Below are 115,343 nucleotides of genomic sequence, written 5' to 3'. Positions count from 1 at the left end.
CACAAAAAGTTTTGGTGGAATTGTTAATTAATGATTTTAGCCGACGTGGATTTGTGGATGGCCGTAGCATCCGGCTTCCTACCATCACCGTGCGTCCCGGAAAACCCAATGCCGCCACTTCATCCTTTATCAGCGGGATAATCAGGGAACCGCTTAACGGACAGTTGTCTACCTATCCCGTACCTCCGGCTACCGCATTTTGGGTATTGTCTCCTAAGCGGGTGGTGGAGAATTTTATCCATGCCGCCAATATCGGGGCATCCGAACTGGGGAATGACAGAACAATTACGCTGCCCGGCCTGACTGTGTCAGTACAGGAAATGCTAGACAGCTTGGCAAAAATCGCAGGACCCACCGTAACCAAAAGGGTATCCTACGTGCCCGATGCCTTTTTGGAGAGTATCGTTCTCACTTGGCCGGCCAAAATAGATCCCAAACGAAGTCTTCAATTGGGATTTGTGCGGGACAGTGGAATGGATGAAATCATCCAACAATATGTGGACGAGCAGGGTATTTCGTTAACTTAATAATTGAGATTATGCCAAACCAACAAAAAATTGCGCTCGTCACAGGTGCCGGATCAGGTATTGGCCGGGCGGTAGCGATTGCGCTGGATCAGGATGGCTGGTCTGTCGTACTTGCAGGTAGAAGGGAAGAAACACTCCAGGAAACCGCCAAACATTGTATTTACAATCGTGCGCTGCCTATTCCTACCGATATTTCAGATCCATCGAGCGTTTGTGAATTATTTACTCAAATCAAAGAAACCTTTGGTCGCTTAGATCTCCTGTTTAATAATGCCGGGACCAACGCCAAAATTATGCCTTTGGAAGATTTGCCATTGGAAGCTTGGAAGCAGGTATTTGACACTAATGTGACGGGGGCTTTCCTGTGTACGCAGGAGGCATTTAAGCTGATGAAATACCAGGATCCAAGTGGTGGACGAATAATAAACAATGGATCCATATCCGCCCATGTCCCCCGGCCCTTCGCCGCTCCCTATACGGCGAGTAAGCACGCTGTCACAGGACTTACCAAGGCTACATCCCTAGAAGGACGACCCTTTAATATAGCTTGTGGCCAAATCGATATTGGCAATGCCAGCAGTGCCATGACCCAAAGAATAGAGACAGGGACGCCTCAGGCAGACGGTTCCCTAAAAGTGGAGGCTACCATGACCGTGGAGGATGTAGGTCGGACAGTAGTATTTATGGCCAGCTTGCCGTTGGATACCAATGTGCCTTTTCTAACCGTGATGGCGAATGGGATGCCATATATGGGGAGGGGGTAGAGAGAGTTATGGGTTATGAGTGATGAGTTATGAGTTGTCAACCCATAACTCAAAACCCATAACCCATAACCTAGATATCGTTTAAGAATTAAATTTTTTACCTTTGCAAAATATTATGAGGAGAGAGAATTCGCTGCACGGCCAGCAAATGAAAAGGATCGTACTTTTTATTGCATTTTTTTCACTTCCGATCGGATTGTTTCAAACCTGCACTGTAAGAAGGATATTCCCACATGATTCCGAATCAACGCAGGAAGCGGAGTCTGTTGATTTGGATCTAGAAGTGTATTACAACCTGCCGGATACCCTAGTCGGGGAAGCTCTAAAGCTTGCCCTCCACCGGATTATCCGAAACCATACCGTTTATACCTACGATCAGCTTTGGGATATCCTTCCTGATACGGATCAGGATCCTTCTAATCCAGACCAGCTCATATTGCTGTATTCTCTTCGATCCCAATCGGTGGCGCATCGCGACCGAGGCACCCGGTATGACTACGAGTCAAACGGATATACCCTTATAGATTCGTGGAACCGGGAGCATGTTTGGCCCAAATCCCACGGATTTCCCAACCTGAAGGATACAGCCTATACGGATTTGCACCACCTTCGTCCAGGTGACCGATCGGTGAATTCTGCTCGAAATACCCGCTCCTTTGATGAAGCCGATTTTGTCTATTTTGATAACGGAGGAACAGTAGAAACCGAAAACCGATCATCCAAGGAATTTTGGGTATGGGAACCCTCTGATGAGGTTAAAGGAGATATCGCCCGCATGTTGTTCTATATGGCTGTGCGGTATGAGGGTCCCGGGTACGATTTGGAGTTGGTTGATTCCATTGTTCCAAGACAGAACAAACTGCCTCTCCTAGGCAAACTTTCCACCTTACTGGAATGGCACAGGCGGGATCCGGTAAACAGTTGGGAAAAGAGGCGAAATGAGGTAATTTTCAACAATTACCAAGGCAATCGCAATCCTTTTATCGATAATCCGGAGTGGGTAGAGCTGATTTGGGTAGAGACTAATGAATAGTTTCAAAATTACCCTATTTCCACCTCCGGAGTTATATCGCTTCCCCAAGAGCTAGTGCGTACCAGTTGTTTGTGTCATAAAAAATTTTTTTAAATTTAAATCCTGCGGTCTCCATAAGCTGCTTTAATTCATCCGAGCCGTATTTTTTGGAAATTTCTGTATGAATGACCTCGTATCTGTCAAAGGGGAAGGTTTTGCCGTTTATGTTTACTTCCTGCTCTTTAAGGCTTACCAAAAAACTCTGAGCAAGGCCATCCAAGGGGTTGTACGTGGCATAATGATCAAAGCCTTTTAAATTAAAATCCCCATCCAATTCCGTATTTATTCTTTCCAAGAGATTCATGTTGAATTTCTTCGTCAGTCCTCCCGGATCGCTGTAGGCCCTAAGAATTTGACTTGGATTCTTTTTCAGATCGGAGGCAAGCAGAAAGTGGTCGCCCGGATCCATACATTCCTTTACGAATTTCAAAAAATCTATTGCTTCCTGCGGTCTAAAATTCCCGATATTACTTCCAAGAAATAAGATTAACTTCGGTTCTTCTGCTTTTGGGAACTCCTTTAGAGTTTGGTGATAGTCTCCGACAATAGGAGTCACTGCAAGCTTAGGCAGTTGATTGGCCAGGGTTTTCTGGTTGAATTTTAAAATGTCTGCTGAAATATCCATGGGGAAATAATGGATGTTTTTGCCGGCCACCATAAATTTCTCAAGAATGATACTTGTTTTTGTGCCATCCCCAGCCCCCAATTCCAACACTTGGATAGAATCGGATTTTAACAGTGCGGCAATATTTTCCGATTCATTTTCCAAAATTGACTTCTCGCAGGCAGGAAGGTAATATTCTTCCATATCCATAATCTGCTGGAAGATCTCTGACCCTTTTTGGTCATAAAAGTATTTCGAAGATATCCGTTTGGATTTAGCCTGCAATCCGCTAATCACATCTTTCAAAAAGGTAGTTTGCTCTAGTATCTCACTCATTATTTTGCCAGTCTAATCCCTGAAAAAACCCATCGGGATGAAGGGTTGAAGAAATTTCTGTAGGTGCTTCTACTATGACCCTCGGGCGTTGCTATTGAGCTTCCCCGCAGTACGTGTTGATTCACCATGAATTTGCCATTGTATTCCCCCAGCGCGCCTGGAGCTTTCGAGAACCCTGGATAGGGAAGATACGCACTGTTTGTCCATTCCCACAACTGACCCGCCATCACCCGGTCTGAAGCGACTTCCCGTTCAAATTCAGTGGGAAGTCTAGCTCCTGCCCATTCTGCGTAGGCCATGGCCTCATACAGGCTAATGTGCTGCACCGGAAGATCGGGGTTGACCGGTTGAAATCCGCTGAGGTTGTAGGACCACCATTCACCGTCCACCTTATGCCAATATAGCGGAGCTTGGATATTGGTGGACTGGATAAATTCCCAACCATCAGAAAGCCAAAGGTTAAAATCAGCATATCCTCCATCAGAAATGAATGTCATATATTCTCCGTTGGTAACCAATCGGTTAGCTATTTGAAAGGCGTCAAGATAGACTTGGTGCTGCCTACATTCATTGTCATAGCAAAAGGTATCCCCGGAGGCACCGATTGTGTATATTCCTTTGGAAAGGTCTTCATTAACTAATTTATCGGACGTTGCTGACAATTCAAACCGATCACCATATATAGGAAAAGTAGGTTGGTTTCCCAAAATAAATTTGATGTCATACACCAGAAGTTCCTGATGCTGCTCCTCGTGGTTGATCCCAAGTTCGATTATTTTGCGAACTTTTTCCCCAGGATCTTGATCCACCAATTTAAGTAGGTTATCGGTTACATAGGCTCTATAGGCCATTACTTCTCTGACTGGAGGGCGACTCATCAATCCGCGGTTTGGACGCAAAACCCTTTTTCCTGCGTTGTTGTAGTAGCTGTTAAACAGGTAGGCAAAATCTTCGTGAAAAAGACTATATCCATTTAGATACGGAACCAAGACAAAGGCTTCAAAAAACCAAGTGGTATGTCCCAGGTGCCATTTTGGGGGGGAAACATCCGGTATAGGTTGGGGAATATAATCCTCAATTTCCAAAGGCAAACAAATATTTTCAGAGTTGATTCTAGTATTGTTGATTTTGTTTATCAATTGCTGATCGGGCATAGGTTTTACGAGATAATACGTCCAGAAATTTTCGTTAATAGTAAGTATGTCGCTTAATTTGTTGAAATGTGGGGAAAAATGGATTATTCTTCAATTTTAACCCCTTTCCAAAACGCAATATGGCCTTTTATTTCAGAGGCTTCTGCTTTTGGGTCTGCGTAGTACCAAGCAGCATCTTTATTTGTTTTGCCATCCACTTCGATGTTATAATAGGAGGCTACGCCTTTCCAAGGACAGGTGCTGTTAGAAGGGGATGCTTTAAAATATTCTGTTTTTATGCTGTCAGAAGGAAAGTAATGATTCCCTTCCAATTTAACTGTTTTTTGGCTTTCAGCAATTATGGTATTGTTCCAGGTAGCTTTCATGGAGAGGATTTTTAATGGGTGTGATTATAGATTTTTTTTAAAAAAAGGCCCTTAATTATCCTATATCAAATTGCCTTTAAAATATATAAACAATCTTCATGCCTACATACAAGTTAAAAACTCAGTACTAGACGATATTGTTCGACCTTGAATCGCATGGATAGGATAGAATAATGAAGCCGTATTTGGTGGACTATATTTTTACCGTTCATATACTTTTGAGGAAGAATCATCGGCGTTAAAGCTATTAAGAGGTAAAAAGGTAACCAATAAAAAAAAAACAATAAAATTTTTCATTTTAAATTTAATTAAATAGATTGTGTAACCGAACCTATTAAGTCCATCCCTAGATCATTTCGAAGCATGTCTAATTTGTTTTGACACAATTGACTAACATATTAATTAGATAAACAAAAGTGATCCCTAAAGGAGCTTATATTTCTTCACAGTGATACAATTATCCACCTTAATTAACGATGCCCAATATGATGAAAAATGTACCACTCCCCAACGGGGCTTTGGCTGTATTTCTGCTTTCAATGATCGTTTTTATTGGGAGCATTTACCCGACTTCTGCCCAGGAGAACTCCAGACTCAGGCATAGTTTTCCTGAAGTATCTATTCAAAGCCCTCATTTTGCGTCCACAAAGGCTATTTTAAATGAGGTAAAGCCTGTTCTTTTTGATGTAACCATTACCGGGAAGGTTGTGGACAGTAATGGAGTCCCAATTCCAGGAGCTACTGTATCTGTTCCTGGTTCTACGCTAGGTACAGCCACGGATATTGATGGGAATTATTCCATTACTGTTCCAGAAGGATCTAGGTTAGTATTTTCATTTATCGGGTATGAAAGTAGGACTGTAGAAGTCGGTAATCAACAAGTAATCAATGTGACGCTGGAGGACAGTGCTCAGGCACTGGACGAAGTTGTTGTAGTCGGGTATGGAACCCAAAAGAAGTCGAACCTTACCGGATCTGTAGCAACGGTAGGTACCAGAGATATTGAAAACCGACCAATTACAAGTGCGGCTACTGCGCTACAGGGAACCGTTTCGGGTGTTCACATTAATCAAAATTCCGGGCAAGCAGGAAGAGACGGGGTTACAGTAAATATTCGGGGTATCGGAACACTTAACAATTCTTCTCCACTTATTCTGGTAGACGGTATCGAAGCTCCTTTAAATAATATCAATCCAGACGATATCGAAACGGTTACCGTACTAAAGGATGCTGCTTCGGCAGCCATATATGGGTCCAGGGCTGCCAATGGTGTTGTGTTGGTGACAACCAAACGGGGAGCCGCTAAAGGAGAAAAAACGACTTTTAACTACAATGGGTTTGCGGGGACGTCTGAAGCTATTCGTCTTCCGGAAATGGTGACAAGTTCTGTCCAGTTTGCCGAGCTATGGAATGAGGGTGCCACCAATTTTGGCAATCCTGTCAGGTTTTCAGAACAAGAAATCAACGGATTCAGAGATAGGAACATCAATACGGATTGGATAGACGTTGTATTCAGAAGAGGAATGATGCAACAGCATAATTTCAGCGCCTCCGGTGGAACGCAGAAAACAAATTTCCGATACTCAGTAGGGTATCTTGATCAGGATGGGACTATCCCAAACTCAAACTTTAAACGGTTCAATACACGCTTGAACCTGGATACCTATGTCAATGACAAACTCAGGGTTGGCACCAGTATTTCACTTACACGAGGCGATATGGTTTCTCCGGGAGGAACGGTGCTGGGCGACGGAAACGTAGCCGGTTTGGCGATTCAAGGACTGCCTTTTAATACCCCGTACGACGATCAGGGACGTTTTGCCTCTCCATTGGGTCTGGCAGGAAGAGCTAATCCCATGGCGGTAGCAGCATCCAGAGAATTTAGGGAATTAGACCATCATATTTTAGGGAACACATATATTAATTATGAGATTATCCAAGGATTGAACGTAAGAGGTACTGCGGCAATAAACTACCGAACCATCAATCAGTCTTCTTTCAACAATATGATTGAGCATTTTGATATTGTAACAGGAGTGCCCATTCAGATGGCTCCTTTGAGGGGAAGAAACCGTTATAACAGTCAAGCCTTGAATGTTACAACCTGGCTACAGGCTTCTTACGACAAAAGCTTCGGGTTACACAACTTTGGTAGTTTAATAGGATTTAATCAGGAAGAGCACAACAGTGATGATTTTCAAACCTTCAGGGCTGGCCAAATATCCAATGCGGTTCAAACGCTTTCCTCGGGAGATGCGTCTACATCTACCAATGCTGAGGGCGGAACCACTTGGGCACTTCAATCTTATTTCGGACGATTGAATTACAATTACAATGAGAAGTACCTGTTCGAGGCTAATTTGAGGTACGACGGCACTTCTAGATTTGCTACCAATAAGTGGGGAGCTTTTCCCTCTTTTTCAGCTGGCTGGGCTATCTCTGAAGAAGATTTTATGCAGGGATTTGGAGGTGTTGACTTTCTTAAAATAAGGGCTTCGTGGGGAATGTTGGGTAATCAGAACATTGGTGATTTCCGGTTTGCAAGAAATTTATCACTCAACCAAGCATACTCTTTCGGCGGCACACTAGTTCCTGGAGCAGCCGTTACTGATTTGGGAAATCCCAACCTTTCCTGGGAGGCCACTAGCATGGTTAACTTAGGAATTGACTTGGCACTTTTCGAGTCCAAAATTACCATGGAGGCCGAGTATTTTATCCGTAATACGACGGGAATATTGTATGACTTGCCCTCGGAAATTACAACAGGATTTAATTCTCAAATCTCCAATGCCGCAGAAGTTAAAAATGAAGGATGGGAATTGAATCTTAATTACAACGAAACTTTTGGGGAGGTGCGGATTTCCTTCGGCGGAAACGTTACGAACGTTAAAAGTACGGTAATGGAACTGAATCCAAACATTCCCAATGATATTGACAGGGCAATCCAAGGGCGTATGATCATTCAGCCCGGATCTCCGATCAACAGCTATTTCGGATATCAGTCTCTAGGTTTATTTCGGACACAGGAGGAATTTAATTCGGCTCCAAACCACTCTCTCTTGGATCCAAATTACGGAGTCGGAGATGTACGGTTAGCGGATATTAGTGGTCCAGATGGAATCCCTGATGGCCTTATTGACCAAAATGATCGGGTAGTCATGGGCTGGCAAAACCCCGAATGGCTATTTGGATTTAATGGAAGGGTATCTTACAAAGGCGTGGATGTTTTTGCATTATTTCAGGGTGCAGGCGGTTACCATGGATATTCTAGTGAGGAACTTGCGGCTCCATTTTTTAATACGGCAGGCTTGGTGGGGTTATGGGAGGACCGATGGACACCCGAAAATCCTGATGCTTCTATGCCAAGAATATTTGTATCCAATGGACCTAGCAACAGTACTACAAACTCCTTTTGGCTATATGACAGGACATTTTTGCGCTTAAAAAATCTGCAAATTGGTTATACAGTCCCCCCAAATTTACTTCAGTCTTCCGTTGTTCAAAATGTCAGGGTTTTTGTTAATGGAAGTAATCTATTTACGTGGACGGAATTCCCTTACCTAGATCCGGAAAGGCCTCCAGGAGCCGACCGTGGAACAAACTCCTATCCGAATTTACGGGTGTTTACGGGTGGGTTAAACATTAACTTTTGAACGTATAAAGATTAGAAACATGAAAAAGAGACTATACAAATTCAGCGTTCTTCTACTGCTTGTCTTAGTCATAGATGGTTGTAACGATGATGTATTATATAAAGATCCGGTTGGTTTTGCCTCTGCTGAAGGGTTTTTCCAAACAGAAAGTGATTTAATTATCGGGATAAATGGGGTTTATTCTATATTTCAGGGTTCCATCTGGGGGGGCGCCTTTGTTCATATACACCCTCATTTTGATGCGGCCACCGATAATGCAGTGCTCTGCTGTGACTGGGAACATGGGTTTACGGCTATTGCTCGCGGAACAATGAGCCCTACATCCGGAGGGATGGTAAATTGGAAATACAATTTCGGGTATCAGGGATTGGCGAGAATTAATAACATGTTGGATATCATCAATTCCAATACAATTCAAAATTTATCCGAGGAGAATGCCAACAAATGGAGAGCCGAGTTACGCTTTCTGAGGGCATTTATTTATACCGATATGGTGACACTCTATGGAGGTGTTCCAATCGTTACCACCGTAATATCGAATGAAGAAGCACAACAACTTACCAGGAACTCCAAAGAGGAGGTATTGGCACTGATTTTAGAAGATCTGAATTTTGCGGCAACACACCTGGACTATACTCCTAATAATGGGCAGTTTGGCAGACCTACAAAGCAAGCCACCCTAGCCTTAAAGGGTAAAGTTTTATTATACAATAACCGTTGGGCAGAAGCTGCCGCCACCTTTCGTGAAATAATAGATGCAGAAGGAGCTGATATTCAGTTGGATGAAGATTACGAAAGTTTATTTAGAGGTACTAATGAACAGAGTAAAGAAATCTTTTTCAGCATTCAATATCTAACTGATGCAGGTGGAGAGGGCAGCTTTCTCCAGGTTCACTATGCGCCTTCAAATTTGAATATTGGAGGAGGATGGGGATCTTTTACCTATACCAGAAATTTGGTTGACGATTATTACATGACGGACGGTCTCCCTATCAGTCAGTCACCTTTGTATGATGCCGATAATTTCTTGGAAAATAGAGATCCTAGATTAAGATGGTCCTTCTTTTTCCCAGGTGATATCTTTCGGGATATTGAACTTGAATACCCCATAAATTTTCTGGTTAACGGCTCTGCAGTGACTAACCCCGCAGCCCTGCCTATGGCAAGTCGAAAATGGGTTTCAGAGACAGGAAATACAGGAGAAAGCAATAGTCCGGTAGACTTGGTGCTGATTCGATATGCTGATGTATTACTGATGTATGCGGAAGCACAGAACGAAGCGGTAGGGCCAGATGCTTCTGTATATGAAGCAGTCAATAAAATTAGATCTAGGGCAAATATGCCTGATTTTCCCCAAGGTTTGGATCAAGGGGCAATGAGGGATCAGATTAGGCATGAACGTCGGATTGAATTTGTTTTGGAGGGGTCACGATACTTTGACCTGCTTAGATGGAGGACAGCAGAACAAGTGATCCCCTCTCTCCCAACACTAGAAAACAGACAATTTGATCCGTCCAGAAATTACCTATGGCCGATTCCCCAATTTGCCATGGACGGGTTTTCCGATTTGGAGCAAAATCCAGGATATTAAACTAGAGGGGTGCTATGAAACAAATTTTCCATAGCACCCCCTTAATGCTAAAGACGTAACATCCCGCAAGATAGCCCGTCACCTCTATGAGAAGGATTGCCTTCATCGTTATATTCATATTTGCGTGTATAACCTCATTTTCCCAAAGTCGGTTTGCTGATGTTACCGAGACGGCAGGAATAGATCATTATTTTCAAGTCTTTCAGGGTATTTTCGGAGGAGGAGCTGCGGTATTGGATTTCGACAATGATGGGTGGGAAGACGTTTTTATCACGGGTGGAGCAGGAAAGGATGCATTATATAAAAATAACGGAGACGGCACATTCTCCAATGTTATTGATGAAGCTGGTTTTTCGGGGTTGGAAAATATCGTAACTCAAGGGGTAGTATGTGCAGATGTAAATAGAGATGGAAGAATAGATATTTTTATTACAACTATAGCCAAAGTTGAAGGGGACAAATTTACCGCATCCGCCAATTTTTTATTTATTAATGACGGGAATGGGAAATTCACAGATAGAACAAGAAGCTATGGTTTGGATCAACTTTCCTTTTCTACGGGTGCAGCGTTCGGGGATTTAAACGGGGATGGGTATCCGGATTTATATGTCAGTAATTTTTTCAACAGGTTTGATGGTCGGTTTGATGAATACATAGGGGCGATTCCCGAAGGTGACCGGGCACCAGCACATGATTTGTTGTACATCAATTCAGGAGGTAACTTTATTGAAGTAAGTGAGAGTTATGGACTGACACATACAGGGTTTGGTTTCGGGGGAGTATTCACGGATTATGATAATGACGGCGACATGGACCTGATTATTATTAACGATTTTGGCTATATGGCTACTCCCAATCTATTGTATCGGAATGAGTTCCCCCAATCTACATTTACAGATGTAAGCAAATTATCAGGATTTGACTTGGGGATCAATGCCATGGGGGTAGGTATCGGTGATTACGATATGGATGGGTATATGGACTACTTTATATCCAACATTTCCTCCAGTCCTTTTCTCATTAATCCAGGGAAGAATAATGCTCCTTTCGATAACAGAACAAGGCAGTTGGGAACCTCCTACCCGCTGATTTATACTGCGGAGGGAGAGATGGTTTCTACAATCAGCTGGGGGACCAATTTTTTTGACTACGACAATGATATGGATTTGGATCTTTTTATTGCCAACGGCAGTCTTAACCCCAGCATCGTACCGAACCCTAACCTTTTGTTGGAAAACATGAATCGACAGTTTGTTTTAAATGGACCATCATCAGGGATTTATGACGAATCGATAGGCAGAGGGTCGGTTACCTTTGATTTTGATAATGATGGTTACTTAGATCTACTTGTGGTCAACCAAAGCCCATATCAAGAATTAAATTCGGAGGGAGATATGAAGGGAGTAAGACTTTACCGTAACCTAGGAGGTGATAAAAACTGGTTAAAAGTAAAATTATCAGGTGAAGCTGCGGATAAAAATGGGATTGGATCACGGATAGAAGTTTATGTGGGTGGAAACAAATTAATTCGCGAAATTGACGGTGGATCTAGTCATTTGTCTCAAAACAGTACCATTGCGCATTTTGGCTTAGAGAAATTTGCTAAAGTAGATTCCCTTATCGTCCGCTGGATTGGAGGAACGGACCAGATACTTTATGATCTAGAGGTAAATCAGTTGATTGAAATTAAACAGGGTGTTATTACAGGGTTGACACGGAATTTCCCCATTACATCCAAGGTACTAGTATACCCCAATCCGGTTACCCAAACCTTGTCTGTTGATATTGGAGAAATAAATAAAAATAATGGGGCTACTCTCGAAATATACACCCAAACAGGTCAGGTAATTTATCGCCTTCAATCGACTGACCATTTAGGTAGGAAGGGACCCATTCAATGGCAAATCCCATCATCAATGCCTTCGGGAATCTACTTTATTAGAATTAAAACCCGGACAGAAGTTATAACTAAGAAGTTTGTAAAAAATTAGATTTATGGGCATCAGGGTGTTCATTTTCATAACGTTTCTTCTAGCATCGAGAGAGTGTTTAGGAGATCATTCCATTGCGCGTAGATGGAATGAAGCTTTGTTGCAGGCCATCCGAAATGATTTCGCACGCCCCACCGTCCATGCCAGGAATTTGTTCCATCTCTCCGCGGGAATGTATGATACTTGGGTAGTTTATGGATCTCACGGATCCCCTTATTTCCTAGGCGAACAGCACGGTGAATATAGTTTTCCCTATGAAAAAATAACTTTGCCGAAAGATGTAAAAGTTGCCAGGGAGGAAGCACTCAGCTATTATTGCTATAGAATGATAAGGTTTAGGTTCAGAAACAGTCCGGGATGGGAGAAAACCTTTCAATTAATTGACAACTTAATGGATGAGTTGGGATATGATCCGCAGTTTACCAGTGAGATATATGTTGAAGGCAGGCCTGCCGCACTGGGAAATTATTTGGCGGCAAAGGTCATTGAATTCGGACTACAAGATGGTTCGAATGAGGGAGGGAGTTATCAAAACCTGGAGTATGCGCCGATAAACGAGCCGATGGTTCTTAGAAATCCCGTTATCCCCGAAATTGTTAATCCCAACCGTTGGCAGCCCTTGGCATTCGACACCTTCATTGACCAAAATGGAAATGTGATGACTGCCGGGACGCCGCCCTTTCTAAGTCCGGAGTGGGGTAGAGTTATACCATTTTCCCTAAATGAAGAAGACTTGAACATCTACCAAGTCAACGGAATGGAATGTTTGGTTTATCACGACCCAGGAGAACCGTTCTTCTTAAACTCAGAAAATGAATCGATATCCTCGGCTTTCAAAAGGAATTTTACATTAGTTGCTAACTGGAGTTCTCATTTGGATCCTTCAGACGGTGTCATTTGGGATATTTCACCGGGGGCAATGGGAAATTTTGATATTCACCGAACGTTGGGAAATGACGGACTCTTTGAATTATACCTCGATCAAGGAGGAGACGTAGGTACTGGATATTCTTTAAACCCTAAAACCAACCAGCCTTATGAACCTCAACTTGTTCCCAGAGGGGATTATACACGGGTGTTGGCTGAGTTTTGGGCAGATGGCCCTAGCTCTGAAACCCCGCCTGGACATTGGTTTTCACTTTTGAATTACGTAAACGACCATCCACTATTTGAGAAAAAATTTCTAGGCAAAGGTGAGGTTTTAGATCCTTTGGAATGGGATATTAAAAGCTATTTTTTATTGGGAGGGGCTATGCATGATGCCGCAATCACAGCCTGGGGCATTAAGGGATATTATGATTACGTTCGCCCTATTTCTGCGATCAGATACATGTCCTATATGGGACAGTCAAGCGATGAGACTTTACCCAATTACCACCCCGAAGGTATGGAGCTGATGGATGGGATGGTCGAATTGGTGGAACCATCCGATCCGCTATCTGGTCCTGAGGGGGAAAATGTTGGGAAGATAAAGTTATTGGCATGGAAGGGGCATGAATACATCGAAACTGCCGAAGATCAAGCTGGAGTAGGATGGGTTCTAGGAGAAGAATGGTGGCCCTACCAACGGCCGACATTCGTTACTCCGCCTTTTGCCGGATATGTTTCGGGACATTCTACCTTTTCAAGGGCAGCTGCGAAAGTTATGACACTGCTAACTGGGGACGAATATTTTCCGGGAGGAATAGCGGAATTTGTCGCAGGGAAAAATGAATATCTGGTTTTTGAAGAAGGTCCCAGTGTCGATGTGGTGTTGCAATGGGCCAGGTATTATGACGCTGCAGACCAATGCAGTTTATCACGGATATGGGGAGGAATTCATCCTCCTCAAGATGATCTGCCGGCCCGGCTGATTGGAGAAACAGTGGGTGCGGAGGCTTTCAATTTTGGCGTTCGTTATTTTGAGGACGTAATACTGGGTACTAACGATGATGAATGGGGTCAGTCTGTGTCTTTTTTTCCAAACCCAGTAGTGAAAGGAGATGAGCTATATTTGCGTTTCCCTACAGACAGGCAAGATATAGATGTCAGCATCTGGACGATAGGTGGAGCTCTGGTCTATGAGGGTAATGCCTTAACAAGCCAAAATCAAAAATTAATCTTTGATACTGCTTCCTTTAGATCGGGAATATATGTAGTAAAAGTGACGCACAAATTGGACATGGTGGCCAAATTGATTCGTGTGGAATAAGGGTATTCTATACCCGTCTCCTAAAATAAACGACAAAGGCTCCTGCTACAATACCTATCAAAATAAAAATTCCTATCCAAAAAGGAGAAGTGCTTTTGGGATTTTCAGCAACTGTTATTTGTTGATTTGCTGCAACATCCAGCAAAACCTGCTCATCTCCCCCCAGCCACTTAACTTTGACGGTGTCGACGGAGGTTGCACTTCCCAAGCCGAAATGCGCTATAACTGAATTTTGTGAAAGGTGGCTGCTACCCCCATCTATTTCCCGGATTAATCGTTGACCATCTACTGTAACTTCCACCCGGGAACCGATTCCATTCAGATCTGTATGCGTTCCTTGTAGAGCTACTTTTAACCAGTTGCCATAGCTGGAATCGTTTCTATACAATGTGGTGGAAGGAATCTCATGGAGTCCATCATTTACCGGAAACTGATTGACAACTAACAAATCCAAATCTCCATCATTGTCAAAATCAAAAACTACTGAACCCCTCCCGATGCCAACATCTGCCAACCCTTTTTCATTGGCTTTGTTGATGTATTTTCCGTTTTCCAAATCAAAATAGTAGTTGGGTATGGGAAATACCTCAGGATTAAGGGCTCCATTTGCCACAAACAATTCAAGGTCTGTATCATGATCGAAATCAGCAAAGTTCGCTCCCCAGCTTATGGGTAGACTTGGCCTGCCCTTTTCACGGATCATGTTAATTTTTATTCCTAATTCTTCATTTTTGTTTACAAAAGGTAGTCCAGAACCTTGACTGACCATCAAAGGGTTTGCCCTAATGTTGGTGAAATAGTAATCTAAATTTCCATCCTTGTTATAATCTCCGACGGCAACTCCCATCCCGTTTATGGGCAGGTCCATGTCCAGGGAATCTCCAATTTCAAGGAATTCCTTTTTCGGATACAGATTCTGAAGCAATTTATTCGGAGTTGATTTGTATCCAAAGTCGTGGTTAACAATTATATCCAAATCCCCGTCATTGTCAAAATCTGAAAGAACGCCTCCAAAGCCAAACCCCTTAAAATCCAATCCATAGTCATGATATCGGTCTTCAAAGGATTTCCCATTTTTATTGATAAATAAAAGACCTTCCGCCATTTGGTTGGATCCTACGATAATGGCGTCATTCATAATATGAAGCTTACCGTCAAACATTTTAAAATAATTGCCAACGAATATGTCCGGATATCCGTCCTGATTTATATCTCCAAAAACTGCACCGGTACTAAAAGTCAAGTATCTATCAAGGCCATACTCTTCCGTAGCATCTCTAAATGTGCCGTCACAATTATTGATATAAAGAATATTGGCAGCTCTGGGAACGGGCTCTTTGCTGTCCTTTAATCTGATCGTAGTTACAAAAAGATCCCGGCACCCGTCTCTGTTTACATCAGCGGATATGGCTCCCTGGGTGATATACTTTTCCTTGGTGCGGAGGCCGGAAGTGTCGTAAACATTTTTAAAGGTTCCATCACCATTGTTTAAATAGAGGTGGTCATCCTCCATTCCTCCGGTGATAAATATATCCTCCCATCCGTCATTGTTGTAGTCAAACACCACTACACCACCACCGAATGTCCCCTCGTACACTTTGAATATATGGTCTATACCAGCCTCTTTTGTTACATCTACGAATGCGGTTTGAGCTAGGCTAAGATTTCCGATAAAAAGGAAAAACGCAGCATAAACCCCGGCACTAAGAAATGTTTTTGGCATATGGCGAAGTATTTTTTGGAATGAAGCAGGCTTTAGTTGTCCCATTTTAGGCTATTTACATGCTCACCCACTTTCTTACCTTCCTGAAGCCCTATGACATTGTCATATTCTGAATGGATGCCGCCCAGAAACCGGGAGTATGCTGTTTCTTCAGCAACCTCCCAAAAAGAGTTGAAGTGTCTTTCTTTGTATTCCACATTTCTTAGTTTGTCTTTTTTTCTCTTCGAGTGAGTGACATCCACAAAGTCAAGCTTTTCTCCAAAAACGTCAGACAATACCGTGGCTACTGCCGCTGCTTGGGTGGCATGCCCTGAGGGAAAGGCAGGGAAAGGTGGGTCTGGCCAAAAGGGTTCCCATTCATCATCAATGTATTCACTGATATACGTAGATGGCCTCTCTGAAAAGTAATGATATTTCATTTTCCAACAGACTACAAAAGCATCTGCCACTGCTAATCCTACCCGGGCATATGCTTCTGCTGCAGTGATCATGTCAGAATTTTTATTTCCAACTACTAGCGTCACCAAATTGTATGAGTGACCTGGCGGGGTTGCAGTTTCACCTGGATCATCATTCCACCACATGGCAATTTCTTTTTGTTCTTGGCTTAGGTTGGTGTTATGATCATATACACGGTGAAATTCCTGAAAGTACTGTGAACTGTTTAGCGAATCATAGGGGAGAAATGGAGGTATGTACCAGTCGGCATTTTCAACTAGGAGTGTTCTATTCTCCCCCCAATTCGGATGCAATGGGAGCCTGCTGATAGTTTGGGCAAAAAATGGTGGTCTCCAATTTCCCCGATCGGATTTTTGAACAAAATTAACATCAAAGTTTTTCAGGTATCCCCTGTGTCCTCCGTCTTCTTTAGACCATTCAAAGATGACTGAGGCGACTTCTTGCCCAAAGGCAATGGATCGATTAATTATAATTTCGTCTGCTGCTTCCTTACCCAGAACAATCTTTAATACAGATTCCAATGAGTCTATTTTCCGTTTATTTTCATCAGAAGTCTGCTGATAGATCTGTTTCAGGATGTACGCTTGTGAGGCGTTGAGACTTAGGGCCCAGTTATATTGTTTATCTTCTTCCGGAATCGGAAGTGGGGGCATATCATTGAGCTGCCCTGATAAGGAATTTTTTCCCGCAAATCCATGCACCACAGACTCATACATAGTAAGACCTATGTATCCAAAAGCCCGGCTGGCAAAAGTAGGAGAATTGGCTGGAGTGTGTTGGGTAATATGCAAAGTCATATTTGCCCATATTGCCGGCAATTCATGTTCAGAAATTTCAGGTAAAACAGGAACACTGGGAGCAGGATCCCTACATGCTCCAACTAAAATAATCAGACAATAACAGTATAGATAGGGTTTACAGTTAGTTAAAATCATTAATAATGGTTAGAATTTATACTGCTCAATGCGAAGATTTCACACTTGGAGATATCTTCGCATTTATGGTACATTTACACCTGAATTTCTTTTCACATACTGGTAAAAATAATGAATTTAATAGATAGTCAATATTTTTATACAGTAAATATTCGAAATCGAATGTTTCGGTTTAATAGGCAAGGGTAAGCGGAAATCTTAATCCGGAATAACCTGCCCATCAACATCCGTAACGATATCGATCTGTTCAGATTCTTTGACTAATCGAACTTGAAATGAGATTTTACCATCCGCTTCCGATGCTATTACGCGGCTCACACTGTATCCGGGGTAAGCCGCCAGAATTTTTTCCTGCGTTGAAGCGGGTAGTTGGTCTTCATAAGGTATAGTGTTTGAAAAAAGTTTTTCTTCCACGGCCTCGCCCTTACGCTCGACAAAGGTGTTAATGCCGGATTCTTCTTTGGTTAGATCAAACGCATCATAGAGTTCCCCAATGGCTGTATAGGCTTCAAAGTGGAGTTTATCACCTTCTATCGTTATGACCTGAAACAACTGGGTGTTTTCGGCTGCCCGATCCTGCTCTGCTACAGTATCTGTCCATCGGTTGGGATTTAATCCGTACATCTTTCCTCCACTAACAGAGACTACATACACTGTCCCTGTCTTATCCCGCATATTGACTCCATCCAATACGTTGTCTTCTGGGGAAACACGCCCTCGGGCATAGCTGTGGTCGTGGCCCTGAAGTGCCAAATCTACGTTGTATTTGTCAAAAATAGGTTTCCACAATTCTCTTAACGGCGTATTATCCCGGCCTGCCGAAGCGGAGAAAAGGGGATGGTGATAGGTTAAGATTGTCCATTTTTGCGGATTGTCCGCTAATACTTCTTCCAACCAAACAGCCTGCTTTTGATGTTCCACGTTACTGTTTAGGGAAATGAGGCGCACATCCTGATAGTCCATATAATAGACGGTCTCTTCAAGACCCTCTGGTCCATTTTTCGGAAGCGTAAATTGGTGATTCCACTGCGCTGAAAGTTGGCGGGGAGAGTTTTCTCCGTTGATTTCGGGAATTGCCCGGTATTCGTGATTTCCAGGGGTAGGAACAGATGGTAGCATACTGTGTATAAATCCTCCCGCTGTAAACCACTCGTGCCATTCTTGCTCCCTGTGGGCATGATTAACCAAATCCCCCGCATGAATGATGAACTTGGCCTCTGGTGCTTTTCTATATCCTTCCCGGATCAGCCTCGCCCAAAGCTCTAGAATATAATTTTGGGCATCACCCAGATATAAAAATGAAAACTTTTCGTCTTTCTTGTCGGATGCCGTACGAAACTGAATCCATTCACTCCAAGTTTCGCCATCGCCAACCCGATAGGCATATACTGTGTCCGGAATCAAATCAGTGAATTCCACAGAATGAAAATGGGCTTTTACTTCCGCCTCATTGATTTGCAACGCATCAAATACGCTGGTTGTAGCGGTTAACGTTTTACCATTTCTCCAAAATTTTGGGGCCGCCGTTGCCACCGCTATTTCCGCTTTGGCTACCTGTACGGTAGTATCAGTTCGCCAGGTGACATTTACTTCGTTGTGCGGACGTTGACCAAAGTTTATCACAATTCTGTCAGGGTAATAGGAAGGCTTACTCCATTCATAACGGAATTTTGGTGCTTTATAGACCCGCATTTCCTGCGCTACGCTGGCGGAAATAACGAGGAAGGTAAAGAGTATGGGTAGAAAATTTTTAAACAGGTCCATGTAATGGTGAGTTTGAGGGGTTTGTTTTTGGTAAAATAAAGGTAGAAGCTAAACATGTAACCTTGATCTGATTGATGTTATCAATCTGTTAACTTTGCTTTGCTGTATAGTTTTCTTCAATTCTGAAATACCTTTTGGGCAAACTCATACAAATGCCTACGCCAAACCTGCCATTCATGTGACCCTTGCACAGCATGCCATTCATGCTGGATTCCCTTTTCTGCCAGGGCCTCGTGCTGCATTTTCGCACCTTCATATAGAAAATCCTGCTCACCACAACCTACCCAGTACAGATTTACCCGATTATGAAATGAATCCACATTCTGAAAGATTCCGCCAAACGAAGTTTCTATATCAAAATCCCTGGCACCACCGCTAAAAGCCCCTATGGCGCTAAACAGATCTAAATGCGCAAATCCAACCCGCTGTGCTTGGCCCGCACCCATCGAAAGACCCGCTATCGCCCTGTTTTCTCTGTCATTACGTGTGCGGAAATTAGCTTCAACGGATGGTATCACCTCTTTGATCAGGTTTTCTTCAAACCGGTTATCCTTGGCTTCCGGCCTGCTGGGATTTGGGGAGGCTGGGTCAGCGGCATAACCGTTATCCATCACTATAATCATTGGTTTTGCTTTCCCCTCTGCGATAAGATTATCCATAATCACATTTACCTTTCCCTGCATGGTCCATCCCAATTCACTTTCCCCTGCCCCATGTTGCAAGTATAGCACGGGATATTTCACCCCAGTTTGGGACCGATAGCCAGGCGGCGTATATATGAGACATTTCCTCATTGTATTTGTAATGGATGATGAATACCAGTGGGTAGTTACTTCTCCCTTGGGTCCCTCACGGGGAGAATAGAAGCTTGGAGTAGGTTCAGGGATTTCCAGTCCACTAGTCCATTTTCCCCAGCCGAAGTAGAGCTGGCTCCTAGGGTCGGCGCATTCAAATCCGTCAATACTCAGGTTGTAATAGTGAAAGCCAGGCCTACATGGATTGGTCTGGACTGACCAGATCCCATCCTCATCTTTAGTCAGGGTATACTCAGCTGCCCCCATGGCGTCCGGATCACTTAGGTTGATGATCTTTACTTCTCTTGCGTTTGGTGCGTTCACGGTAAAGGTCACCCGGTTTTCTGAATCTATAGGATGTGAATTCATCAACTGACTATATCCGGTCAAAATCCCTGATGGAAATAGATAAAGAAATGAAATGAGTAGAAATCGGTTCATAGTTATTTTGGGTTTTATTACGGAGATTCTCAACCTAGACAACGGATCGTTTTGTTTGCTAAATGAAAAGCGATGCTATAACTGTTTGTCAAAATTATTCGACTTATAAAATTAACCTTTTGTTTGAGGATCTGAGTTTCTTTTTTTACATTTTTCGATCAAGTTCGTTTTCAGAAACAGACCAATTATGTCCTTTTTCAGCTGTCAGGCATTTTAGGTTTGATTTTGGCAGGCAGATTGTGTGGTAAACGGCATTGATACCGCAGCCACTTTAACTTACAAATATTAATAATGTATCAAAAATCTAGGATTAAACCCTACAGTACCACCAACGGCTTACTTTGGCTGGGGATTTTTGTTGTAATTGCGCTGCTTCCACTGGCAATCGCATATTCAGGTCCGTTACCTCCAGTTCGGACTTTTCTGGAGGAATTTGGTGTTTCATTGGGTTTTATCGGGTTGTCCTTGTTTGCCCTGCAGTTTTTGTTTTCCGGTAGAGTCAAAGGAATAGCGCCTTCATTCGGCGTTGATAATATTGTACAGTTTCACAAAGAAATCGGAGTCATTGCCATACTGTTTTCCTTGGCTCACCCAATATCCATGCTGCTTGCTGATTGGGGTTATGTCAGTTTTTTCGATCCAGAAGTAAACCTTCCAAGAGCAATTTCCTTGGTTGCGGTTACGATTGGGATGGTGTTATTGTTGGTGACCAGCCTTTGGCGTTTGTCCTTTGGCCTGAGTTATGAGGTTTGGAGATTGATACATGGTGTACTTGGGTTTTTGATAATTTTTGTAGGAGTAGTGCATAGTGTCCAAGTGGGACATTACTTGGACGGCTTGGAAAAGGTGGTTCCGTTTGTGGTACTTTTTGCCTCATTGACGTATTTACTGGCACATACCCGTCTTGTCCGTCCGTATAGAAATAAAAGGAAACCCTATATAGTAAGGGAAGTGGTTCCGCAGCGGGACGACTGCTACACACTTATCTTAGACCCCAAAGGTCACGATGGTATGGCATTTGAACCGGGGCAGTTTATTTGGATTACAATCAAATCTTCCCCGTTTTCACTGCAGCAGCATCCATTTTCCTATTCTGGAAGCGCAGCTAAGTCGTCCATATCCATTACTGCAAAGCAGTTGGGGGATTTTACGGAAAAATGGGAGACCCTCAAATCCGGACAACAAGCATTTGTGGAAGGCCCATTTGGCTCCTTTACCCTTAAAAATAGGCCTTGTTTTTTTGTAATGGGTGGAATAGGCGTGACCCCTGCCATATCAATACTGACTACGCTCAAGGATCTTTCAGATAAAAGAGAATGTGTGTTGTTGTACGGGAACGAGGACTGGAAAAAAATCCCCTTTCGTGAACAATTGGATCAGTTACAGAAAGAGATAAACCTGACAACAGTTCACATTCTGGAAAAGCCCCATGACGACTGGGACGGCGAGGAGGGATTAATAAATGAGGACGTGATCCAGAGATTCCTTCCAAAAAATAAAGAACAATTTGATTATTTTATTTGTGGACCGGCGCCCATGATGGATGTGGCAGAATTGGCATTGCGTAAAGCCGGAGTGCCTTGGAACCAAATTTATGCCGAAAGATTTGATCTAGCGTAAAGAAAAGACAAATGGAAAAACATTTTAAAATATTTTATATAACTGTAAAACGGATAGCCAATATCCTTGGATTGCTCTTTTTGGCTCTTGCATGGCTAATAGCCAGTAGGGGAGGGTGATATTTGCAATATTTTTTGCCTTTGCAGAAAATTTGAAGAATATTTTTGTCCAAACCATATATTTGGAAATTGATGAATGGAGATAATTCGAAATCATGAAAATAAAAGTGTTTTGTTTAATGGAGATCAAAACGTTTTTGGAGAAATCTATCCCATAAATTACATTTGATTATAGAAAATACTTTTCTAAATTTAGCGATAAAGTGGTTTTGATCACCTTTCACTAAATAGAACCTACGATTAAATCTTACAAGTCCCATAGCGATGACGAGTTGTTGATCCTTATTAATAAAGGGGACAGAGAGGCATTTAATGAAATTTATCAGAGATACTGGCTGAATCTTTTACAAATAGCAGTGAGGAAGGTTTCCGTTCAGGAAGAAGCTGAGGATATAATCCAAGACTTATTTGTTTCAATATGGATTAAAAGGCATAGCCTGCACATTCATACTACGTTAAAAGCATATCTTTTTTCTGCATTGAAGTATAAGATCATTAACCTATACGAATCAAAATGCGTCCGAAAAAATTACTCAAGCTATGTAAGTGCCAATTGTAAACGGCATGATAACACAACTGAAGAAATGGTTGTGTACAATGAAGTCCAGCGGGAATTTGAAATTGGGTTGGAGAAGCTTTCTCCAAAGGTGAAACATGTTTTCCTACTTAGCAGGAATGACAACCTTTCCATCTCAGAAATTGCTGAAAGGCTTGACATATCCCAGCAAACCGTAAAAAACCAAATAAGTAAAGCGTTAAGAATGCTTAAAGCTCATTTGATTCACGGATATATAATCTCAGCTTTTATTTTTACTCTTGTGTATAACTGAATGAAAATAAGGGTCCAGAGTATGATCCTATGGATTTTTTTTTTATTATCTTAATTTTTTTCAGTTTAGTATAGTACCAAAGTTCTTCTTATCTGACTTAATAGATATAAGCAATATTCGAGGTGATTACATTATAAATTCGATTGGACCTATTGGAAAATACAGCGTTTCAACAATTATTGAAAAAGTATCGCCTAGGTGAATGCACGGAGACAGAAAGTCAATTTGTTGAGGAATGGTACAGCAATCTTGATAAAGAGGATGTTGTAAAAGTTCAGGATATAAACTCCCTGGAACGTAAGCTATGGGCCAATATTTCAGATAAAATCGACCAAAAAGAATTCGAAAACAAAACTGGCGATGATGCACGGAAATGGATTATTCATCGGAGTGTTATCCGAAAGCTTGCAGCCATTATATTGATAGGGCTAGCTTTCTTGGGGTTACAGTTAAACCAAATCTACAGACAAGCAACTCCTGAGGAAAAAGTTATAAACCCAGAGTTCTCGACTGTCTTCCTTTCCGATGGGAGTATTGTCAAGCTGAAAGGCGACAGCCAGTTGGAATATCCGAATAAATTTATGGGAAATACAAGGGAGGTAAATCTTGTAGGGGAAGCTTTCTTTGATATTGCCAAGGATTCAATAAAACCATTTATCATACATTCTCCCAATATTACTACAAAGGTATTGGGTACGAGTTTTTCTATCAAAGCTTATAAAGGTCACAACTCACAGGAAGTGGAGGTGGTTACTGGAAAGGTGTTGGTATCTGTGAGACAATTATCGGGAATAAGTAAGGATATCATATTAATCCCAAGTCAAAAAATTATCTATAATCAAAAATTGGACTCGTTAATTGCTATCAATACAATTGATTCCACACCAATCACACAGGTTACACCTCCAAATTTGGTGTTTATCGAAGTACCATTGCAGCAAATAGTAACAACGCTAAGCGATTTGTATGACAAGCAAATAATTCTTAAAAACAGTGGGATGAATAACTGCCTGATTACCGCTGATCTTACAGAAGAACCTTTGGAGATTTGTCTGGAGATACTGGCGAAATCAATTAACGCCACCTATACAATTAACAACCAAAATATAGAAATAAACGGATCTGGATGTAACCCCTAAAACAAAAACGTATAAGAAAAAAACGATGTAATTAAAACAAAAGGCCAAAAGTGTTGGAGCCACTTTTGACCTAAATGTAATCCCTGAGTGATAGGTTTTAGAACCTAAAGGGGAAGTATTTGCTAAAAATTTATTTCAACAAAAACTTTACAAATGTATGAAAATTCAATTACAACACAGAGCATTATTTAAAAAAATAATGAGAATTTCCTTAATTCAACTGGCAGTTCTATTGATAGTTACTGGAGTTTCATTTGGTGGACCGACAAGTGCACAGAATATACTTAAAACCCAAATTTCGTTAAATATTCAAAACAAGCCCTTCAAGGAGGTGTTGAAGGTTATAGAGCAAGCAGCAGATGTTAAATTTGCTTATAATGCGAGTATTATAAGATCCAGTGAAAATTTTTCACTGAAGATTGAGGATCGGGAACTCAGTTATATTCTCGATCTACTTTTTGAAAGAAATAATATTAAATACCAGGTAATAGGCAAACAGATTGTTTTAAACCAGTATTTCTACGAGATTAAAAATTTCAAACCTATAATTACTGTAGTTCCAAGGATTTCAATAACTGGGACTGTAACTACCTCCGACGGGGTTTCTCTCCCTGGTGTTACAGTATTGGTCAAGGGTACATCTTTGGGTACCGTGACAGATGTAGATGGAAAATACAAATTGGATATTACTGATGGCACCAATACAGTATTGGTATTTTCCTCTATCGGGTTTATTTCGCAGGAAGTGGCGGTGAGTGGAAGATCAATTATTGATCTCGTTTTAGAGGAGGATGTACAAAGTCTGAGCGAAGTAGTCGTGACGGCATTGGGTGTTGAGAAGGACCCGAAAAGCATTACCTATGCCACCCAAAAAGTATCTCCTGAGGAAGCTTTGCGGGTAAAAGATCCGAACTTTATGAATACCTTGGCGGGAAAAGTGGCTGGTGCTGTTATCACTAAAGGTAATTTTGGGCCTGGGAGTGCTCCCAGAATCTTGCTAAGAGGTAACAAATCACTCACAGGAAACAGTGAGCCCTTATTTGTATTAAATGGTGTTCCAATGGTTGGTGGTACAGATATCCTGTCCAATTACAATCCAGAAGATATAGAAAGTATCCAAATATTAAAGGGAGCTTCGGCTGCGGCATTATATGGAAGTGAAGCAGCTAACGGGGTGATATTAGTCAACACCAAAAAAGGGAAACGCGGTGTTTCCACCGTTGAATTTTCGTCCAATTTGACTGTGGAAAACGCCGTAGACCTTCCCCAGCTTCAAACCTCATATGGACAGACCGATCCCAATTTCAACGATAGTTGGGGGGAACGGATTAATAACGGAAGTGACCGACATTTGAAAGAATTTTTCCAGCCAGGGACGACCCTTATCAATTCCCTTGCTTTCTCAAGTGGCAGCGAGATAGGTCAATTGTACATGTCCTACTCAAACACGAAGGCCAATGGAATTCTTCCAGAAAACGACCTAAAGCAAAATAATTTTACGGTTAGGCTAACTTCTCAGTTTTTTGATGACAGATTGTCCATAGATGGGTCAATTAATTATACAAATCAGGAAATTTACAATCAAAATTCAGCAGGTGGTTATAGCGCACTACCTGGAATATATTCATTTCCCGTTGGAGATGACTTCTCCAAATATGATAGGGATAATTTTGAAGTATGGGACCCTGTCCGTGCAATGAATGTGCAAAATTGGCCATATATACGGAACGAAACATTTCCAAACCAGAATCCTTACTGGGTACAGCACAGAAATCAGCGGGATTTTATAAGGGATCATTTAATTTCCGCATTAACTGCCAAATATGAACTTTTCAGTTGGTTGGATTTACAGGGAAGAATCACCTATGACAAGATTGATGATAAATCTGAGTTTCGACACTTCGCTTCTACTCAGGCTACGGTAGCGGGACCAAATGGCGGGTATGGAATTGGAAGAAACAATACCGAAAATATTTATTCGGACTTGCTTTTAATTGGTAATAAGAATTTAGGCTCCGATTTTAACTTAGCAGGTACCTTGGGATTCAGTAATCGGGAAACCACGAGCTCAAGTTTGAACCTGTCCAGCACGGTTCCTACCTCTCTTACATTTCCCAATTATTTCTCTGTATTTGCCTTAAACGGGCCTTTCAATAAAAGTGAAGGCCTAAGAAAAAACGTCACACAAGCCGCATTCGGAAACCTGACACTGGGATACAGGGATAAATTATACCTTGACGTTACAGGTAGAAACGAATGGAGTTCGACAGTTTCACAACCTTTCTTTTATCCATCTGTCGGACTCTCCTATGTACTGAAAGATGTATCTGGACGAATGGGGTCATCAGCAACTGGGTTTTTGACCTTTGCCAAATTAACCGCTTCCTTTGCTGAAGTGGGAAACAGCCTTCCGTTTGGAATCGCAAGCTGGAACCCGCCAATGTCCTTGGACAATAATGGTAATATAAATGCAAGAGGTACCCTGCCATTTTTTGACGGGAATGATACTATAAATCTTAACCCGGAGCGAACAAAGTCCTATGAATTTGGTGCGGAAATGAGGTTTCTGAACGACAAGTTAAGCTTTAATATAAACTATTATAATGCCACGACCTATGATCAGGTCTTTCAAATTCAGGCACCGGCAGGGGCAGGAGCCTCCAATTTTTGGATCAATGGCGGAATAATAAGAAATAAGGGATTTGAAGGCATTTTAAGCTACAATTCTACTTTGGGAAAAGTCAGATGGAATTCGACAGTTAATTTTTCTCACAATAGAAACCAAATCAGACAGCTAAGTGACTTATTGCAGGCTGAGCGTTTCGTATTGACGAGTTTTAATCAGAGTAGATTGGTTTCCATTTTTCTTACGAGGCCGATTGATGGAAATTATGCGGCTTTTGGAGACATGTATGGCAGGGTTTATCAGCGCGATGAAAACGGTGTCCTATTGACCAATGATAACGGTATTCCATTAGTTTCCCAAAATCCAGACCAGTTTATAGGAAATGCCAACCCTGACTTTCTCGCTGGCTTCAACAATTCATTTTCTTACAACAATTTTACATTCTCATTTTTGATTGATAGCCGATTTGGGGGTGGAGTTGTAAACCGAACAGAAGTATGGTTGGATTACAAGGGGCTTTCAAAGCGCACTGGTGAGGCAAGGGACAACGGAGGTGTAATGGTGAATGGTGAAATGGTTGATGCCAAGGAATTTTACCTAAATCAAACGGGCGCTGGTGCCACAGCGGTTGCTTCTGAATATTACTATGACGCTACCAACATCCGGTTAAGGGAGTTTCAATTTGGCTATAAGATCCCAATTACATCCAATTTCTTTAAAGAACTAAATCTGTCATTAGTAGGTAGGAATTTGTTTTTTCTGTATAAGAATGCCCCATTTGATCCTGAAATCAGTGTGAATACATCCCCCACTTCAGAAGGGATAGCATCATTTAGCCAGCCGCAGACACGGTCATATGGAGTAAGTTTGAGAGCAATATTTTGACGCAATCATATAACACGCATTCCTGTGTCGTCTTACTAATCATTTAACTCTTGAAATCATGAAAAAAATTAATCTAAAATATAAATCAGTTTCCTTCCTCCTATTCTTTGGTTTATTTTTGACATCCTGCATGGACTACTTGCAGGAGATAAATGTCGACCAAAAGCTAATTACCGACGAATTGCTGCGACATGATGCCAATGAAGGTGGGGTTTCCCTCCCCGGTATGCAACTCGGTGTTGTTGATGTGCTTACCACTTGGCGGTTTGAAATGCAGCAAAATCTCAATGCGGATAATTATGGCGGGTACATGAGTTTACCTTCTCCCTTTTTCGACAATCGAAATACAGGAACCTATGTCATGGTGGATAGCTGGAACAGCCAGATATGGGCAGTCCCTTCCCAGAAAGTACTCGACCAATGGGTAATGATGAAAAAGAAGAATTTTGACACCTTATATCCCGACCTGTACTCTCTGGGGATTATTTTTAAAACCTTTGCGGGGCATCGTCTGGCTGATGTGTTTGGACCAATTCCCTACTCCAGGTATGGAGAATCCAGTGATGTTGCTTTTGATTCAGTGGAGGATTCCTATGATATCTTTTTCAAAGAATTAAAAGAAGCGGTGGATATATTAAAAGCAGCCGAGGAGGAGAATCCAACAGCTGATCAGATAAGATATGCGAAATTTGATAGATCCAGATATGGGGGAGATTACGCGATTTGGGTTCGGGTGGCTAACACCTTAAGACTAAGACTAGCTATAAGAATTTCAAAAGTTGATCCGGTAAGGGCAAAAATGGAGGCGGAGGCTGCCGTTTCAGACGGGGTACTTATGTCGGGCGATGGATCTTTTGAAATGTCGACCGGAACCATTCATCCACTGGAAACAATAACTGCGGCTTGGCAAGAAACTAGAATCAATGCTATGGTCGAAACGCTGCTTGGCGGTTTTAATGATCCTCGTATAAATGAATTTGCCGTGCCAGCATCGGATGCTGCATTAGGTGGACAAATTAAAGGTGTAAGATCGGGAGCGATATTTGGAAGCCAACCTTACATCGGCTATTCCCAAGTGAATTTTTTCAATAACCCGTATGTAAAACTGATGGATGTGGCAGAAAGTTATTTCCTTCGGGCGGAAGGAGCCCTTCGTGGTTGGAATATGGGAGGCTCTGCCAAGGATTTTTATGAAGAGGGAATACGAGTGTCTTTTAACGCTTATGGTGTAGGAGGAGTGGATGCCTATTTGGACAATAATACTGGGACACAGTTGCCCTATGTTGATGTTTATAATCCCGTCAACAATATTGATCCTACAACCGATATTACCGTAAAATGGGAGGAAAGCGACACATTTGAACGAAAACTTGAGCGAATCATTACCCAGAAATGGATAGCTATCTATCCGGATGGTCAAGAGGCCTGGTCCGAGTTTAGAAGGACCGGATATCCCAAACTATATCCAATTGCCGTCAACTACAGCGAATTTTCCGGAGGAACCTTTATCAAGCGAATTACTTATCCCACATCTATTACTAATAGTAGTCAAAGCGCAGTAAATCAAGCTATTAGCGAATACTTAGGTGGTGAAGACAGTATATATACCCCATTGTGGTGGGATGTAGATTAATTCTAAAAAATGTGTAATTTGATGGCTGAAAATAAAAATGATTGTTTCACAGATTTACCAACGACTTCAATTGTACAGGATAATAGCAAAAAGTACCAATCTAGTTATCGCAGCCTTATTACTCGTTGCGATGGGTTGTCAAAACCAGTCACCCACGCAGGAAAGAACACTTGAAAACGCACTTTCCACCTTTGAACTAGAAGAAGGTTTTCAAATAGAACTGATAGCGGGAGAACCCCTTATTGCAGATCCGGTCGATATGGTAATTGATGAACACGGAAGGCTATATGTTGTAGAAATGCACGGTTATCCACTCGATGTTAGCGGATCGGGTAAAATTAAGCTGCTTTCTGATACCAACAATGATGGAATTATGGATAAGAGTGTTCTCTTTGCGGACAGCCTGATCATGCCGACTGGGATTATGCGTTGGAAAAACGGTGTGATCGTAACCGATCCCCCCCATGTGTATTACCTCGAAGACATTGATGGTGACGGTCGGGCAGACAAGAAGGAAATTCTTCTGACAGGCTTCGCACTTTCCAACCCACAGCACAATGTGAACAGCCCAAAGTTGGGATTGGACAATTGGATATACATCGGTCATGAACCTGCGGTGACTACAACGATTTATGAGGATATGTTTGGGGACAGGGGAAGTGAAGTCCACTTCCCCCAGAACCCAAATGGCGTACGCTTGCCCCAAAACGCTGGTGGAAGAAGCATCCGGTTCAAACCCGCTACCTTTGAATTGGAACTGTTGGGAAGCAGAACCCAGTTTGGGCATACCGAGGACCGATGGGGGCACCGTTTCTTGGTCAACAACAGCAACCATGTGATTCAGGACGTAATCTCTGCGACCTATTTGGATAGAAACCCCTATTTGGTGGTAACAGAGGTAACTCAATCCGTTTCAGATCATGGAAGTGCGGCTGAGGTGTTTCCTATAACAGTTGATCCACAACATCAACTGTTGACGGATCTGGGGGTAATGACATCAGCCTGTGGTCTAACAGCCTATTTGGGTGCGGGCTTTCCTTCCACGTTCGACAACGCACTATTTGTAGCAGAACCGGTAAGCAATATTGTCCATGTGGACTTTCTAAGTGATAAGGGTACTGGGTTTGTGGCATCCCGGCAACATGCCGAAAAGGAATTCCTGGCATCTACCGATTCATGGTTTAGGCCAGTTAACATGTATGTGGGTCCCGATGGAGCTTTATACATTCTAGATTACTACCGACAAATCATCGAGCATCCGGAATGGATGGCTGAGGATGTGGTTAATTCGGGAGCCCTATACAATGGAACGGATCAGGGGAGGATTTATAGAGTCACACCTACCGGTTCTAAAACCCTCGAATGGTCCGACAAGCTTGATCTAGGAGATTCCTCCGATGAGGCACTTGTAGGGTTTCTGGCGCATGAAAACAGTTGGTGGCGAAGGAATGCCCAGCGCCTTATTGTGGACAGAAAATCCCAAACACTTAAAGAACCGTTAGTTCGGATGGCTCAAAACATGGAGTCCCCGATGGGGAGATTACACGCGCTATGGACTCTACAGGGCATGGATATGTTGGAAGATGATCTTATCCTTAAGGCATTGAAAGACCCTGAAGCGGGAATTCGAGAGAATGCGGTTAAGTTGGCTGAGTTACATCTTCATACCTCCCCCGGTTTAGCTGAGGCTTTATTAGAATCGTCCAAAGATACAAATGCCAAAGTCCGCTTTCAATTGCTGTGTACCCTGGGGTTTTTGGACGACGAACGAGCCGCCCGAGTAAGGAAGGATCTCTTATTTCAGGATATAGAGGACCACTGGGTACAGGTTGCTGCATTGTCTGCTCCGTTTGAGCAGAGCCGGAATTTACTGGATGGTGTATTGGCAAATTTTAATCAGGAAATACCTGCCTATGGCCAATTAGTCCAGAAGCTGGGCGCAATGATTGGGGCTAGCCAACAGTCAGATGCTATTACGTCCTTAGTCAAAAGCGCTACAAAAGCAGGTTCTGAAAAGGATTTTCATTGGCAGGTTCCCCTGCTTAGGGGTCTTGCTTTGGGGCTTAGGTCCAAGAAAGTCACCGTGAAAGACGCCGTCACTGAGAATTTATTGGTAGAAAGCTGCTTCAATCATTCATCAATAGCGGTAAGACAGGGATCCTTGCAAATATTGCAAGTGACTGGCTTAAGTGATAACGCTAGAAATAAGGAGGCATTGAAAAAAGCCAAAGGCCTGGCGGAAACTACTTCCCTATCCCCAGAACAAAGAAGTCTGGGAGTGGATTTTATGGCCTTGAAAGAAACAGAGCCACATAAAGACCTGCTTGTTGCCTTAATTGACTCCAAGGAACCCATGCCTGTACAATTATCAGCGTTTAAGGCCATAGGTAAAATGGATGATGAGACAGTTTCTCAAATTGTGTTGAAAAAATGGTCTAATTTCACTCCCGGGGTTCGGGATGAAGCAATTAGCGCACTGATGCAAAACCCGGAACGCACAAAGGTTCTATTAGATGCCATTAATGACGGACTAATCCAACCTTCGAATATCGGATGGAGAAGAAGTGTAAGCCTGATGGCCAATAAAGAAGAAAGTCTACGGGTATATGCGCGTCAGTTGTTGACACGAAAGGAAGGTGAAAGTGAAGCGATGATCAGTGACTATCAGGCCGCTCTTGAGCTAAAGGGCTCTATGGAGGACGGTAAAATTGTCTTTCAAGCCAATTGTGCCATCTGCCACAAAATGGGCGAAGATTTGGGCCTTGCTTTTGGCCCCGATCTATCTTCACTGAAAAATAGGAGACCCGCCAATATTCTGACTGACATCATAGATCCAAACCGCTCTATTGCCGACGGATACGATCTTTGGGTAGTAGAATTGCATAACGGAGATGTGCAACAGGGCCTTATTGGTTCTGAAACTCCTGCTGCGATTACCCTTATAAATTCCGGGGGAATCGAGCAGAGCATTTCAAGAACAGATATCAAATCACTGAAAGTATTGGATATGTCTGCCATGCCTTCTGGACTTGAACAAAACATTTCCCACCAGGAAATGGCAGACTTGCTTGCTTATATTCGTAAAGTAGAGTGAAAATATCGTTTCGTGTTCTTTACCAACCAATTCGATTTCTTCTTTGGTTGAGATTGTGTCATCAGAGAACTATCTGTGTTCTTAATCCATCGTAATTGATGAAAGACCTCCACCGAAGTCATTTCTCAGTTATGCCATCTTCAATTTTGTTTAACTTGATTTAAACACACCATGAAAAAATATAAGCATTTACTTTATGTTTCCCTCATTCTTTTCAACCTATCTGTAGGCAGGGAAGCCTTTAGCCAAAAACAAAAATTATTAAACGTAGGAGTCGCCCGGATTGATATCACTCCTGAAACCCCCGTGCGGTTGACAGGCTATTCAAACCGGGATGACCCGTTTACTTCCATTCATCACCGTCTTTGGGCAAAGGCCCTAGCCTTCGGGAACGAAAGCAAGAATTACTCGATTCTGATTACGGTGGATTTGCTGGGAATCCCCCACAAAATAACGGAAAAAGTAAGGGATGAGCTTGCAAAGGAAATTGGACTTAGCCCCGCAAACTTATCCATTTGTGCCTCGCATACACATAGTGGCCCTCAGATAGGAAATATTGTTTCACACTTTCACAAGCCCCTTAGTCCCGATGAACTGGCAGACATTACCCTGTTTGCTATGGGGTTAGTACCAAAGTTGAAGGAGGTCGCCTTGGAGGCAATTAAGGTCGCTAGTCCTTCTATGGTTTCCTGGGGGCAGGGAGAGGTAGGTTTTGCCATAAACAGGCGAACTTCTATCAATCCAAATGGGGTGACAGACCATTCCCTGCCGCTCATGAGGGTTAGAAATGAAGATGGCAAGGATAAGGCGGTATTGGTGAGTTATGCTTGCCATGCAGTAACACTTGGGCCAAAAAACAACACCGTTCACGGGGACTGGGTGGGAGAAGCTCAGTTGCAAATCGAGGCTAATTTGGAACCTGGAGCTATTGCCATGGTGGCAATTGGGTGTGGTGCGGATCAAAACTCGAACCCGAGAATGAATACTGAAAATCCTGAAATGGATCTTGAATATGCGCGAAACCAAGGAAAAAGTATTGCGGATGAAGTGAACCGCATTCTTTCCGGTGAAACTTTCACCCCATTAAACCACCTACCCAAGGCCAAATTAAAATATGTGGAGTTGACCTTTGCTGAAGTACCCGATCCAAAGAAACTTGCAGAAGATGCAAAGGGCTCAGGTAGGACGAGTAATTATTCCCAATTGCTGCTCAGCAGGATGGCGAGAAGCGAGGATATTCCGGAAAAAATTTCCTATCCTATCCAGGTTTGGGACTTCGGAAAGGAACTGGTAATGGTATTTTTGGCGGGAGAAGTTGTTGTCGATTATTCCCTTCGACTTAAGCGGGAGATCGGGGCGGATCGGCTGTGGGTAAATTCCTACGCTAACGATATGCCTTGCTATATACCTTCTTTGAGGGTGTTGAAAGAAGGAGGGTATGAAGCCGAGACGGCGATGATTGGATATGAAAAGCCTTCGAAATTTACAGATGATGTTGAGGAGATAATAATGGAGGGAATCTACAGTCTCCTTCCGCCTAAATTTAAACCCTAACCTAACCGGAATAATGCCTAAATTGGATTCTTGAAATCTTAGCAGCCGGTAAAATTACAAGCATGAACTATTTTATTCGTCTTATCGTATTAATAGTCCTTTTTCAGGGACAACTCTTTGCCCAGCAATTTCAAGCTTCGGTAGTGAAAAGAAACATCACCCCGAACGAATCTAAATATCTCTTGGGTTACGGGGAGCGAAAATCCTCCGGAGTGTTGGACAGCCTCTATCATAAAGTCGTAATTTTAGAGGCCGGAGAGACCAGATTCTTTTTGGTTTCCACGGATGTATGCGTGATCTCGCCTTCGGAATATGACCGAGTAGCACAGATGGTGGAATCAAAGTTAGGTATAGATCCGGGAAACTTCTGGTGGACGGCTACGCATACTCATTCAGCTCCTGAGATTGGGCCTCCGGGTCTTCCCGAAGCCTTTATGGGTGAGCGATATAAACATGATACAGATACAGCTTATGCCAATTTCGCAGTCAATGAACTGATTTCCGCAATCGAAGAGGGAATTGCATCCCTGGTACCTGCCAAACTTGGGGTTGGATGGGGACATTCAATGGCAAATATCAACAGAAGAGCCAGAGATATTGACGATGTAGCTTTTCTCGGGATGAATCCTGACGGCCCGGTGGACCGCCGGATTGGCATTTTGAAAATTATGAGAAAATCGGATGAAGGTCTTATGACGCTCATCGCAAACTATCCCATTCACGGCACTGTCATGGGAGGAGGGAATTTGCAGATAAGTGGTGATGCTCCGGGCATAGTTGCCAATTACGTCGAAGAAAAGTTGGGGGCTCCGTTGCTGTTCATCAATGGTGCCGCAGGCAATCTGGCACCCATTTACAGTGTGTATCCGGATGCCAGGTCTGGCAGATTAAATCAATTCAGAAGGATGCTTGGGGACAAAATACTGACTGCCCAAGAAAAAATCCGCTACTATGAAGAGGAAGTGACCTTGAAAGTTGGGGAGTTGATCTTTGAAACACCACTGAAGGAAGGGTTGGTTTGGCCAACGGATTTAGCAAAATACATCCGCCATCTGGGAAATGGTCCATCATTGGTTCAGGTTCCAGTTAGATTCCTGAATATCAATGAGGAAATAGGTATTTGGGGAAGCCCCTTGGAGCTGTTCTGTGAAATAGCAAACGAAGTAAGAGATGCCTCACCTTTTCCCTACACATTTTTCTATGGATATACCAATGGATGGCTCGGGTATATGGTGACGGATGAAGAACTGAATTATGGCGGATATGAACCGAGTGTCTCACCCTTCAGGCAAAATGCGGGGAAGGATTTTCGGGATGCGGTGAATGCGTATCTTCATGGTGAATTAAAAAGTAAATAAGCATAAACGTATAAATATTCCAAAATGAAAAATAAACGATTGATCAGTTTTCTGGTAGTTTTTGCTATTACAGGAAGTATAGTGTTTGCACAAAACCCCGCATTTCCATGGCCCGAGGGCAAAAAGATGGCCATTAGTTTAAGTTTTGATGATGCCAGGTTGAGCAATCCGGAGTTGGGGATACCGCTGTTAAATGAATATGGGGTAAAAGCCACTTTCTTTGTGGTACCCTCAAATATGCAGCGAAACCTGGAAGGTTGGAAGAAAGCAGTGGCAAGCGGCCATGAAATGGCCAATCATTCCATACAGCACCCCTGTAGTGGAAACTTTGTTTGGTCCAGAAATAGGGCGTTGGAAGACTACACTATCGGCAGAATGCGTAATGAACTTTCCCAAGCGAATGAGGAGATCCAATCCCTCCTTGGCGTGAGCCCGCAGGTCTACGCCTATCCGTGTGGACTTACTTTTATCGGAAAAGGGGAGTATACACAAAGTTTCGTTCCGTTGATTTCTGACATGTTTCTAGCAGGCCGCGGATGGCTGGATGAAGCACCTGTTGATCCCTACTATGCAGATATGGCACAGCTTACGGGAATGAAAATGGACAACATGGAATTTGAGGAAATATTACCGATTATTAAGTCAGCTTCCGAAAACGGACAATGGCTGGTATTGGCTGGTCACGAAACCAACGAATCCGGGAATCAAACCACCTACCTGAGGATGTTGAGGGAACTGTGTGCATATGCCAATGATCCAAAAAACGGCATTTGGATAGCTCCCATCGGTACCGTGGCAACTTACGTGAAGGAGAAACGGGAATTGATGGCAGGGAATGTCAATATCCCGGGAATCGTCAGACCTGATAAGGACGGCACTTTGAATCTAACATCGGAAACGGGCAAAGGAATCGGACCGGATATCAAATATATGCCCGAATGGAATGCGTTTGGTTGGTTTACCGGCAAGGACAGAGTGGAATGGGATCTTGCCTTGGAAAAAGGAGGGGATTATGAAGTCTGGATGGAATGGTCTGTATCTGACGAGGAGTCGGGAAGGGATTTTGTCTTGATTTCCGGCGATCAGGAAATTACCGGAAAGGTAGCAAAATCCGGATCTTGGGAAACTTTCAAAAAAGTTAAAATTGGTGAACTAACCTTGAAGGAAGATTATAATCATGTACTATTTAAGGCAGTAGAGGATTTTGATAAAGGTGCGCTGATGGATATTAAGTCTTTCACCTTGGTTCCGCTAAGAAATTAAGAGCTACCTGACCGAAATTTATCGATAGAAATCCATGTTTTCTTGTGTTACAATATCTATCGGCATGTAATATTCCATATCCACAGGCAAGTTGAGGGCTAGGTGGTGATAAAGGCTCATTATTCCTTTGTATCCCTGTTCCTCGGGTTTGTGGCAGATCAGAAAATTGATGGTACCCGTTTTCAGGTACCGTTGATTTTCTGATATAAAGTCATAACCAATCAATTGGATATGAGGTAAGTTTTGCCGTTCTAAGTAAGCAGCGACTGCAAAAACCCTAGAATTCATGACAAAAATTGCCCCGATTTCGGGATGTTGCAGAAAAGTTTTTTTCAACTGAACTTCGATTGATGGTTGGTCAATTTCGTTAATGTCCAACTTGATGCATTTTTGTAAACTGGACATGTTTTCAAAATACTGTTTAAACCCCTTTTCTATTTGAAGATAATTATAACTTTTGCTTTGTTTGGAGATATTTACCAGAAGTACTTTCGAACTGTATGAAATGCATAATTGACAAAGTTTGGCTCCTAGAAATCCGCTTTGAAAGAGAGGTGGACCTATGTAAGACAGGGTTTTTTGATCCTCAATATTACTGTCAATAAATACTACGGGAATATTTTGGTGTTGGCAATGCCTTAAAAAATCGACAGATTCATCCAGGAAGGAAGGTGACATAAGAATGCCGTCAAAATCCGAAGACTTTAGAAGCTGAACGGCTTTTGTAAACGTACTTTTTTCAGGCAAATCAAAAAAGAAAATCTCTACCGAGATGCCATATTGTTTTATTTCAGCTTCTGCCCGTTGAATGCCTCTCAGGGGAGCATCCCAAAAGTCTGAATATACTGAGCTTTTTGGTATTAAGACTCCCAACTTGAACACTTTTCCGGAGGCCAGCCTACTAGCCAAAACATTGGGCTGGTAGTTCAGCTCTTTGATGATGGCTTCTATCTTTAATTTGGTCTTTACAGACACACCGGGCCTGTTGTGGATAACCCGGTCTACGGTCGCTATGGACACGTTTGCCCTCCGGGCTATCTCTTTTACGCCGGATAGATTACGCTTTTCAGTCATTATTCAACAAATGATTATTTCAAAAATGCAGCTAAATTTTCTTTAACAAACTCGTCGTCATTTAAGTCTGGATAATAGGCATAAACACGGTCTATTTCTTCCATCTGTCCGGGAGAAAGTTCCTCATTAGGATTTAGGCACCATCGGCCTTCAAGAAGCCCCTGTCTTCGCAGGATTTCATGAATGCCTGGAATACAGCCGTGAAACTGGTGGTGGGGGTCAAAAATTGCCGCATTGACATCTGTGACCTGTATTCCCAAAGTTAATAGTTCAGACCAATTTGCTTGGTTCGTTTTCTTTACCCCCTTGACAGTTTCCAACATGGCAACTGCTTTTTTTGTCCAAACCGCCCAATGGCCCAACAATCCCCCCACGATTTCCTTTTCCCTGATTTCGCCTTCGATGGGCATGCGGTACGTTGTCAGCAAATCTGCCACAATATTGTCATCGTTGCCTGTATACAAAGCAATTTCTTTATATCTGGATGAAGAGAGGACCGCACGGACTACATCCAGGGATTGGTATCGGTTAAATGGCGCCATTTTAATGGCATGCACATTGGGTATTTCGGCAAAATCTTTCCAAAAATCAAAGCTTAGCAATCTACCACCTGCCGAGGGCTGAAGGTAGAAGCCGAACAACGGAATAATCTCCGCCACCTGTTCAGCTCGCTGAATCAGTTTCTTCTCCGACCAGTCGCCCAGACCTCCCGCACTCAAAAGTGCCAAGTCATATCCTATTTCGACAGCCAGTTCCGCTTCTTTTAGTGCCTGATCGGTTGGTCCCACCACACCTGCTATTTTTGCAAAGGGCCTAGAAATGTTGGCTTGGTTGATTTCTTCCATGGCCATTCGGAGAACCGGTTCAAATAATCCCACCTCTTTGTCACGTATTTCAAACTGGGTGGAGTGTACCCCTACGGCAATGCCTCCTGTTTGGCAGGCTAGGTAATATCGGGTAAGGCCCCGCTGCCTTTTTTCGTCCAGTTTTCGTTCGGCTGTCAATGCAAGGGGGTGGGCTGGTATGGCGACTCCGTCATGGAGTAGGTTTATAATGTTTTGATCAAGTATTTTCATGAATAAATTCGTTCAGAAAGATTAATAATTCCCGGATCGTTCCTGGAAATGGGTAGGTTTATTGTGTGTTTTGCCTTGATTGATCACCCAGGAGTGGGTCGTTTCAATCATTTCGTTGAGCGTCACCTTGGGATAGCCAAAAAGGCGATGGCTTAAAGAGGCATTGTTCAGCAGTGCATTTTGAGCCTCTGTATTTTCAAATTGAGGGGTGACTTCAAATAGCTGTCCAAATGCCTCGGCTACTTTTCGGACAGAAATGGTCTCAGGGCCGGTGACATTCAAAATTTTGGCAGGCATTTCACAATGGAGCAGGGACCTAATGGCGATTTCATTGGCATCACCCTGCCAGATCACGTTCATATATCCATTCGTGAGATCTATTGGCTTCTCTTCATAGACCATCTTAGCTATTTCCATAAGATTCCCATATTGCAAGTCGATGGCATAATTTAACCTGTATATCAAGAGAGGTATCTGGTGTTTGTCGCTGATGTATTGAAAAATCCGTTCCCTTCCCAAGCAGGACATGGCATATTCACCGACAGGTCCAGCGGGAGTGGACTCGGTAGCTCCTCCTGAACCTACTTCCATATATGGGTAGATGTTGCCGGAAGAAAAGACTACTATTCGGGAACTGCGGAATTTTTCGCCTACTCTTCCTGGAAGGTAGCTATTCATTGCCCAAGTGAAATGTTCATTGCCCTTGGTGCCAAATTTTTTCCCAGCCATATAGAGTACGTTTTTCGCATGGGGTAGGGAATGAAGGTCGCTCTCGTCCAATAAATCGGCACTGACAGTTTCCACGCCTGCGTTTTCTAAATCCTCTTTCATGCCTTCTTCCGAAAACCGGGACACACCGATAACCCTCTTTTTTATACCTGCCATTTTTATGGCATTTACGGCAAGCTTGGCCAAGCTAGGACCCATTTTCCCCCCAACCCCCAATATAATGATGTCTCCATCCAAAAGGGAAATATCCCTAATCAGATCGGAAGATGGGGTACACATTTTTTTTTCTAACTCTTCAAGTGTTTTCATTCTGAGATTATTTGCAGCCATTTCAAGGCTCATACTTACTGAAATACAAAATTAATACATGTTTATCTAAAACAATGGCATGGTATCGGGGTCAAAACTTGGGGAAGTTAGGGCTAAATCACCTATTGGTCCAAAAGAATTGCGCTTTTTCCAAATGATTGCCTAAATTAGTTCTATGCACCCTAAACTCAAACTTTATTTTGAGGAGAGATCCCAGATCAGTGAAGAAAGGCTAAATACCTTAGCTCCATATTTTAAGGAAAGAACCTATAGGAAGAATGAATACCTATTGCGTGAAGGAGAAGTCTGCAAACACAATTACTTTGTGGTTTCCGGGTGTATGAGGCTATTTTCTGTCAATAAGGAAGGCGTGGAGAATACACGGTATTTTGCCTTTGAGGGCAAATTCGGGACTTGTTTTACAAGCTTAATCAGTAGACAGCCTGCATTTGAATCCATTCAGTGTGTAGAGGAATCTACGATATTATCTATTCACAGGGATGATTTTTATCAATTGGTGGAAACTGAACCTGCGGTGAACGCTATTTATAGAAAAATCTTGGAATCTGCTTATATCACTACTCAAAAGAGGATTTACGATTTCCAGGGATCAGACAGCCTGCAAAGGGTAAAATGGCTGATGGCCCATCAACCAACAATATTAAGCAGACTTTCAAACAAGATAATTGCGAGCTATTTGGGAATCACTCCCTACACCCTTAGCCGAATCAAAGCTAAACTTTAACTCGGATCATTGACATAGGGCAACGTTTAATTTCCGTTTTTACCTGAGCTTTGCATAAACTAATTAATGCAAAGCCCATGATATTTCTGACAAAGCTAATCTTCAGATTAAAAACAATAATTCTTTTCGGGACCTTGTTTCTTGGAATCTTTTATTTCGGACATGCACAAGAGTTTGTTCCTAAAGTACCTACGCCAGTAGAGTTTATGGCCGGAAATAACAGGCTCTTTTTCCAAATGGTGGTAAAGAAAAAATTTACTCCGCAAAGCAAGTTTGGATTTTTAAGTGTAGCCACCTTTTCCTCCAGTTATAACAACCAAAAGGAAGATTTGGACCAGGTAATGCCCGTGTTGGTTAATTACAACTTCTATAAGGGTTTCGGTTTGGTAGCAGGGACTACCGTCAATAACGTGGTGGGTTTTTCCCCTGTAGTTGGGGCGCAGCATTCGGTTGCCAACAGGGAATGGGTAGCAGTGACCATCGCCACTTTTTTCTTGAGTTCTAGTAAAAATGCGGAGCTATTCGGCATCTATGAGTATAAACCTAAGGTCAGTCCTAAAACGAACCTATATACTAGGTTCCAATTTATGTATGTACATGGCATTCAGCAGAATCATCATGCCAGGAGCTTCCTCCAGCTTCGATCTGGTTTGAAGTTAAATGATTTGAGCTTTGGCTTAGGTGCCAATTTGGATCAATATGGTCCAGAAAAGACGTTTAAGCCCAATTACGGATTATTTGTCGGGTGGGTTTTTCAGTAGGTCTATTACTGACTAAAAAGATAACCGTTAGGCCGCAAGGCGGTAGGATTGACGGATGTTGCTTCTTTTGCAACCGTATTTGGCGAGCTACTGTGGGCCTAACTTCTAAACGGGGCATGTAGCTCGTCTCGCTCTAATCCACCACATTATTTTACCTTGTTTCTACCAGATTCCATAGATTTGTCGATAGACATTCATTTACCACTATGAAATACTTCCAGGAACCGCTCAAAGTGAATCCTACCGGCATTGGTATCCAGTAGATAGAATGACATCCACTTTACACTTTTAATTAATATTGATGAAATTGATAAATATTTGATGAATAACTTTTTTATCTTAAATAATATTTTAAAATTTCGGGTACGTTACCGTAGATGGTAAACAAGCTAAGAAGCAAGAAATAAACTGGAAATATCTGAGGTGGTTTAAATTTCGGTAACGTACCCATTTTAGTTGTTGACATATTGGTTATTTTGATTTAAAAACAGACAATTGATAGTACAATAAGGATTTATCAAGATTAAATTAAATCTTTCCGATTAATAAAGATTAAATTTTAAAATATTAAATTAGTTAAAAAAAGTTCAGTAAGCGATAAAATGAAAATGTATTCATTTACGGTAAGGTAAACAATCAGGGTGTCTTATATTTTAACTTCATGCAAAAATGTATCAATGATGAAAAACAATTACAAATTTAAAAAACTGGAAAGAGGGCAAAGGCCCACCTCCAATCGGTCTGAAAATCGAAATCAATATGGATCCGGAATCCTTAAGTTGTGGGTCAGCATTTTGGCGCTGATGTTCGGATTAGCTCCCTCAGTTTTACAGGCTGAGGAGAATTCGGGATCCATTATGCCGAAAAAGGGGATGGCTGATATTACTATAAGTGGTAAGGTAGTAGATTCCAGTGGCGAACCAATTCCTGGTGCAACAATTTCAATTCCAGGGACCTCCATAGGAGCAGTTACGGATATGGATGGGGATTACTCAATTACTGTTCCGGAAGGATCAACCTTGGTATTTTCCTTTATCGGTTTTGAATCTACGTCCGTAGAAGTTGGGAACCAAACCGTTATCAACATAACACTTTCCGAAGGGGTTTCGTCCTTGGACGAAGTAGTGGTAGTCGGTTATGGAACTGTGAAGAGAAGTGACCTCACAGGTTCGGTGGTCAGTGTATCTATGGACGACGTTCCACCGGCTGCCAATATGAACCTAATGCAGGCGTTAAGGGGCTTCTCTCCGGGCCTCAATGTACAGGGAGGGGCTAGAGCAGGTGGAGAACCCAGTTTTTCAATTAGGGGCCAAAATACGTTATCCGCCAGTCAACGTCCGCTTATCGTTTTGGACGGGATAATATTCAACGGTGCAATTTCTGATATAAATGTGGCGGATGTAGAGCAAATAGATGTGTTGAAGGATGCATCGGCAGCCGCAATTTACGGATCTAGGGCTGCTAATGGGGTAATTATTGTAACTACTAAAAAGGGAACAAGCAAAGAACCTACGATTAATATCAATTCCTATTACGGTGTGCAAGATTACACTAATCAACCGGTGAGGATGATGAATGCGGATCAGTATGTAACTAAACTAATAGATTACACTTACATGCAATCCCTTTACGGTTGGTACGGTCAGAATCCAACTAGTGCGACAGATAATGGAGGCAGACCCATGTACCCTGAGAGAACTGACAATCTGGTTTTGGGCGTACTTCAATCTGAAGATGAGCGTGCTAATTATCTGGCTGGAAATGAACTAAACTGGGTAAATGAGATTACAAGAACTGCACCCGTATCTAATACCGATCTGAGTATTGGAGGTTCTGGAGACCGGTTTAGCTACTATGTATCGGGTTCCTTCACTGATCAGAAAGGGGTACAGGTGAATGACCAATTTAAAAGAACCACCCTCAACTCCAAAATCGAAGGGAAATTGGTCGATTGGATCACTGTGGGGTTAAACACCTTATATTCTTTTCGGGATCATTCAGGAATTCCGGCAAGCATGCTATACGCTAGAAATGCCAGTCCTTTGGCTAGTAAATACGATGAGAATGGCGTTTATCCGGCATTGTTTAACGATGAGTTTTTGATGAGACATCCGCTAAGTGGGGAATTGTCTCAAAATGAAGAATTACGTAAAAATCTATTTGCCACGGCCTATACCCGCATTGATGTTCCCATGATCGAGGGCCTAACGTATGAATTTAATTATTCTAACAATCAAAACACTGTCTCAAACAACACATTCCACCCTAGTACCGTTTATGATGGGCTGATTCGAAACGGTCAGGCAATTATTAATAATTCCAATACCACTGATTGGGTCATTAACAATATCGTCAACTATTCAACTGAATTTGCAGAACGCCATAGATTGAGCGGGACGTTTGTGTACACGACAGAGAGGTCATTTGGGAATAGCAATGGAATAAATGCTGTGCGGTTTTCCAATGAAATACTTGGATACAACAATGTGGGATTTGCAGAGCAACCTACCATAAGTTCCGGCGCATGGGAGGAAGGAGCTGTTGGATATATGGGACGGTTCAGTTATGTGTATGACAACAAGTACTTACTTACGGGGACATTCAGGAGAGATGGATTCTCCGGATTTGGCGAGAATAACAAATTTGCCAATTTCCCCTCCGTTTCTGCTGCCTGGACATTATCTGAGGAAGATTTTATGGACGGGACCAATGGATGGCTGGATTTTATGAAATTCAGGGTATCGTATGGCGAAAATGGAAATCAAGGTATTGGGAGATACTCTAGTTTAACCCGCATGGGCGTATTGGATTATGTTTTTGGAGCGTCCTCCGCCATTGGAATTGGACCTACAACTCTCGGTAATTCGCTTTTGGGATGGGAAACTACCAGATCCACTAACTTTGGAATAGATTATATTTTATTTAAGGACAGGATTTCAGGTGAAATCGATTTTTATGTTGCAAATACCGACAATGTCTTGGTAACTAGGTCCCTACCGGGGGCCACAGGGTTCAATAACGTATGGACGAATATTGGAGGCATTGAAAATCGGGGCGTTGAACTGGAATTACGGACGGTAAATGTCATCAGTCCTGTTCGATGGGAAAGCAGGTTTGTGTTTGCGTTAAACCGGGATCAAATCGTTGATTTATATGGAGATGGGAAAGACGATATTGGAAACCAATGGTTTATAGGACATCCCATCAGCGCCATTTTCGACTATAAACGGGCTGGGGGAGTTTGGACAGAAGAGCAGTTTTTTAATGGAGAAACACACCGTAACTTTTATCCCGGCCAATTCAGACTTGAGGATATCAATGGTGACAACCAAATAAATCCGGCAGAGGACAGGCAAATCGTGGGGTATGCAACTCCCAATTATCGTTTTAGTATTGGGAATAATTTATACTATCAAAATTTTACCTTGTCTTTTACGCTTAATTCAATACAGGGAGGAAATGGATATTATATTCAGAATAACAGGGAGCTCTTAGAAGCTACTTCTGATTTCGACTATGCCAACCGGATCAATATGCCGGCGATCCGGGAGAATTGGACTCCGTTTAACGGTGTAAGTGATGCTCCTGCTGTCTATAATTATCCTACCGTTACATCTGGAAATTATCAGGACCGTAGTTTCGTCCGGTTACAGGACGTTTCCTTATCCTATCGTTTCAATCAACGTGTGTTGGATAACTTGAAAGTGAAAAATCTGCAAGCGTACCTCTCCGGACAAAATCTATACACGTGGACCAATTTTCAGGGCTTCGATCCCGAAATTGGAGGGGTGACAGATTTGATGATGAGAAACCTGATTTTAGGTGTAAAACTTAGTTTTTAATAAAAAGAATCAATCATGAGAACTATAATTATAAATATAAACCAGGTTATCTACAGACGATTGAGCCTAGTTTTTGCAGTGTTCCTTTTGTCAAGTTGTATGGATGACGAATTGATGCGGGAAAGACCGCTTGATTTTCTAACACTTACTAATGCCTATTCTACACCAGAAGGGGTAAATCAAGGGTTGATAGGCCTGTATTCGGATGTGAGATTAAGATGGTATAGAAATGGCGGCGATCAGAGCTTCGGATTGTTTGGATTGGGTACAGATATCGGGTATGATGGCGAGACACCAGGTGGTCAAAGGTTTTTGACTAACTATGAAACAAGTGTACATCCTGAGTACCCCGTGATCCGCAATTGGTGGCTATATCTGTACAAACACATTCAAATGGCTAATATATTAATTGAGGTCATAGAGAATTCGCAAGAAATTACATGGAATAGTGACCAGCAAAAAAATCAATACTTGGCTGAGGCAAAATTTTTCAGGGCCTGGTCATATCGAATTGCAGTGACATTATGGGGAGACATTCCGCTGAATAGAGAGCCGATAAGAGAAGCCAAAGTGGATTTTGTCAGAACTCCCGCGACAGAGGTGTATCAACTTATTGAGGAGGATTTAATATTTGCCGGGGAAAACCTCCCCGCCCCTGGCGCGGAGCAGGCACCGGGCCGTCTCACTCAGGGTGCTGCTCTTCATCTGTTGACAGAGGCGTATCTTGCCCAGTCCAAATTTGAATTGGCAGTTGAATCCTCCTCTCAGGTAATAGATGACTATGATTATGCGCTTATGACAGAGCGTTTCGGGGCTCAAACAGACGTATTTGGATCGGGAGACGTATACTACGATTTGTTTAGGTATGGGAACCAAAATTCAGCTACAAATACGGAGACGATATGGGCGATACAATTTGAACCTCAAATGCCTATAGGAGGAAGTAATAATTATTGGTCAGGTATTTATGGACCACGCACCTTTAGTTTTGGAACCACGCCAGATGGATTACCTTCCTTTCACACTGGGTTTCAAGATACACTAGGCAGGCAAGTCGCCAGATCCAGAGGGACAGATTTGGTCTTTTTCGAGGTATGGCAGGGCGATTGGGAAAACGATATCAGAAACGCAGAACATAACATAAAGCGAAACTTCTTTTTTGATAATCCCCAATCATCATTTCACAATCAACGAATAGACCTCTCCCTCTATCCCGCAGGTAGCAGAAATTTATTGAAAGACACCACCAATTACATTTATCCGTTTTTCATGAAGACCTGGGAGCCGGTAATTCAGGCCACGCTTGACAATCCAGCCCAAGGTGGTGGAGGTGCCGTTCATACGGATTTTTATGCTATGAGACTTGCTGAGACCTATCTTCTCCGTGCGGAAGCCTATCTAGGGGTTGGCAATACCCCGGCAGCGGCGGAGGATATCAATGAGGTGCGTAGAAGAGCCAACGCTACACCGGTAAGTCCGGGCGATGTTGATTTGGATTATATTTTGGATGAGCGTATACGGGAACTCTATGCTGAGGAAATGAGAATGATTACGCTGCTCCGTACCAACAAATTGATAGAAAGAACCCGACGATACAATGACAACCCAATGTTGCCGGGAGCAAATATCCAGGAGCATAATCGCCTCTGGCCGATTCCTCAGAGTCAAATTGACTTAAATTTGGGAGCAGATTTTCAACAAAACCCGGGGTACTAACCAGAACATAAGCATATGAACGAGACGAACGATTCACGAAGAACATTTATAAAAAAGGCGGTAGCCAGTACGACCGTTTTTTCCCTAGCAGGTATGTTGCCGTCTTTTTCGGCAAAAAGCTACGGTAAAATAGTTGGTGCCAATGACCGTATCAAGGTTTCGGTAATGGGAGTTAACAGCAGGGGTAATGCCCTTGCTGGCAATTTTGCCAAACAGGACAATTGTGAGGTAATCCATATCTGTGACGTGGATAAGCGGGCGGCAGAGAAATGCATCGGATCCGTAGGTAAAATTCAGGATTTTTCACCCAAAGCTGTTCCTGATTTTAGAAAGAGTCTAGAGGATAAGGACGTAGATGTTTTGGTGGTAGCAGCTCCAGATCATTGGCATGCGCCGGCAGCCATCATGGCTTGTCAGGCGGGAAAGGATGTTTATCTCGAAAAACCTGCGAGTCATAATCCGAATGAAGGAGAACTCCTGATAGAAGCGGCTTCTAAATATAGACGGGTTCTTCAGATGGGAAATCAAAGAAGGTCATGGCCAAATGTGATAGCTGGAATTGCCGAGTTGAAAAGTGGGGCAATTGGCCGGCCTTATTACGCAAAGACATGGTATACCAATAACCGAGGACCAATAGGTGTCGGGAAAAAAACGGCCGTTCCGGATTGGTTGGATTTTGAATTGTGGCAGGGACCTGCTCCACGGGAAGAGTTCCGGGATAATTTAGTACATTATAACTGGCACTGGTTCTGGAACTGGGGTACTGGTGAGGCATTGAACAACGGAACCCATATGGTGGACATAGCTAGGTGGGGGCTTGGAGTAGAATACCCCACTAGAGTGACTTCTGCAGGGGGAAGGTACCGTTATGATGATGATTGGGAGACTCCGGATACCCAAACAATCAGTTTGGAATTTGATAATAACTCCAAGATCACCTGGGAAGGCAGAAGCTGTAATGGACACCTTATTGAAGGGGCCAGCGTCGGCGTGATGTTCTATGGAGAGACTGGAGCACTCAAAATTGACGGAGGGAATGCCTATTCCATTTATGACCTTAAAAACAACCTAGTAAAAGAGGTGAAGAATGATACTGTAATAGATGCCAGAGATTTGGCTAATCCTGCCCAAAATCTAGACAGTTTGCATATTCAAAACCTTTTTTCAAGTATCCGGCAGGGTACTCCCTTAAATTCCGATATTGTCAGCGGACATATGAGTACCTTGCTTTGTCAGCTGGGAAATATCGCCCAGCGAACAGGAGAGACCCTGCATGTCGACCCCCAAAACGGTCATATTCTAAATAACAAACCAGCTCAACGACTTTGGAAAAGAGCTTATCAGAAAGGCTGGGAACCAAAAGTCTAATATTTTCTTTCTTAATTCGGCAGGATACCATAAAAAGTTCCTGCCGAAATTTTTGATTCCATTACGGCCGGTGCATTATAAATATTTAGTCAGTATTTTGGAAATTAAGAGGAAGGAGAATTCTTTGATCCAAATCTATGATTCTCTGCTATTTCAGAAGGTCTCCTATTTTCTTGTTAGTATTAGTTCCATTGCATCTGGCATTTTGGTTTTCATTTTGAAAAGAATAATGGCATATTTAATCTGATACCGGTAGTTTCCCTGCCTTTGTTGGTTTTTAGCGTTTTTATTTATCGTCATTGGTTTCTTTGGGGTAAAGCCAATGATGAAAATGTTGACAGACTGCTTTAAGCTATTGAAAAAGAATAATAAATTGCATCCACATGAAATTACACCGTTACGAAAACCGATCCGAGATGGGAACAGCAGCCGGAAGGGCTGTAGAAGCAAAACTGCTAGAGCTATTACGTACCAAGGAGGGGCTTCGGGTTATTTTTGCAGCCGCCCCTTCCCAATCGGATACACTAGCCTACCTGCGAAAAAGTAACCAAATCCCTTGGAGGCGAATTACCGCTTTCCATATGGATGAATATATTGGCCTTTCCGATTCGTCCCCAGCTCTTTTTTCCAATTTCCTTAGACATCACCTGTTTGATCACGTTTCCTTTAAAGCGGTTCACTATATTAATGGACTGGCGGAAATAGATGCCGAGATAGCAAGGTATTCGGCGTTGTTACAAGAAAACCCTATCGATTTAGTTTGTCTGGGAATAGGTGAAAATGGACACATTGCTTTTAATGACCCACCTGTTGCCGATTTCCTTGATATCTCTGCTGTCAAAAAAGTGGAACTGGACCTGATATGCAGACAGCAGCAGGTAAATGACGGGTGTTTTGAAAATTTTGAAGAAGTGCCCAAACAGGCCATAACCCTGACCATTCCCACGATTATAAATGCATCCCATTTAATTTGTGTGGTCCCCGGTCAGACAAAAAAAGCTGCCGTTCACGACACGCTGTTTGGCCCGATTTCCACCGCCTGCCCTGCTTCTTTTTTAAGGACATTAAATAATTGTGATTTATTTGTGGACCATGAGTCCTCACCCGAAATCCAGGTTTTAAAAGATCGTGCATCAAAGGATATTGTTATAAATGAGGTTATTTGTGTGGATGAAATATACGGGGTTGATTTTATCCTTCCAGCTGATTTCCCCACTAAAACCTATCTAGCACCTGGCTTAGTAGATCTTCAAATCAACGGGATCAACGGGATAGACTTTAATTCAATGGAGCTTACCAAAGAAGATGTCTTGGCGGCAACCCAATATTTGTTAAGTAAGGGAGTCACTCTTTTTTGCCCTACTTTGATTACAGGCACTAAGGACACAATGTTTCATTTATTGGGGGTAATTCGGGATGCCTGCGAAGTGTATCCGCTGGTAAATGACTGTGTATTGGGGGTCCATTTAGAAGGCCCATTTATATCTCCCGAGGACGGGGCAAGAGGGGCGCATCCCAAGGACTGTATCCAAAATCCCTCACTCGGATTTTTGGAAGAAGCTATTGCCATTTCCGATAATCGAATTGCACTGATAACATTGGCACCCGAGCGGGAAAATTCACTGGAATTTATTGCAGCCTGTGTTGATAAAGGTATAAAAGTAGCCATTGGACACAGTATGGCCAAGCTGGAGGATATCAAGGCATCAGTAGAAGCTGGTTTATCTATGGTAACCCACTTGGGTAATGCTGTTCCACTTATGCTTAAAAGACATCCGAACATTCTTTGGGACCTGCTGGCGGAAGAGAACCTGTCCGCAAGCCTAATCGCCGACGGATGTCACGTACCCGATGAGTTTCTAAAGGTCGCTTTCAAAATAAAGGGCGACAAGAGTTTCTTGGTGAGTGATGCGACAGCATTTGCTGGCATGCCTCCCGGTGAATATGATGCGCATATTGGCGGGAAAGTGGTGCTGGAGGCGAACGGAAAACTGTCCATGAAAGGTTCCAACGGAATGCTTGCAGGGGCGGCTAAGGATTTACTTCAAAACGTTGAATACCTCCTTGATAGTAATCTTTTATCCCTTTCAGATGCATGGGTAAAAGGATCTGTTATTCCAGCTAGGTATATTTATGGAGATAATTTCCGCATAAAGGACCGGGTCATCTTCGAAAAATCCGCTACCGGTATAACCATTCGGCAGGTCATAAAAAGCAATAAAACCGTCTATGCAGCGGATATAGTAGTGAATGCGTCACTACATTGACCTCTTAGGGGGTGGATGGCTTATTTCAACTATCGCTGATTTTCCGGGTATATGCCGGAATGTCCGATCAGTTTATTCTTCACTGATCGGATTCATTTTTGATAACGCTCTCGTAAATAAATTACACGATCGACAGTAAACTTTTTTCAAATAAAACTATCTTCAATAAAAATTATTTGATCAACCGCAAACAGGCGTTTCATGAGGAATAATAGAAGGTTTTTTTTGAAAATTTCAAGTTTGTTGGGAATGGGCTTCTTTTTCAAGCCGGGAATTAAATCATATGCCAAAGAAATATTTTCCGACAAAGCGGCGAATTTTGTAGCTGATGGATTGGTAAATGAGGATAAACCGATAATCGGTACCTATGGCAATTGGGCCTCGGGATTGCTGGAGAAGTCGCTGCCCAGCCATTCTTTTAGAAGAAAGGAATGGAAAAACCTTGCCAAATGGAAAAGTCAGGCTACCGAACGATTGAAGGACCGAATAGCTGCTCCCGATCTTGGGGAGGTGCCAACGTTTACCATAGATAAACAATATAATTATGACGGATTACATATAGAGGAAATCAGCTGGCAGTTGCCTACCGGAGGTCGGTCCGAAGGTATATTGTTAAAGCCCCAAGGTGCTACGGGAAAGTTACCGGGCATTTTGGCATTTCATGATCATGGAGGCTGGAAATATTTTGGCAAACGAAAGATTACCAAAACTGGATCGGAACAGCATCCCATGATGGTGGACCATCAGAAGTTTTATTATGGCGGTCTGGCATGGGCCAATGAAGTGGCCAAAAGAGGGTACGTGGTATTTGTTCCTGATGCCTTCCCCTTTGCCAGTCGCAGGGTTCGATTGATGGACGTTCCCGAGCGTCTTAGGCAGGGATTGACAGATGAACAGCCTGATCTGCCTGAAAATGCGCGAGCATATAACAATTGGGCAAAAGGACAGGCAGATACCATGGCAAAATCACTCTTCAGCGCGGGAACTACCTGGCCGGGAGTGTTTTTTGCTGAGGATCAAAAAGCCCTCGATATCCTTTGTAGTAGGGAAGATGTGGATGCGGACAGGATCGGCTGTGGCGGGTTATCAGGAGGAGGCATGCGTACAGTTTTTATGGGAGGACTTGACCCTAGGATCAAATGTGCGATTTGTGTGGGGTTTATGACTAGTTGGAAAGACATGGTTTTGCATAAATCCTTCACCCATACCTGGATGGCTTTCGTGCCGGTGCTGCCCAAAGAACTCGATTTCCCCGAAATCCTGGGGTTAAGAGTTCCCTTACCTACGATGGTCATCAATTCCAATGAGGATGGTCTATATACTCTGGATGAAATGAAGGAAGCAGACCGGATTTTGGGGGAGGTATATGAAAAAGCCGGAGCCAAGGACAAGTATAAATGTAGTTTTTTCCCGGGAGGGCATCAATTTGACAAAAAGATGCAAATAGCAGCTTTTGACTGGTTTGATCAGTGGTTAAAGACCTGATGTATTAGGGAAAGGAATTCAAAAAATTGACATATTACTCTGTAAGTTATCTCGCAATAAACCCCAACTATGAAAGAAAATACAATTTTAAAAAAGTTTGTACTCGCCGTAAGCTTAATTGGTCCTGGCCTTTTTTTAATTGGCTATAATATCGGCACAGGCAGCATCACTACCATGGCCAAAGTAGGAGCCGAATATGGTATGACGTTGACTTGGGCCTTGGCCTTGTCCTGTATTTTTACCTATGTGCTGATGGTGGCCTATGGCAAAACTACCTTGGTAACCGGGAATACGGCCTTATTCAATATCAAGCATAAAATAAAAAACGGAGCTGTACTGGCAATTTACATCATTGTGGCTCTGATCATAGGCGAAATCATGGCTTTGATGGGCATATTTGGAATTATTGCCGATCTAATACAGGAAGGGTCTAGACTCCTGCTGGGAGGGGAAGGGTTCAGTACCCTATGGATTACAGCCGTATTGGTCACGGTGCTTTATACCTTGTTTTGGTTTGGTAGTTATAAGGTGTTCGAAAAAGTGTTAGTGTTTTTTGTGGCCTTAATGGTAGGTTCCTTTGTGGTTGTTTTTTTTCTGGTCAACCCAAGTATTTCTACTATCGTGGGAGGACTAGCTCCTTCCATACCCAATGAGCCGGGCGTACTACAGCTTATCGCTGCCATTGCTGGTACTACGTGTTCTGCAGCTGTATTTATCATCAGAAGTACGGTGGTGGTAGAAAAAGGATGGAAGATTCAAGATCTTAAAAATGAAAAAAAGGATGCCATGGTTTCTGCTTCGCTGATGTTTGTATTAAGCGTCATTATTATGGCTGTATCCGCCGGGACGCTTCATGTGATGGGGATGAAGTTGGACAATACTGTTGAGATGATCAGTTTGTTTGAACCATTAGGTGGGAGAGTTGCTGCCTTTATTCTGATTTTGGGAATTGTCGGTGCGGGTATATCTACGGTCTTCCCAATAATCCTAATAGCTCCCTGGCTGATTAGTGATTACACTGGGCAACCAAGAGATATCCGATCCCCCATGTACCGGATATTGGGTTTTATAGGTATTATGTTTGGTTTTGGCATGCAGTTTATGGAAACCCGTCCCCCGTTGTTAATGGTTTTTTCGCAGGCCTTTCAGGCATTTATTCTTCCTGCCGTAGCCATCCCTGTATTTCTATTGATCAACAACAAGATACTGATGAAATCCCACGTGGCGGGATTGAAGGAAAATATTGGCCTTGGGGCTGTGATTCTGTTCAGCTTATTGACGGCTTATTTTGCCGTTGCGGAGTTTTTCTAAAAAAACCGCTCATCAGACATAAGGTAAAAAAAGCGTAATTAGTACCTTATTTCAATGATAATTGCTTATATAGTAATGTAAAAGTGGATTGAAAAGAAATTTTATTAACCCTATTTATATATGGAGATGAAAAAAAATCGCAGAGGTTTTTTGAAAGAGGCTGGATTGTTGGGGCTGGGGGCCGCTGGAATGGGGTCTCTTCCAGGATGTACTACTGAGGAAACAGGGACAGAATCGGCCGCAGTCGAAAAAGCATGGACTTCCGATCCGGAATGGCTGAAAGTGAAGTACGGGGAATGGAGTGGGCCCGGCGTTCCGGTGGGACCTGGACCCATGGATCATGTGCTCGTGAAGGATTACGCTCCCCGGTCCTCTGTCATTGCCCCTCAAACGTTTATTCCAAAAGCCAAATTTCCCGTTATTGATGTTCACCTGCATCATTACCCCGCCCAAGAAAAGGGGAAACGACCAAAGGAAGCCCTGGAGGAATGGGTAAAAACCATGGATGAGGTAGGAATCGAAAAGTCGGTAATCCTCACAGTGGCCACCGGATCTCAGTTCGATATGATGGTTGATTTCTATCTCAACTCGTATCCTGACAGGTTCCAACTTTTCTGTGGCGTTGAAAGGAACGATATAGACAAGCCGGATTTTCCGGAAAGGGCTGTAAAGGAATTGGAACGTTGCTATAGTTTAGGAGCCCGAGGGGTGGGCGAAGTAACCGATAAAGGATATGGCATTACGGGCGATCCCCGACTGGCCCCGAATGAACGTATGCATTTTGACGATGTCCGTTTAGATCCTTTTTGGAGCAAATGTGCGGAGTTAAATATTCCCGTTAATCTCCATTTGGCTGATCATCCTTCCTCCTGGCAGCCGCCGGATGTATTTCAGGAAAGAACCCCGATTTTTCAGCAGTTTAACCAGTATGGAAGTGATGGGGTTCCTTATGATGAGTTGCTAAATTACCTACCTAAACTGTTGACAAAACAACCTGAAACTACCTTTATCGCCTGTCACCTGGCAAACCTTGGGAATGATTTGCAAAGACTGGGAGAGACGCTGGACACCCACCCCAATTTATATCTCGACATTTCAGCGCGGGATTATGAAGTGGGAAGACAACCCCGAGCCGCGGCCAAATTCCTTTCGCAATACAGCGGCCGCGTACTGTTTGGGACCGATATGGGAATGGACAAAGGCATGTACCAGGGATGGTGGCGGCTACTGGAAAGTGCCGACGAACATATGCCCGGTAGATCCTGGTGGAGGTACTATGGGCTAGAGCTTCCCGACGACGTTTTGCTAAAGTTGTATAGGGAAAATGCATTAAAGGTTTTGAATTGGACTTAGTCCAACGTTGTGAATAATGGATAACGGTTGGAAATGTTGACGTAAACAAGCTACAAAATGAAAAAGAACCGAAGAGATTTTATCAAACTTGCAGGCCTTGCGGGAGCGGGGGTAATTGTGGGTCCAGATCGGGCAATGGCCGAGAAATCCACGGAGCGAAATCACCTGCAATCATTTAACATGCATGGTTATCGTGCACCCAAGCTGGATCGGGTGAAAGTGGGGTTAGTTGGCATTGGCGAACGCGGATCAGGCACACTTCTTCGGCTGGCCAGTATAGAGAATGTGGACATCGTGGCACTTTGCGATATCGTACCCGGTAATGTTCATAAGGCCATGCAATCCATTGATGGATTTGGCCATTCACCAGCCATTTACACTGATGGTGAGGACGCATGGAAAGAGCTTTGTGACCGTTCTGATATTGATTTGATCTACGTGGCCACCCCTTGGAAATACCATGCTCCCATTGCTGTATATGCCATGGAGCGTGACAAACATGTATATACTGAACTTCCTGTCGGAGTCACCTTGGAGGAATGTTGGCAGGTGGTGGAAACTTCCGAAAGGACCAAGAAACATTGTTACATGGGATGTGGCTCGTGTCATGATGGAATGTCCGCCATTGTATTGAATATGGTAAGGCAGGGTTTTTTTGGGGAGTTGATCCACGGAGAAGGCAATTACATTCATGATAGGGTAAATGGACCGGGAAGGTGGGAGAGGGATGAGGATAATTGGTTTGGATACCGGCCATGGCGTTTGAAGGAAAATGTAGGACGAAATGGAAACATGTACCCGCAGCATGGTTTGGGACCAGTGGCCCAAATGATGGACCTTAATTATGGAGATAAAATGGATTATTTGGTTTCTATTTCCAGCAATGATTTTACAATGGGTCCAAAAATGAAGGAGCTTGCCGAAAGTGATCCTTACTTTGAAAGCTTTGATGGGCTAAAGTTCAGGGGGAACATGAACACTACTGTGATTAGGACAAACAAAGGAAGAACCATCATGCTGCAACACGATATCAGTTCACCCAGGCCTGGTTCAAGATTCCAGTTAATTAGTGGATCTAGAGGGATTTATCATGCTGATCCTCCAAGAATTGCCACAAGTGAAGAATGGACCCAAGAGGAAGAGTTTAAAGCCCTTGTCGAAAAGTTCACTCCCCAAATTACCAAGACATTTCGTGAAAAAGTATCACGGGCTGGAGGTACTAAGGGAAATCGGTCCTATGAAAGAGTCACAGCTAGTGATTGGCGCTTGATTGATTGTCTTAGAAATGGACTTCCCCTAGAAATGGACGTGTATGATGCGGCACTATGGAGTGTGGTAACACCTTTAAGTGAACAGTCGGTTGCGCAGATGGGGAATACGGTAAAAGTTCCGGATTTTACTTCGGGTTCTTGGAAATCTAACAAGAGGGGAATGGATATCAACCTGCAAGAAGGTGGTAATACCAATCTAATATAACTATCAATTAATGGCCTGCGAAAATCGAACGAGTAGATTTTGGGAAATAGTTTCGCTGGCAATTTGTTTTTTGTTGGTCCTTTCTGCCTGCAACAATTCTGGCGATAAGAAGCAAGTATCGGAAGCGCTCTTGGAATCATCAATTGTGGGGAAGGAACTTTCCCAAAGGTATTGTCAAAGCTGCCATTTATATCCGGAACCAGAACTGTTGGACAAAAAGACATGGGAAAGATCGGTTTTGCCCCTGATGGGGAGGCTTTTTGGTATCTATGAAGAATCTGTTCCCAGGGAGGAAATTCTTCGGGGAGCGATTGACAGAGGAAAAGTAGAAGAACTGGATATGTTTCCGACTGATCAACGGATCTCCGATGAAGAATGGCAGCAGATAACCGATTATTATATTTCCGCTGCTCCGGATTCGTTGGAAAGTATTCAGCATTCACCTAATGAGGACGTTTTGAAGGGATTTGACATTCATAGTCCCGATCCCATAAAAAAGTTACAACAAGTGACCCTCGTAAAACTAGATGATGAAACGTCTTCACTATTCGTAGGCGGTACGGATGATAGTAGAGGATACTTAGCCGTTTTAAAAGACGGGAAACATCTTTCCCAAGTTATTCCCTTGCCGTCCCCTCCAACTGATGTGTCTTTTGGTACCGATAATATATCGGTAACACTGGCTGGCTCGCTCAGACTTGCCTCCTCCAACAATGCTTTTGGAGAATTGATTACACTTTTCAAGCAATCAGGAGACAGCACCTATTCTTCATTCAGCAAGTTTGGAACCAAATTGAACCGACCTGTCCAAGTTGTTTTTGAGGATATAAATGGCAATGGACTTGTAGATATCTTAATTGCTGAATTCGGTTACTATACTGGTTCTCTAACATTGTTTGAAAATACTGGAAACCCTTCTAATCCCTATACAAAAACAATCCTAAAAAATACCCCAGGGGCAATTAGACTGGTTGTTGAGGATATGAACGGTGATGGTCGCAAAGATATAGTTTGCCTTTTTGCGCAGGGAGATGAGGGAATTTCCTTTTTCCTTAATCAGGGGGAGGGAAAGTTTATAGAGGAAAGAGTCCTGAGGTTTCCTCCGACTTTTGGTTCTGTCTGGTTTGAGTTAGTAGATTTTAATATGGATGGGCATTTGGATATTCTGTATGGAAATGGGGACAATGGTGATTATCCTCCTATCTCTAAGCCGTACCATGGTATAAGAATATTTGAAAATGACGGTAGCAACCGATTTGAGCAGGTTTATTTTTATCCGATGCACGGGGTGAATAAGTGTTCGGCTGGCGATTTTGATCAGGACGGTATACTTGAAATAATTGGGATTTCCTTTTTCCCAGATGAGAATAATTCAACGCGCCGGGATTTTGTCTTATTGAAAAAAGAATCAACTAATAAATATAAGCCGCAATATTTGAGCAAAAACCTGGATTCCCGTTGGATCACGTTTGATATCGGGGATTTAGATGGAGACGGAGATTTGGATATTATTCTTGGGTCGCATGGACGCTATATAGGTAGTGAAGCTGCGGAAGAGATGAACAGCCCCATGGCGATTTTGGAAAACAAGATAATCCCCTAGCGATTCGAGTTTTTGATGATTCAGATTTTTAACTGTATTTGTTTGATATCGTTATAGATTTTTAATAGTATAAATAGAAAAATTAATTATTTTTCATTATTTCCCATCAAGACAGTAACAAAAATTACTTTTCCTTTTTTATAATATAAATTATATGTTTTTCGATAACGTTATCGTAATTAAATTTTATTATTTTATATTTTCATAGAGTTTTTAGGGTAATTTAGTCATGCAAATGCAGTAAATTATTAATCAACCTAACAATCGTCCTATGAAAAAATTTACTACCGTTTTAATGATCTTCCTGATGTTTTCAGGAGTGATGAATTCTGAACAGCTGCTCGCCCAAGGCGGCAGGGTGATTTCAGGAATAGTCTCGACTACCGCTGGACAATCTGTTCCTGGGGCTACCGTTTTGGTAAAAGGCACTTCCAATGGGACGGTCACCGATATTGATGGCAATTATAGTCTTACTGTGGGACCTGGCGCGGAGACATTGGTCGTCTCTTTTGTCGGTATGTTAACCAAGGAAATAACGATAGGTAACCAGAACCTTATCTCCATTACGCTCGAGGAAGATACGGAGGAATTGGAGGAATTCGTTGTGATTGGCTACGGAACACAAAAGAAAGCTACATTGACCGGTTCGATAACTAGTGTAGAAAACGAACAGATTATTAGCAATCCGTCCGTTAATCTGACGAATTCCTTGTCGGGTCTCCTACCAGGCCTAGTTGCGTTGAATCGTTCCGGGGAACCGGGCGCGGATAATTCAGCCCTCCTGATAAGAGGAAGCAATACTACAGGCGACAACAGCCCATTTGTAGTGGTTGATGGAGTTCAAAACCCACCCGGATGGCAAAGAATCAATCCGAATGACATTGAATCCCTCACAATTCTAAAGGATGCTTCTGCGGCAATTTATGGAGCAAGAGCCGCAAATGGAGTAATCCTGATAACCACGAAAAGGGGTAGTGTAGGTAAGCCTATGATTAATTATACCTTTAATCAGGGAATTAGTCAGCCTACTAGGTTACCTGAGTTGGCGGGATCTCCGCTTTTTGCAGAATATGTGAATGAGATGATGGTTAGGGATGGGCAAGATCCGAGGTATTCGCAACAGGAAATCCAGCTGTTTAGAGATGGAACGGATCCCAACTATCCGAATACGAATTGGTACAAAGAAGTTTTAAGGGATTATTCTCTGCAAAGCATGCATAACCTGAGCCTCAGAGGAGGAACAGAATCGGTGAGGTATTCACTATCTGGATCATACTCTAATCAAAATAGTATTTTTGAAAAAGGCATCCATGAATTTAAGGGGTACACAATCAGGTCAAATATTGACGCTGACATCAATGAATACATTAAAGTAAATCTGGATTTGAATTTGGGATTGGATGACCGGACCCAGCCAGGAACTGAGAATCCCTGGGGTTGGTTGAATGCCATTCCCATGATGCCAGTTTATTATCAGAATGGATTACCCTCAGCAGGGATTGAGCAGGGGCTTAATCCCGCGGTAATGACAACAGCTGCCTCCGGCAACCATAATACCAAAACCAAAAGAGCAATTACCCAAATGGGTTTTGACATTAAAGCTCCATGGGTAAAGGGGCTGGGATTAGACGGCTTTGTTGTATACAGTAACGAGGATATATTGGATAAAAGATGGAGAACTCCATGGACTGTCTATAATCATAACAGAGTCACCGACGAATACATACCGCTTCGGGGGGGAAGAATTATTGCTCCTGAATTAACGCAGTCCACCAGAAGCATCACCAGTACCTTTATAAATCTCAGACTGAAATATGAGAATCAGATGGATGATCATTATATCAGTACGTTTATCGGTGCTGAGCAGACCAAGGGTGACAATGGGTACTATCAGGCCTATAGGAGAAACTACCTCTCTCCTGTCTTGGGAGAACTTTTCGCCGGGGACCCAGCCTCCCAGCAAAATACCGGTGTTTCCTCAGAGTCTTCACGTCAAAGCCTTTTAGGTAGGGTAAGTTACAATTACCAGGAGAAATATATGATTGATTTCAATGCCAGGTATGACGGTTCTTATGTGTTTCCAAAAGGACAACGGTTTGGATTTTTCCCCGGAGTTTCTGCTGCTTGGGTATTGTCTGAGGAGATGATGAAGAATACGCCAGGGGTTAATGATTTGAAATTGAGGGGTTCCATAGGGAGAATGGGAAATGACAGAATCGATCCCTTTCAATTTATGCCTGCCTATAGCCTGGGACTTCTTGGGTATCACTTCGGGTCGCCCACTACGTCTCAATTAGGGATTGTACCTGGCGTAACTCCCAATCCAAATGTTACCTGGGAAGTAGCAACGATTACAAATATTGGATTGGACGGTATGTTTTGGAATGGAGGACTCGGGTTTAGCGTCGATTTATTCAAACAAACAAGGGAAAATATTCTAACGAAAAGGGATTTGGAAGTGCCTTTTTATACGGGGTTGCTTTTGCCGGATGAAAATATTGGCATAGTAGAAAACAAAGGGATAGAGATCGCATTGAACCACCGTAGCCGTGGTTCTTCTCCAGGGGGCTTCTCATACTCCGTTGGCGGGAACATAGCTTTTAATAGGAATAAGGTTATCGACCTCAGTGAAGCTCAGGATGTACCTGATTATCAAAAAGCAGAGGGAAGAATTCTGGGTGCGGGGTTGTATTATGAAGCTGTGGGGATTTTCAGGACACAGGAAGAAGTTACCTCAAACCCAATCTTTCCAGGAACGCGGGTAGGCCACCTTCAGTATAAAGATACCAATGGGGATGGCATCATCAGCTCCCAGGATATGGTAAGGTTGGATAGATCCAACATTCCCCAAATTACCTTTGGCCTAAACAGTACCCTAAATTACGGTCCTTTATCCTTATTTGTGAATTTTGCCGGACAGGGTCGCGCATGGCAGTACTATCACCAAAATGCCAGAATTGCAGTAAACGGATTGGCCGAGCTGATCGAAAACAGGTACACCCCGGGTAGTATGAACTCTAAGTACCCCATCTTGCCTGATTTGGATACCCGAACACAACCAAGTGGTCTTCAAAGTACCTTCTGGCTCCAGAATGCATCTTTTGTAAGACTGAAAACCCTACAGCTCGGTTATGCGATTCCTCAACCGTTGATTAACAAATTGAAATTATCCTCGGCGAGGGTCTATCTGAATGGTAATAATATCTTTACCATCTCAGAGATCAAGTGGTTTGACCCAGAGGGAGACAATGAGAGAGGGAGTTTTTACCCCCAAAGTAGGATTTTTAATTTGGGAATTGACCTTTCTTTCTAATCAAAATTTCAGTATTTAACAATCGAACATATGAAAAGCACATATAAATACTTTAAGAAAACAAAAAGACTGGGTATTATATCCGCTCTTTTTATATTCGCATCATTACAGGTGTCCTGTAATGAAGATGTATTGGACATCGTTCCTGCTGACCGATTCACCGACGAGGCTGTATGGGCTGATCAGGCCCTGATTGAAGCATTTATTGGTAACGCTTATCGGACCATTCCAAGTGGCATTAGGTATAGCCTCTATGGGCTTTCTGTGGTTACGGATGAAAACAATGCGCGGAGTAACGCGTGGGCTTGGAGCGTATGGGAAGGGGATCTCAATCCAGATGACCTCCGAGAGGTGGATTACTGGACTGGGGCAAACAATAGAAACATTAATTTTTGGCAGCCGATCAACCGAGCCAACATTTTCTTTGAAAATATTGACAGGCAACGTGCGGTAGAAATCCCGGAGGCAACCAAGAATAGAATGATAGGCGAAATGAAAACTATCCGGGCCTTCTCCTATTTCAAACTGGCCAGTTTATTTGGTGGTGTCCCTTTATTCACGAATACATTTTCATTGGAAGATGATTTCAGGATGACACGAAACACGTTCCAAGAAGTGATGGACTTTGTAATCGCTGAATTGGACGAAGCCATAGCTTTGCTTCCTGAAACCTATAACAATGCTAATCAGGGCAGAATAACAAAAGGTGCAGCTATGGCCATAAAATCTAGGGCACTACTGTATTTGGCTAGTCCTCGCAACAATCAAGGCGGAGATGCCCAAAAATGGCAGGCTGCTGCCGATGCGGCGAAGGCTATCATTGATATGGGACGGTATTCACTCTTTGATGATTACAAGACGATGTTTTTGGAAGAAAATATCTATAATTCTGAAATGATCTGGCAAAGGCCCTATAATCAATTCGTCAGTCCGGAAGCAGTCTATGTTGAATTAAGTTTATATCCGAATGGCTATAATGGTTTCGGCCAAGTACATCCCCTGCAAAATTTGGTTGATGATTATGAGACAATGAATGGTGTAAAGCCTGCCGATGATCCAACATATAATCCGCAAAATCCCTATGTAAACCGAGATCCTAGATTTTATGCCTCTATATTGCATGATGGGGCACTATTTCAGGGAAGAGAAGTGGAAACCTTTTACCCGGGCGGTTTGGATTCTAACGAAGGCCCTGTATCCGCTTGGAATGCTACCCAGACGGGGTATTATCAGTTGAAATTTGCCAATGAGCGTATCGTGAATCCAAGCGGACAAAATATGTCCCAGACACCCTGGACCTTTGTTCGATATGCTGAAATTCTTTTGAATTACGCAGAAGCAAACTATTTTCTCGGAAATGAGGATATTACACGGGAATACCTAAATTTAGTAAGAAATAGGCCCAGTGTTAACATGCCCAATGTCACAGAAAGTGGGGAAGACCTTTTCAAAAGAATCATAAATGAGCGGAGAATTGAGTTGGTTTTTGAAGAACATAGGTGGTTCGATGTGCGTAGATGGGAAATTCTTCAAGAAGAGGCCGATAAGGATAGGACGAGAATGATCATAAGAAAATTACCAGATGGTACGAAGCAATATGAGGTTGCGTTTTTCAAAACAGGAAACTATAACCCGGCCAATTACCTGCTGCCAATCCCGCAAACAGAAATTAACAAAAACGGCATGTTGGAACAGAATCCGGGTTACGGTGCAGATCGATAGTGTCAAGCATTAAGAATCTATCAAATGTGGCTACCACTTGCTAGTGGTAGCCATATTTTGATGTATTATCCAACGAAAATGTGCTAACTAATTAACCCAAAAGATGAAAAATAACCGTAGAAAATTTCTCCGAATATCAGGCTTGACCGGATTTGGCTTGGCAGGATCTGGATTGTTGCCCGTGGCATCACTAGCTTCAGAAAGAGTTTCAAAAGAGCAATTGGATGCCACCCAAAAATTTGCCGGGAAAAAACACCGTCAGCAATTTAATATGTCTGGTTTTGCGGCTCCTAAGTTGGAAAAAGTAAGGATAGGATTCATTGGATTGGGGAACAGAGGACCGGCCGCAGTGGTACGAATGAGTAAAATTGCAGGTGTGGAAATTAAGGCCTTATGTGATTTACGGCCGGAAATGGCACTGAAAGCAAAGGAAAAAATTAAAGATACCCCCCATGATCCGGTGATTTATTCTGGACATCCCGAGGAATGGAAGAAACTATGCGAAAGAGAGGATATAGATTTGGTATATATAGCTACGCCATGGGAGCTTCATACGCCAATGGCCCTTTATGCCATGGAAAATGGTAAACATGCCGCGGTGGAAGTTCCTGCGGCAATCACCATAGAAGAATGTTGGGACTTGGTAGAAACTTCCGAAAGGACAAGACAGCATTGTATGATGCTGGAGAATACTTGTTATGATTTTTTTGAGTTGATGACACTAAATATGGCCAGACAAGGGTTCTTTGGGGAGATCATCCACGGGGAAGGTGCCTATATACATGATTTTATTCCGGGTATTTTCAATAAGGAAAAATGGAACATGTGGCGTTTCAAACACAATGCCAGCAGAAACGGCAATCTTTATCCCACACATGGACTTGGCCCAATCTGCCAAGCCATGAATATCAACAGAGGGGATAAAATGGAATTCCTAGTGTCTGTTTCCAGCAATGATTTTATGCTTGGAGACGGAGTCAAATCGCTTGCACGGGAGGATAGTTTTTATGAACAGTTTGTTAACCTGCCCTACAGGGGCAACATGAATGTAACCACCATAAAAACTAGTAAAGGGCGAACCATCATGCTGCAACACGATGTGTCGTCTCCCAGGGTATATTCCCGGATTCACCTGCTTAGCGGCACGAAAGGAGCGGCCATGAAGTATCCCCTACCCGGAAGGGTCTCTACCGGGCATGAAGCTTGGTTTTCAGAAGAGGAAATGAAGGATTTGGAAGAAAAATACCAGCCCGAAATAGTTCGCAGGATAGGGGAACTGGCAAAAAAAGTGGGAGGACATGGAGGAATGGATTTTCTGATGGACTGGCGACTGATAGATTGTCTGCGAAACGGTCTTCCTTTGGACCAGGATGTTTATGATGCAGCCCTTTGGAGTTCTATTTTCCCTCTTAGCGAGTGGTCGGTTGCCAACCGTTCGAATTCAATCGACGTACCCGATTTCACAGGGGGAGCATGGGAGAAAAACGAGCCGGTGGATGTCACTTTAGCCCATGGAGGCAATACAGAAGTAAGGTTATAATAGGAACAAACAAAACCAATTCATAGAACTATGAAAAATATTTTATTATTGAAATTCTGCTTTTTATTGGTCTTGCCCATGGCACAGGCTAATATTCATAGTGTAAATATACCTTTTGTCACCCATCATTCACTGGACTCCCTCCCAAATGTCTTGGCAGGCCAACAATCAGATCTGCTAGGTACCTCCTTGAAAAATCAGGCAATGATAAAGTTTGCCACGCATCTCCTTCCCGACAACTTGGAGGAGTGGAGTGAAAAAAGAGAAGAAATCAGGAATAAAATCATTCTCCACAGCGGGTTGAAAACGTATTCCAATTTACCGTTGGATATGAAGGAAACGGGTTCCAAGACTATGGATGGATATACGGTAAAGAACATTTATTTCCAGACCCTACCGGGTGTTTATGCCACGGCAAACCTGTATATTCCGGAAGGACAGGGACCGTTTCCGGCGGTAGTAAGCATGCACGGCCATTGGAGTGAAGGTAAAATTGCAGAGAGTGTACAATCGTTGGGGCATTCGATGGCGAAAAATGGCTATGTCAGCTTGGTGATAGACGCATTTGGAGCTGGAGAAAGAACGACAATCCACGGGGATTTTGAATATCACGGAGCCAATTTGGGGGCATCTCTGATGAATATCGGGGAATCCCTGTTAGGCGTTCAGGTGGCGGATAATATGCGTGCCGTGGATTTACTCGTGTCATTACCCTATGTGGATTCAGAAAATATCGGTGCAACAGGAGCAAGCGGGGGAGGAAATCAGACCATGTGGTTTGCCGCATTGGATGAGCGGGTCAAGGCCACCATGCCCATAGTCAGTGTAGGTACATTCGAATCAGCTGTAATGGGATCAAACTGTGTTTGCGAACTACTTCCAGGTGGGCTGAGCTTTACGGAATCAGCAGGCGTACTGGCCCTATATGCGCCTAGGGCGCTGAAAATGTGCAACCATGCCCAGGACAGCAATCCCACATTTTTCCCAGCGGAAATGCGACGGACCTTCTACAATGTCAAGCCTGTTTTCAAACTTCACGGCGTGGAGGAAAAGGTGGCCTATGAAGTGTTTGACCTTACCCACGGTTATTGGAAAGAAGACCGAGAAGCCATGCTGGGCTGGTTTGACTTGCATCTCAAAGGCGTAGGTACTGGAGAATCTCGGCCTGAAAAGCCATTTGAATTGTTGCCGTTAGAAGATTTATTGGTTTTCCCAATTGGAGAAAGAAGTCCTTTGGTGATCAGCACGGATACCTACACTAGAAATCAAGGACAAAAATTAAAGGAGGAGTTTTTGAAAAAACAATCGCTTAACCCTGAACAGTTGAAATCGGATCTGAGGACGGTTTTGGGTATAGATACGTCACTTGAGATCACTAATACCTTTAACTTTTCCCGAAAAGATGGATGGGAACGTAGCGCAATTCAAACATCGGATGGAATGCTTATTCCGATATTGCATGTTGCTCCGAAAAATCCTAATTTGGGCTATACCCTGTTCGCTTATGCGAATGGGAAAAATGAAATTCCGCTAAATCATTTGGAGGAATTAAAGGACAGGGGAGAAGGCATTGTTGTTGTGGAATTATCAGGAACGGGAGAAGCCGCATCAAAAGTGGACGCCGCAGGCACAAGTTTGTCTCAGTTTCATACCCTCTCCCGAGCCCAACTGTGGCTGGGTAAAACCCTGCTCGGTGAATGGGTAAGGGAGCTGGAACTGGTGTCCCGGTATATCCAGCAGGCTTACAACCCAACTTCGTTGAAATTTGAAGGGAACAAGGAGGCTGGCTTAGCCGCCCTGTTTTTAAGCGCACTTGAGGAAGATGTCCTTCAAAAACTCACCTTAAGAAACGTGCCTGTCAGTTATCTGTTTGACAACAGGGAGCAAATTGATTATTTCAGCATGGGAATTCACCTGCCTGGTATTTTAAATTGGGGAGATGTTTCCCTTGCAGCCGGACTGTCTACACGGGATGTGACCTTTATTGATCCGGTTTCCATGTCGGGTGTGCCCGTTTCCACCAACGGACTAAATGCAGTAAAAGCTGAATTCGAAAAAGTAAAAAAGATAGTAAATAAACCCGGAAATAGCTATTTCCAACAAACTGGGAGTAATTCCAACTAAAATAAAACCGAAGCATATGGATACGTTACATCGAAGGAAGTTTATTCAAAACACAGGACTGTTGGCAGCAGGGAGTCTCCTTTCCCCGCTAGTAGGATATGGTTTCAAAAAAGCAAAGCAAAGGGTGGCCATGGTGGGTACCGGGGGGAGAGGCATAGGTATGTGGGGAACCTCGGTTCAGGAGGCGTACAATGATATTTTGGAATTTGTTGGACTTTGTGACATCAATCCGGGAAGGGTAGCCTATGCCAAAAATCAGATGAAAGTATCTTGTCCCGTTTTCACGGATTTTGATAAGATGATCAAAGAAACCAAGCCGGATACCCTGATTGTTACCACTACAGACTCTACCCACCACGAGTATATTATTAAAGGGCTGGAAGCTGGCCTTAGGGTGATCTCCGAAAAGCCCATAACCACAGATGCGGAGAAATGCGAAGCGATATTTGACGCCGAGAAGCGGACCGGCAACAAAGTGATCGTCACCTTTAACATGCGGTACACTCCCTATGTTGAGGAAATTTGGGAGCTGCTTCGCAATGATGAAATTGGTGATATCACCTCTGTGGATCTGAACTGGTACCTGGACACCAGCCATGGAGCAAGCTATTTCAGAAGATGGCACGGAGAGAAGGAGTTTGGAGGTACCCTGCTGGTCCATAAGGCAACACATCATTTTGATACACTCAGCTATTGGATGGATTCTGAACCGGAGGAAGTCTTTGCTTACGGGTCCTTGGATTTCTATGGGCAGAAGAACAGTCCCATCAATCATTCCCATTGTAGACCCTGCCCACATAAGTCGTCCTGCAATTTCTATTGGGATATTACCAAAGACAGGGGAGCAATGAATCTGTATGTGGATCATGAAAAACATGACGGCTATCTGAGGGATGGATGCGTATTCCGGAAGGAAGTCGATATCTATGATACGATGGCGGTGCAATACCGGTATGCCAATGGAGTTCCTGTGAGTTACTCGCTTACAGCTTTTTCACCCTATGAGGGTTTCCGGGTAGCCATCAATGGGACCAAGGGAAGACTGGATGCTTGGATTAAATCCTCCATGCCCACCGGGGTCCCTGCTTACCAGGAAATCACTATCACGAATCTTTTCGGCAATGTAAAAACCATTCAAGTTATCCCCCAATCGGGAGGACATGGAGGGTCTGATCCCCGGCTTAAGGATAAAATATTCCGATTTCCCGACAGTCCGGATCGGTTTAAACAATCCGCAGGATCCCGGGACGGTGCCATGTCGGCTTTAATAGGCATAGCGGCAAGACAAAGTATCGAAACAGGCAAGATTGTGAAAATTGGTGATTTGACATCACTTAAGCCGATGGCAAAAAAGGCGTGATATTGCTTCTATCGAACTGTTCGAGGAAGGGTATTGATTTCAACGTGTTTTCTTTATCCAAATACACCTTAGTTATATGAAAAGTAACCGAAGAAATTTCCTAAGGGTTTCCGGTTTGGCAGGTATTGGCATGTCCGGTATTAGTAGTTTAGAGGGTTTTGCAGCCGGGAATGCTTCTGAAGCTTCAAAATCTTTTGAAGAAAATGGGCACCAGTATTTCATGACACCTCCCATGCAAGAGGCTTATCAAACCGCATTAGCCATCCTCAAACCGACCACGAAACAATTGGAACATGGCTTGGAGCTTCACCGTAATTCCGTAGTTGTTGAATCTTATGGCTTTATGCCCCGAGCGGCTGTGGATGGAGACAGCTTGAAATCGGCAATCGATGCCGATGCGTCTCCATTGGAAATTCAAGATCTTCAGGAGGATATGTCAATGACTAGGTTTGTCCATAATGAGCTTGAAAAACAAGAGTTTATGAATGCGTGGAAAGCCTCTGGGGTAACCTGCGTTGTTCAGAATGCCGGGGAGGAAGGCAACGAAATCCCTCGTCTACTAAAACGGTTGTCTAGATTTACTTACGCCACCGACTGGATGAAGGAGTTTCTTGGCAAAGCGGTAACACCGGATGACATCATTCGGGCTAAGAAAGAAAACCGCCATGCGCTGTATTTTACGGGAAACGGGGTACCTCTCCCTCAGGAATGGATTTCTGTGGAGGAAGAATTACGTTACATTAGGGTGTTTTTCCAATTGGGGATTCGCATGATGCACCTAACCTACAACCGCAACAATATGATTGGCGGGGGATGCGGCGAAAAGGGCGATATCGGTCTAAGTGACTTCGGAAGAGCGGTTGTGAAGGAAATGAACCGCGTTGGGGTCATAGTGGACATATCGCATTCTGGCTGGCAGACAAGCCTTGAAGCAGCTCAGTTGTCTGAAAAACCCATGGTAGCAAGCCACAGTACGGTGAGTTCTCTCCACAAACATTTTAGAGGTAAGCCAGACCCTGTCATCCGCGCTATCGCTGATACGGATGGATATATGGGAATTTGCTGCATACCCCGCTTTCTGGGAGGCAGCGGCGATATTTCCTCCATGATGAGACACATTGATTACATGGTTAAAAAGTTTGGGAGTGATCACGTAGCCATTGGAACGGATGTAGCTTACACGTCTCAATATGCCACGGAGGAGAATAAAAAAATACCTGCGTACAGGAGACCTCGAAACCGTTGGGAAGCCCTATGGCCGGAGGATGATTTTCAGCAAACCCCAACGATGGTTCAAAGTATGGCATGGACCAACTGGCCATTGTTTACAGTTGGAATGGTCCAATTGGGATACTCAGACCAGGATATTCAAAAGATTTTAGGGGGGAATGTGATTCGTGTGGCAAATAGTGCCCTTGCCTAAGATTTTAAAATGTGAGTTTTTGACATGAGTCTGGCTAGAATGGCTTTCCAAATACACTTAACTAAAACATATATTTCATGAAAATTATTCAAACGAAGAACCCAAAAGAACTAGGGGACCAAGCCGGAAAAGAAGCCGGAAATAAAATCAGAGAAGCTATTCGCCTCAAGGGATATGCTAACATTATTTTGGCGACTGGTACCAGTCAATTTGAAACTATCAACCAGCTTGTGAAAGAGGATGTGGCATGGGAAAAAGTAACAGTGTTTCATTTGGATGAATACATCGGCGTTTCCGACACCCACCCGGCTAGTTTTCGGAAATACTTGAAAGAAAGATTTGTTGAAAAGGTAAAAAATCTTGGTGCTATCTATTTTATCGACGGGGAAAGTAACCCGGAAGAAGTCTGTAAGCAATTGGGGGAATTGATTTCCAGTCATCCCATTGACGTTGCTCTTGTGGGGATAGGAGAAAACGGGCATTTGGCATTTAATGACCCTCCGGCAGATTTTGATACAGAATTGCCTTACCTTATAGTTGACTTGGACGAACCCTGTCGCATGCAGCAGTTGAATGAAGGGTGGTTTGATAGCTTAGTAGATGTTCCAACCCAGGCTATTAGCATGTCCATTAAGCAGATACTAAAGGCAAAACACATTATTTGTTCTGTACCGGATAAAAGAAAAGCCCAGGCGATAAAAGATTGTTTGGAAGGTGAAGTCACGAACCTCCATCCATCCAGCATCCTTCAATCACATCCTTCTTGCTCCATTTTTTTGGATGAGGCGTCCGCGTCACTCTTGTCTATAGAAATAGAAAAGTAAGGTAATTTATCAAATCATTAAACCTCTCTCAGTCATCATTACTTCACGATTGGATTTAATTTCTTACAGTTGATTCTCTTACTATTAACTCCCCGGGAAGAATAACTTCCTGGGGAGGAAAATTCACTTTCTTGATATGCTTGAGTAATAATTCGCAGCTTATCCTCCCAATATCAAATGCGGATTCGGAGACAGTCGTTAAGCTCGGAGAGATGATTGTACACATGGGATCATTCGTGAAACCAACGACGCCTATCTCAGTACCAATATTTATTTTTTCTTTTTTAAGTGCCAACATGGCGCCAATCGCTTTTCTGTCATTTACGGCAAACAATGCGTCAGGAGCATGATTGCTGGCTAAAAGCTCAATCATGTCTTTTTCTCCCCATTCCTGTGAGAAACCACTGTGAATTATCCATTCTTTTTTGACGGAAATCTGATGCTCTTTAAGCGCATCCAGGTAGCCATTTAGCCTGTTTCTTGTAAACATTTGATCCTTGGGACCTGTAATATGTGCAATCTTGGAATAACCCTGTTCAATGAGATGTTTTGTGGCAATCAAGGCGCCATTGTAATCGTCCTGCATCACTTTAGTCCCATGCAAATCGCTTGTCCTGTCAAAAAATACAATTGGGATACCATTTTCTTTTATCTCTTTAATATGATCATAGTTTCCAGCGCAAGTAGAAATAAGTATGCCATCTAAGCCAGAAATCGTCAAATTCCTGACAATCTGGGATTCTCGTTCCTCGGAATCGTCGGTCACATAAAGAATGATATTATACCCATTGGAGTAAGCTACGTTTTGTATACCTGTGATTACGGTCGAAAAGTAATAATTCGTGATAAAGGGGATGATGATTCCAATATTATTTGTTCTTCCCTGTGACAACCCTCGCGCATTGAAATTGGGCTTGTAATTCAATTCCTCAGCTTTGGCCAGCACTTTTTTTTTGGTTTCAATACTGATATCATGCGTATCTCTCATCGCTCTGGAAACTGTAGAAACTGAAACATTAAGTTCCCGAGCGATGTCTTTGATAGTTACGAAATGGTGCATCCTATTTGATTTTTTATTGATATTTTCTAAAGTAAATCAAATTAAACCAAGATGCGATTATTTAGCAGTTTTTTTCCTTTGCTGGTGAATTAGAAATTATTTTAAGATTAGGAAGGGAATCAGTCATGATTCCCTTCCCTTTAATCTAGTCTATACGCAATACCGCACAGGTGGGTATTTGTAGATCCCCTTTTAGGCACAAATATTCATCTGTAACAGCCCAGACGGTAGTCTCTACTTGATAGAAATTATGCTGTGCATCCAGAAAATGGATTTTGACTTTGCCGTGTTCCAAGTTTCCCAAGGTCATAGCCCGGTTCAAATCTTGGTTTCTACGGCGGATATCGGATGGATCCTGTAGGACGTCCTCTTTTAGGAAATGCATCACTGAAATCTCTTCTTTTGGAATTACTTGCTCCTTGTTCATGATACTAACTGATGTTTGGGTACGTTTTTAATAGCATCCTTGAGCAAAGTTTCCCACTTTTTGATCAAAACAGCCTCCCCAACAAGATCAGAATATTGTTCCCCGTCATAGAATTCCAATATATGAAGGGGTTTGTCATTCTGGTTGATGAGTATTAGGTCCAAACGATCAAGTTCCTTATGGCTATCTTTCCCATTGGTCACCTGATGGGATACTTCTGCAATAGAAACCCTTTTTATTTGATCGAGATGAATACACTTGTAGTAATCCTGAGAGGTATCCGCACTATATACCAATTGAGCCTTTTCTTTATCAAGGCCAATGAAATATTTATCCCTCCATTGATCTTTATCCTGAAGATTCAATCCGTGGGATAAGGTAAAATCAGCTAGGATTTTCAGCGCCTTAAGTTCTCTTGCTTTGACTTTACGTGCATTCAAATAAAAGGGCAGGGCAAAGGCGGCGATTAATATTACCGCTATGGAAAATGAAATTAAATCTATGTCGAACATGGTTATAAGATATTAGTATTCGGAAGCTAGCTGGCTCACCGAAAAGATTGAAGTAGAAAGTTTACCTAACTTAATCCCCTAGACAAGGGGTTACAGAACATAGTTCTGAAGAACTTTTACTTACCAGAAAAAATGGGTTGGAAACTTAATTTCCCGAATACCAAAAACCAGCATGACCTGCTGGCTGAGTTGGTATGCGGTAGTTAGCCGTTGATTTATATAGAAAAAATAATCCGCTAATGTGCTGTAAATAAAATTTAACCCTTCTGAAAAAGATTTCGGAATGGATATAATTAGCCGCTCACTTTCAAAGATAATTGGGGACTTGTCGGCATGTTCATCTACAAGGGTAATTTGTGCGGATAAATTGTCAGAAAATGCCGTTTTGGCAGTATTGACATCCGCTACCAGAATGGGCAAAAGCATGGCCTGAACCGCCAGCATGGCGGCCATAGCAAATCCAAATATTGGTTTCAGTGCCTTGGTCATATGTCAAAAACCCGAACGAATATAGCTGGATTTTTCAATATTCCAATATGTCAAAATAGATGCCAATTTCAATGGGAAATAAACTGCGTATAACAACCAAAACACACCTACTTTCCTTCCAAGACAGTCAACCACTGAATTTCAAATTGGAATGGGAGTCCTAACCTTTGGAAAGATGGAGAAGTATAGCTCCAGGGTGGATATTCCTTTTTCCGTACTAATCGACGCCAATACAGTGGGTGAAGCGTATGGAGTCAGCGGATATCCGACTTTTTACCTGATAGATGAAAAGGGATAGATTGAAGAAGTGTATGTGGGGTTTGACGAAGATATGATTGAAAAGATTAAAAAGGGAGGTTGATTTTTTTATTTAAGTTATAAGCTATGAATCCCCAAAGGTAGTTCGGGTTAATTCAAAAATAAAAAGCAGTCTCTTTGATACTTTTCCAAAGCTATTGCGATCCCTTCCATTTTCTGAAGGAAATGGAGGCCACTCGTAATATTCATTTATTGTATTTTGGTTTATGAAAAGTCAATTATCGATTTACGGTTCAAAAAAACTACTCCCATAATGGACGACAAAATCATGATCCTTCCAGATGATTTCAACACGATGTAAGAGCGCTACATCACCAGTATAAAAGGAAAATATTTTTATCCAGAAGAAAAATTCCGGGAGGAATGGGAGAGATATAAGGAAATGGGAGTTGAAGGGGATTAGCTTATGGATGGGAAAACGTAAATGCTAAACACTGAATCATCAAAAAACAAAGAGCCAGTCTCAAAGGACTGGCTCAAAAATTCAAATTGACGAATGACTAGATTCCTTGCAGGGGAAATTATTTTCTATTTGCAAGGGTCGATCCATAGATCAAGTCAAACCGATCCAAGTTCATCACTTTATTCCAAGCAGCGGCAAAATCGCTCACAAACTTTTCTTTTGAGTCTTCTTGTGCATATACCTCAGCCAAGGCCCTCAATTCAGAGTGGGATCCAAAGATCAAATCGGCACGGGTTGCGGTATATTTGCGTTCACCGGATTTTCTGTCTAATCCTTCGAAATGCTCCTTGGTATCATCGATTGCTTTCCACTCCGTACTCATATCCATCAGGTTTACAAAGAATTCATTGCTCAAGGCCTCCTTTTTTTCTGAAAAGATTCCATGGTTTGAACCGTCATAATTTGCACCAAGAGCCCGGAGGCCACCTACAAGTACAGTCATCTCGGGAGCAGTCAAGGTCAAAAGCTGGGCTTTGTCCACCAATAATTCCTCCGTGGAAACGGTATATCTGGTTTTCAGATAGTTTCTGAAACCATCAGCCATTGGCTCCAAAAGTTCAAACGATTCTATGTCTGTTTGCTCCTGCGACGCATCCATTCTGCCCGGGCTAAAAGGCACCTGAATGGAGTGTCCTGCATTGGCCGCCGCTTTTTCCACACCTGCATTGCCTGCAAGGACAATTAAGTCTGCCATAGAAACTTTTTTGCTGTTGGATTTGGAATTGAAGTCCTGTTGGATTTTCTCCAAAGTTGCCAATACTTTTTGAAGTTGCTCAGGCTTGTTTACCTCCCAATCTTTCTGGGGGGCCAATCTAATTCTGGCTCCATTGGCACCGCCACGCCTGTCAGAACCTCTGTAAGTAGAAGCAGAAGCCCAAGCAGTGGATACCATTTCACTTATAGTTAATCCTGAACTCAGAATACTTGACTTCAAGCTGGCGATATCCTGCGCATTGATCAACGTATGGTTGACTGCGGGGATGGGATCCTGCCAAATCAAATCTTCGGTAGGAGCCTCAGGGCCTAAATACGTTGTTTTTGGCCCCATATCCCTGTGCGTCAACTTAAACCAGGCACGTGCAAAAGCTTCATTGAATGCGTGCTGATCTTCCAAAAACCTTCTGGATATTTTCTCATAAACCGGATCAAACCGTAAAGACAAATCCGTCGTCAGCATATATGCTGGCTGCTTTTTATCCGCATCAAATGCGTCGGGGATAATATTCCCGGCATCCTTTGCTTCCCACTGATGTGCACCGGCAGGACTTTTCGTCAATTCCCATTCATATTTGAAAAGAAACGTCAAAAAGTCATGACTCCATTGGGCGGGGGTAGACGTCCACGTGACTTCCACTCCGGAAGTGATTGCGTCAGCACCTTTTCCGGATTTATACGAACTCTTCCAACCAAATCCTTGGTCTTCCATATCGGCGGCCTCAGGCTCAGCACCTACGTGTGAAGCAGGACCCGCTCCATGGGTTTTGCCCAAGGTATGGCCGCCTGCAATTAAGGCTACAGTCTCTTCATCATTCATCCCCATTCTGGCAAATGTCTCCCGGATATCATGCGCAGCCAATACGGGGTCGGGATTTCCGTTCGGACCTTCCGGGTTTACATAGATCAAACCCATCTGAACCGCCGCTAGGGGATTCTCCAGTTCACGATCACCTGAGTAGCGCTGGTCATCCAACCATTTTTTTTCTTTGCCCCAATAAACATCCAACTCCGGTTCAAATACATCTTCCCTTCCTCCTGCAAATCCGAAAGTTTCAAATCCCATGGACTCCAAGGCAACATTGCCCGTCAAAACCATCAAATCTGCCCAAGAGATCTTGTTTCCATATTTCTGTTTGACTGGCCACAGCAATCTTCGAGCTTTGTCCAAATTGCCATTGTCGGGCCAACTGTTAAGCGGTGCAAACCGCTGCTGACCTGAACGCGAACCACCACGGCCATCACCTGATCGGTATGTACCTGCGCTGTGCCAGGCCATTCTGATAAACAACCCGCCATAATGACCAAAATCCGCAGGCCACCAGTCCTGGGAGTCAGTCATAAGATCTCGGATGTCATTTTTAAGTGCTTCGTAATCCAAGCTTTCGAATTCCTCTATGTAATTGAATTCTGTTCCCATTGGATTGGAAAGCTCCGAATTCTGACGCAAAATGCCCAGATTCAACTGGTTTGGCCACCATTCGGCATTCTGGGTGGCTATCGCATTGCTGGGGCTTTTCTTGGTTGCTCCAGACCAGCCATCTACAGGTGGGGTTTCCTGTGCCCTGCCCGTCAATACTGTGCTGGCGAGGAGGGCAAAAATTAGTGTGATTTTTTTCATGTATCTTTTTATATATAGTGTGTTTGGCTAATTTCTATAATGTAAAGATACATCTATTGTATTTAAAATTAAATTGATAATATCTATGAGGTATAGAGAGGATAAATTTTTTTTTATCTAAAGATCAAAAAATGTCGTAAAACGAAAGGAATGGTTCCCGATGTCTAAACCATATTACACGTCATATTCCACAATAGATAAATGTATGGGTGCAGGCATCAAAAAGTTAAACTAGCACATAGCACTTGTTGGTTTGCTATGTTGGTTTTTTATCTCCCTAATTACCACATGGTGCAGAGTTACAGTGGCAACAATTACCAAAGTCGGCAAATGATTGTAGAATTGCACTTCTTTTTCAGATAATTTCATTGTTCCAGAGCTGTTCCAAGAATTGCTTCCATGGTATAACTGAAATTTCACCAATTCTTCGCTCTAAAGGATCATCACTCACAACGATTAGTCTTCTCACCGAATATTCTTCCGCAAAGTTTTTTAATCCCTTAAGATGACGGGGTTGAATATTATTCGTTCCTTTAATCTCTAGCGCCACCTCATGATCACCGAGGATAAAGTCCACCTCTATCTGCGAAGTCGTCCGCCAGTACGAGATAACATAATCTTTCTCAGAATATTTACTATGGGCATATAATTCCTGATAGATAAAATGCTCAAAGGCATGCCCAAAAGACTCGCTTCTTGCTTCAATTTTCCCTCTTTTTAGAAGTTTATTTGTAATGCCTATATCAAAATAATAGAACTTGGATGTCAGAATCACCCTTCGCTTTGGCTTTTTTTGAAATGAAGGAACAAAACGCCCGAGTAATGTGTCTTCTAAAATTTGAAAATATTCCTTAACGGTGTTATGGCTTACCCCACACTCGGAAGCGATATTTGAATAATTGACCATTTCTCCGTTGGAAAACGCAGCCGCCTCTAAAAATTGGGTAAACGCATTGATATTTCTGATCTTTGCTTCAGCCATAATTTCATCTTTTAGGTAATTTCCGATATATGCATCTATTAGTTTTTTCGGATTTTCTGCCAGATAGTGCCTTGGAAGCAATCCGTTATTTAACGCTCTCAACAAGTCAAAATCTGGAATTTCAGATTGAATCAATGGATACAACTCGTACCTTAGAGCTCTCCCTCCCAATAGGTTATGCCCAGACCGAATGATTTTTCTAGGGCTTGATCCACTCAAGATGAATTTTATCGAATGATTTACAATCAACCAATGAATTTCGTCAAGCAGTTCAGGAATCTTTTGAATCTCGTCAACTACGACAATCTCCTTACGATCCCTAGCCAAAATTACCTGGCGAAATTGCTGGGGTTCGGATTTATACCTTAAATAGGTATCTGACAACAAAAGATCAAACCATATCGCATCCGGAAAAAGACTTTTTAACAAAGTACTTTTACCTGTCTGACGAGCCCCCCAAAGAAACAGACTTTCATTTCCGGAACCTTCCAATATTTGTTTTCTGAGAAACATAATTCATTACTTACTTACAATATTCATGATATTTGTAACTATTACTTACAAATATCATGATTATTGGCAATAATATATACACCTGAGCCGCATATAAAAAATATATTTTCAAACTATAACCATTGCTAAGCTAGATCGGCACAGCCAAAGGATGAAAATTAAACTACTACTAAAAAAACCCAAGCATTGGAATGCTACAAATCCGACATAGTTAAATTTAAATCTAACAAAAGCCACCTCCAAAATAGCAACTTCTTTTTGAACATGGGCTAGACTGGCCTATCTTTGATGATGAATTTTATTTTAAAAAAACAACATGTTTGAAGGCCCTAATTATCCCCAACCCTTAGATGAATCACTTTTAGACGAATGGCTGGAAAAGGGACGGTTAAGTAAAATACCCTACGCTTACCTAGTAATTATTTGGGATGAACTTGAAGCGTCATACGCCCCCGTTTATGTCGAGCAACGGAGCGAACTGCAAAAGTACCCCCGCTACGGTCAGGCACCCGACCACCAACTCCTGGTGGCAGCGTATGATCTGTATTCGGAGACGAGGATAATCTAGGAGAGGAGCTGAATCAGATCGATTTTTCCTGCAGCGCAGTAAGGCGAAGGTTTTCACGTAGCGGCCGCAACGGTTTTGACGAGGTGACCGCTGCGATATTTTTGTATAGGTTTGCCGAATTCTTTATTTAAAATTTGTCCTGTTTTATACTTTTTCATACAGAATTCACTCTTTCAAATAATAAAATTTGTATTCTTTCACTTTTCAAATAATTTATTGATCTATTTTTTCTGAAAACGCCTAAAAAAATTTAAGTTTGTGCTAATTACATAAGTTATTTTTAGAAAAATAGCAGCTATTATGAAAAACAGCTTTGCTCTAATTGAGCATCAAGATGCAAGCCCCGAAGTAAAAGAAATCTATGACGATACCATGAAAACACTGGGGATTCCCTTTGTATTGAATTGGTTTAAATGTCAGGCGGGGAATCCTTCCCTGCTTAGAGGCAATTGGGCAAAATTAAAAGCCACACTTTGCGAGGGTGATGTCCCCAATATTATCAAACAACTGATCATATTTACGGTCTCCTCGGAAAGAAAATGTAATTATTGTGCTGAAGCCCATAAGCTTTTTGCAGATATGATGGGTAAATCACTGGCGGAAGATCCGGCTTTTCTTATCACAGAAAATATGGATAGCGAATGGGTGCCCAACAGCTATAAAGTTGCAGTGCGTACAGTGGCGAATGCCGCGTTGTCTGACGGACATGTAGAAGCGAGCGATTTTGAAAGCTTAAAGGCTGCGGGATATTCTGAGGGAGACATTCAAGAACTGTTTGCCCAGGCGGATTTGGTGAATATGTTGAATACCATTGCGAATATTTCGGGGATTCAAATTGACAACGAAATCGTGGAATTGAGCTACTCTTTATAGTGGTGCCAGCCGAACAACCTTATATAGGTTATAAAATCCTGTTTGAGGCTATGGTAAGATTTTCTACCGGGATTTCAAAGATTGGCCGTCTGGATAAACTTCCTGCCGAGTTAAACTTCCATTTAAAATATTTATTCAATTACCACCGTTTCGATTTTTATTATGTAGCTGGAAATTCTGTAGACTGTATTTCCATTTCCCTGGATGGTTTTTGCTATTTCAGCAGTGGGGTTGAAGATCTCCCAAGTTTGGAACGGGGAGTTCTACAAAGTGGGGTGCCAAAGGCAATAGTTTCAGAATCGGATCAACTAACAAGCCACTGCTGGAAATTTGAAAATGGCAATAACCTAAGTAGTCTCATAAAAATACAGTCAACAGTTGCCAATCCTTTTAAAGAAAGCAGTATAACCCTGGTAAAGGTGGTGAATAAAACCTTGGCCACAAAAGTCGAAAACCTAAAGATGATTCAGTTGATTCATCGGCAAAATAAACAATTGGAAGAGTTGGCTAGGGAGTTACAAACCAAGAACTCTGAAATAGAATCGTTGAATCAAATCCAGGAGGGGACGATTGCCGACCGAACTGCCAGCCTTCTCCATTCAAATACTAAATTGAAATCCCTCATTCAATTTAATTCGCATCAGCTAAGAGAACCGCTTACAAGGGTCATTAGCATGGTCGAGATTAAGGATGAACTATCAACCGAGGAATATGTAAGGGACATTTTACCATTGATGCACTTGGCGGTTTCGGATTTGGATAAGGCCGTGATGGAAGTTATTAGACGGTCAGAAGAATTGGAATAGTAATTTTAAAAAGAAAGTTAGTCATGAAAGTATTTTTAATCGATGACCAAAAAATCACCAATGTCCTAAACCGGAAATACCTTTCCATGTTAAGGAGCGATTTGGATATATATGATTTCGAGAATCCGCTGTTGGCTGTTCAGGCATTAAAAGCAGAAAATCCCGAGCTTATTTTTTTAGACATCAACATGCCGATCTTGACGGGATGGGATGTTTTGACTTTTATGAACGAGCATGAAATAAATATACCCGTCATTATCCTTACCTCCTCCAGCAGCTCTATCGACCGGGACAAGGCGAAATTGTTTCAGAATGTATTCTCTTTTCAGCTAAAGCCACTGACGAAGGAGGGGTTCAGCCGGTTGTTGGATGACGTTGTTAAAAAAAGAATTTAAAGCTTATTAGGTGTGAAAAACCTAATCATTCCAACCACTTCCACCGCTCCGCCCAGTCCATCAAAAAATCTTCCTGAAACCGGAAAATAGTATTGGCGCCCTGATGCCCGTCGGCAAAGTCTCCTTGATCAGTCCTGTCACTCCACCATTGAATTAGCCCCGTAATGTCTCCTTCCTGACATTCCCCCGGCCAGGGGTCGGCGGAAACAAAGGCGCCTTCCTGCCCATTAAGCTCTGGCAAATCACTTTTTATCCGGTATTTCCATTTTCCCGCGGATTTGGTGACAAAGCGGATGGCATAGCGTCCATCGCCTTTATAGTATCCCTCGAATTGCTGATTGGCTATCTCCATCACGAAGCAGGATGAATCCGGATGTATGGCATTTTCCTTTCCCTCAAACTCCCATTCCATAACCGAAAAAGTAGGCACAGTGTCGTTAAGACTGGTACTTGCTTTGAAAAGCCGCTTCGGAGAGTGGCTAATGGATTCAAAACTGCCACCCCAGCTTTCGCCTGCTGGATTATTTGGATCTCCATGGAGAAGGTAGGCCACCGCCGGCGTATCACCCATTTTGATGCGTCCTCCGTAATAATTGACAAAATCACTGCCCATGGCGCCCTTACCTTTGATATAGGCATCATAAAAATTATTGACATTGGTGGCTTTGTCCGTTTTATCATCCGCAAACCAACCCCTGTAGGTAGCATTTGCCTCAATCATCCACAACTTGGGGAAATTGGTAGCTATATACTGGTAGGCATCCGCTGACCATTTTTTGTTGGGGCCCCCTATCCAATAGACGCGCAGTTTGTCCGCGATATCCGGTGCATCATGCAGTGCTTGGGCCACATCTTCCAGCCCACCCCAGACCAGCACCCACAGGGGTTGGTCACTCTCCTTTTTGGCGCAGTATATAATCCAAGAGGATCCTTCCGAGGAATTGGCCCATCCTTTCAGTGGCGCCCTTTCAATCCCACCCTGTTTGGTGACAGCACGCAGTTCGTCGGCAAGGGGGAATCCTTGGCTATTGGCGGCCAGTTTTGAATAGTCCTTTTCGTACAAATCAATGATATGCAGTATGTCCGATTTTCTCCCTAGCCCAAATGGTGACGCAATCAGGCCCTCAGTCTGAAACCGGTCCGAATACATCAGGTAATGGATCATGGACTGAAAATCATCGTCGTCCGTCCCCCCAATATCAGAGCTGACAATAACCCTTGGTTTATTTTGTGCCTGCAAAAGACTAACATACAGAAAGGATAAAATTGTAAGCAGCAGATATTTTGAGTTTGTACGCATCATCATTTTATATTTCATAACCCATTATGGAGACTTAGGGACTTAGGGACGAAGAGACTTATAGACTTGGAGACGCAGAGACTTGGGGACATAGAGACTGAGAGATTTGGAAACGAAGAAAGGTTGCTAGGTCAACATTTCGTCACCCACCACTCATCCCATTTCTTTGCCAAGTAACCCAGTAACCTAATAACCCATTAACTCAATAACCTATTAACCTAATAACCACTAACCCAAGATCCAATTTACACTTCTTCAACTGCAAAGTTAGTAAAAAACTCGATTTTCATCTTATTCAGCTGTATTTCCACCTTTTCCTGAATTTCCTTCATTTCTCCGTCTATGTGAAAGGCGGCATTGTCCAGGTTTTCGATAGTGACACTTTCCCCACTATACGTCTGCACAAAATCCAACTCCGAAAAGTTTTCCCTGATAAAGCCTACCGTCAACGCCATCCATTCCTTAAAACTGTCGGGATTGAGTACGATTACCTCAAATTTTCCGTCATCCATTTTTCCGCTAGGATTTATTTTGGCACCTGTGCCATACCGGTCACCGTTGGCGATGACCAGCATTTTGGCGTTTACGGTTTTTTTTTCACCATTCAGTTCTAGGGTGAACCGATATTTGTTGTTTTCAAACACCTGCGCAACGGAGCTTTTGAAATAACTGCCCATGCCTCTCTCATCCCGCTCCTCAAATTTCTTGATTAAGCCCGCATTAAACCCAAAATCGCAAATATGGAGACATACCTCGCCGTTCACATCCAAGACATCCATCTGGATGGTTTTTCCTTTATGCAATGCATTCATGCTGTCGTCCCAAGTTTGAATGCCTAGGCAGGAGCACAGGCCGTTGGCAGATCCGAATGGTATGGGTAATAAGGGGATGTTTTCCCATTCCATTTGGGAAGCCACCAATTTGATTGTTCCGTCCCCACCAGCTACCATCACCAGGTCATAGGTGTTTTCATTGAGTAATTTTTTTATTTGTTGTTCGTCGTCATGTCCGGAGGTATTCCATACCGAAACGGTATAGTCTGATGTGTTTAGAATAATATTTTCGATTAGTTCAGATCGATTTCCGAAATTTCCAGCTACTGGATTTACGATTAACAAGGCATGCTTACCCATATGAATTTTAACTGTTGGTTAGTAGGCAGAATATCAAAATCTATTCCCAATCTTTTGAGTTGAGGTGTAAGAATGGATCAAGGAAATTTTTCGCATGGGCGATTGCTTCAGATGAATGCTTGACCCAGGCGATTGGAATTTTAGGATTGTATTGATTCAGTTGGTTTTCCCTTTCTTCATCTACCTTTTTTATCCTTCTGATATAGACCGCTTTAATCCTGCCCGGATACTTTTCAATTATTTCTATGTAAAGTTCCGGATCATGCTGCCCGCTATCTCCAATTAGGATGAATTTCATAGTTGGAAAAAGAGCCAGTAGCATAGAAATCTTTTCCAATTTGTGATCATGGTTTCCACCGCCGGATTTCCAGATATTCCTTAAGTTGACATGGGGGTCTTTTAACAATAAAGGGCCCTTCGGAATATCTCTATATTGTAGAAAATCCTGAATGAGGTCAAAGAGATTCCAGTCGCTGCTGGAAACATAAAATACCGGATGTTGATCTTGGTTGGTTAAAAGCGCGTAAAAATCACTTACACCTGGAAATGGCCTGCGGGTATATGCATTCTTTGAAACAGACAGCCATAATTTTTTGCCCAGAGAAGTGGCGTGGGATATAATGACGGTATCATCAATGTCTGAGATTATGCCAAAGGGATGATGCTCCGAAATTCGGGAAATCTGAATGCTGAGGGTTTTTTCTTCCGCTGTAATGCCTTCTTCTTCCATAATAGTAAGGGTGGCATAATCGGGTTTGCCATCAGTGGGCACCGGATGCGATAAATGGCTTTCGAAAAGTCCTTCTTCGTTACTGATCAAAATCTCTTCTATCCCATGATATACCAATCTAACACGCGCATCAGGGATGCTGCTTCCGGCATACCTTCTGACAGAAGCCAAGATGTTTTGTAAGGCATTTTTATCCGCTGTGGGGCGGCTTTGCTTATAGGCTTCTACAACTCTGCCTTTTATAAAGACTTCCTTATCATTTCCAAAGGCCAAGAACAGTTCCATACGGATCAGGCCCAGTTTACCCACCTTTCTCTTAAATTTTGAAAAGGCATAGCGAAGTGGGAAAGTAAACCAACGCAAAATGTTCATTTTAATTTTTTGGTTAAAAATGCATCAAATCCCACGCCAGTAGCGAATTTGCAAGGCCGGGAAGTGATATTTTATTTCCATGTTAACGGCCTTGACAGACTTATTACTCCCCGTAAAAGCATCGTCCCTCAGGCGTGATCAGTCTTCACCTCGCAATTTGAGCCGTATTAGTTTGGAGAAAATCCCGATTGAGCTGTTATGTTTTGAATACAAGGCTATTATTTTCATCCGCTTCATATTTTAACGTTCATTTATTTAATTTACAAAATAAAATTCTGAATATAATATTTTTAAATCAAGTAGGTTTGAAAAATATCCTAAAAATACTGAAAAGGTAAATTAAAATAAATATTCAGTTGAAAAATCAATTAGTAATATCTAAAATGGGTAAAAAAACAAAAAATTAAATCAACTAAAAAGCCTTTTGATTCGATAGTAGTAAATTTATTTATTAAAATTATAATTTAAGAAATAGAGTTTTAAATATAAGAAATATGAAATAAAAGTTAAGAAAACAGATTAATATATGAAATAAATATAAATAATATGTCAAAACAGATATGGTTAAATATTTTAATTTTATCGGAATTAAAAAATATATTTTGGTAAATTTTATTTTTTCAGGTTCCTCGTCTATATTTATTGCGTTGAAGAAAACCTGTATTTCAGAAAATGGGAAGAATCTTCATCACCCCCTCCCAAATAACCTTCTAAGATCCAACCTGGATAACCGCTAGTAAAACCGTTACCCACAGGGTAATACCTATTTAGTTTATTTAACCACAAACAACATGATGAAAACATTTACTCATTGGAGTGAAAGGACTTTGTTGATCAAAGGAATCTTTCTCAGTGTAATGATCTTGGCGGGTTCAGTTCTGACGAATCCGTTATTAGCGCAAGGTCGGTCAGTGACCGGAAAGGTACTGGACGAAAACAATGATCCCATCCCGGGCGCGAGCGTTCTAATCAAAGGGACCACTCGGGGTGCGGCTACAGATCTGGATGGTGAATTCTCCGTCACCCTATTGGGCGAAGAAAACGTCCTCGAAATCTCTTTCATAGGATATGATAAAAAGGAAGTAGTAGTGGGCAACCAAACCGCTGTTACTGTCTCGCTAGTTTCGGATGCTCAGGCCCTTTCTGAGGTCGTAGTGACGGCGTTTGGTATGGAAAGAGAGAAGAAAGCGTTAGGTTACTCTACCCAGTCCATAGACGGAAGTGCGTTAGCAGATGCCCGGCAGGGTAATATTGCCAATAACCTCTCCGGAAGAGTTGCCGGAGTGCAGATTAATTCCAACTCCATGCCAGGCTCCGGATCCCACATCGTCATCAGAGGTTCTTCTTCAGTAGCGGGAAACAATCAACCCCTCATCGTAGTCGATGGCGTTCCTATAGAACAAACAGACGGAAGAAGGTATGGTGGTGGGTTGTCAGAAATCAATCCGGACAATATTAAGGAGATTAACGTACTTAAGGGTGCTACCGCTGCAGCCCTTTATGGGTCAAGGGCTGCCAATGGTGTCATCATGGTAACTACTAAAGACGGTTCCGGAACAAAAGGTATAGGGGTGGAGATCAATTCCAATACTACTTTTGACAGGCCTCTAGTTTCTCCTAATTTCCAAAACACCTATGGAGGAGGTGCCGGGTATAGAACCTGGTATGTGGACGGTCGAAATGGATTTGATGCAGATGGTATTAGAGGTACAGCAGGTGTAGATGAAAGTTGGGGAGCTCCGATGGACGGACGTTTGGTTCCGTTATGGTATTCCGCTCCGGACAGAGTTGCGTTGTTGCCACAGCCGAACAATTGGGATGAGTTCTGGGAAACTGGTCAGTCAACGCAAAATAATATTGCTGTTTCGGGTGCCAACGACAAAGGGAATTTTAGACTTTCCATCGGTAGGCTAGACCAAACCAGTATCATGCACAACAATGATTTCTACCGCAATAACTTTAAATTTAATTCCGGCTATAATTTCACGGACAAACTTAGTGTAACATTAAGTGCGGAATATGTCAAATCCGGCTCTAATAACAGAAACTACACGGCCAGTCAAGATTTTATCTGGGCCCACAGGCATACTGATTATGAGAAACTAAGAAACTGGGATCAATATTACGAGATCCAGCGCGCTACGTTCCGTCCGGGTGATGACTATCCCTATGCCAACTGGCAGCACGAATATTTCTCAAATCCATTCTTTTTCCAGGATCGCTACACCAATGCCAATGAGAAAGACCGATTGGTAGGGAATATTGCAGCCACTTATAAGTTTAATGATGCGTTGAGTTTGATGGTTCGTTCGGGAACAGATTTCTGGTCTGACAGCCGCACCAATGTTACCAGCGTAGAAAGAACCAAAAATTCCGTGCGTATTCTTGGTGCTTACACGCAGAACAATATGGTCAGCCAAGAAACAAATTCCGATTTCATCTTAAGTTACAACAAAACTATTGCCAGCAAGTTTTCGATCAATGCCCAAGCGGGAGCCATCAACAGAACCAACGATTATTCCATGAACATGGTAAATGTTCGTGAATTAACCATAGATGGTTTGTATAACTTAGGCAACTACGCCAGCCCGGTAGTTCCAAGTAGTGAAATTAGAAAGCAAGTTGTAAACAGTGTTTTTGGAGCAGCCCAGTTTGGTTACAACAATTCCATCTTCCTAGATATTACTGGAAGAAACGACTGGTCTAGCACACTGCCCATTGACGCCAATTCTTTCTTCTATCCTTCTGTCGCCTTGAGTGCTGTACTTACGGATATGTTCGATATTCAAAGTAAATTTCTTTCATTCGCCAAACTGAGAGGATCGGTAGCACAAGTTGGTAATGATGCTGATCCATATCAGCTTAGGCAAGTATTCGCTGCTCAGGGATTGTGGGCTGGAACTACCCCAACCTATGCTGCGGCTCCTCAAATCGCAAATAGAAATCTTAAGCCTGAAATCACTACGGGTCAGGAAGTAGGTTTGGATGTCCGCTTCCTAAACGGTAGAATCGGTTTGGACTTGACCTATTATCATCAGGCTACTACCAATCAGATTCTTGCCGTAACTATTTCTACTGCATCAGGCTATCAGAGCCAAGTGCTCAATGCGGGTAAAATAACAAACCAGGGAGTCGAAGCGATGTTGACGGGTTCTATACTTCAAAATAGAGGCGGATTGAACTGGGATGTTGCTGTTAATTTTTCCAGAAACAGGAACTTGGTTGTTGAACTTGCGGAGGGGCTTGAAAACTATACCTTGGGGTCCCAGAATAGTGTGACTTCAGAAGCGAGAATAGGTGAACCATATGGTACATTCTATGGCAGGAGATACCTACGTTCTCCGGAGGGAGAAATTGTGTACAGTAACGGATTACCACAACTGGAGGCAGGAACATTTAATTTGGGGAATATACAGCCGGATTGGATCGGAGGGGTTTCCAATACATTTATGTACAGGAATTTCTCCTTCGGAACCCTCATTGACATTCGTATGGGAGGTGATATTTTCGACGTAGGTACTGGTCTGGCCAGAAAGACAGGCATGTATGAGGAAACTGCTATTGGTAGGGAAGAAGGGGTAATCGGAGCAGGAGTAAAAAATGTAGGGACGGTAGAGAATCCGTCTTATGTGTCTAATGACGTTATAATTCCCGCTGCTACTTTCTGGAATGCAACAAATCCGCGGAATTACCATGAGGCAGGAATTTTTGATGGGTCTTTCGTGAAACTAAGAGAAGTGACTTTTGGGTATTCATTTCCTCAATCCTTGTTAAGCAAAACCTTTATACAGAGCGTTAGATTATCACTAGTTGGAAGAAACTTAGCCATACTGCATAGAAATCATCCACATATGGATCCAGAAGTAGATATGAAAGGTGGAAACGCACAGGGCTTTTCTTATGGTGAGCAGCCCTCCACGAGAAACGTAGGTTTCAACGTTAACCTGACCTTTTAAGTATCAACATCAAGTAAAGCACATTCCTATGAAAATTCGAAAAATAATTCCCTATATATTTCTTATTACTGTGGGCCTCTTTGTTGGCTCATGTACAGAAGATTTTGCAGAGATCAACACGAATCCCAATGATCCGGAAACAATTTCTCCGGCATTGTTACTGCCAAATGCAATTCAGGTTGCCGTTGATAGGTACTGGGGGCATTCGACACGTTTTCAGCGCTTGAATATTGACGCAGCCATGTGTTGGGTGCAGCATATTGCCCGAAATATTTATATTAATTCAGAGGGGGATACTTACGAAGTACCTGTAACAATATCGTCCGGAACTTGGGACAATGTGTATAGAAACTCACTGGTTAATTTTGAAAGTGTTCTTGAACTCGCTGGTCCCGACGGTCCATTCGTTAACCGGAACTATGAAGGTATAGCTCTTACTATGAAGGCGTTTACCTTTTCATTTTTGGTGGATGTATATGGTCCGATACCATATTCTGAAGCTTTAAAAGGGGCTTCGGAGGAGTCCATCAATTCACCGAAGTATGATTCCATGGAGGATATTTATGCGGGGATTTTGGATGACCTAAAGATAGCTAATGAAAAACTCTCCGTTACTGGCCCCGCTGTTGCCGGAGATATTCTGTTCAACGGTGATATTCTACGTTGGAAAAAGTTTGCCAATTCCCTTCGTTTAAAGTTGGCAAATCGGCAGGCTGCTAAAAAGCCTTCTGAGTCGAGGGCTATAATGCAGGAAATTATCTCCAACCCCACACAGTTTCCAATATTCACCAGCAATAGTGATTTCGCTGAACTGATCCATGCTAACGTAATCGGCAGTAGAAACAAGATGTTCGACGTGTTTTCCACCCGATCTGACTGGAATATTTCCACAACTTTTGTTGCCAAGATGATGGAACTTGAAGATCCTAGAATTTCTGCCTATGCACTTCCATTGGCTGACGGAACATATGCTGGCCTTCCCAACGGATTGACAGATGAAGCTGCGGCTACCTACGTCGCATCTACCATTGGTCCAAGGTTTTTGGATCCCGAGGCACCAAGTATTTTGATGACCTATTCCGAATTGATGTTTGTATTGGCCGAAGCTGCACTAGATGGAGACATAGCTGGCAATGCAGGCGAATATTTCGAAAAAGCCATTCAAGCTTCATTTGATCAAAATGGTGTTGAAATGCCTGGCGATTATGTGTCCAAACTAGGGACTTTAAATAAGGAGTCCCTTATGACACAAAAGTGGATTGCCCTTTTTGGACAGGGAATTGAAGCTTGGACGGAATACAGGAGAACCGGGTTCCCAGTCATGCCTGCACCCAATCCGGCCGCTATTTTCTCCAACGAGGGAGTGTTACCTACCCGCCTGGAATATCCGTTGAGTGAATATTCGCTAAATATGGATAACTTATCTCAAGGGGTTCAGTTGCTTGGAGGTGAAGACAATATGAGAACAAAATTATGGTGGGCTGAATAAGTCTACATATCGGGGGATTCGTCCCCCGATTTTAATCTTACTTCAAAAATAAAAAACTAGAGAACTCAGTAAAAAATGTAAGTCATCCGATTCTCAGGTTTAATTTTCTTCCCTAATTAATTCAAAGTCATGAAAAAATATATAAACAAAGCCTCTTTTATTATCGCCTTTACGGCACTTGCTTATCTTACCTCATGTGTAGAAGGTGTTGAGTTGGCAACTCCAAATGTGGCGTCACCTGTTCTTGTACTGTTAGAGGGAACCACGTTTGATGCTACCGCTTCTGTCTCAGTTCAGGGACGGTTTTACGAGCTTGATAAAACTGGTATTTTGGATCATAATGTTGGCATTGACTCTATTCCCGTGTCTGGATTGCAAATCCGGGTATTTATCAATCAAACGGAGGAGGTTGGATCAGCAACTACTGATAATGCGGGTATGATTGTTTTCGAACAACCCTGGACGAGTTTGGGAGTGGCAAGTCCCACTTCAGGAAGGCAGATTCGCCTTGAGTTTGCAGGTACACATAAAAACATTGCTTTTAGACAATACCACAACGTGCGTGTTAGGTAAAGGCAGTTTGTATTGCCTTAGATATTGATGCAAATTTATTTGTTGCCTTTAGAAAATAATTACTGAATTGTTTTAACTGTACACTGATTTACAGTATATTAGATAAACTTTGGTGATTTTCTAAAGGCAATTTTAGTTATTACCGTTCATTTATCCACTAATCAGCTTACCTATGAAAAATTTTAGCAGAAGAAATTGGCTGAAGGCCAGTATGACAGCATCCGCTGGCCTTTTTGCCGCAGGATTGCATGCAAACCCTCTTGAAACCAGTCCTTATTCGCTTTCCTCAAGTAGGAAAAAGCGCCCGGATGATTATTATGCCCGTTTGTCCTCCAACGAAAATCCTTTTGGACCGGCAGCTTCCGCAAAGAAGGCAATAAAAGCAGCGATTGATGATTCCTTTCTTTATCCCCGGGAAGTTAGGATGGAATTAATGGAGACCATCGCCAAGCTGGAAGGTGTGTCCAAAGATCATATTTTGTTGGGTGCCGGTTCCAGTGAGCTGTTGCATGCAGGTGCAAGGGTTTATGGCGGCAGCACAGGAAAGGTCCTTTCCGCTGATCCTACCTACGTTTCCTTGGTAAGATCAGCAGAATTAATGGGATCCGAGTGGATTAAAGTTCCCCTAAATAAAGAAATGGATCATGATTTGGGGATTATGGAATCAAAAGTAACCAAAGCTATATCCTTGGTCTATCTGGTCAATCCAAATAATCCTACAGGCAAGATTTTAACTGGATCTGAAATCCGTGGATTCTGTAATCTTGTAGCTGACAAAGTACCTGTATTTGTAGATGAAGCATATATCGATTATATGGATGATCCGGCAGGATCGACTGCGGTTGATTGTATCCGAAACGGTAAAAACGTGATCGTTGCGAAAACCTTTTCAAAAGTACATGCATTTGCGGGACTTCGTGTAGGGTATTGTATTGCCCAACCGGAGGTTATCAAAAAGTTGGCAGAAGAAGGACCACGAAACACCTTGACCGGGCCTTCTATGGCGGCTGCTAACGCCAGTTTGACGGATGCTGAGTTTTTGAGTTATTCAGTAAAAATGAACAATGAAAGCAAGAAATTCATATACGGGTTTTTGGATAAAATGGGTTACGACTACTTCCCCTCCCAGACCAACTTTGTCCTTTTCCCCATCTCTATGGACGGAGAGGAGTATCGTAAGAAAATGATGGTCAACAAGGTGTCTGTTCGTGGAATGAAGATACACGGTCAGGATTACTGCCGTGTAAGTATGGGTAAATTGGAAGATTTGGAAATGTTCGCCGATGCCTTTACCAAGGTTGCGGGACAAACATTGAATAAAGGGTAAATAATTTGTTAATACCAATCAGTAAAAGCAGGGTCTATTTATGGTCTTGCTTTTTTTGTTGTGAGGTGATTATTAGATCGCCAATTCTTTAGGCATTTTTAAAACCATTTTGTGGGTTGTTTTTAGAGGTAAAGTACCCATTATATTTTAGCACCAAAACATTAATTCTGGTTATTTTTATATTAAATAACAATTATCTTCTCCTACAAATAGTGACAAATAGATAACCTCAGTTTAACTGTTTTCGCCGATTAATTATTGAGTTTTGCGAAATAATTTTAACCGATCGAAAATGAAAAAAAATATACCACTACTTGTTATTTTATTTCTGCTGTATAGCGGTACGATAAATGCGCAGCAGAGAATTGAAGGAATTGTATTCGACGACGGCGACCAACCGTTGGTCGGGGCAGCTATTACAATCAAGGGAACCAATTCAGGAACTATTACAGACCTTGACGGTATATTTGGCCTACAGCTTACGGGTGAAGAAAACCGAATTCTAGTATCTTATCTAGGCTTTATCCCTCAGGAAATTACTGTGGGCAATCAGAGCTTTGTTGAAGTTCGATTGGTTGCTGACGATCTATCCTTAGATGAATTTATTGTTACGGGTTATGGGTCGCAAAAAAGGAAGGATGTTACCGGTGCTGTTTCCACTATCGACATGGAGGAAATAGCGAATATTCCCTCAGCGGGCATAGATGGAATGATTCAAGGTAGGGCGCCTGGCGTAAACGTCGTGTCAGACAACGCTCCCGGGGGTGGGGTTGCGATTAGGGTAAGGGGTTTTAGCACCATAAGAAATAATGATCCCCTGTATGTAATTGACGGTGTTCCTACTACTTCGGGGATTAATATGATCAATCCCAATGACATTGCTTCTTTTCAGGTTCTTAGAGATGCTGCTGCAGCATCTATTTACGGGTCTAGGGCGGCCAATGGTGTGGTCATCATCACCACCAAAAAAGGCAGGACGGAGGAAACCAGAATGAATTTCAACAGTTATGTGGGAGTCCAAACTCCCTTTAATCTTCCCCGCATGCTAAATGCTGCCGATTATGGTAACCTTTTGTGGGAAGCGACATTAAACGATGGTGGTCAACCATCAAGTGACGTGTACGGTTCCGGCCCCCAACCTACTATTCCAAGTTGGATAGATCAAGCAGAAACTGTCCCATCTGCGGACGTGGACTGGGTAAACGAAATCTTCAGGGCTGCTGTCATTCAATCCTATAACCTTGATTTCTCCAAAAGTACAAAGGATGCCAACCATTTTCTCTCATTCAATTATTTTGATCAAGAAGGTCTGATTAAGCACACGGGATTTAAACGTTTTGCTACTAGGTTTAATTCTGAGTTCAAGCTTTTTGATCGGTTGACCATAGGAGAAAATATTACGGCGGCCTATACATGGAATACGGATGTTACAACGAATGCGGCTTTGGGAAGTATAGTTTACGATGCCTACCGTTTCCCTTCCATTTCCCCTGTATATGATGTAAATGGAGATTTCGCCGGTTCAGCAACAAGCGATACCCAAAATCCCCTTGGAAGGCTAAATAGAAACAAAGATAACGTAAGGAAAAACCTCAAGCTTTTTGGGAATGTTTATGCCAACTTGGAATTGTCAGAAGGGTTGGAGCTCAAAACGAACCTCGGTGTAAATTTTGAAAATTATAATTTTAGAAGGTTCAATCCTGTCTTTGAAGAAATATATACCCAGCGGGTGTTAAGTGACCTAAGCACCGAAAATCGATACCAATACGAATGGGTATGGTCTAATACCCTCAATTATAGCCGTATCTTCGGAAAACACCAGTTTGGAATGCTTGCAGGTATTGAATCGATTTCCTTTTACAGGGAAGGATTTTCTGCCAGCCGTTTTGGTTTTCCTTATGACGACCCAAATTTTAGATACTTGGATGCTGGAGACGGATCAGATCAACGTAACACCGGAACTGCCTCAGATTGGTCGTTGTTTTCTTATTTGGCAAAAGTGGAATATTCCTATGCCGATAAATATTTGGCCTCCATCACTGTGAGGAGAGATGGTAGTTCCAAATTGGCCAATAATCGATGGGGAACATTTCCGGCTTTTTCGGCAGGATGGAGAATATCAGGGGAGGATTTCTTCGATCTGGCCATGGTTGACGATTTGAAGTTAAGGGTTGGTTGGGGAGAAACAGGTAACCAGGATATCCCGCCATACTCTACCTTTTCTAGCTACAGAAGTTATCCCAACTACTCCAATTATCCCATTTCGGGCTCCCAAAACAATGTTGCATTGGGATTGACAGAGACCAGAAACGGTAATCCAAACCTGAAATGGGAAACCACCACGCAAACAAATCTTGGATTAGACGCTACACTTTTTAATCATCGGCTTGGAATCAACTTGGATTATTTTGTAAAAAGAACAAGCGATATGTTGATCGAAAGGCCCCTTTCGCCAATGCTTGGGGGGTCAAATATTTCCAGTTGGGATAATGCCGGGGAAATGAGAAATCGGGGACTAGAATTACAGTTGCAGTATTATAGCAAGCCAGAGGGTGATTTTACTTATTCCGTTGGCTTAAATCTTACAGCTATTCGAAATGAGATGACGGGTTTACCTGACGAGGTTGACTATATTGCGCTTCCCAGCTCCCTCCTACACACGGTGAACTTTGGACAAGAGGTGACCCGTTCTGCCGTAGGGCAGCCAATTGCCTCTTTTTATGGATTTGAAGCTTTAGGAATTTTTACCAGTCAGGAGGAAATTGCTTCCCATGCCACCCAGGCAGAAGCTCGTCCGGGAGATCTGAAATTCAGAGATATTAATGGAGATGGAGTCATTGATAATCAGGATAGAACCTTTATTGGAAACCCGCATCCTGACATGACTCTGGGGCTGAATTTCTCCGGAAACTATAAGCAATTTGATGCCTCCTTCTTTTTCTACGGAAGTTTCGGGAATGAAACCTATGACTTGACCAGATACTATCTGGATTTTTTCAACCTGAGTGCCTACAATAAGCATGAGCGGGTGTTGGATGCCTGGCGTCCTGACAATACGGGGTCAACCATCCCCAGGTTATCCTTAAATGACAGAAATAACAACATTCGGCCAAGCTCTTACTACATTTCAGATGGATCATTTTTGAGACTACGTAACATGCAAATCGGTTATTCATTACCGGAAGATGTTTTGGCTAAGTTACGTTTGACAAAACTGAGAGTCTACCTCCAAGCCCAAAACTTATTTACTATTACCAAATATGAGGGAATGGATCCTGAAATTGGCCTGCAAAATTATAATTCTGAACTGCGAAACCTAGATATAGGAGTGGATAGGGGAATCTACCCTCCTAACAGGAATTTCACCCTTGGCGTTAACCTAACTTTATAAGAGGTATAAATTGATCATTGAAATGTCTAGGTTGCACCCGGACAACGTGAAAAATACCAATAATTTAAGAAATCAACACATGAAAAATATCATATTTATCTTTGGTTTACTCTCTTGTTTTCTAGGAGCTTCCTGTTCGGATAACTTTCTAGACGAACAGCCAGTTGGGGAAATATCTCCAGATCAAATTCTTCGGTTGGAAAATTTAGAAGGAGCTGTAATTTCAGCCTATAGTATTTTGAATGGACAGATGGATGACGCATCTAGTGCTTTTAATTCTCCCGCTTCTAATTGGAATTTTGGAGATGTAGTTTCTGACGATGCCTACAAAGGGGGTGGAGGTACCGGCGATCAAAATCAAATTCATCAAATGGAGCTTTTTTTAACCAATCCAACAATCAGGGATGTTGAAAGAAAGTGGATGGCACTCTATGAAGGAGTAAAAAGAGCCAATCTGGCCATGCGTCTGATTGGAGAAAGTAATAATATGGAGCCTAGATTAGCTTCAAATCGACTGGCGGAGATGCGCTTTTTGAGGGGGCATTTTTATTTTGAGTTAAAGAAAATCTACAATAGAATTCCCTATGTTGATGAATCCGCACAAACAGCAGAAGACTATTACGTTTCCAACACCAGTCTGTCCAACGATGAGCTTTGGGACAAAATAGAAGCAGATTTTAACCAAGCTTTTGGTGCTTTACCGGAGACGCAAACAGATCCGGGAAGACCAACTAAATGGGCAGCCAAAGCCTATTTGGCTAAAGTTTATCTCTATCGGGAAAATTGGGCGGCCGCTGAGGCCGCAGCTGATGAGGTTATTGCGAGTAATACGTATCAATTAATGGCAAATTTTAACGATGTGTTTTTGCCCGAAAATGACAACGGTTCTGAAATAATTTTTGCGGTGCAGCATTCTATAAATGATGGTTCTCCCAGTAATTATAATGGATCCATCGGAGATCGGCTAATGCCGCCTGGAGGACCTTTCTATCCTCAGTATGGATTTTTAAGACCAACCCAAAATTTAATAAATGCTTATAAGACAAATGAACTGGGTTTGCCGGTTGCCGATAATATAAACCCTGGCCAGGACCAGCAATTTGATCCTAGAATTGACCATACAGTTGCACGACCTGGTGTTCCATATCTTGATCTTGGAATCAATTACGAGGCTTCATGGGCAAGGGACTTGTCTACCTATGGGCCGTTTAGCCCAAAAAAGCGGATGGTTTCAGCTAAATCTACCCACTATCTTCAAATTTGGCCCTATATAAACAGTCTGAACTACTATGTTATTCGATACGCAGATTTACTCCTTTGGAAAGCCGAGGCAGCGATTAAAAACGGAAAACTGGAAGAAGGTAGAACCTATATTAATTTGGTAAGAGAAAGAGCTCAAAACAGTAGAAAAGTCATGAATCTTGCTGGTACTTCGGAAGCGGACAGGTATTTGATTAATGAATATAATCAGCCTTTTGCAAATGAAGTGCAGGCATTAGAGGCGCTGAGGACGGAGAGAAGATTGGAAATGGCTCATGAAGGACACAGGTTTTTCGATTTAGTACGTTGGGGAGTAGCTGCAAATGTCCTCAGGGATTATTTCGAGGTTGAAAAGGAAAGAAGGCCCCATTTGTCAGGAGCAAACTTTATACCCGGTAAAAACGAGTATTTTCCCATTCCGCAAAATCAAATTGACTTGGGAAGAGGATTGATAACCCAAAATCCTAATTACGAATGAAGTGAAACATAAGTAAGCACAAACGGGAATTAAAATTTCTTAAAAAAGCAATCGGCCCAAAACAGTTCGTTCGAAATTGTTTTGGGCTTTGTTTTAATCGTAATGACACTTTATAAAATGCCACTGAATATGACTTATTTGAATTATTACAAAGTAGTTCTTACCAAGGTTAGTTTTGATTACGGCCTATTTAAAAAAGAATTAGAGAAGGCCAATCAAATCCTTACGCCGGAGGAACAAACCCACTTGGGCAATTGGATAATTGCCAACGAGTACAATTTGATTGGTGAGAAAGAAAAATCCGGTATTTCAGTTTGCTCCGGCTAGAAGCCTTTGCCCATAAAAATTTGTCAATCTACCTTCTACCGTCAAGGTTTCGGCCTGCTTTTAATCTACATATAATCATCCAAATAGGGCATAAATGGATATTATTAGTGTTGGGATTTTCGGTGCCATTTTTGATGTATTTTAATCGGAATTAATTTGCCTATAGAATAAATCTGCCCAACAACAATCTTAAAAACCTTGAACATGAAAACTACAAATATAAAAGCATACGGTGCTGCATCCCCAGATTCGGACCTAGACCAACTGGATATCAAAAGAAGATCCGTCACACCCAAAGACGTGGAAATCGAAATCCTCTATTGCGGAGTTTGTCACTCCGATTTGCATACGGCTCGCAATGACTGGGGAGGGACGATATATCCGACCGTTCCCGGCCATGAAATTGTGGGAAAGGTGACACAGGTAGGCAATGGAGTGACGGGGTTCAAAGTTGGAGATTTGGTAGGCGTAGGCTGTTTGGTGGATAGTTGCAGAACCTGCGAGAGCTGCAAAAAGGATTTAGAACAGTATTGTTTGAATGGATTTACCGGCACTTACAACGGGCATGAGAAATATCTGGACGAACAGACATTCGGAGGATACTCGGAAAAAGTGGTTGTCGATGAACATTTTGTGTTAAAAGTTCCAACTAATCTGGACCCTGCCGCTGTTTCGCCCTTGCTATGTGCCGGAATTACCACCTGGTCTCCCTTGAGACATTGGAAGGTAGGAAAAGGCAGCAAAGTTGCCGTAGTGGGTTTGGGTGGATTAGGTCATATGGCCATCAAATTGGCCAAAGGATTGGGAGCGGAGGTCACCCTATTTTCAAGGTCGGAAGGTAAGAAAGCCGATGCGGAAAGGCTGGGGGCTGACGAAGTGATAATTTCTACAGACGCCGACCAAATGGATTCAGTAGCGGGCAAATTTGATCTGATCATCGACACCGTTCCTTATATCCATGATATCAATCCCTATGTCGCTACATTAACTATCAACGGCACCTTGGTTCTGGTCGGTTACTTGGGAGAACTGGACCCCATGCTAAACTCCGTCCCATTGATTATGGGAAGAAAATCAGTGGCTGGCTCGGTAATAGGCGGCATTGCGGAAACGCAGGAAATGCTGGACTTCTGCGGAGAGAACAATATCGTATCTGATATCGAAATCATTAAAATGCAGGACATCAATACGGCCTACGAAAGAATGCTAAAGAGCGATGTGAAGTACCGTTTTGTCATTGATATGGCATCGCTGAAGGAATAATATCAAATTCAATTCCAACCCTGAATTGGTTGAACTTTACCTTCTGGCATCAAAGTTTCGACCCGCTTCGGGGTCGTGGTGGACGAGGGGATATTTCTTGTCCATGAGTTTCAGCCATGGCTACTGAGGAGTTGGACCCCATTCGGGGTCGGGATTTGTTTTATTTCAAGAAATCCTAGTCTGAAGGAAAAATATTGTTCATGAAAGAAACTTGAATATTAGAACAGGTTTATATCGAATGACCGACAGTGAAGCTGTCGAACTCTTCAGAGGTGCAACCTGGGGTATCGGGAAGGGTTGCTTAAGACTCAGAAGAATACAGCGCAATTTTGTTTTCAGTAAAAAACATTTTTAATTATTGATAAATGGGACAGTCAAAAACAAAAGCATATTTTCTGCTTTGTTGGAACTGTGGCTGTACATTTCAAAAGGCATAAAGTTTTATAAGCAGCCTTTTAGCAAAGAAATGGAAATTGGGGATTGAGATTTAATTCCTGAGCTTAATTGAAACGAGAAAATGGCGATAAATTTAAGTAATTTATCGCCATTTTTGTAAAATTAATGACCTGAATATTAGGTTAATAACAATTGTTATTACAAACTATTTTTTCCGTCATTTTAAATTACCAAAATTTTATTTATGATTGTGATAAAATTTTCAAAATCACGCATAGGCATTTTCGGGCATGAATTCGATGTCAATATTTTTAAGGATGTTCTGGATTAGAATTCTAAAAAATTGACTCTTTAACTTGACTTTCTTAGAGCACTTTTAGAAGATTTTTCAAAAATTATTTCAAAGAGATATGAAAACCATAGGGCTTTTTGCAATTGGAATCTATTGCTTGTTGTTTATCAATTTTTTTTCCGTTGGGCAAAATTTATCCACGGATTACATCATCACGCTGGATGGCACGAAAACGTTTGGTACAATATCCCGGTCTTTCGATTTTAACCAAGCCAATTCTATAACCTTTGTTGATTTCTATGGAAAATCCCAAAATCTTTTCCCAAAGGATCTAATAGCATTCGGCTTGTCCAACGGCAGAACCTTTGAAAGCCGCGCACTCCCTGATAGTGATGACGGAAAATTGGTGTTTATTCAAGTTATTTTACGTGGAAGGGTAAACCTACTCAGTTTCAACAGTCGGTTCTTCGTTGAAAATGAAAAGGAAATCTTGGAACTGACCAATAATCCTACACCAAGGGAAGTTGGGGGGAATGTGGTCATGACAAGACGTAGAAAATATATTGGCATTCTAAACTACATGTTGTTTGGTCCCTGTGGCATGGAAATGCAGAGTAAGATCGCTAAGACGAGTTTTACGGAAGGGGGCTTTATAGATATCATTTTGGCCTATCACCATTGTGGGCAATATCCCTACGAATTGCTTGTGGAAGAAATACCTATTCTACGAGCCTCACTAATAGGCGGTGCTGGAGTTTCAATATTCCAAACATATCCCACAACTTCTCCGGACAAAGTTAGACATATTACAGATAGTAATTTGGCCCCTTTTATTTCTTTGGGGCTCAAGTTGGATCAGTGGAGACGGATGCCACGCATTGCCGTCGATCTTGGCGTTGGGTTTTCGCAGGTTGACAATGCCGTACATGTAGAATTGGATACGCATAATCACATGTATACTGCGACGCAGGAATTTTCTACTTCCACCATTATGACCCCTGTTTTTTTCGATTATATCCTGTTCCGATCCTTAGATAGTGAATTTTATGTTGGAGCTGGTATGAATTTTCGGTTTAATGCTACCAATACGACAATGAACATCATAGATGTCAGGACCAAAAACGAGCCAGTCATTGTCGAATTATTCGAAAGGCCTGTTTACAGCAATTCAAAAATTCAGTTTTCCCCTGCTTTAAAATTGGGAACCCACTTGAGGTATAAGAGGAAGTGGGGCATCATTTCTGAAGTTCATGTCGAATATACAGATAATGGATATGCGCTAACACTCGGATCAGGACAAGTCACCTATAATCATTTAATTGCCTCATTTATGTTGGGTTTTAGGTTATGAGAAAGCATATCATTCTACTAGTATTAGTCGCTCTTGTAGGAGCGTGTGAGACGGCTGAATTAGCGCCGAGAACCAATCCCAGATTTAGCATGGCTTATATACAAGAGGTTGACGCTACTGGGGCGCAGTTTGCCTCCAATATTTATGATTTTGGCAGCGAGGAAATTTCGGAATATGGATTTCTTTATAGCATCCACGAGCTTCCCCGTTTTGACAATTCCGAGGTAATTAGACAGGCAGGAAAACCGGAAAAGCATTTCGTGCTTAAGGGAGAGCACTCAATGGTTAATGGAAGGAAATATCAGGTGGTGGCATTTTTGCAAACTGCATCGGGAGTGGTTTTTTCAGCGCCACAAAGTTTTGTAAGCCAAGGCGCTGCTGGTTTTGTATTCGAAAAAATGGAATATAAAGAACCGATTTTTTTTGGCGATACCATTACTGTTTACGGAAGCAAATTCAGCAATAATACTGGGAATTATTCGGTTACCTTTCAACATACGGAGGCTAATGTAATTGATGTCCAAAATGATTCGTTTAAGTTCATCATACCAGAATTCTACGATTTTAGCACCTATGCTCCAGACCAAGATGTATTCCCGATTTCAATTCAGATATTGGATAAAAAGGTTGAAATGAATCTTCATATTCCATTTAAAGATGCGGAATTTGACGAATTGGAAATACAACATATTGATTATGGAGGTTCGGTGGTAATTTCCGGTAAATATCTGAATGATTTGAATTTAAAAGTGATCGTTCTCCCTCAGACACCTGAATGGTATCATTATAGCAACGTCACGATTGAATCCGCTGATCGGGAAAAGATAGTCTTCAGGCCAGATCCTAAAAATGCAGGAATGGAGAATTACGTCACGGTAGAAATAAGAGGTAAACAGTACAACTTGGGACCTGCGGTTTTTGATTACAACCCAACAGAGATTGATCCTGGACAATATGTCAAAATTGCGTTCGATGACTACTTCACCATAAAAGGGCGTAATTTCAATTATGCCGCACCGTTCAAACATTTGGGGGTTATTAATGGACAGATCTTTGAAGTCGGCGCAGAGGCTTCAGACAGCGAAACGTTGACATTAAGGCTATGGAGGCAAGGGTTTAATTTTTCGCGGATCAATGAATTTAGATTTGAAACTAACAAAAAGATATCATTAAATGCGGTAACTATTGAGCTTACCGATCCCGATATTCCTTTTGTGAGAAATACAATACCCTCAATGCCTTTTTCGAGTTTTCTGAGATTAGGTAACATGACCGGATTCGAAGGAAAAGGTTTTGCTTTGGGTAATAAGGAGATATTTGAAATTGACATCGCACAAAAATTCGTTAACCCTATACGTGCGCTGCAAATAGCTACCAACACCCTCAGATTTACATTTTCAGTAGCCCATGGCGATAATTGGTATATTGGCGGTGGTCAGACTTCCAATCACAATCCGTTCAACCGTGCTTTTTATGTGTTTAACCTTCGAAGTAAGGAAATAAGAAGGCTTCCGGATGTACCTATCAATCAGTGGAGGCCTATGTTTACCCATGTAGTCAATAATCAAATGTATTTGGAGGGTGGATTTGAACCTGAAACCGGTGAAGATCATGGGTTAAGATATAAGTTTGATATACCTACTGAAAAATGGATACAATTGCCTGATAAAGTGCAAAAGCGGGGCATAGTAGGCCGTACAGTTCCATTTAGATATAATGGAAGATACCTTGCTTACGGTATCCCCAATGAGTATGGGGATGAAGCTAGCGGTCTCTATGAATTTGACGTGTCCACTGATAGTTGGAACCTTATCCAAAGATATAGTGAAGTTGGGCGTGTTGGCGTAAAAACAGATGAGGTGTTTTTAATAGGAAACAAGGCCATCCTTGTGGCTAACGATATTTTTGTGCTGGATTTGGAAACCCTGATATTAAATCAAGTCACCAACTTGTCCCATCCAAGCTATCTTACCTGTCAATACGATAGAAACATGGCATTTATGGCCGATGGCAAAATTTATATATGGGATTGTGAAGAAACCTTTTGGGAGATTGATCCCGAAAGATTTGAATTTTAATCCGGACACAATGCTGGAATTTCTACCGTGGACAAAAAAACCTTAAAATCAGGTGGTACCCGTCACTTTTCGAGTACAACGTAGGGTGGCTACGCCGCACTCTTCAAAATGGCTGATTTTCAATTCTACGAAGATTTTAGGCCGCCCCTATGGATTGTGATACCAATGTCGATCTACAACGATTCAGGATCAAAGCTCTTTTGGTTTTTGATTCGGTTTCCGCGGCACAAAGATGTCAGGGCTACGCCCCTATGTTTCCCAACTCCAATTCTATTCTACTAAGATATCAGGGCTACGCCCCTATTATTTTGGTTAAGGGAATTCAATCTTCTCCTGTAAATATCCGCTCCAGTTCTATACTTCCCGCACTTTTGGTTTCTCTCATCTTTGTTTCGAACGGCTCAGAGACATAGGTTTTAAAATTCTGATTGGGAGTGACCACAATCGTATAGGTAGCTTCCTTCAATCCTTTAACCTTGAAGTATCCGTTGGTGTCAACAAAGGTGCCTATAGAATCCTGTCCCGTAACGGCCACTACCGAAGCCGGCCAAGCATCCTGAGGAGAAACAACGCCATCTATCGTGGCATATTCCTGATCAAGAACCCGGAGAACTGGTTTAAGAATATATTGACCGGATGCGCCGGCCCGCACAATTGATTTTGAAACATCAAAATCAATGATCAGATCGTGAGAGGCTCCTGCGGTCAACGATTTGTCAACAGAAACTTTAAGTCCACTTTGCTGTGCGCTGGGAGTGGATAGCGGAATTTGTTGATCATCCTTAACCAAGTAATTGTTATCTCCTAAAATCAGTCTTAATTGGGTTATGTCTCCGGCGGGAAGTTCAATTTCACCCAGCCGTAATGAATTGCCTCCCGTAAGCTCAAGCAAGTTGATCTCTCTATCATCTGCTAGATAAGGCATATTAAACCAATCGTTACCGTTTCCCTCATTTCCCCCGCTGGGAAGGATTTCTACAGCCAAAACTTCCACCCATACCTCCTGAAAATCAGCGGGAGCATCGATCAAAAACACTTCTAATCGGGCATTCCCTTCAACTTGAGGTTCCCTTTCACTAAAACAGGAAACGAGCAAGCTGGATAATATGAGTACTGAAAATATGATCTTATTCATGGCAAAATAATGCGTTGGTTTTTATAAATAGAGTCTGTTACAACCATTGTGCCGTAAAAATCAAAAGGAATTTAACTCCACCTATGAGATTCGTTTTTAAAGATTTGAAATTGAATTGGACAAAGGTTTTACCTGCGAAAAATTTAAATTACCGATGATGAATCAAGCAAGATGGCTATTTATATAATTTCCCAAATTATCTCTAAATTTCCCCACCTGGGGATAATTAAGGGAAATGAAATTTTTTGATATTAGATTTAAGTTGAATTTATTACCAGATGGCGTTTGTTGAAATCGAAGCAAATTGACCATGCCTAAAGTTTATTTGTTCTTAAATGATTAATATTTTTGAAAACAGAGGTTTAGGATTTTTGATTTCAATTTCAGATTGATGTTTTGACGATGCCTAAAAAATGTTGGGTGATGAAATGTGCGTTCTGGATTTTTAATTCGTAATCCGTAATTTTTAATTCACCATTCACCGTTCACCATTCTCCAATTTACTATTTTTATAGTATTCACCTTTTTCTAAAACACCCCATCTCCCAAAAACTCCAAAAACCTATACTCCGCCCAGGTGAATTCCTGGCCTTTGACCATAAACCCGGTATGGCCACCTCTAGCGGGCATTTCCAAAAATAGGTGGGGGTGATTGCTTGCCATTTTCACCGGATAGCACCTATCTATCAACAAGGGGTCGTTAAGCGCATTGATGATCAGTGTGGGAAGTTGGATATTTTCCATCCATTTGTCGGCACTTACGTTGCTGTAAAAATCCACCGCATCTTTGTATCCATGTATTCTGGCAGTAAATTGGGTGTCGAAAGTGTCAAACTCCCTTACAGACTTTAGTAAATCCAAATCCACCAGATCGGGAAATTGTTGCCCTTTTAAAAACATTTTGGCCTTTAACTTCCCTAAAAATCGTCTTTTATAAAAGCTATTTCGCCTTTCTTTTAAGGTTGCAGCCGAATCCGCAAGATTGCACGGAGCGGAGTAGACCGCTGCCTTTTTGATTTTCGGGTTGATATCCAATCCATTTTCACCCAAATACTTTAGGGTCTGGGCACCGCCCATGCTTATTCCTGCGAGGTAATAAGACGAATAGGCGTTGGTTTTTTCAACGTGATCAATGACGGTTTTTAAATCATACGACGATCCGTGATGATAGAGGATCGGCTGAATATTCATTTCACCACCGCAGCTTCGGTTGTTCCATGCCAATACATCATACCCATTCTGGTTGAAAAGTTTAGCCAGTCCCCTGGCATAGTGCCTTTCAGAACTTCCCTCCAGCCCATGCGAGATGATCAACAGGTTGTCCGATCCTACCCTTGACCAATCCAGATCCAAAAAATCATCATCAGGTGTATCAATCCGTTCCCGATGATAGTTAACTCCCACTATCTTTCGAAATATACTCGGAATAATGGTTTCAAAATGACCGTTGAAAAGGTACCTTGGAGGTATCGTATAGGTGGATTTTTTTATGATTGGCATAAAAGCATTGGCATTATATCAGCCCAAAAATTAGAACGAGTATCCAAAAGAGGGAATAATTTACGTTATTTGAAAAAGAATCTTACAAGAAATTTATGAAAGTTTTACTGTTTTCCCTTATCCTTTTTTCTTCCCTTATATTATTTCCGACATTTGGATTCACCCAAAATGCCGACATGTTTATTGACGAAATCTATCCGGAACTGGACCAGCTTTACAAACATCTCCACCAAAACCCCGAACTATCACTGCAGGAGAAGGAGACTTCGGCAAGAATTGCATCTGAGCTAAAAAGTTTGGGCTATCAGGTGACGGAAAATGTGGGGAGCTACGGTGTGGTTGGCGTACTTGAAAATGGGGCGGGGCCAGTCCTACTGATCCGTGCGGATATGGATGCCTTACCCATGGAAGAAAAAACAGGCCTCCCTTACGCTTCCACCAAGAAAGGAATTTCAAATGACGGAAAGGAAACCTATATCGCGCATTCTTGCGGACATGATATACACATGTCAGTCTTTGTGGGAACAGCCAAAATGATGGTGGAGTACAAAAATGCGTGGAGCGGTACCCTACTGATGGTTGGTCAGCCCTCCGAAGAAAACGGTCTGGGTGCATCGAATATGATGAAGGACGGTTTGTATGAGCGATTTCCCCATCCAGACTATGCCATTGCGCTACACGATGACCCCTTTCTTCCCGCAGGTATGCTTGGTTACAAAGCAGGTGCCCTGATGGCGGGAGTGGACATGATGAATGTGACAGTCTATGGACAGGGCGCACATGGGGCTGCGCCACACAAAGGTATTGACCCGATTGTCCTCAGTTCACAGATGATACAAGCCTATCAAACTATTGTCAGCAGGACAATTGCGCCGACGGATCCGGCGGTAGTGACGGTTGGGTCTATTCACGGAGGGACAGTGCACAATATCATCCCCGATGAGGTCGTGATGCAGTTGACGCTGAGGTCTTACTCTCCGGAAGTAAGGGAAGTGCTGCTTTCCAGCGTGAAACGTATCAGTGAAAATCTTGCTAGGGCGGCAGGCTTGCCCGAAGACAAAATGCCGACCTATTGGGTCAGAGATCCCCATACGCCAGCACTAATCAACGATGCCGACTTGACGGGTCGCATGGCGGAAGTGTTCAAAAATAGCTTTGGGGATGATAAAGTCACAGAAGTGGAGGCCCAGATGATCGGTGAGGATTTCAGCCGCTTTGGATTGCAGGAAAGGAAGATACCCATTACGATGTTTTACTTGGGGGCTTCGGACCCCGCGTTTTTGGAAAAAGCCGAACGGGAAGGACTGGAAATCCCGGGACTGCACAGCCCCTATTTCGCACCCTTGCACGAACCTACTATTAAAACGGGGGTGAAGGCGATGGGGATGTTTGCGATGGATATTCTTAAAAAAAATGATATTGATGGGAGAAAATGATATTGATAGATATTGGATATTTATTGATTATAGAAATATAGTTGAAATATGGCCTACGGCCGAAATATTATTTTTGATAGTTGTTGATATTATTTTAAAATATGGAGGAAATCGGAGCGAAGCGTAGACCCTGAGGAGCGTAGCGGATCAGGGTATGGCCTAGTGGCCGAAATATAATTTTTGATATTTGTGGATACTGGATATTAATTGATACTTGCCTATCGGCAGGATATTGGTAGATATTAGAAATATTGCATGGCGGAGATCCCGGAGAGCGATAACGTCTACTTCCTGTTGTTGTATTTGGCATATTAGTTTTAGCCGGAAGATTTTTAATCAACTAGAATTGCAATGCAAAAACTGACCCCAGCCGGGGTCAAATGTGGGTAGAAAAATCGCCAATGATATCCCAATATCTAATATCCATGAATATCAATAGGAGTGTCAACTTTATGGAATTACAACGAATATCCCAATATCCAATAGTATCAATCGCGGAAAGATTGAATTTATCTATACACCAACAACCTCGAGTATAAAAATTTCAACCTTATAGGCGAAATTTTATAATGAAATAGAACAATCATAAGCAGATTAACCAACTGTACCCTTATCCAGGAATTTGACTTGTATTTTCTAGCGGAAACGGTGATTTTTTTTGGGATGACATGGAAACGGTATTTCTTTTTCAGCCTTCGGACAAATTCAAAATCTTCCATAATGCAGTAGCTTTCATCAAACCCGCCCAACGCCTCAAAAACATCCCTTTTGACAAACAAAGTCTGATCCCCACCCCCTGAGAGTAGTCCGTTGAATTGGGTAAACCAGGAGTTTACTTTCAGAAGCCGACTTTCAGAATCAAAGGAATAAGCAAAGCAACCCGACGGAACTCCACTGTCAACAGTCTTTGTGATATCGGTAAAAAATGAGGGTAATACACGGGTATCCGCATGGACGAAATACAGGATTTCACCCGAGGCTCGATTGGCTCCCAGGTTCATCTGACAGGCCCTCGACCGTTCCTTGGATTGCAGCACTTGCACTCCTAGATTTTGTGCTACCTGCAATGAATCATCTTTGCTTCCACCATCCACCACAATCACCTCAAATTTGTTTCTCTGCTTATGAGCGAGAAAGAAGGGTATCATTTCAACTAAGTTTTTTGCCTCATTCAAAACAGGTATAATAACACTCAGTTTCATAAAAAGGTAGAATTGGCATCAATGTTTTTTGGTAGAGTTGCCTTGATACTAAAAAGATGGATCGCTGAATTTCCCCCTTCCTACATCGAGTTTAAGCCGTGGCTCCCCCACAACTTGACCCCGCCCCAGCCGTACAGCCGAAGCAATGCTGGTTGACGACGATATTCCTATTTTTTAAAGCACTATGGTTCCAATCCGATATGTGCTGGCTCTGCGGTGTTTCCACTTTCAGATCCAACATCTGGTTGAAATCACAATCGTACAAGTACCCATCCCAACCGACAGAAATTGTAGTTCGGCACATCACATTGGCAGCCGCAGTGGGATTGTAGGATTCGATCAGTTTTTCCATATATCCTTCATAATTTTCGCTACGGATAAGGTATTCCAAAAACCTGCTGATGGGAACATTGGTAATGGTGAACAGTGAATTGAAATTGATATTAAAATTGGATTTCAGTTTCTTTTTGAATTCTGCTTCAAGGCCTGCCTGAGCGGCTGGAAGGAAGGCACCGGAAGGATTATATACCAAATTTAATATCAAATCGCTATTTTCCATGCCATAGCCTATATCATTCAACATGCGGAGTGCTTGAATGGATTTTTCAAATACTCCATCTCCACGTTGGGAATCAGTTTTGGCCGCGGAGAAGTAGGGTAGGGAAGAAACTACTTCTACCTGATTCGCTTTGAAAAATTCAGGAAGATCACGGTATTTTGGATTGGCCAGAATAATAGTCAGATTACATCGGACGATAATATTGATATCCGGGCTGATGCTGCGGATGTTGCTTACAAACCAGCGGAACTCCGGGTTCATTTCCGGAGCCCCTCCGGTGAGGTCTAGGGATTTGATGTGGTTGTTTTCGATCACGGCTAGGCATTGCTCCATAATATCCCGTGTCATTATTTCCTTCCTGTCAGGCCCCGCATCCACATGGCAATGTTTGCAAACCTGATTGCACATCTTTCCCATATTGATTTGCATGGTCTCGATTTGCACAGGCTTTAGGGGAAACAAATTGGTTTCCTCCAGCTTTTGGACAAAACTGACTCCAAAATCGGGGGATTCCAGTAAGTCTATTTCGTATTGGGAATTAGATAAAGGGTGATTCTGCGCTTTTAATGATTTCATTAGACAAATAGTTGGTTGGCGGGAATACCGCCTTTTTAAAACTGGGCTCCGGTATGAGACCCGGTCAAACGAATTTAAGCAATTCTTACTTTCGTGCCTTTTTCACATGGACAGTTCCTTTACTTTATTCATCATTTGGGTGCTGTGGACTAAAGACGCACCCCCGCGGATAGCGGCAGCCACATGTACCGCTTCCATCATCTGTTCCTCGTCACATCCTTTTTCCATGGTATCCACCGTATAGGCATCTATGCAATAGGGACATTGGATAGCATGGGCTACCGCCAAGGCTATCAGTGATTTTTCCCGGGCTGTCAATGCTCCTTCCTTAAAAACCTCTCCGTAATAATCAAAGAATTTATCTGCTAGTGGCTTTTGGAACTCTCCGATTTTACCGAATTTCTTAAGGTCTTCTGGATTATAATATGTCTTCATTTTTTCTAGTGATTTACGTTAACTTTAAATGTATTGGATTTACGTCTAAATTCAAACCAATCTTTAGCGGCATTAGTTTTTAAATTGATTTTGAACGGATTTTAATTTTCCGATATTTTTGCAGGCCTTCGTAGATTCGAAAAGCTTTTCTTTTTCATTTTCTACTGATTCTGGGATTTACCTGATTTTGGTCGCCTGTATGTTTCAATCAAAATCATAGTCTTGAAAATATGGACAATAGGTTTCCGCCGATATTGGCAGTATTTTTGAACAGTTGAAGAAAACACATAAGATAAGGTATGAACTTAAAGCGTATTTTTGGCCCCCTATTGACTATTTTAGGAATAGTTGGATTGATTTATGGTGCCTATCTTTTTCTTAATGAGGAGCCTGCATGGCGAATGATAACTGTTTCACTTGTGTTGGGCTTGATTTTCTTCAGCAGTGGTCTGGGCCTAATTAAAGGAACTCAAGATAAGAGTTAGTCAAGTGGTAAATAATGATATATTGTGAGGTAAAGTTCACGGCCAGCTTATTTTGCCCACCCTCGATCCAGTTGGCGTAATCGTTGTGGTCGTACGGATGTATTGTTATACTCGTATTTACAGTACTTTTTCCTAATAGAAATTGGTCAACAAAAGCTTCCACCTCGGGATACTGCTCAGCTGGTAATTACATCAATTACCAGGTTATCAGAATTGGTTAATTTTTTATAAAACATTCTCAGGATTTTTATTGGATTTTTTCTCCATACTGTATCTGATTCCTTTTTCAATTGAGATGATCACGAATAGAGTAACGGCAGCTCCTAAAATCCGTAGCCAGGAATTAAGTTCCAGGGGAGTGGAACTAAACAAGGTATTCATCCAAGGTGAATATACAAACAGCAGTTGGAAAAACAGCATCCCAGCAATCCCCACATAAATCCACACATTCGAAAAGAAACCAATATCCTTGAGGGGCCGGACCAGGGAGCGGCAATTCAGCAAATAGGCAGATTCCAACATGACAAAGACGGTGGTAGCTACTGTTTGGCCGTAGGAAAATGAATGCCCCAGGGATTTGACTTCGTACAAATAAAGCCCAAAAGCAGCGCCCATCATCAGAATGCCGACCAATATGGTGCGCATGATTAAATCCCTTGTCAGAATGGGGAGATCCGCAGGCCGTGGAGGTCTGTCCATAATTCCCGGTTCTTTAGGCTCAAATGCCAACATCAAGCCTAAGAATATGGCTGTAGTCATATTGATCCAAAGTAATTGCACGGGTAAAATAGGTAATTGGACGCCAATAAGGACTGCCGCCAAAATCACCAATCCCTCACCTAGATTGGTTGGAAGTGTCCATGCGATAAATTTTGTAAGGTTATCGAAAACGCCACGCCCCTCTTCGACAGCGCCTTCAATGGAAGAAAAATTGTCGTCTGTCAGCACCATGTCAGAAGCATCTTTGGCTACGTCTGTTCCGGTAATGCCCATGGCAACCCCAATATTAGCCTGTTTGAGTGCTGGACCGTCGTTTACTCCGTCTCCTGTCATAGCCACAATTTTCCCTTTACCCTGTAGTGCTTTTACCAGCCTTAGTTTTTGATCAGGAGAAACTCTTGCAAACACAGCTACCGAATTGGCCGTTTTGGAAAAAGAATCGTCGTCAAGTTGCTGAAGTTCTTTCCCGGTGATCGCAACCAGTTTGGTGCCTGTTTTCTTTCCTTCTAGCCCGATTTCTGCGGCAATCGTTGCGGCAGTCAACGCATGATCTCCGGTTATCATTTTCACGTCTATGCCCGCCTTTTGGCATAGAGCCACAGCTTCAATAACTTCCTTTCTCGGCGGATCAATCATTCCCTGTAACCCCAAAAATATCAGATCAGAAGCTGTATCCGTGTGGCTAAGTTCCTTCAATTCTTTGCATGGCTTTTTTATGGCAAATGCCAAAACACGTAGACCTTTTTCCGCCATTTTCTCAACGCAGGATAAGATGGCGTCTTTATCCAATGCTATCAGATCGTCGGTGGAGTTGTAACGCTGCGAGCACCTTTCCAGCAGAGCCTCCGCTGCACCTTTTATAAACAGGATGTGCTCCTCCCCACCGTGTAAGGTGGCCATGTACTGGTATTCGGATTCAAAGGGGATGGTACTAATTCGAGGGTATTTTTCCTCAAGTTTTTCTAGACTATAATTTCCTTTTTGCGCTGATACTAATAAAGCCCCTTCTGTGGGATCACCTTCAATTACCCAAAATCCTTCCTTCTTTTTGAGGAGGCTATCGTTACATAGTGCACCCGCTTTGAGACAAAGCGAGAGTGCCAAGAAGGACTCCGGATGAATTGTAGAATCTTCGAGTTTAATTTTGCCTTCTGGGTTATATCCTAGACCTGTTACAGTAAAAAACCTTTCCCCATCGAAAAGCTGTTGCACTGTCATTTGATTTTCCGTCAACGTACCGGTTTTATCGGAACAGATGACATTGGTGCTGCCTAAGGTCTCCACAGCAACCAACTTTCGGATGATAGCCTTTCTTTTTGCCATTTTGGAAACTCCCAAGGCTAGCATAATCGTAACGGCAACAGGTAATCCTTCAGGAATCGACCCGACTGCAAGGGCTACGGAGACCATGAAAATATCACCAAAAGATTCCCCACGTAAAAATCCTATAACTATAACTATTCCTGCGAGGCCTAAAATCACCCAAAGTAGGAGGCGGCTGAAAGACGCTATTTTTTTGGTCAGTGGTGTCTCTAAATCCTCGGCACTGGCAATCGACTGCTGGATTTCTCCTACCTGCGTATCATCCCCTGTTGCCACGACTATTCCTTTGCCTTGGCCATAGGTGATGTTTGTTGATGAAAATCCCACGGAAAACCTGTCGCCTATTAAATTTTCCTCAGGTACTGGATCGGTTTGTTTCTCCACGGCTACTGATTCACCCGTCAACGCGGACTCATCAACTTTCAAGTCCCTGACTTCAAACAACCGAATGTCAGCAGGGATCTTATCGCCTGACTTTAAAATTACAATGTCTCCCGGCACAAGTTCTGCGGCATCTATTTCATGCTTTTTTCCTTGGCGGAGGACGGTAGCTTTTGCAGTCATTTGTTTGGACAGGGCATTGATTGCCCTTAATGCCTTGGATTCTTGTATAAACCCAATAATGGCATTGACCAAAACGACAGCAAAAATAACAGCTGAATCGATATACTCCTCCAAGAAAATGGTCACCACCGTTGCGGCAAGCAGAATATAAATCAAAGGTTGATGGAACTGCAGCAAAAAGCGTATAAAGGCGGATTGTTTTTCTTTGGGGGTGATGCTGTTTTTTCCGTAGGTTTCGATTCGTTTATGTGCTTCCTCCGAATCAAGTCCCCTATGGATATGGACCTTTAGTAAATCCGCTACCTTTTCAATTTCTAAATGGTGCCACTGGTGTTCATTTTTCATATGATAGGTGTTGACTTTACTATGAACTTGGCTATTCTGGGCTTGATGGTTTAGAATGCCTTAATTTAATAGATAGCGGTAAATAATTTAGCGTTTTCTGCATATAACTTTTTGGATGATATTTCTATGATGTTAAACAGTCTCAGCTTATAGCCCAAAAAGGCTTTCGCAGATGATGAGTGTATTTCAGTTTAAACCTATTTTTGAGAATCTACGTTAAAAAAAAGATTCTGTTTTAAATAAAAGTATTTGGCTATGAATAAATTAATACTAATTAGTTTTGGATTAATATGTAATTCATTGGCTTGTTTTGGCCAAAATTCATTTAAGTTGCACGGGATGCCAAGTGTCGTTGGGACAATACCAGCCTTTCTGGATAACCCTTTGTTTGGTTTCGAAAAAATAGGCAATGTTCCAGAAGTTGAGAATAGTTCAGGAGCCATTGTACAATATGAACTAATTTTATCTTTCAAACCTGAGATTGTCGAAATACCCCATATTCCCGACGTCAGTTTTTCCGATGGTTCGAATATGCCCATCATTGACCTTTCAAAAGGCTATTCTTCCAATTTTCCAATTAAAGAATTCTCAAAAGATTTCCGGTCTAATATGCCGATTACGGATCTAAGAGGACCAAATTTAATAATTTTCCCAGAAGATTAATTAAAGTCAGTAGGAAAAGGTCCAATGTGCTTTCAAGCCTTCTCTCATTTTTTCATCAAAAGTTGAAAAGGTAATATGGATCTATTCTTCCAGTTGATTTTTTTATTTAAATAGTTATTTTAAAGGGAGGTGAAAGGATTTTGCGACTAAACATTTGTTGCCGTTAGAAATAATGAGAAGAGTAAAATTGTTTTAATGTGTTTCACCGAACAGCAAAAATCAAAAAAGTAAGGGAGCGTACTTTTGTCCTTACAAAGCCTCAATGGTAGCGTTGTATAGCAATTCAGCTATGTTTTGCATCCCTAAATCTGATGGGTGCCCGGCAACCTCCCTGTTTTCAAATAGATCAAATGAGAAATAACTTAGATTATGGTGGAAATCCGTCGTTGGAACAAATAGGTAATCGTTGTCGTCAGCAACTTGTTGTTGAATAGATTCCTTTACTAGATGTTCCCAAACCATGCCCGTGATGATAACTTTGGTTTCAGAATGCTTAAAATGGTTTATCATGTCAGTCAAAGCGCTATAGTATTCATCAGTATTTCCAACGTTTTCTCCGAGACGGACAATAAACACATCATATGATTTACTGGAAATGTCAACGTATTGATTTAAATCATACGTGAAATCTACTTCCCAGTGACCGATATTTTTTGCATCGACCTCTACTGAGGTATATTTGCCGGAGTCAGTTAACAATTTTGAATATATACGGTAAAAATCCTTTTCAGGGGCAGATGCTGCCATTCCCCAATCCCCATACCAGCCAATATTCGGTGCAGGTGCATGTTGTAAGATGGAATTTCCTACTATTAATACGCTAATATCTTTACGAAATTGCTGGTTTTCATCCTGGTCAGAACAAGACAAAAGAAGAATTCCTAAAATTCCAAATGTGATCTTAACAAAAATTTTCATCAGTATTGGATTCAAAAATTTAATTATTGTAATAGCCCTGAAGAATTAAAATTCGTCATATATCAACCGGAAACAATGCTCGAACTTTATTCAGTTTTTTATAGTCGAATCCGGATTGGGTTCAACTTTCAAAAATTGGAAATATTTTTAACAGTACGATAAGTTTTTCCCGTAAATAATTACAAAAAACAAAAAAGCCTGCTCAGATAGATTTGAGCAGGCTTGGCACTTTTAAAATACCAATTAATTAGTTTGGATTATTTGTTCTACCAGGAGTGCTTCCACCTGGAGTTGTTCAATTGTTATCGTCTCCTCGGACATCAGCACGGATTCTTTCGTACCTCGTTCTCATGTCATTCCCCAATTTCTCGAAATTATCTTCTAACCAGTCTATACTTTCTTTGACAGTGTCATCCATGTCGTCGGAAGTATTTCTGTTAGCGGTGTTTACATCTGCAGTACCTGCAGCCGTTCTTCCTTCTCTCCATGTTTCTACCCGTTGGATATGCATCTCTGAAGTTTGGGTCATTTCAACCTCTTTCTTCTTGCCCTCAATTTTGGCCTCTTCATATTTGGCTTTGATTTCTCTCAGATCTTCGAGATCTTTATCCTCCGCATTCATATAGGCAGTCTCCGCCCGTTGCTCAAGGGTATTGTACCTGTTGTCAAGCGCAGTCCAATTATGGCCCGTTCTGTCGTCAGCTACTCTATCAACGGAATCTACGAAGCTTTTAAGGTCATCTTTAGCTTCTTTTCTTTCGTTATCACGTTGGCTATTGTCGCATGATATCATCATCAACAATGCTCCGCTTAAAATCATTAAATTAGTTGTCTTCATAATCTGTTAATCTGTTGGTTTTTTTAAATTGATTACTCTCCTGACAACACAATTCACTTACCAATTTAGAATTTATTCTATTTGCAATCTCAAAACCGCTTACATAACGTCAATTCCAAGTTTTTAGCCAGATGAAAAAAACGCCCAGTCATTAGCCACATGTAATATATTTGGTGATAATTCCACACTTTTGGGATTTATTTGCCCATTAAGTAATAAATATAAGTAAAAAAACCACAGAATATATTACCGGGACTAAGTCCTAGTCTAATTTAGGTTGTGGTTTAATTGATAGAACCGACACTAATCCTTAATTATTTTCATTGGCGGTGGAAGAGATAGATTTAGCAGCTGACAATCCGGATTCTTTAATTTCTTCCTTGAAGGTGACACCTCCTTTTATACCGAAATCCAACGTACGGATTGGAAATGGAATCATAATTCCGTTCTCGTCAAATGCTTTTTTGAGCGCTTTGATTGCAAAATTCTTAGCTCCTACAAAAGCCTTGTTCTCTTTGGTGTAATCCAGCCAAATATTTGCCGTGAAATTAATAGAGCTGTCCCCAAATTCAACCCAGTGAATGGTTATGTCTTCACCGTTTATTCTGCCTGGAGTGTTTTCCAATGTCTCCATCACAATTTTTTCCACTTTTTCCAAATCATCACCATAGCTTACACCACATTCTACCCGCAGTCTTCGTTGGCCTCCTTCTGTGAAATTGGTAAAGTCATCTTCAAATAGAAAGCGGTTGGGGACGTATACCACTGGCCCGTCAAAGGTTTTAACCTTCGTTACTCGAAGGCTAATGTCTATCACATTTCCCATGATACCATTATTGGTTTCTATCACGTCTCCTATAGCGAAAGGATGATTAAATGTGATATATATCCCCGACATAAAGTTGGCTGCAGTATCTTGAAATGCAAACCCCAATGCCAGACCGATTATACCAAGACCAGCCAGTATAGAGGCCACCGTCCCGGAAAGATTCAAAATTGACAGTGCTATCATTATTCCGACAACTAAAACGACGAAAAATAAAATCCTCCCCAGAAACCCTGAAATGGTCTTGTCGACATGAAAACGGATCATCTGTTTCTTTGCGAAAGTGCTGAGAAACTTTGCCGCAAAATAGCCTAAAATGATAATTATTATGGCCAAGCCAAGGTTTGGAAGCATCCTTACAAATGCTATTGCCCAGCCTTCAAGTTTGTCAAATAGTGCATTTAATAATTCTCCTGTATTCATAATTGGTTTTTGTTTTTTTCTATAATTTGGTT

80 protein-coding genes (1 of these 80 only partly in view) are annotated in these 115,343 nt (G+C 42.3%); 52 read left to right on the top strand and 28 right to left on the bottom strand.

From position 1 onward, the window contains the following. From denD to FQ608_RS08905, 3 genes are all read left to right on the top strand, one after another. On the top strand, nt 1-527 hold the 3' portion of the coding sequence (denD, locus tag FQ608_RS08915; RefSeq protein ID WP_158857600.1) for a D-erythronate dehydrogenase. Its footprint begins 442 nt before the window's first position; 527 of the gene's 969 nt are visible here — the last part of the coding sequence; the start codon falls outside the window, past its left edge; the stop codon is at nt 525-527. 11 nt (nt 528-538) lie between these two features. Beyond that, on the top strand, nt 539-1,291 hold the full coding sequence (locus tag FQ608_RS08910) for an SDR family oxidoreductase (protein WP_158857598.1): 753 nt from the start codon (nt 539-541) through the stop codon (nt 1,289-1,291). A 115-nt stretch (nt 1,292-1,406) separates the two neighbouring features. After that, nucleotides 1,407-2,324 (top strand): endonuclease I family protein, encoded by a 918-nt coding sequence (locus tag FQ608_RS08905; RefSeq protein ID WP_158857596.1) that lies wholly within the window; start codon nt 1,407-1,409, stop codon nt 2,322-2,324. 31 nt (nt 2,325-2,355) lie between these two features. Here FQ608_RS08905 and egtD read toward each other — a convergent pair whose 3' ends face one another. The 3 genes from egtD to FQ608_RS08890 form a co-directional block, all read right to left on the bottom strand. Next, a complete protein-coding gene (egtD, locus tag FQ608_RS08900) occupies nt 2,356-3,303 on the bottom strand; it encodes an L-histidine N(alpha)-methyltransferase (RefSeq protein ID WP_158857594.1) in 948 nt (315 codons plus the stop codon). Then, nucleotides 3,303-4,457: an ergothioneine biosynthesis protein EgtB gene (egtB, locus tag FQ608_RS08895; RefSeq protein ID WP_158857592.1), complete on the bottom strand. Its 1,155-nt coding sequence runs from the start codon at nt 4,455-4,457 to the stop codon at nt 3,303-3,305. The genes egtD and egtB overlap by 1 nt, the downstream gene beginning before the upstream one ends. Before the next feature lie 83 nt (nt 4,458-4,540). Continuing rightward, complete coding sequence (locus FQ608_RS08890) at nt 4,541-4,822, bottom strand: DUF427 domain-containing protein (RefSeq protein WP_158857590.1); 282 nt, start codon at nt 4,820-4,822, stop codon at nt 4,541-4,543. A 485-nt stretch (nt 4,823-5,307) separates the two neighbouring features. On the opposite strand from FQ608_RS08890, the gene FQ608_RS08885 reads away from it, so the two are divergent. The 4 genes from FQ608_RS08885 to FQ608_RS08870 all read left to right on the top strand — a co-directional run bounded on the left by FQ608_RS08885 (nt 5,308) and on the right by FQ608_RS08870 (nt 14,248). Beyond that, nucleotides 5,308-8,475, top strand: coding sequence for a SusC/RagA family TonB-linked outer membrane protein (locus tag FQ608_RS08885; protein WP_158857588.1), 3,168 nt, complete (start codon nt 5,308-5,310; stop codon nt 8,473-8,475). Between the two features lie 19 nt (nt 8,476-8,494). Further along, nucleotides 8,495-10,066, top strand: coding sequence for a RagB/SusD family nutrient uptake outer membrane protein (locus FQ608_RS08880; protein WP_158857586.1), 1,572 nt, complete (start codon nt 8,495-8,497; stop codon nt 10,064-10,066). Nucleotides 10,067-10,152: 86 nt separating this feature from the next. Further along, nucleotides 10,153-12,057 carry an FG-GAP-like repeat-containing protein gene (locus FQ608_RS08875; RefSeq protein WP_158857584.1) on the top strand — a complete coding sequence of 635 codons (1,905 nt, stop codon included), beginning with the start codon at nt 10,153-10,155 and terminating at the stop codon, nt 12,055-12,057. A gap of 4 nt (nt 12,058-12,061) precedes the next feature. Next, a complete protein-coding gene (locus tag FQ608_RS08870; RefSeq protein ID WP_158857582.1) occupies nt 12,062-14,248 on the top strand; it encodes a DUF6851 domain-containing protein in 2,187 nt (728 codons plus the stop codon). 7 nt (nt 14,249-14,255) lie between these two features. Here FQ608_RS08870 and FQ608_RS08865 read toward each other — a convergent pair whose 3' ends face one another. The 4 genes from FQ608_RS08865 to FQ608_RS08850 form a co-directional block, all read right to left on the bottom strand. Continuing rightward, nucleotides 14,256-15,971, bottom strand: coding sequence for a CRTAC1 family protein (locus tag FQ608_RS08865; protein WP_158857580.1), 1,716 nt, complete (start codon nt 15,969-15,971; stop codon nt 14,256-14,258). Between the two features lie 32 nt (nt 15,972-16,003). After that, nucleotides 16,004-17,365 carry a vanadium-dependent haloperoxidase gene (locus FQ608_RS08860; protein ID WP_158857578.1) on the bottom strand — a complete coding sequence of 454 codons (1,362 nt, stop codon included), beginning with the start codon at nt 17,363-17,365 and terminating at the stop codon, nt 16,004-16,006. A 198-nt stretch (nt 17,366-17,563) separates the two neighbouring features. Next, nucleotides 17,564-19,129: a purple acid phosphatase family protein gene (locus FQ608_RS08855; protein ID WP_158857576.1), complete on the bottom strand. Its 1,566-nt coding sequence runs from the start codon at nt 19,127-19,129 to the stop codon at nt 17,564-17,566. Between the two features lie 116 nt (nt 19,130-19,245). After that, nucleotides 19,246-20,364, bottom strand: a complete 1,119-nt coding sequence (locus FQ608_RS08850; RefSeq protein WP_158857575.1) for an alpha/beta hydrolase-fold protein — start codon at nt 20,362-20,364, stop codon at nt 19,246-19,248. Nucleotides 20,365-20,655: 291 nt separating this feature from the next. On the opposite strand from FQ608_RS08850, the gene FQ608_RS08845 reads away from it, so the two are divergent. The 9 genes from FQ608_RS08845 (at nt 20,656) to FQ608_RS08805 (ending at nt 36,485) form a co-directional block, all read left to right on the top strand. Next, nucleotides 20,656-21,984, top strand: a complete 1,329-nt coding sequence (locus FQ608_RS08845) for a ferredoxin reductase family protein (RefSeq protein ID WP_158857574.1) — start codon at nt 20,656-20,658, stop codon at nt 21,982-21,984. A 391-nt stretch (nt 21,985-22,375) separates the two neighbouring features. Continuing rightward, nucleotides 22,376-22,933, top strand: coding sequence for an RNA polymerase sigma-70 factor (locus tag FQ608_RS08840; protein ID WP_158857573.1), 558 nt, complete (start codon nt 22,376-22,378; stop codon nt 22,931-22,933). Nucleotides 22,934-23,085: 152 nt separating this feature from the next. Beyond that, entirely contained in the window at nt 23,086-24,072 is a 987-nt protein-coding gene (locus FQ608_RS08835) for a FecR family protein (protein WP_158857572.1), read from the top strand. 199 nt (nt 24,073-24,271) lie between these two features. Beyond that, nucleotides 24,272-27,583, top strand: a complete 3,312-nt coding sequence (locus FQ608_RS08830) for a SusC/RagA family TonB-linked outer membrane protein (protein WP_158857571.1) — start codon at nt 24,272-24,274, stop codon at nt 27,581-27,583. Between the two features lie 58 nt (nt 27,584-27,641). Further along, entirely contained in the window at nt 27,642-29,216 is a 1,575-nt protein-coding gene (locus FQ608_RS08825) for a SusD/RagB family nutrient-binding outer membrane lipoprotein (protein WP_158857570.1), read from the top strand. Between the two features lie 37 nt (nt 29,217-29,253). Next, nucleotides 29,254-32,310, top strand: a complete 3,057-nt coding sequence (locus FQ608_RS08820) for a PVC-type heme-binding CxxCH protein (protein WP_234364138.1) — start codon at nt 29,254-29,256, stop codon at nt 32,308-32,310. A gap of 171 nt (nt 32,311-32,481) precedes the next feature. Next, on the top strand, nt 32,482-33,864 hold the full coding sequence (locus FQ608_RS08815) for a neutral/alkaline non-lysosomal ceramidase N-terminal domain-containing protein (protein ID WP_158857568.1): 1,383 nt from the start codon (nt 32,482-32,484) through the stop codon (nt 33,862-33,864). A gap of 62 nt (nt 33,865-33,926) precedes the next feature. Beyond that, nucleotides 33,927-35,222 (top strand): neutral/alkaline non-lysosomal ceramidase N-terminal domain-containing protein, encoded by a 1,296-nt coding sequence (locus FQ608_RS08810; protein WP_158857566.1) that lies wholly within the window; start codon nt 33,927-33,929, stop codon nt 35,220-35,222. Nucleotides 35,223-35,246: 24 nt separating this feature from the next. Further along, a complete protein-coding gene (locus FQ608_RS08805) occupies nt 35,247-36,485 on the top strand; it encodes a polysaccharide deacetylase family protein (RefSeq protein WP_158857564.1) in 1,239 nt (412 codons plus the stop codon). Between the two features lie 18 nt (nt 36,486-36,503). Here FQ608_RS08805 and FQ608_RS08800 read toward each other — a convergent pair whose 3' ends face one another. From FQ608_RS08800 to FQ608_RS08790, 3 genes are read right to left on the bottom strand one after another with little or no spacing between them, the layout of a single operon-like run. Beyond that, complete coding sequence (locus FQ608_RS08800; protein WP_158857562.1) at nt 36,504-37,559, bottom strand: LacI family DNA-binding transcriptional regulator; 1,056 nt, start codon at nt 37,557-37,559, stop codon at nt 36,504-36,506. A 14-nt stretch (nt 37,560-37,573) separates the two neighbouring features. After that, a complete protein-coding gene (locus FQ608_RS08795) occupies nt 37,574-38,635 on the bottom strand; it encodes a dihydrodipicolinate synthase family protein (protein WP_158857560.1) in 1,062 nt (353 codons plus the stop codon). Nucleotides 38,636-38,656: 21 nt separating this feature from the next. After that, a complete protein-coding gene (locus FQ608_RS08790) occupies nt 38,657-39,673 on the bottom strand; it encodes an NAD-dependent epimerase/dehydratase family protein (protein ID WP_158857559.1) in 1,017 nt (338 codons plus the stop codon). A 175-nt stretch (nt 39,674-39,848) separates the two neighbouring features. Here FQ608_RS08790 and FQ608_RS08785 point away from each other — a divergent pair, with 175 nt between their 5' ends. The 18 genes from FQ608_RS08785 to FQ608_RS08700 all read left to right on the top strand — a co-directional run bounded on the left by FQ608_RS08785 (nt 39,849) and on the right by FQ608_RS08700 (nt 69,906). Continuing rightward, the gene (locus tag FQ608_RS08785) at nt 39,849-40,418 is read left to right on the top strand and encodes a Crp/Fnr family transcriptional regulator (protein WP_158857557.1); all 570 of its coding nucleotides are present in this window, start codon (nt 39,849-39,851) and stop codon (nt 40,416-40,418) included. A gap of 77 nt (nt 40,419-40,495) precedes the next feature. Next, nucleotides 40,496-41,179 carry a hypothetical protein gene (locus FQ608_RS08780; RefSeq protein WP_158857555.1) on the top strand — a complete coding sequence of 228 codons (684 nt, stop codon included), beginning with the start codon at nt 40,496-40,498 and terminating at the stop codon, nt 41,177-41,179. Between the two features lie 677 nt (nt 41,180-41,856). Next, nucleotides 41,857-45,021 (top strand): SusC/RagA family TonB-linked outer membrane protein, encoded by a 3,165-nt coding sequence (locus FQ608_RS08775; protein WP_158857553.1) that lies wholly within the window; start codon nt 41,857-41,859, stop codon nt 45,019-45,021. Between the two features lie 15 nt (nt 45,022-45,036). Beyond that, on the top strand, nt 45,037-46,737 hold the full coding sequence (locus FQ608_RS08770) for a RagB/SusD family nutrient uptake outer membrane protein (protein ID WP_158857551.1): 1,701 nt from the start codon (nt 45,037-45,039) through the stop codon (nt 46,735-46,737). 15 nt (nt 46,738-46,752) lie between these two features. After that, entirely contained in the window at nt 46,753-48,105 is a 1,353-nt protein-coding gene (locus FQ608_RS08765; protein WP_158857549.1) for a Gfo/Idh/MocA family protein, read from the top strand. 383 nt (nt 48,106-48,488) lie between these two features. Beyond that, nucleotides 48,489-50,372 (top strand): 6-phosphogluconolactonase, encoded by a 1,884-nt coding sequence (locus FQ608_RS08760; RefSeq protein ID WP_158857548.1) that lies wholly within the window; start codon nt 48,489-48,491, stop codon nt 50,370-50,372. 201 nt (nt 50,373-50,573) lie between these two features. After that, on the top strand, nt 50,574-51,857 hold the full coding sequence (locus FQ608_RS08755; protein WP_158857546.1) for a dienelactone hydrolase family protein: 1,284 nt from the start codon (nt 50,574-50,576) through the stop codon (nt 51,855-51,857). 69 nt (nt 51,858-51,926) lie between these two features. Further along, complete coding sequence (locus tag FQ608_RS08750; RefSeq protein ID WP_158857544.1) at nt 51,927-53,168, top strand: Nramp family divalent metal transporter; 1,242 nt, start codon at nt 51,927-51,929, stop codon at nt 53,166-53,168. Between the two features lie 120 nt (nt 53,169-53,288). Then, nucleotides 53,289-54,521 (top strand): amidohydrolase family protein, encoded by a 1,233-nt coding sequence (locus tag FQ608_RS08745; RefSeq protein WP_234364137.1) that lies wholly within the window; start codon nt 53,289-53,291, stop codon nt 54,519-54,521. Nucleotides 54,522-54,578: 57 nt separating this feature from the next. Then, on the top strand, nt 54,579-55,997 hold the full coding sequence (locus tag FQ608_RS08740; protein ID WP_158857542.1) for a Gfo/Idh/MocA family protein: 1,419 nt from the start codon (nt 54,579-54,581) through the stop codon (nt 55,995-55,997). A 10-nt stretch (nt 55,998-56,007) separates the two neighbouring features. Continuing rightward, on the top strand, nt 56,008-57,600 hold the full coding sequence (locus tag FQ608_RS08735) for an FG-GAP repeat domain-containing protein (RefSeq protein WP_158857540.1): 1,593 nt from the start codon (nt 56,008-56,010) through the stop codon (nt 57,598-57,600). 271 nt (nt 57,601-57,871) lie between these two features. Beyond that, nucleotides 57,872-60,913, top strand: coding sequence for a SusC/RagA family TonB-linked outer membrane protein (locus FQ608_RS08730; protein ID WP_158857538.1), 3,042 nt, complete (start codon nt 57,872-57,874; stop codon nt 60,911-60,913). Nucleotides 60,914-60,943: 30 nt separating this feature from the next. Beyond that, on the top strand, nt 60,944-62,635 hold the full coding sequence (locus FQ608_RS08725; RefSeq protein ID WP_158857536.1) for a RagB/SusD family nutrient uptake outer membrane protein: 1,692 nt from the start codon (nt 60,944-60,946) through the stop codon (nt 62,633-62,635). A gap of 103 nt (nt 62,636-62,738) precedes the next feature. Continuing rightward, nucleotides 62,739-64,175 (top strand): Gfo/Idh/MocA family protein, encoded by a 1,437-nt coding sequence (locus FQ608_RS08720; RefSeq protein ID WP_158857534.1) that lies wholly within the window; start codon nt 62,739-62,741, stop codon nt 64,173-64,175. Nucleotides 64,176-64,205: 30 nt separating this feature from the next. Beyond that, complete coding sequence (locus tag FQ608_RS08715; protein ID WP_158857525.1) at nt 64,206-66,299, top strand: dienelactone hydrolase family protein; 2,094 nt, start codon at nt 64,206-64,208, stop codon at nt 66,297-66,299. Nucleotides 66,300-66,315: 16 nt separating this feature from the next. Further along, nucleotides 66,316-67,659 carry a Gfo/Idh/MocA family protein gene (locus FQ608_RS08710; protein WP_158857524.1) on the top strand — a complete coding sequence of 448 codons (1,344 nt, stop codon included), beginning with the start codon at nt 66,316-66,318 and terminating at the stop codon, nt 67,657-67,659. 76 nt (nt 67,660-67,735) lie between these two features. Beyond that, complete coding sequence (locus tag FQ608_RS08705; protein WP_158857522.1) at nt 67,736-69,082, top strand: dipeptidase; 1,347 nt, start codon at nt 67,736-67,738, stop codon at nt 69,080-69,082. A 77-nt stretch (nt 69,083-69,159) separates the two neighbouring features. Further along, the gene (locus tag FQ608_RS08700; protein ID WP_158857520.1) at nt 69,160-69,906 is read left to right on the top strand and encodes a glucosamine-6-phosphate deaminase; all 747 of its coding nucleotides are present in this window, start codon (nt 69,160-69,162) and stop codon (nt 69,904-69,906) included. Nucleotides 69,907-69,961: 55 nt separating this feature from the next. Here FQ608_RS08700 and FQ608_RS08695 read toward each other — a convergent pair whose 3' ends face one another. The 4 genes from FQ608_RS08695 to FQ608_RS08680 all read right to left on the bottom strand — a co-directional run bounded on the left by FQ608_RS08695 (nt 69,962) and on the right by FQ608_RS08680 (nt 72,394). Then, nucleotides 69,962-70,966, bottom strand: a complete 1,005-nt coding sequence (locus FQ608_RS08695) for a LacI family DNA-binding transcriptional regulator (protein ID WP_158857519.1) — start codon at nt 70,964-70,966, stop codon at nt 69,962-69,964. A gap of 145 nt (nt 70,967-71,111) precedes the next feature. Next, entirely contained in the window at nt 71,112-71,393 is a 282-nt protein-coding gene (locus tag FQ608_RS08690) for a hypothetical protein (protein WP_158857517.1), read from the bottom strand. Beyond that, the gene (locus FQ608_RS08685) at nt 71,390-71,905 is read right to left on the bottom strand and encodes a hypothetical protein (protein WP_158857515.1); all 516 of its coding nucleotides are present in this window, start codon (nt 71,903-71,905) and stop codon (nt 71,390-71,392) included. The genes FQ608_RS08690 and FQ608_RS08685 overlap by 4 nt, the downstream gene beginning before the upstream one ends. Nucleotides 71,906-72,025: 120 nt before the next feature. After that, complete coding sequence (locus tag FQ608_RS08680; protein WP_158857513.1) at nt 72,026-72,394, bottom strand: hypothetical protein; 369 nt, start codon at nt 72,392-72,394, stop codon at nt 72,026-72,028. A 175-nt stretch (nt 72,395-72,569) separates the two neighbouring features. Between FQ608_RS08680 and FQ608_RS27765 the strand changes: the two genes are divergently transcribed. Further along, entirely contained in the window at nt 72,570-72,692 is a 123-nt protein-coding gene (locus FQ608_RS27765; RefSeq protein WP_262885485.1) for a peroxiredoxin family protein, read from the top strand. Between the two features lie 541 nt (nt 72,693-73,233). On the opposite strand, the gene katG is transcribed toward FQ608_RS27765, so the two are convergent. Continuing rightward, on the bottom strand, nt 73,234-75,510 hold the full coding sequence (katG, locus tag FQ608_RS08675) for a catalase/peroxidase HPI (protein WP_158857511.1): 2,277 nt from the start codon (nt 75,508-75,510) through the stop codon (nt 73,234-73,236). Nucleotides 75,511-75,865: 355 nt separating this feature from the next. Beyond that, the gene (locus FQ608_RS08670; RefSeq protein WP_158857510.1) at nt 75,866-77,005 is read right to left on the bottom strand and encodes an ATP-binding protein; all 1,140 of its coding nucleotides are present in this window, start codon (nt 77,003-77,005) and stop codon (nt 75,866-75,868) included. A 316-nt stretch (nt 77,006-77,321) separates the two neighbouring features. Between FQ608_RS08670 and FQ608_RS08665 the strand changes: the two genes are divergently transcribed. The 4 genes from FQ608_RS08665 to FQ608_RS08650 all read left to right on the top strand — a co-directional run bounded on the left by FQ608_RS08665 (nt 77,322) and on the right by FQ608_RS08650 (nt 79,647). After that, entirely contained in the window at nt 77,322-77,573 is a 252-nt protein-coding gene (locus FQ608_RS08665; RefSeq protein ID WP_158857508.1) for a hypothetical protein, read from the top strand. Between the two features lie 300 nt (nt 77,574-77,873). Further along, entirely contained in the window at nt 77,874-78,446 is a 573-nt protein-coding gene (locus FQ608_RS08660; protein ID WP_158857506.1) for a carboxymuconolactone decarboxylase family protein, read from the top strand. A gap of 50 nt (nt 78,447-78,496) precedes the next feature. Further along, nucleotides 78,497-79,252: a hypothetical protein gene (locus FQ608_RS08655; RefSeq protein ID WP_158857504.1), complete on the top strand. Its 756-nt coding sequence runs from the start codon at nt 78,497-78,499 to the stop codon at nt 79,250-79,252. A 23-nt stretch (nt 79,253-79,275) separates the two neighbouring features. Further along, complete coding sequence (locus FQ608_RS08650) at nt 79,276-79,647, top strand: response regulator (protein ID WP_158857502.1); 372 nt, start codon at nt 79,276-79,278, stop codon at nt 79,645-79,647. Between the two features lie 25 nt (nt 79,648-79,672). Here FQ608_RS08650 and FQ608_RS08645 read toward each other — a convergent pair whose 3' ends face one another. From FQ608_RS08645 to FQ608_RS08635, 3 genes are all read right to left on the bottom strand, one after another. After that, a complete protein-coding gene (locus FQ608_RS08645) occupies nt 79,673-80,965 on the bottom strand; it encodes a nucleoside hydrolase-like domain-containing protein (RefSeq protein ID WP_234364136.1) in 1,293 nt (430 codons plus the stop codon). A 227-nt stretch (nt 80,966-81,192) separates the two neighbouring features. Continuing rightward, nucleotides 81,193-82,080: a diacylglycerol/lipid kinase family protein gene (locus tag FQ608_RS08640; RefSeq protein ID WP_158857500.1), complete on the bottom strand. Its 888-nt coding sequence runs from the start codon at nt 82,078-82,080 to the stop codon at nt 81,193-81,195. Between the two features lie 40 nt (nt 82,081-82,120). Next, nucleotides 82,121-83,182, bottom strand: a complete 1,062-nt coding sequence (locus FQ608_RS08635; RefSeq protein WP_158857498.1) for an App1 family protein — start codon at nt 83,180-83,182, stop codon at nt 82,121-82,123. A 791-nt stretch (nt 83,183-83,973) separates the two neighbouring features. Between FQ608_RS08635 and FQ608_RS08630 the strand changes: the two genes are divergently transcribed. The 10 genes from FQ608_RS08630 (at nt 83,974) to FQ608_RS08585 (ending at nt 101,363) form a co-directional block, all read left to right on the top strand. After that, nucleotides 83,974-87,138, top strand: a complete 3,165-nt coding sequence (locus FQ608_RS08630) for a SusC/RagA family TonB-linked outer membrane protein (RefSeq protein WP_158857496.1) — start codon at nt 83,974-83,976, stop codon at nt 87,136-87,138. 28 nt (nt 87,139-87,166) lie between these two features. Continuing rightward, nucleotides 87,167-88,627: a SusD/RagB family nutrient-binding outer membrane lipoprotein gene (locus FQ608_RS08625; RefSeq protein WP_158857494.1), complete on the top strand. Its 1,461-nt coding sequence runs from the start codon at nt 87,167-87,169 to the stop codon at nt 88,625-88,627. 129 nt (nt 88,628-88,756) lie between these two features. After that, on the top strand, nt 88,757-89,200 hold the full coding sequence (locus FQ608_RS08620; RefSeq protein WP_199856343.1) for a hypothetical protein: 444 nt from the start codon (nt 88,757-88,759) through the stop codon (nt 89,198-89,200). A gap of 172 nt (nt 89,201-89,372) precedes the next feature. Then, nucleotides 89,373-90,527, top strand: coding sequence for a pyridoxal phosphate-dependent aminotransferase (locus FQ608_RS08615; protein ID WP_158857492.1), 1,155 nt, complete (start codon nt 89,373-89,375; stop codon nt 90,525-90,527). Nucleotides 90,528-90,819: 292 nt separating this feature from the next. Next, on the top strand, nt 90,820-93,918 hold the full coding sequence (locus tag FQ608_RS08610) for a SusC/RagA family TonB-linked outer membrane protein (RefSeq protein ID WP_158857490.1): 3,099 nt from the start codon (nt 90,820-90,822) through the stop codon (nt 93,916-93,918). Nucleotides 93,919-93,997: 79 nt separating this feature from the next. Next, nucleotides 93,998-95,656: a RagB/SusD family nutrient uptake outer membrane protein gene (locus FQ608_RS08605; protein WP_158857488.1), complete on the top strand. Its 1,659-nt coding sequence runs from the start codon at nt 93,998-94,000 to the stop codon at nt 95,654-95,656. A 102-nt stretch (nt 95,657-95,758) separates the two neighbouring features. Beyond that, nucleotides 95,759-95,983, top strand: a complete 225-nt coding sequence (locus tag FQ608_RS08600) for a hypothetical protein (protein WP_158857486.1) — start codon at nt 95,759-95,761, stop codon at nt 95,981-95,983. A 204-nt stretch (nt 95,984-96,187) separates the two neighbouring features. Continuing rightward, nucleotides 96,188-97,246: an NAD(P)-dependent alcohol dehydrogenase gene (locus FQ608_RS08595; protein WP_158857484.1), complete on the top strand. Its 1,059-nt coding sequence runs from the start codon at nt 96,188-96,190 to the stop codon at nt 97,244-97,246. Nucleotides 97,247-98,052: 806 nt separating this feature from the next. Then, nucleotides 98,053-99,285, top strand: a complete 1,233-nt coding sequence (locus tag FQ608_RS08590; protein WP_158857482.1) for a hypothetical protein — start codon at nt 98,053-98,055, stop codon at nt 99,283-99,285. Beyond that, nucleotides 99,282-101,363 (top strand): IPT/TIG domain-containing protein, encoded by a 2,082-nt coding sequence (locus FQ608_RS08585; RefSeq protein ID WP_158857480.1) that lies wholly within the window; start codon nt 99,282-99,284, stop codon nt 101,361-101,363. Before FQ608_RS08590 ends, FQ608_RS08585 begins: the two co-directional genes overlap by 4 nt. Nucleotides 101,364-101,685: 322 nt before the next feature. Here the strand turns inward: FQ608_RS08585 and FQ608_RS08580 are convergent, their stop codons facing one another. Both FQ608_RS08580 and FQ608_RS08575 read right to left on the bottom strand, forming a co-directional pair. Then, nucleotides 101,686-102,498 (bottom strand): DUF4382 domain-containing protein, encoded by an 813-nt coding sequence (locus FQ608_RS08580; protein ID WP_158857478.1) that lies wholly within the window; start codon nt 102,496-102,498, stop codon nt 101,686-101,688. Between the two features lie 528 nt (nt 102,499-103,026). Beyond that, nucleotides 103,027-103,998 (bottom strand): YheT family hydrolase, encoded by a 972-nt coding sequence (locus FQ608_RS08575; protein ID WP_158857476.1) that lies wholly within the window; start codon nt 103,996-103,998, stop codon nt 103,027-103,029. A 95-nt stretch (nt 103,999-104,093) separates the two neighbouring features. Here FQ608_RS08575 and FQ608_RS08570 point away from each other — a divergent pair, with 95 nt between their 5' ends. After that, a complete protein-coding gene (locus tag FQ608_RS08570; RefSeq protein WP_158857474.1) occupies nt 104,094-105,434 on the top strand; it encodes an amidohydrolase in 1,341 nt (446 codons plus the stop codon). Between the two features lie 509 nt (nt 105,435-105,943). Here the strand turns inward: FQ608_RS08570 and FQ608_RS08565 are convergent. The 3 genes from FQ608_RS08565 to FQ608_RS08555 all read right to left on the bottom strand — a co-directional run bounded on the left by FQ608_RS08565 (nt 105,944) and on the right by FQ608_RS08555 (nt 108,206). Further along, nucleotides 105,944-106,636 carry a TIGR04283 family arsenosugar biosynthesis glycosyltransferase gene (locus FQ608_RS08565; protein WP_158857472.1) on the bottom strand — a complete coding sequence of 231 codons (693 nt, stop codon included), beginning with the start codon at nt 106,634-106,636 and terminating at the stop codon, nt 105,944-105,946. A gap of 91 nt (nt 106,637-106,727) precedes the next feature. After that, nucleotides 106,728-107,771: an arsenosugar biosynthesis radical SAM (seleno)protein ArsS gene (arsS, locus tag FQ608_RS08560; RefSeq protein ID WP_158857470.1), complete on the bottom strand. Its 1,044-nt coding sequence runs from the start codon at nt 107,769-107,771 to the stop codon at nt 106,728-106,730. 102 nt (nt 107,772-107,873) lie between these two features. Next, nucleotides 107,874-108,206 carry an arsenosugar biosynthesis-associated peroxidase-like protein gene (locus FQ608_RS08555; protein ID WP_158857468.1) on the bottom strand — a complete coding sequence of 111 codons (333 nt, stop codon included), beginning with the start codon at nt 108,204-108,206 and terminating at the stop codon, nt 107,874-107,876. A gap of 299 nt (nt 108,207-108,505) precedes the next feature. Between FQ608_RS08555 and FQ608_RS08550 the strand changes: the two genes are divergently transcribed. Next, nucleotides 108,506-108,691, top strand: coding sequence for a hypothetical protein (locus FQ608_RS08550; protein WP_158857466.1), 186 nt, complete (start codon nt 108,506-108,508; stop codon nt 108,689-108,691). 225 nt (nt 108,692-108,916) lie between these two features. Here FQ608_RS08550 and FQ608_RS08545 read toward each other — a convergent pair whose 3' ends face one another. Beyond that, on the bottom strand, nt 108,917-111,643 hold the full coding sequence (locus FQ608_RS08545; RefSeq protein ID WP_158857464.1) for a cation-translocating P-type ATPase: 2,727 nt from the start codon (nt 111,641-111,643) through the stop codon (nt 108,917-108,919). 255 nt (nt 111,644-111,898) lie between these two features. Here FQ608_RS08545 and FQ608_RS08540 point away from each other — a divergent pair, with 255 nt between their 5' ends. Further along, nucleotides 111,899-112,306, top strand: coding sequence for a hypothetical protein (locus FQ608_RS08540; protein WP_158857463.1), 408 nt, complete (start codon nt 111,899-111,901; stop codon nt 112,304-112,306). A 249-nt stretch (nt 112,307-112,555) separates the two neighbouring features. Here FQ608_RS08540 and FQ608_RS08535 read toward each other — a convergent pair whose 3' ends face one another. From FQ608_RS08535 to FQ608_RS08525, 3 genes are all read right to left on the bottom strand, one after another. Next, complete coding sequence (locus tag FQ608_RS08535) at nt 112,556-113,224, bottom strand: SGNH/GDSL hydrolase family protein (protein WP_158857461.1); 669 nt, start codon at nt 113,222-113,224, stop codon at nt 112,556-112,558. Nucleotides 113,225-113,519: 295 nt separating this feature from the next. Further along, nucleotides 113,520-114,062 (bottom strand): hypothetical protein, encoded by a 543-nt coding sequence (locus tag FQ608_RS08530; protein WP_158857459.1) that lies wholly within the window; start codon nt 114,060-114,062, stop codon nt 113,520-113,522. 310 nt (nt 114,063-114,372) lie between these two features. Continuing rightward, nucleotides 114,373-115,311, bottom strand: a complete 939-nt coding sequence (locus FQ608_RS08525) for a mechanosensitive ion channel family protein (RefSeq protein WP_158857457.1) — start codon at nt 115,309-115,311, stop codon at nt 114,373-114,375. Nucleotides 115,312-115,343: the final 32 nt, after the last annotated feature.

This window comes from Lunatibacter salilacus (assembly GCF_009797935.1).
GTDB lineage: Bacteria > Bacteroidota > Bacteroidia > Cytophagales > Cyclobacteriaceae > Lunatibacter > Lunatibacter salilacus.
This window is presented reverse-complemented; position numbering and strand designations above follow the sequence as displayed.

Coding starts and splice junctions, on each gene's coding strand:
- FQ608_RS08565 (WP_158857472.1), bottom strand. CDS start 106,636: ATGAAACTGAGTGTTATTATACCTGTTTTGAATGAGGCAAAAAACTTA.
- FQ608_RS08630 (WP_158857496.1), top strand. CDS start 83,974: ATGATGAAAACATTTACTCATTGGAGTGAAAGGACTTTGTTGATCAAA.
- FQ608_RS08590 (WP_158857482.1), top strand. CDS start 98,053: ATGAAAACCATAGGGCTTTTTGCAATTGGAATCTATTGCTTGTTGTTT.
- FQ608_RS08810 (WP_158857566.1), top strand. CDS start 33,927: ATGAACTATTTTATTCGTCTTATCGTATTAATAGTCCTTTTTCAGGGA.
- FQ608_RS08830 (WP_158857571.1), top strand. CDS start 24,272: ATGAGAATTTCCTTAATTCAACTGGCAGTTCTATTGATAGTTACTGGA.
- FQ608_RS08640 (WP_158857500.1), bottom strand. CDS start 82,080: ATGGGTAAGCATGCCTTGTTAATCGTAAATCCAGTAGCTGGAAATTTC.
- FQ608_RS08635 (WP_158857498.1), bottom strand. CDS start 83,182: ATGAACATTTTGCGTTGGTTTACTTTCCCACTTCGCTATGCCTTTTCA.
- FQ608_RS08885 (WP_158857588.1), top strand. CDS start 5,308: ATGATGAAAAATGTACCACTCCCCAACGGGGCTTTGGCTGTATTTCTG.
- FQ608_RS08790 (WP_158857559.1), bottom strand. CDS start 39,673: ATGAAAACACTTGAAGAGTTAGAAAAAAAAATGTGTACCCCATCTTCC.
- FQ608_RS08740 (WP_158857542.1), top strand. CDS start 54,579: ATGAAAAAGAACCGAAGAGATTTTATCAAACTTGCAGGCCTTGCGGGA.
- FQ608_RS08540 (WP_158857463.1), top strand. CDS start 111,899: ATGAATAAATTAATACTAATTAGTTTTGGATTAATATGTAATTCATTG.
- FQ608_RS08615 (WP_158857492.1), top strand. CDS start 89,373: ATGAAAAATTTTAGCAGAAGAAATTGGCTGAAGGCCAGTATGACAGCA.
- FQ608_RS08680 (WP_158857513.1), bottom strand. CDS start 72,394: ATGACCAAGGCACTGAAACCAATATTTGGATTTGCTATGGCCGCCATG.
- FQ608_RS08795 (WP_158857560.1), bottom strand. CDS start 38,635: ATGAAAATACTTGATCAAAACATTATAAACCTACTCCATGACGGAGTC.
- FQ608_RS08855 (WP_158857576.1), bottom strand. CDS start 19,129: ATGGACCTGTTTAAAAATTTTCTACCCATACTCTTTACCTTCCTCGTT.
- FQ608_RS08870 (WP_158857582.1), top strand. CDS start 12,062: ATGGGCATCAGGGTGTTCATTTTCATAACGTTTCTTCTAGCATCGAGA.
- FQ608_RS08685 (WP_158857515.1), bottom strand. CDS start 71,905: ATGTTCGACATAGATTTAATTTCATTTTCCATAGCGGTAATATTAATC.
- FQ608_RS08530 (WP_158857459.1), bottom strand. CDS start 114,062: ATGAAGACAACTAATTTAATGATTTTAAGCGGAGCATTGTTGATGATG.
- FQ608_RS08865 (WP_158857580.1), bottom strand. CDS start 15,971: ATGCCAAAAACATTTCTTAGTGCCGGGGTTTATGCTGCGTTTTTCCTT.
- FQ608_RS08670 (WP_158857510.1), bottom strand. CDS start 77,005: ATGTTTCTCAGAAAACAAATATTGGAAGGTTCCGGAAATGAAAGTCTG.
- FQ608_RS08820 (WP_234364138.1), top strand. CDS start 29,254: ATGATTGTTTCACAGATTTACCAACGACTTCAATTGTACAGGATAATA.
- FQ608_RS08850 (WP_158857575.1), bottom strand. CDS start 20,364: ATGAACCGATTTCTACTCATTTCATTTCTTTATCTATTTCCATCAGGG.
- FQ608_RS08610 (WP_158857490.1), top strand. CDS start 90,820: ATGAAAAAAAATATACCACTACTTGTTATTTTATTTCTGCTGTATAGC.
- FQ608_RS08535 (WP_158857461.1), bottom strand. CDS start 113,224: ATGAAAATTTTTGTTAAGATCACATTTGGAATTTTAGGAATTCTTCTT.
- FQ608_RS08770 (WP_158857551.1), top strand. CDS start 45,037: ATGAGAACTATAATTATAAATATAAACCAGGTTATCTACAGACGATTG.
- arsS (WP_158857470.1), bottom strand. CDS start 107,771: ATGAAATCATTAAAAGCGCAGAATCACCCTTTATCTAATTCCCAATAC.
- FQ608_RS08725 (WP_158857536.1), top strand. CDS start 60,944: ATGAAAAGCACATATAAATACTTTAAGAAAACAAAAAGACTGGGTATT.
- FQ608_RS08645 (WP_234364136.1), bottom strand. CDS start 80,965: ATGAAATATAAAATGATGATGCGTACAAACTCAAAATATCTGCTGCTT.
- FQ608_RS27765 (WP_262885485.1), top strand. CDS start 72,570: ATGGAGAAGTATAGCTCCAGGGTGGATATTCCTTTTTCCGTACTAATC.
- FQ608_RS08715 (WP_158857525.1), top strand. CDS start 64,206: ATGAAAAATATTTTATTATTGAAATTCTGCTTTTTATTGGTCTTGCCC.
- FQ608_RS08720 (WP_158857534.1), top strand. CDS start 62,739: ATGAAAAATAACCGTAGAAAATTTCTCCGAATATCAGGCTTGACCGGA.
- FQ608_RS08700 (WP_158857520.1), top strand. CDS start 69,160: ATGAAAATTATTCAAACGAAGAACCCAAAAGAACTAGGGGACCAAGCC.
- FQ608_RS08765 (WP_158857549.1), top strand. CDS start 46,753: ATGAACGAGACGAACGATTCACGAAGAACATTTATAAAAAAGGCGGTA.
- FQ608_RS08905 (WP_158857596.1), top strand. CDS start 1,407: ATGAGGAGAGAGAATTCGCTGCACGGCCAGCAAATGAAAAGGATCGTA.
- FQ608_RS08760 (WP_158857548.1), top strand. CDS start 48,489: ATGAAATTACACCGTTACGAAAACCGATCCGAGATGGGAACAGCAGCC.
- FQ608_RS08620 (WP_199856343.1), top strand. CDS start 88,757: ATGAAAAAATATATAAACAAAGCCTCTTTTATTATCGCCTTTACGGCA.
- FQ608_RS08655 (WP_158857504.1), top strand. CDS start 78,497: ATGGTAAGATTTTCTACCGGGATTTCAAAGATTGGCCGTCTGGATAAA.
- FQ608_RS08660 (WP_158857506.1), top strand. CDS start 77,874: ATGAAAAACAGCTTTGCTCTAATTGAGCATCAAGATGCAAGCCCCGAA.
- FQ608_RS08880 (WP_158857586.1), top strand. CDS start 8,495: ATGAAAAAGAGACTATACAAATTCAGCGTTCTTCTACTGCTTGTCTTA.
- FQ608_RS08825 (WP_158857570.1), top strand. CDS start 27,642: ATGAAAAAAATTAATCTAAAATATAAATCAGTTTCCTTCCTCCTATTC.
- FQ608_RS08595 (WP_158857484.1), top strand. CDS start 96,188: ATGAAAACTACAAATATAAAAGCATACGGTGCTGCATCCCCAGATTCG.
- FQ608_RS08705 (WP_158857522.1), top strand. CDS start 67,736: ATGAAAAGTAACCGAAGAAATTTCCTAAGGGTTTCCGGTTTGGCAGGT.
- FQ608_RS08735 (WP_158857540.1), top strand. CDS start 56,008: ATGGCCTGCGAAAATCGAACGAGTAGATTTTGGGAAATAGTTTCGCTG.
- FQ608_RS08650 (WP_158857502.1), top strand. CDS start 79,276: ATGAAAGTATTTTTAATCGATGACCAAAAAATCACCAATGTCCTAAAC.
- FQ608_RS08575 (WP_158857476.1), bottom strand. CDS start 103,998: ATGCCAATCATAAAAAAATCCACCTATACGATACCTCCAAGGTACCTT.
- egtD (WP_158857594.1), bottom strand. CDS start 3,303: ATGAGTGAGATACTAGAGCAAACTACCTTTTTGAAAGATGTGATTAGC.
- FQ608_RS08690 (WP_158857517.1), bottom strand. CDS start 71,393: ATGAACAAGGAGCAAGTAATTCCAAAAGAAGAGATTTCAGTGATGCAT.
- FQ608_RS08695 (WP_158857519.1), bottom strand. CDS start 70,966: ATGCACCATTTCGTAACTATCAAAGACATCGCTCGGGAACTTAATGTT.
- FQ608_RS08800 (WP_158857562.1), bottom strand. CDS start 37,559: ATGACTGAAAAGCGTAATCTATCCGGCGTAAAAGAGATAGCCCGGAGG.
- FQ608_RS08545 (WP_158857464.1), bottom strand. CDS start 111,643: ATGAAAAATGAACACCAGTGGCACCATTTAGAAATTGAAAAGGTAGCG.
- FQ608_RS08625 (WP_158857494.1), top strand. CDS start 87,167: ATGAAAATTCGAAAAATAATTCCCTATATATTTCTTATTACTGTGGGC.
- FQ608_RS08815 (WP_158857568.1), top strand. CDS start 32,482: ATGAAAAAATATAAGCATTTACTTTATGTTTCCCTCATTCTTTTCAAC.
- FQ608_RS08775 (WP_158857553.1), top strand. CDS start 41,857: ATGATGAAAAACAATTACAAATTTAAAAAACTGGAAAGAGGGCAAAGG.
- FQ608_RS08805 (WP_158857564.1), top strand. CDS start 35,247: ATGAAAAATAAACGATTGATCAGTTTTCTGGTAGTTTTTGCTATTACA.
- FQ608_RS08550 (WP_158857466.1), top strand. CDS start 108,506: ATGAACTTAAAGCGTATTTTTGGCCCCCTATTGACTATTTTAGGAATA.
- FQ608_RS08710 (WP_158857524.1), top strand. CDS start 66,316: ATGGATACGTTACATCGAAGGAAGTTTATTCAAAACACAGGACTGTTG.
- FQ608_RS08750 (WP_158857544.1), top strand. CDS start 51,927: ATGAAAGAAAATACAATTTTAAAAAAGTTTGTACTCGCCGTAAGCTTA.
- FQ608_RS08755 (WP_158857546.1), top strand. CDS start 50,574: ATGAGGAATAATAGAAGGTTTTTTTTGAAAATTTCAAGTTTGTTGGGA.
- katG (WP_158857511.1), bottom strand. CDS start 75,510: ATGAAAAAAATCACACTAATTTTTGCCCTCCTCGCCAGCACAGTATTG.
- FQ608_RS08580 (WP_158857478.1), bottom strand. CDS start 102,498: ATGAATAAGATCATATTTTCAGTACTCATATTATCCAGCTTGCTCGTT.
- FQ608_RS08875 (WP_158857584.1), top strand. CDS start 10,153: ATGAGAAGGATTGCCTTCATCGTTATATTCATATTTGCGTGTATAACC.
- FQ608_RS08745 (WP_234364137.1), top strand. CDS start 53,289: ATGGAGATGAAAAAAAATCGCAGAGGTTTTTTGAAAGAGGCTGGATTG.
- FQ608_RS08785 (WP_158857557.1), top strand. CDS start 39,849: ATGCACCCTAAACTCAAACTTTATTTTGAGGAGAGATCCCAGATCAGT.
- FQ608_RS08570 (WP_158857474.1), top strand. CDS start 104,094: ATGAAAGTTTTACTGTTTTCCCTTATCCTTTTTTCTTCCCTTATATTA.
- FQ608_RS08605 (WP_158857488.1), top strand. CDS start 93,998: ATGAAAAATATCATATTTATCTTTGGTTTACTCTCTTGTTTTCTAGGA.
- FQ608_RS08910 (WP_158857598.1), top strand. CDS start 539: ATGCCAAACCAACAAAAAATTGCGCTCGTCACAGGTGCCGGATCAGGT.
- FQ608_RS08665 (WP_158857508.1), top strand. CDS start 77,322: ATGTTTGAAGGCCCTAATTATCCCCAACCCTTAGATGAATCACTTTTA.
- FQ608_RS08555 (WP_158857468.1), bottom strand. CDS start 108,206: ATGAAGACATATTATAATCCAGAAGACCTTAAGAAATTCGGTAAAATC.
- FQ608_RS08890 (WP_158857590.1), bottom strand. CDS start 4,822: ATGAAAGCTACCTGGAACAATACCATAATTGCTGAAAGCCAAAAAACA.
- FQ608_RS08730 (WP_158857538.1), top strand. CDS start 57,872: ATGAAAAAATTTACTACCGTTTTAATGATCTTCCTGATGTTTTCAGGA.
- FQ608_RS08525 (WP_158857457.1), bottom strand. CDS start 115,311: ATGAATACAGGAGAATTATTAAATGCACTATTTGACAAACTTGAAGGC.
- FQ608_RS08860 (WP_158857578.1), bottom strand. CDS start 17,365: ATGATTTTAACTAACTGTAAACCCTATCTATACTGTTATTGTCTGATT.
- FQ608_RS08845 (WP_158857574.1), top strand. CDS start 20,656: ATGTATCAAAAATCTAGGATTAAACCCTACAGTACCACCAACGGCTTA.
- egtB (WP_158857592.1), bottom strand. CDS start 4,457: ATGCCCGATCAGCAATTGATAAACAAAATCAACAATACTAGAATCAAC.
- FQ608_RS08780 (WP_158857555.1), top strand. CDS start 40,496: ATGATATTTCTGACAAAGCTAATCTTCAGATTAAAAACAATAATTCTT.
- FQ608_RS08585 (WP_158857480.1), top strand. CDS start 99,282: ATGAGAAAGCATATCATTCTACTAGTATTAGTCGCTCTTGTAGGAGCG.
- FQ608_RS08600 (WP_158857486.1), top strand. CDS start 95,759: ATGACACTTTATAAAATGCCACTGAATATGACTTATTTGAATTATTAC.